This is a genomic window from Metapseudomonas boanensis (genome assembly GCF_018704125.1).
Taxonomy (GTDB): domain Bacteria; phylum Pseudomonadota; class Gammaproteobacteria; order Pseudomonadales; family Pseudomonadaceae; genus Metapseudomonas; species Metapseudomonas boanensis.
Map to the genome: position 1 here is coordinate 281,715 of NZ_JAGTIS010000003.1, position 112,272 is coordinate 393,986.

Below are 112,272 nucleotides of genomic sequence, written 5' to 3' on the forward strand. Positions count from 1 at the left end.
TCGATGGTCAGGACATCTTCGAAAGCCTGGTATCGCGGGAAAAGCTCGGCTCCACGGGCTTTGGTAACGGTATCGCCATCCCCCATTGTCGGCTGACCGGCTGCAACTCGCCGATCAGCGCAGTGTTGCGCCTGGACGCCCCTGTAGACTTCGACGCCATCGACGGCGCGCCGGTGGACCTGCTGTTCGTATTGCTGGTTCCAGAAGCCGCTACCGATGAACACCTTGAATTGCTACGCCAGATCGCCAGCATGCTGGACCGCAGCGATGTTCGCGATCGCCTGCGCCATGCAACGGACAGCGCCGACCTGTACAAGGTAGTCGTGGACGTCCAGAGCGGACGCTAGGACTGTGCAATGCGCCTGATCATCGTCAGCGGCCGCTCCGGCTCGGGGAAGAGCACGGCTCTCCACGTGCTCGAAGACAACGGCTTTTATTGCATCGACAACCTGCCGGCAGGCCTCCTGCCCGAGCTTGCTGAGCGGGCGTTTCTGCACACTGAGCTGCTCGAGCCGAAAGTCGCCGTCTCGATCGATGCCCGCAACCTGCCGAGCCAGCTGAAACGCTTCCCCGAGTTGCTCGCTGAAGTCCGGTCGCGCTATATCCAGTGCGATGTTCTCTACCTAGACGCCGAAGACGAGGTACTGCTCAACCGGTTCTCTGAGACGCGCAGGCGCCACCCACTGACCGACGACAACCGCTCCCTGGCCGAAGCGATAGGTGACGAGACAACGTTGCTCGCCCCAATTGCTGACCTAGCAGACCTGCGCATCGACACCACCCGGCTCAACCTCTATCAGCTACGGGACAGCCTGAAGCTACGCCTGCTGAACCAGCCAGAACCGGGTACCGCCTTCCTGGTCGAGTCGTTCGGTTTCAAGCGCGGCATGCCAGTAGATGCAGACCTGGTGTTCGACGTGCGCTGTTTGCCGAACCCCTATTGGAAGCCGGAACTACGCGACCACTCTGGCCTGGAACAGCCTGTGGCCGATTACCTCGCAGCGCAGCCGGATGTCGAGGAAATGTACCAGGACATCCTTGCGTACCTGAACAAATGGCTGCCGCGTTTTGCCGCCAGCAACCGGGCTTATGTCACCATCGCCATTGGTTGCACGGGCGGCCATCATCGCTCGGTCTATGTTGCCGAACGTTTGGGCGCAGCCTTGAAGCCTACCTTGAAGAACGTCCAGGTTCGCCACCGCGACCTCAGCTAGAAGGATGAACGCCGCGATGCCCGCCTGTGAAATCACCATCATCAACAAACTGGGTCTGCACGCCCGAGCGGCCGCCAAGTTCGTTGGAGTTGCCGGGCGGTTTCCCTGCCAGATCCGCGTTGGCCGCTCACCGGAAAGCCTGGTTGATGGCAAGAGCATCATGGCCGTAATGATGCTGGCCGCGGGCAAGGGCACCCCGATCCACCTCCACACCGAAGGCGAGCAGGATCATGACGCCCTGGACGCGCTGGTGGAGTTGATCAACAACAGGTTCGACGAAGGGGAATAGGAAGCGAAAGCCGGCAAACCTTCGCCCCCTGCAATCAGTGGTACACGCTAGCTACCCGCTACCGTCATTCGCTCGATCAGTACCGAGCCAGTGCGAATGTTCCCGCGCAACTCCAGATCATTCCCCACAGCCACAATCTGGCGGAACATGTCCTTCAGGTTGCCAGCAATGGTGACTTCCTGCACCGGGAACTGAATCTCTCCGTTCTCCACCCAATAGCCGGCAGCACCGCGCGAGTAGTCGCCGGTGACCATGTTCAAGCCTTGCCCCATCAGCTCGGTCACCAACAGGCCCCGCCCCATGCGACGCAGCAGCGATGCCTGGTCTTCCTGGCCGTGGCTGACAAAGAGGTTATGCACGCCACCTGAGTTAGCGGTGCTCGGCAGGCCCAGCTTCCGGCCGGAATAGGTCCCCAGGATGTAGGACACCAGTTCGCCCTTTTCGACGAAGGGTTTGGCATAGGTGGCCAGCCCGTCATTATCGAAAGCTGCACTGGCCATGGCGCGCGGGATGTGCGGACGCTCATCCAGGATCAGCCACTCGGGGAACAGGCGCTGTCCGAGCGCGCCCTCGAGGAAAGACGACTTGCGATAGAGGTTTCCGCCAGAAATCGCCGAGAGGAAGCTCCCGAACAATCCCGTGGCCAACTCCGCCGCGAACAACACGGGCACTTCGCAAGTCGGTACCGGGCGGGCGCCCAAACGGCTCACAGTGCGTTCCGCAGCGCGGCGACCAATACTGGCAGGGTCCGCGAGCAGGGTACCCAGGCGATTGACGTCGTACCAGTAGTCGCGCTGCATCTGACCTTGGTTCTCTGCGATCATGACGCAGCTCAGACTATGTCGCGTGCTGGCATAGCCACCGACAAAACCATGACTATTACCATAGACGCGACAACCTTGATGGGTATTCAGAGTCGTGCCGTCTGCATTGCTGATCCGCGAGTCAGCCTCGAAAGCTGCCGTTTCGCAGATTAGCGCCTGCTCGACTGCCTGCTCCGGACTAATGGACCAGGGGTGATAAAGATCGAGGTCCGGGAGGTCACGCGCCATCAGCGCGGCGTCCGCCAAACCGGCGCACTCGTCCTCGGACGCATGCTTGGCAATGGCCAGGGCTGCGGCGACTGTCTCGCGAATCGCGTCTTCGCCGCTGGCCGAAGTGCTGGCCGAGCCCTTGCGCTGCCCGACATAGAGGGTGATGCCGAATCCCTGGTCACGATTGAACTCGACTGTTTCCACTTCACCCTGGCGAACCGTCGTGGAAAGTCCCTGTTCCACCGAAACAGCCACCTCGCACTCGCTGGCACCCTGGCGCCGAGCCTCGGCAAGAATACGCTCGACCCGTGCCTGCAGTTCCGGCAAGGCCTCTGGGCCGACCACTTCTACTTCACTCATAGCCACTCCAGTTCACAAAATCTTTTAAGCGAGGGGCGCACAAGCGCGTCCCCGCGATTTCCGCCCACAGGCGGCGCCAGTCGGGCCGGACAACGGGCGTCCGACTGGTTATCATGGCGGCGTTTCCCATTGGACCACCCCCATGTCTGAATTCTTTGACGACGACTTCTCCGGAGAGAAGAGTAAATCCCAGATCAAGCGCGAGCTGCATGCCCTGCAGGATCTCGGCGAGCGCCTGACCACCCTCAAGCCGGACGTACTGGCCAAGCTACCGCTGACCGACGCCTTGCAGAAGGCTCTGGCGGAAGCGCCCAAGCACAAGGCCCACATTGCCCGCAAACGGCACATCCAGTACATCGGCAAGCTGATGCGCGAACAGGACATCGATGCCATCGTCGGCCTGATCGACCAGCTCGACAGCTCCACTCGCCAGTACAACGAGCGTTTCCATGGCCTGGAGCGCTGGCGCGATCGACTGATCGAGGGTGGTGACGCGGCGCTTGAAAGCTTCGTCGCCGAATACCCCGAGACCGATAGACAGCACCTGCGCGGCCTGATCCGTCATGCCCAGCACGAAGCGGCCCACAACAAACCACCGGCAGCCGCGCGCAAAGTGTTCAAGTACATTCGCGACCTGGACGAAGCCAAGCGCGGACTGCGTTAAACCCATCAGGGGCCTTCATCAGGCCCCCGTCCCTCCTACCGTGATCGCATCGATCTTCAGCGTAGGCTGCCCTACGCCCACAGGTACCGACTGCCCATCCTTGCCGCAGGTACCAACGCCGCTATCCAGCGCCAGGTCATTGCCGACCATGGAGACTCGGCTCATCGCCTCAGGACCATTGCCGATCAAGGTCGCGCCTTTCACGGGTGTAGTGATGCGACCGTTCTCGATCAGATAGGCCTCGCTGGTGGAAAACACGAACTTGCCGCTGGTGATATCCACCTGGCCTCCACCGAGGTTGGCGCAGTAGATGCCCCGCTCCACCGATGCGATGATTTCTTGTGGATCGCTCTCACCGGCCAACATGTAGGTATTGGTCATACGCGGCATCGGCAAGTGCGCGTAGGACTCCCGACGGCCGTTGCCCGTGCGAGCCACACCCATCAGCCGGGCATTGAGTTTGTCCTGCATGTAGCCTTTGAGCACACCGTTTTCGATCAGCGTAGTGCACTGGGTAGGGGTGCCTTCATCATCCATGCTCAGCGAGCCGCGGCGGAATGCCAGGGTGCCGTCGTCGACGATGGTGCAGAGGCTCGAAGCCACCTTCTCGCCAATTCGTCCGCTATAGGCCGAGCTTCCCTTGCGGTTGAAATCACCTTCCAAGCCATGGCCGACCGCTTCGTGAAGCAGCACGCCAGACCAGCCGGCGCCCATGACCACAGGCAAGGTACCCGCCGGTGCGGGAACGGCTTCCAGGTTCACCAGCGCCTGGCGAAGAGCTTCGCGTGCGTAGCCCATGGCCCGGTCCTCCTGAAGGAAGTAGCGATAATCGGTGCGACCGCCGCCGCCATGACCACCGCGCTCGCGTCGACCATTCTGCTCGACGATGACGCTGACGTTGAATCGAACCAGTGGTCGTATATCGGCCCCCAGACTGCCGTCACTGGCGGCGATCAGGATTCGTTCCCAGACCCCGGCCATGCTGACGGTGACCTGCTTGATGCGAGGATCCAGAGCACGGGTCGCTGCGTCTACGTTCTTCAGCAGCTCTACTTTTTCCGCGCGACTGATGACCTCCAGCGGGCTGCTGGAATCGTACAAACGAGTCACCTGCGGCGTAGCGAACGCCTGAACCCGGCCCTCCTGGCCAGCCCGAGAGATCGAGCGGGCCGCCCGCGCAGCTTGGCGCAGCGCCTCGGCAGTGATCGCGTTGCTGTAAGCAAAACCGGTCTTCTCACCGGACTGGGCACGCACGCCCACACCTTGATCAAGGTGGAAACTGCCCTCTTTGACGATGCCGTCCTCCAGCACCCAGGATTCGGACACCTGCCCCTGGAAGTACAGGTCGGCGGCATCGATGCCCGGCCCGGCCAACTCACCGAGGATCGCCGGCAACTGCTCGATGCTGAGGTCACCGGGCGCCAGCAAGTGAACGCTGACGGCTAACAGAAGGTCGCTCATAACTTCTCCGTTCGCGCCGGCCCAGGAGTGGCCGGCGTCATGAATCGTCTATGGGTACTCACCGGCATGCGCTGACGTATCTCCGCCTGCTCCGCTGCATTCCGGCTGGCCAGCAGCACCGCCTCGCCCTGGGCCTGTTCGGCCAGTACCCGGCCCCAGGGATCAACGATGGCCGAATGGCCGAAGGTTTCACGTGGGCCGGGATGGACACCACCTTGCCCCGCTGCCAGCAGGTAGCACTGGGTTTCGATGGCCCGAGCTCGCACCAGCACCTGCCAATGGGCCGCGCCAGTCACCGCAGTGAATGCTGAGGGCGCGCTGATCAGCTCAGCACCAGCCTCGCGCAGTGCGCTGTAGAGTTCGGGGAAACGCAGGTCATAGCAAACTGTCAGTCCCAGCCGTCCAACGGGCGTATCTGACACGACCACGTCCGCGCCATGGGCATAGTCGTCGGACTCTCGGTAACGGCCCCGGTTATCGCTGACATCCACATCGAACAAGTGAATCTTGTCATAACGCGCAACCCGCTCCCCCTGCTCATCCACCAACAGGGAACAGGCGTTGGGTTTATCCTGCGGCCGCCGGTCAGGCGGCAAGGGCAGGGTTCCGGCCACTATCCACAGGCGCAGGTCCCGCGCCGCCTGCCTCAGCCAAGGCAGAATCGGCCCATGCCCTTCCGCTTCGGCCCGGCCCAGTTCGGTCAGGTCTCGTCGCCCCATGGCGCTGAAGTTCTCGGGCAATACCGCCAGGCGTGCACCACCTTCGGCGGCCTGCTCCAACAACCGGCGGGCACTGGCAAGGTTGGCCAGCACATCGTCCTGGCTGACCATTTGAATCACGGCAAGGGACATCGTGCGCTCCGACTGGGACATAAAGGGCATGCTAACCCAAGCGGCGGCAGCTCGCTTCAACGAGCTTTTTCAAAAGGCTTGATGAAGGTGATTTTGGGGTCCTTCCACGAACCTTCAACCCTGTACTGAACGCTGGCAACGCGCGCCACCCTGTCGCCCAGCAATTTGTCCACAACGAACAACGCTCCCCCAATGGCTGGCGCACCGACGATCAGCGCGGCCAATGGCAGGTTGTTGGTCACGGGCAGGGTGACCAGCAGATTGGCGTCGATGCGGTCACTGGCCAGGTCCAGGGTGCCGTCCAGCTCCAGGCCGCTCGAGGGGCCTTCCAGAGTGATCGGATTGCGGGTCACGAAGCGCCCCTCGCTCCCCATCAGAAGCCCCTTGACCCGGTCGTAGGCGAGTCCCTTGCCGAGCAGGTCGGAAAAGTCCAGGCGCAATCTACGGCCGATCGAGTTGAAATTGAGCAAACCAAAAACCCGCAAGGCTTGGGCGCCACCTTCGACTTCGGCGAACTGCCCCTTGTGCAAGCTGGCATCCAATGAACCTGAGTAGCGCTTCAGACTGACCCAGGCGGGGGAGCCGGGCCAGCGCCCATCGGCATCAAGGCGGAAGCGCTCGCTGGTAGCCGTGGGTGCGAAGTTCCAGGCCTTGAGCACATCCGCCAGGTTCTTGCCCTCCAGGCGCCCCCGGTACCAGGAGCTGCTGGCCCCAACGGCACCTTCCCAGCCTGCCGCGCCAGTAATCCGCAGCCCTTTCAGTGAAAGATCCAACTCGTTGAAGGCAATCCCCTTCGGGTTCGGTCGGGCCTTGAACGACCAGGCACCGAGTACAGCATCACCCAGGATGACCTGATCGATGTGTACATCCAGCGACGGTACTCCGCGCGGGTCAACCGAGGCGAAGGGATCCGGTTTGGCCTCTGCTTCAGCTTCGCTTGCCGGCGGCTTAGGGAAGCTCAGGCGCCGCAGCCTGACGTCAATTGGGGCATCCTTGGCATCTGGGAGTTTGATCTGCCCATCAAGCCTCGCACTGGCCAAGCCCAGCCGCCAGCCCTCGGGGTCCCGCGCCAAGTCAGCATTGAGGTCCTCCAGGATCAGGCCAAAGCCGCTGAACCGCCCAATTTCCAGCTCGGCACCACTCAACAGGCGGGCGGTGGAGGCCCCATCAGCCGGCGCATACTGCTTGGCCACCGCCATCCAGGCATCGGCATCCAATTCATCCAGGCGCCCACGCACGCGCAGCCCCTTGCCCGTGGGCAGGCGCGCCGCTCCGCCGCCAAGACGCAAGACACCTCGAGAATCGTTGAACTTGCCGGGGGGGGCGGCCAGGACGAGGCTGGCGACGCCCGCGTAATCCAACCAGTAACGACGCTCATCGCCATCAAGCGTCATGCGCCACTGGGTGTCACGAACCTCGTCAGCCGCCTTGCCCAAAGGAGCAGGCAGATCAATCGCCAAACCTTTGAGGGACGAGTCGATGCGTAGCTGGCTGTCCTTTCCATCAAGGCTCAGGTTGAGGCTGTAAGGCACGGCCCCCGAAGCAGGTAACGCTTGCGTGACCCCAAGCCAGGTCGTGAGGTCCTTCAGTGCGATCTGGCCATTGGCCAGGATGCGCGTCCGCGCACGGCCGTTGGAACCCTCGGCCTGCGCCTTGGCGCGGACTTCACGGCCAAAAACCTGGGCACGAATATCTGAGGCACTCAGCCCGCTGGCGGTGTCGTAGCGGAAAGCCCCTCTCAGCTGGCTGAATGCCAGCTCAGGGCGCGCAATTTTCAATTGGGCATCACGCGTTTTCAGATCGACCACCACCCTGGGCGCCTGCCCTTTAGCCAAGGGAATGTCCAGCTTGAGCGTTCCGGACAGCGGCCCCTGGCCTTGCCAGCCGGAGAAAATCGGCGCGGTGCCGATGGGCGCGTCCTGGAGAACTTTCAACCCATCGGTGAAACTGCTCTCCAGTTCGGCATCCAGGTCGAGCCTCGGGACCTGTCCCGGCTCGACGTGGGGCACATTGGCTTCAGCATTGCTCACCCGGGTGTCGAGGATTCGCCCGGCTGGGAGCACGATCCGGACGCCGGTGTCTTCGATGAACACATTGCCCTTCGCCTCGCGCAAGACCGGCCAGCCAGGCTGGTAGGCCAACTCGGCGTCATGCACTTTGAAAAACAGGCTGAGAGAGCGTGCTTCCGGCTTTGCATCGCGCGACAGCGAGCCCTGGTATTGGAAGAATCCTTCGTCTACAGCACCGGAACGAATCGCCTCTTTCAGCCATTTGGCCAATGCCGGGCTGAGCCCGGGCGACAAGGTCGGCAAATACTTCTCGGTATAAGTGGCGTCACCATCACGGAGCCCCACCCGCAAGTCCATGTAGTCCTCAGCGAGGGGGTCGCGCATCAGGCGGATCAGCATGTCCCCGGCGATGCGCCCCTCATCGCCGACCACTTGCATATAAGGGCTGGCCAGGGTGAAAGCTTCATCATCCAGATGCCACGTCAGACGCGCTCGAGCCTTCTGGTAACGCCAGGGTTTAGGAAACAGGTGATCAAGGTGCAAGGCGAAATCATTGGCGTCCAGGCGCAGTTCGCCTTGCTCCAGGTTTCCGCTGACGCTGCCACTGACATTCTCGGCAGCCGGCGCACCACGGTAGGCGTCGACCCCCACCGCTGAAAGATTGCTGCTGAAGAGCAGACGCTCGGGTCCGACGACTTCGGGGCGATAGGTCAGGCTCAGGTTACGCAGCGACCCGCGGGGCTTGAGCCCGCCCAACGCAGCGGCGACCTGCTCGGGCAGAGGTGCAAGGGCGCTGATGACAGGCTGCAAGGGGATGAGATCCAGGCGGTCGGCTGCCACTTGCCACTCGGCCTGGGGCCCCGCCCTGTGTTGGAGGTTGACGTTGACCTCGCCCCAGCGCTGCTTGCCAACACTTACCGCGAGGGAGTCGAGCAGGACTTGGAAGCCCTCATCCGTGCGGGTGTAATAGGCATTCACGGCAAAGTTCTGCAAGGCCACCGCCTTGCGCTTGCCATAGGCGCCACGCAGTTCAGGAGCGTGGAGACGCGCAACCGCACGCTTTGGCCCGCCCTTCGACCAGTCGACCCACAACTCGCCTCCGGCCTGCAATTTCTCGACACGCCAATCACGCGTCAGGCTCGCGGGCAGCCATCGGGCCCAGTCACTCTGAGGCAGGCTCAGGTAGAGCTCAGCCTCACTGTCGAGCCAGGTGTCGGCATTCAATCGGGTGCGTAAGCGCATGGCCAAGGGCTGGCCGTCCGGCAGCATCAAACGCCCATCAAGTCGCTGGCGGCTGCCAAGACTGCGCAGTGTGAAGCCGACATAGGTCAATGTGATCGGCTCATGGGCCTGCGGCTCCAGGGTGAGCTGGCTGTTGATCAGAGACACTTGGCTGACCAGGCCCATCATCGCTTCGAGCTGGCGCGGCCCGAAAGGCGGCTGCCCGTCTTTGACGGCAAATCCTTCGACGGACCACTTGCCGCTTTTGTCCTGCAGCAGGCCAAGCTGCAAGCCATCCAGCTCCAGACGCTCGATACGCAGTTGGCGCGCCAGCAGGCTGCCAAGCATATTTGGTACGACCCGCAGTTGGTCCAGGCGGATGGCGCTATCGCCCTCTCCGAGCAGCACATCGTGGGCGATCAGCAGAGGAGCCATCGCCTCCCAGCGTCCCTCGATGCTGCCGATCTTGACCGGCTGGCCGAGTGCCGCGCTGGCCTGTGCCTCGGCCTCCGCCTGGTATGCGGCAACGAAGGGTACCAGTTCGCGGCCCAGGCTGACGTAAAGGGCAGCTAACACCAGCCCGAGTGCGCAGAACGCCAGTAACATGCGCAGGGCGGACACCAGGGCTCGTGCCAGGCGCTCCATGTCAGTTCATGTCCTCAGAGCAGTACCACATCGTACTGTTCCTGGGAGTACATGGTTTCCACCTGGAACTTGATGGGCCGACCGATGAAAGCTTCGAGATCGGCGACGTTACCCGACTCTTCGTCCAGCAGGCGGTCGACCACCTTCTGGTTGGCCAGCACCAGGTAGCCTTCTGCCTGGTAGGCGCGGGCTTCGCGGAGGATCTCGCGGAATATCTCGTAGCAGATAGTCTCGGCGGTTTTCAGCAGTCCTCGTCCCTGGCAGCAGGAGCAGGGCTCGCACAACACCTGGATCAGGCTTTCACGAGTACGTTTGCGGGTCATCTGCACCAGGCCCAGCTCGGTGATGCCGATGATGTTGGTCTTGGCGTGGTCGCGCTCGAGCTGCTTCTCCAGGGTTCGCAGTACCTGCCGCTGATGCTCCTCATCTTCCATGTCGATGAAGTCGATGATGATGATCCCACCCAGATTGCGCAGGCGCAGCTGGCGAGCAATGGCGGTCGAGGCTTCGAGATTGGTCTTGAAGATGGTCTCTTCGAGGGTGCGGTGGCCGACGAAGGCGCCCGTGTTGACGTCGATGGTGGTCATCGCTTCCGTCGGGTCAATGATCAGGTAGCCGCCCGACTTCAGCAGCACCTTGCGTTCCAGGGCCTTCTGGATCTCATCTTCGACGCCATACAGATCGAAAATAGGCCGCTCGCCCGGATAGTGTTCCAGGCGGTCGGCGATTTCCGGCATCAATTCGTCAACGAACAGGGTGACCTTCTGGAAGGTTTCCCGCGAGTCGATACGGATCTTCTCGATACGGGGATTGACCAGGTCGCGCAGGGTGCGCAGCGCCAGGCTCAAGTCCTCATAGATGACCGAAGGCGCAGGGGCGGTCTGCATCTGCGCGGAAATCTGCTCCCAAAGGCGTCGCAGGTAACGGATGTCGACCAGGATCTCGTCCGCCCTGGCGCCATCGGCTGCGGTACGCAGGATGAAACCGCCCGCCTCCTCGATGCCTTCTGCGGCAATGCAGTCGGCCACCACCTGCTTGAGGCGATCACGTTCCGCTTCGTCCTCGATCTTCAGGGAAATGCCCACATGGCAGGTGCGGGGCATATAAACGAGGTAACGCGACGGGATCGACAGCTGAGTGGTCAGCCGTGCGCCTTTGCTACCGATCGGGTCCTTGGTGACCTGCACCACCAGGCTCTGCCCCTCATGGACCAGCGCGCTGATGCTTTCCACCGCACTGCCCTCGCGATTACTGATCTCCGAGGCATGGATGAAGGCGGCACGGTCAAGGCCGATATCGACGAAGGCCGCCTGCATGCCAGGCAACACGCGCACGACCTTGCCCTTGTAGATGTTCCCGACGATACCGCGGCGCTGGGTGCGCTCGACATGCACCTCTTGCAGGACGCCGTTCTCGACGACTGCCACGCGCGATTCCATCGGCGTGATGTTGATCAGAATTTCTTCGCTCATGCTGAGAACCTATCGCAGGTGCTGCCAACAGGGAATACCGAAATCGGCGAGCAACTGCGCCGTCTCCAGCAGCGGTAGCCCCACTACCGCCGAGTAACTGCCTTGTAGATCACTGACGAAAACCGCGCCCAAGCCCTGGATAGCGTAGCTGCCTGCCTTGTCGGCTGGTTCGCCACTGGCCCAATAGGCTTCGCGTTCAGCAGGGGGGATTGGACGAAAGCGCACTCGACTGCTCACGACCCGAGTCAGGCAACGCTGCGAGTCGGCCACTGCCACGGCGGTGAGCACTTCGTGCTCGCGGCCGGACAGGCGCTTCAGCATCGCGAGGCAGTCTTCGCGGTCAAGCGGCTTGCCGAGGATCAGGCCGTCCAGCACCACGGCGGTGTCTGCACCGAGAACGCAGGCAGCACCGGGCTCTGCAAGACTGGCCAGGCCGGCCAGCGCCTTTTCCCGGGCCAGGCGCTCCACATAAGCGAGCGCGGGTTCACCGGGCAGGGCAGTTTCATCGATGGTGGCGATCAGGGGAGTGTGGGGAATGCCGATCTGCGCCAGCAACTCACGCCGGCGGGGCGACCCCGAAGCCAGGTACAACGTGGCCATGCAGACTTCTCCCTGTCGAGGACAGAGGCTTGCGACATGGCCGCAAGCCGATCAATTGACGTTGAGGCGGCGACTTGTGCCGCGCAATGCGGCATATACCCAGGGCCAGAGCAGTGCGCTTACGAGCGCAGGGAGCAGGAACACCAAGGTAGGTGGGCGGTTGCCCGTGAGGGCATTGAGCCACAGCTGGACCAGTTGGGCCAAACCGAAAACCACGAGTAGCACAAGACACTGCTGCCATACGGGGAACATACGCAGACGCTGATGCAATGTCAGCACCAGAAAGGTGATCAGGGCCAGGATCAGCGCGTTTTGCCCCAGCAACGAGCCATACAGCACATCCTCGGCCAACCCCAGCATCCAGGCAGTAGTCATACCCACCCGATGTGGCAGCGCCAGGGTCCAGTAGGTGAGAAACAGCGCTAGCCAGAGCGGACGGCCGATCTCCATGAAGCTGGGCATCGGCCCGATGCTGAGCAGCAAGGCCAGGAGCAGGCTGAGCCAGATCACCCAACCGTTGTTCGAGCGCACCCCAACCATCAACGACTCTCCTGATTGCTCTGGGCTGCCTGGGGCTTGGCGGGCGTTGCCGCTGCCGCTGGCGGGCTCGCTGGAGCCACTGTGGCTGGCTGTGTTGCCGCTTCGGGGGCTGCGCCTGGCAGTGCCGGCTTGGCGGCCTCGCGATCAGCCGCTTCCTGGGCGACGGCCGCATCATTGGCACGCTGCTCCGGACTGCGGGTATCGGAGAACACCAGGAGCATGTAACGGCTGCGGTTCAAGGCAGCCGTCGGGACGGCCCGCACAATGGCAAAGGGCTGGCCGGAGTCGTGGATGACCTCTTTCACCGTCGCAACCGGGTAACCGGCCGGGAAGCGCTGCCCAAGACCGGAACTCACCAACAGGTCACCTTCCTTGATGTCGGCGGTATCCGCTACATGGCGCAACTCCAGACGTTCCGGGTTGCCGGTACCGCTGGCGATGGCACGCAGACCGTTGCGGTTGACCTGCACAGGAATGCTATGGGTCGTGTCGGTCAGCAACAGCACGCGGGCGGTGTAGGGCATCACTTCGACCACCTGCCCCATCAGGCCTCGCGCATCGAGCACCGGCTGACCGAGGAACACACCATCCTTCTCGCCCTTGTCGATCAGGATACGGTGGGTGAACGGGTTGGGATCGACGCCGATCAACTCACCCACCAGGACCTTTTCATCCACCAGTGCGGAGGAGTTGAGCAATTCGCGCAGGCGCACGTTCTGCTCGGTCAGGGTGGCCAGCTTCTGCAGGCGACGCTGCATCAAAAGCGCTTCGGCCTTGAGCTTCTCGTTTTCGGCAACCAGGGCGGTGCGACTGCTGAACTGGTCACTGACCCCATCCCAAGCCCTGATCGGCAGGTCTGCCAGCCAGTAGAAGGGGGTCAGCACCAAGCCCATCTGGCTGCGCAGAGGCTTGAGGGTTTCGAAGCGGGCATCGACCACCATCAGCGCAGCCGATAGCACGGCGAACACCAACAGGCGCACGCCGAGCGAAGGTCCCTTGGTAAATAGCGGCTTGATGGCCCGCTCCTATGGCTGAGTAGCTCCCCGACCTCACTCGGTGGAGAGCAGATCCATCGCGTGACGGTCCATCATATCCAGAGCACGGCCGCCACCGCGAGCGACACAGGTGAGCGGATCTTCGGCCACGATCACCGGCAGACCGGTTTCCTGGGCCAACAACTTGTCAAGGTCACGCAGCAGCGCGCCACCACCGGTCAGCACCAGGCCACGCTCGGCGATGTCGGAAGCCAGTTCCGGCGGAGACTGCTCCAGGGCACTCTTGACCGCCTGGACGATGGTCGCCAGGGACTCTTGCAGCGCTTCGAGCACCTCATTGGAGTTCAGGGTGAAGCTGCGCGGTACGCCTTCGGCCAGGTTACGACCACGAACATCGATCTCGCGGACTTCGCCACCCGGATAGGCGGTGCCGATTTCCTGCTTGATGCGCTCCGCGGTGGATTCACCAATCAGGCTGCCATAGTTACGGCGCACATAGGTCACGATGGACTCGTCGAAGCGGTCGCCACCAACGCGGACCGACTCTGCATAGACGACACCATTGAGGGAGATCAGCGCGATCTCGGTAGTGCCGCCACCGATATCGACGACCATTGAACCACGGGCTTCCTCGACCGGCAGGCCGGCACCGATGGCCGCAGCCATAGGCTCTTCGATCAGGAACACCTCACGAGCACCAGCGCCCAGGGCGGATTCACGGATGGCACGACGTTCAACCTGGGTGGACTTGCAGGGTACGCAGATCAGCACACGGGGGCTGGGCTGCAGGAAGCTGTTTTCATGAACCTTGTTGATGAAGTACTGCAGCATCTTCTCGCAGACGCTGAAATCCGCGATCACGCCGTCCTTCATCGGACGAATGGCGGAGATATTGCCCGGAGTACGACCGAGCATACGCTTGGCTTCAGTGCCAACAGCCACAACGCTCTTCTGGTTGCCGTGGTTACGAATGGCGACCACGGAGGGCTCGTTGAGGACGATACCGCGCTCGCGCACGTAGATCAGGGTATTGGCAGTGCCCAGGTCGATCGACAGATCACTGGAAAACATGCCACGCAGTTTCTTGAACATGGGAAAGGGACCCTAGGCAACGCGTGGGTAAAAAAGTGCGGCAAACTCTAACAACCACGGGGATTTTGGGCAAGGCGCCGATATGTTAGATTGCCTGTTTTTCCGGGCCGACAAGGCCCATCAACGCGGCCTTTGACCGCCTGTTCGCGGCACCGTTCCCCGCTCGCTTCCCGTTCGGCCGGCAGCCCGCGCTGGCCGCATCTAAGTTGGAGACCCCCGATGGCGCTTGAACGCTCCGACGTGGAAAAAATCGCCCATCTCGCCCGACTGGGCCTGAACGAGGCCGATATCCCGCGTACCACCGAGACCCTGAACAATATCCTCGGCCTGATCGATGCGATGCAGGCCGTGGACACCGACGGAATCGAACCCCTGGCCCACCCGCTGGAAGCCACCCAGCGCCTGCGTGCCGACCGGGTCACCGAGGAGAACCACCGCGATGCCTACCAGGCCATCGCGCCGGCCGTCGAAAACGGTCTTTACCTCGTGCCCAAAGTCATCGAATAAAGGAAAGGGTTCCCCATGCATCAATTGACCCTGGCCGAGATCGCCCGCAGCCTCAACGCCAAAGATTTCTCCGCCGAAGAGCTGACCCGAACGCTGCTGGCGCGCATCCAGCAGCTCGATCCGCAACTGAACAGCTTCATCAGCGTCACGGAAGAACAGGCCATCGCCCAGGCCAAGGCCGCCGACGCCCGTCGTGCCACTGGTGAGGCTGGCGCGCTGCTCGGCGCTCCCATCGCCCACAAGGACCTGTTCTGCACCCTGGACGTCCGCACCAGCTGCGGCTCGAAGATCCTCGACAACTTCAAGGCGCCCTACGACGCCACCGTCGTTGCCAAGCTCCAGGCCGCCGGCGCAGTCAGCCTCGGCAAGCTGAACATGGACGAGTTCGCCATGGGTTCGTCCAACGAATCCAGCTATTACGGCGCCGTGAAGAACCCCTGGAATCTCGAGCGCGTGCCTGGCGGATCCAGCGGCGGCTCCGCCGCTGCCGTCGCCGCCCGCCTGATACCGGCCGCAACCGGTACCGACACCGGCGGCTCGATCCGCCAGCCGGCAGCCCTCACCAACCTTACCGGCATCAAGCCCACCTATGGCCGCGTGTCGCGCTGGGGCATGATCGCCTACGCCTCCAGCCTCGACCAGGGCGGCCCGCTGGCCCGCACTGCCGAGGATTGCGCCCTGTTGCTGGGCGGCATGGCCGGCTTCGACCCGAAAGACTCCACCTGCGTCGACCAGCCCGTGGACGACTACCTGGCTGGCCTGAACCAGCCGTTGGCCGGGCTGCGCATCGGTCTGCCAAAGGAATATTTCGGCGCTGGCCTCGATTCGCGCATTGCCGACGCCGTGCTGGCAGTGGTCGAAGAGCTGAAGAAGCTTGGCGCCACCGTCAAGGACATCAGCCTGCCGAACATGCAGCATGCGATCCCGGCCTATTACGTGATCGCCCCGGCGGAAGCCTCCTCCAACCTGTCGCGCTTCGATGGCGTACGCTTCGGCTACCGCTGCGAGAACCCGCAGAATCTGGAAGACCTGTACAAGCGCTCGCGTGCCGAAGGCTTCGGTGCCGAAGTGAAGCGCCGCATCATGGTTGGTGCCTATGCCCTTTCCGCCGGCTACTACGACGCGTACTACCTGAAGGCACAGAAAATCCGCCGCCTGATCAAGAACGACTTCATGGCCGCCTTCGGCGAAGTCGACGTGATCCTCGGGCCGACCACGCCCAACCCGGCCTGGAAGCTCGGCGAGAAGAACAACGACCCGGTCGCGCAGTACCTGGAAGACATCTACACGATCACCGCCAACCTTGCCGGTATCCCGGGCCTGTCCATGCCGGCCGGTTTTGTCGACGGTCTGCCGGTGGGTGTTCAGCTGCTCGCTCCCTACTTCCAGGAAGGCCGCCTGCTCAACGTCGCGCATCAGTATCAGCAGGCCACCGACTGGCATAAACAAGCTCCGGCCGGCTTCTAAGCCTTGGCCCAGCCAGACATCCCCTCCCCCTCTCCCTTCATGGAGAGGATGGCCCAAAGGGCCGGGAGAGGGGCTGCGCTGGCACCGCAGGATTGAGGAACACCACAATGCAATGGGAAACCGTGATCGGGCTGGAAATCCACGCACAGCTCACCACCCAATCGAAGATTTTCTCCGGCAGTGCCACCACCTTCGGTGCAGAGCCGAACACCCAGGCCAGCCTGGTTGACCTCGGCATGCCCGGCACCCTGCCAGTACTGAACGAGGAAGCGGTGCGCATGGCCTGCAAGTTCGGCCTGGCCATCGACGCCGAGATCGCCGAACAGAACATCTTCGCTCGCAAGAACTACTTCTATCCGGACCTGCCCAAGGGCTACCAGACCAGCCAGTTCGAGCATCCGATCGTTGGCAAGGGCCATCTGGACGTCACCCTTGACGACGGCACGGTCAAGCGCATCGGCATCACCCGCGCGCATCTGGAAGAAGACGCCGGCAAGAGCCTGCACGAAGACTTCCACGGCATGACCGGCATTGACCTCAATCGCGCCGGCACCCCGCTGCTGGAGATCGTCTCCGAGCCGGACATCCGCAGTGCCAAGGAGGCCGTGGCCTACGTCAAGGCCATCCACGCCCTCGTGCGCTACCTCGGCATCTGCGACGGCAACATGGCCGAAGGCTCGCTGCGTTGCGACTGCAACGTTTCCGTGCGCCCGAAAGGCCAGGAAGCCTTCGGCACCCGCGCCGAGATCAAGAACGTCAACTCCTTCCGCTTCATCGAGAAGGCGATCAACCATGAGATCCAGCGCCAGATCGAACTGATCGAGGACGGTGGCAAGGTCGTCCAGGAAACCCGCCTGTACGACCCGAACAAGGACGAAACCCGCTCCATGCGCGGCAAGGAAGAAGCCAACGACTACCGTTACTTCCCCTGCCCCGATCTGCTGCCGGTGGTCATCGAACGTAGCTTCCTCGACGACGTGCGCGCCAGCCTGCCGGAACTCCCGCCGCAGAAGCGCGAGCGCTTCCAGAACGAGTTCGGCCTATCTACCTACGACGCCAGCGTGCTCTCCGCCAGCCGCGAAGTGGCCGACTACTTCGAAGCGGTGTTCAAGGCCTGCGGCGATGCCAAGCTGGCGGCCAACTGGGTCATGGTCGAGCTGTCCAGCCTACTCAACAAGGAAGGCCTGGAGATCGACCAGTCGCCGGTCTCCGCCGAACAACTGGGCGGCATGATCCTGCGCATCAAGGACAACACCATCTCCGGCAAGATCGCCAAGATGGTCTTCGAAGCCATGGCTGCCGGTGAGGGCAGCGCCGACGAGATCATCGAGAAAAAGGGCCTCAAGCAGGTTACCGACTCCGGCGCCATCGAGGCGATGCTCGACGAAGTCCTGGCCGCCAACGCCGCCCAGGTCGAGCAGTACCGTGCCAGCGATGAAGCCAAGCGCGGCAAGATGTTCGGCTTCTTCGTCGGCCAGGCCATGAAAGCCTCCAAGGGCAAGGCCAACCCGGGCCAAGTGAACGATTTGCTGAAGAAAAAGCTCGAAGACTGAACCGGGCCAATTGTCAGCGGACAGCCGATGAGTCTGTAGGAGCGAGCTTGCTCGCTCCTACAAGGGGTGGCCCTATCCCGGTACAAAGGAGCCTTCGTCATGCAGCGCCTGCTTTGCATCCTCGCCTTCACCGGCCTGCTCGCCGGCTGCGCCTACAACCCTTTTGGCCAAGGAAGCGGCACGCCTGGTGACTACCGTGCCGAAGGCAAGGCCTCCTACTACGGCGCCCGGCACCACGGCAAACGCACCGCCAGCGGTGAACGCTTCAACCAGAACTCGCTGACCGCCGCACATCGTACCCTGTCGTTTGGCACCCGGGTAAGGGTGACCAACCTCAGGAACGACCGCTCGGTGGTGGTTCGCATCAACGACCGTGGGCCTTATTCACGCAGCCGCATCATCGACGTCTCGCGCAAGGCCGCAGAGAGCCTCGGCATGCTGCGTGCCGGCGTCGTGCCGGTGCGGGTGGAGAGCCTCGACTGACAGGAGAACGACAATGAACGATGAACAACAGCGGGGCCTGCAGGTGCGCCGCGAAGTCATGGGCGATGCCTTCGTCGACCGAGCCATGGGCAACGCCACCGACTTCACCCAACCGTTGCAAGACTTCGTCAACGAACACGCCTGGGGCGCGGTCTGGGCCCGCGAAGGGCTGCCGCGCAAGACCCGCAGCCTGATCACTCTCGCCGCGCTGACTGCGCTGAAATGCCCGCAAGAACTCAAAGGTCATGTACGCGGCGCACTGAACAACGGCTGCACGGTGGAGGAAATTCGCGAAGCGCTGCTGCACTGTGCAGTTTATGCCGGCGTCCCCGCCGCCATCGATGCCTTCCGCGCCGCCCAGGAAGTGATCGACGACTATCAGAAGGGCTGAGTCGACCCAGCCCCGGAGGACTTCAGATCCATCCGGCCCACTGCAGGACGAATAGCCCAAGGTTGGTCGTCACCACCGCCGCCAGGGTGGTGATCACGATAATCGCCGCCGCCAGTTCATGGTTGCCGTTCACCGCCCGCGCCATCACGAAGCTCGCTGCGGCGGTTGGGCTGGCGAAATAGAGGAAGAGAATGGCCAACTCTGCATTGCGGAAGCCGCAGAGCCAGGCTCCGAAGGTCGCCAGTAATGGCAGCCAGAACACTTTCATCAGGCTGGCGCTGATGGCCATACGACTGCTTTCCCGCAGCGAAGTCAGCGACAGCGTTCCGCCGATGCAGATCAACGCCAGGGGTAGCGTCATCTGGGCGAAGTATTCGCCGGAGGTGATCAGCCAGGCCGGCAGCTGTAGCTGGAAGTAGGCCACCGGGATCGCCGCCAGCACCCCGATGATCAGTGGATTGGTGATGATGCTCTTGGCGATGCTCCAGGGGTCGGTCTTGGCGTTTGGGCTATAGATCGCCAGGACGATGGCGGACAAGGTGTTGTAGCTGAGGATGACGACGCCACCGAGGATGCCGCCCACCGAGAGACCATAGGCCCCGTACATGCTGGTCGCCAGCGCCAGGCCGATGATGCCGTTGTTGCCGCGAAACGCCCCCTGGGTATAAATGCCCCGATCCGTCACAGGGCAGCGCAGGATCGCCCAGCCCCACCCCACCAGAAAGCACACCACGGTCGCAGCCAGGAAATAGCCGATCAGTCCCGGCTGCAGCGCCGTGCGCAGGTCTGCCTGGACGATCCCGAGAAACAGCAAGGTGGGCATGGTGCCCTTGAACACCAGTTCCGATGCGGTATTGATGAAGGCCGTGTCGATCCACCCCAGGCGTTTGAGGGCCACGCCGACGAACAGCATGGAGAACACCGGCGCAGTGATACCGAGGGTTTGCTGGACGACGGCAAGCATGGACAGACCTCGGCACCTGGGCGAATTGATAGGGCGCTAAGGATACCAAGGGGCAGGGGGAAAAGGCTTTCGTCGGGTCTTCAGAAGGAAGGCAAATCACCTTGTGGGGGCGAATTCATTCGCTAAGCAGGCCGCAGGCCTGCCCGATGGACCGTTGGGGGACACTGCGTATCCCTTAGCGAATGAATTCGCCCCCACGAAGAGCAGGCAGCACGCGCAGAGGAATCAGCGCCGCACAGGCCGCTTCTGCAATTTGCGTTGCAAGGTGCGGCGATGCATGCCCAGTGCACGCGCCGTGGCCGAGATATTGCCATCGTGCTCGGCGAGCACGCGCTGGATGTGCTCCCACTGCAGGCGGTCCACCGACATGGGGTTGTCCGGCACCAGGCTGTCCAGGTCGGCATGCTCGGAGAGCAGCGCAGTCAGCACATCGTCGGCATCCGCCGGCTTGCACAGGTAGTTGGTGGCGCCGCGCTTGATCGCCTCGACAGCCGTGGCGATGCTGGAGTACCCGGTGAGGATCACCACACGCATCTCGGCGTCGAGCTCCAGCAGCTTGGGCAACAGCACAAGCCCAGAGTCGCCGTCCATCTTCAGGTCCAGCACGGCGTAGTCCGGCAGGTCCTCCTTGGCCATCAGCAGGCCTTCCTCGGCCGAACCGGCGACCGACACACGCAGCCCGCGGCGGCTCATCGCACGCGCCATGACACGGGTGAAGGTGGCGTCATCGTCCACGAGCAGCAAGTGCGGGTGCTCTTCGCCTTCGATCAGGGGTTCGTCAGTCATCTCGCTTCCTCGTCAAGGCACTCAGGCGACCCCGTAAGCACGCGGCAAGCGCAGCTCGGTCAGGGTACCGCCCTCCTCATGGTTATAGAGTTTAACCGTGCCGCCGGCACGGGTGACGCTGGCCTGGCTGAGAAACAGCCCCAGTCCGAAGCCCTTGCCCTTTGTGGTGAAGAAGGGCCGACCCAGCTGTTCGGCGATGGCCAGGGGCACACCCGCGCCATGGTCGCGGATGCTCAGCACCATCCATTGGTGATCCCAGTTGAGGCGAATGTCCAGCTTCTCCGGGCAGGCGTCGGCCGCGTTGTTCAACAAATTCAGCAAGGCCTGGGTCAGATCCGCCGGAGGTTTCAGCCTGGGCGCTACGCCTGTGCCCAGACTCTGGAAGCGATACGTTGCCTCGGGGCGCATCAGGTGCCAGCGGTTGAGGGCCGTCTCCAGCCACTCCACCACCGATTGCTCCACCACTGCCTGACGACGATCCGCCTCGGCGGCACGCACCAGGTGCTGCAAGGTGTCCTTGCAGAGCATGACCTGCTCTTGCAGCAGCGCCAAGTCGTCCTGCAAGCCCGGTTTGTCACGGTACTCCTGGCGCAACTCTTTGAGCAGCACGCTCATGGTGGCCAGCGGCGTGCCCAGTTCGTGGGCAGCGCCCGCTGCCTGGGTCGCCACTGCCAGCAGTTGCTGGTCACGCATGCTTTCTTCACGACGCACCGCTTGCAACTGGTCCTGCCGACGCAGTTCCTCGGCCATCCGCGCGACGAAGAAGGTGATCAACGCCGCTGCCAGCGCAAAACTCAGCCACATGCCATAGATCAACAGCGACTCGCGCTGCCCCGTGGGCATTTCCAACGGGTGGAACAGCATCAGCAGCAGCGTGTAGGCGGCCAATGCCAGACCGGCCAGCGTAATGGTGTAGAGCCAGGGCAAGGTGGCCGCGGCGATGGTCAGCGGCACCAGGTAATAGGACACGAAGGGGTTGGTAGACCCTCCTGAGTAATAAAGCAGCACGCTGTGGATGATCAGGTCGCACCCCAACTGCACTGAATACTCCAACTCGGTCACCGGCCAGGGGCCGCGCAGGCGCAACGCTGTGCCCAGGCAGAGCACCAGCGACACACCCAGCGTCAGGCTCAGGGCGAGCCAGGACAGTTGCAGCAGTTGAGCCTTGTAGGCGAGGCCGACCGAGCCAGCCTGGGCGGCAAGGACGAGGATGCGGATCAGCGTCAGACGCAGGAGGTTCTGACGGCTGGCAGACAAGAGTTGTACGGGTTCTAGCATGGGTACTCCCAAAGTTGGCCGGAGTATAACCAAGGCTCGCCCCGCCCCGCCTGACTGCGGCAACTCGCCGCAGCGAACAAACTGAGGCTTGCACGAACCCTGTGAGGGCGAATTCATTGGCCAAGCGGGCCGAAGGTCTGCCGTTGGAATCAGCGAGAGAAGCTGCATGTCCCTTCGCGAAGGAGTTCGCCCCTACAAAGCCCTGGCCTTTCTGGAACATTCGTCCAGATTACGGGTCAATTGCGCCAGTTAACCCGAATGGGCGGCTACCCTCGTCCAATACGGAGAATCACCACGCAACCCGCGCAACAACAGTCCCACAAGGAGTCTTCATGACCGCATATCCCCGCCTCGCCGCCGCCCTCGCCCTCTGCGCCGCCAGCCTTGGCAGCGTCAATGCACAGGCCAGCGATGAACTCCACTACAACCAGGTGGCGGTGCGCGCTGAAGTCAGCCAGGAAGTCGCCCACGACCTGATGCACGTCACGCTCTACAGCGAGTCGCAGAACACTGACCCGGCCAAGCTCGCCGAAGAAACCACCCGCGCCCTCAATGCGGCCGTCGAAAAAGCCCGCCAAGCCAAGGGCGTGACTGTGAGCCTCGGTAGCCGCAGCAGTTTCCCGGTCTACGACGACAAGGGACAGAAGATCACCGCCTGGCGCGAACGCGCCGAATTGCGGCTGGAAAGCGCCGACTTCGCCGCCCTGTCGCAACTCAGCGCCGACCTGCTGGGCAGCCTGAAAATGGCCGGAATGAACTTCAGCATCGCCGAGAAGACCCGCAAGCAACATGAAGACGCACTGATCAAGCAGGCGGTCGATGCCTTCAAGGCACGTGCCCAACTGGCCACCGATGCCCTGGGCGGCAAGGGTTACAAGCTGGTCAACCTGAACCTCAACAGCGCCGGCTTCCAACCGCAGCCAATCATGATGCGTGGCATGGCGGCCAAGGCAGCGATGTATGCAGATAGCGGCGCGAGCCCGGAGATCGAGGCCGGTACCAGCCGCGTCGTCGTCAGTGCTGATGGCACCATCGAGGTGCAACAACCTTGATTGCGATCGGGGGTCTGCCGACGCCCCACCTCCTGTGCCGGCTCGAACTTGCAGAAATGCGACAAGCCCTTACAGCTTTATTCCGCCAACTACACTCTTTCCCGGCTGGCTATTGCGCCAGGCATATGCCGTGCATAGCTTCTCGCAAGGCCCCCACAAGGGGCCCCTCTAGATGACAAACACAACAAACATGAGGTCAACATGCGTAAAAACGCCGTCATCCAGGCACTCCTGGCCGCTGGGCTGATCGCCAGCGCCCCCTTCGCCAGTGCCGCCAGCAACCTGGTGTTCTGCTCCGAAGGCAGCCCTGCAGGCTTCGACCCGGGCCAATACACCACCGGCACCGATTTCGATGCCTCGGCGGAAACCATCTTCAACCGCCTGACCCAGTTCGAGCGTGGCGGTACCGCGGTTATCCCCGGCCTGGCGGAAAAATGGGACGTCTCTCCTGACGGCCTGACCTACACCTTCCACCTGCGCAAGGGCGTGAAGTTCCACACCACCGAGTACTTCAAGCCGAGTCGCGAGTTCAACGCCGACGACGTGCTGTTCACCTTCCAGCGCATGCTCGACAAGGAGCATCCGTTCCGTAAGGCCTACCCCACCGAATTCCCCTACTTCACCGACATGGGCATGGACGCCAACATCGCCAAGGTGGAGAAGGTTGACGCCCAGACCGTCAAGTTCACCCTGAACGGCGTCGATGCCGCCTTCATCCAGAACCTGGCGATGAGTTTCGCCTCCATCCAGTCGGCCGAGTACGCCGACCAGTTGCTGAAGGCCGGCAAGGCCGCCGACATCAACCAGAAACCTGTCGGCACCGGTCCGTTCGTATTCAAGCGCTACCAGAAGGACGCGCAGATCCGTTTCACCGGCAACAAGGACTACTGGCAGCCGCAGGACGTGAAGATCGACAACCTGATCTTCGCCATCAACACCGACGCCTCGGTGCGTATGCAGAAGCTCAAGGCCGGCGAATGCCAGGTCACCCTTTTCCCGCGTCCCGCCGACCTGGAGTCGCTGAAGAAAGACCCGAACCTGAATATGCCGTCGCAGCCCGGCTTCAACCTTGGCTACATCGCCTATAACGTCACCCACAAGCCGTTCGACAAGCTTGAAGTACGTGAAGCGCTGGACATGGCGGTGAACAAGAAAGCCATCATCGATGCCGTCTACCAGGGCGCGGGCCAGCTGGCCGTGAATGGTATGCCGCCGACCCAATGGTCCTACGACGAGACCATCAAGGGCACCGAGTACAACCCGGAGAAAGCCAAGGAGCTACTGAAGGCTGCCGGTGTTGCCGAAGGCACCGAAATCACCCTCTGGGCCATGCCCGTTCAGCGCCCCTACAACCCCAACGCCAAGTTGATGGCCGAGATGCTCCAGTCCGACTGGGCCAAGGTCGGCATCAAGGCCAAGATCGTGACCTACGAGTGGGGCGAGTACATCAAGCGCTCGAAGGCGGGTGAACATGATGCCATGCTGATTGGCTGGAGCGGCGATAACGGCGACCCGGACAACTGGCTGGGCACCCTGTACGGCTGCGACGCGATCAACGGCAACAACTTCTCCAAGTGGTGCGATGCCAGCTACGACAAGCTGGTCAAGCAGGCCAAGGCCACGCCTGACCAGGCCAAACGCATCGACCTGTACAAGCAGGCCCAGCAGATCCTCAAGCAACAAGTGCCGATCACCCCGATCGCTCACTCCACTGTCTACCAACCGATGCGCAAGAACGTGCAGGACTTCAAGATCAGCCCGTTCGCGCTCAACTCCTTCTATGGTGTGAGCGTCGGCAAGTAAGCCGGCCTGGCGGGGCCTCCGGGCCCCGCTCTCCTCAGCGAAGGAAATTCCATGCGTCGAAGTCTGCTTTCGCTCGCCCTGAGTCTTCCCCTGTACGCCACCGCCAGCCAATCCTTGGTGGTCTGCACCGAGGCCAGCCCGGAAGGCTTTGACATCGTCCAATACACCGCCGCCACCACCGCCGATGCCTCGGCCGAAACAGTCTTCGACCGTCTGGTGAGATTCGCCCCCGGCACCACCCGGCTACAGCCGGGTCTGGCGGAGAGTTGGAGCATCAGCCAGGCCGGACTGGTCTACGAGTTCCAGCTGCGGCGTGGCGTGAAATTCCATGAAACGGCCGGATTCAAGCCGACCCGAGCCTTCAATGCAGACGACGTGCTCTGGAGTTTTCAGCGCCAACTCGACGACGCTCACCCCTGGCACAAGTTATCCCCACGTGGCTTCCCCTATGCTGAATCCATGGCCCTTGGGCAGTTGATCGAGCGCATCGACAAGCTTGACGATTACCGCGTGCGCTTCACCCTGACCCACCCCGAGGCGCCCTTTCTGGCCAACCTGGCCATGGGCTTCGCCTCCATCTATTCCGCCGAGTACGCCGGGCAGTTGCTGGCGGCCGGCACACCGGACCTGCTCAATCGCCAACCGGTGGGCACCGGCCCGTTCATCTTCGAGCGCTACCGCAAGGACGCGCAGATCCGCTTCCGCGCCAACCCCGACTACTGGGCCGGCGCGCCCAAAGTCGACCGTCTGCTGTTCGCCATCACGCCTGACCCGAATGTGCGCCTGCAGCAACTCAAGGCCGGGGCCTGCCAGGTGGCGGTCTACCCGCGTCCGACCGACATCGCTTCGCTGCGCGACGACCCAAGGCTGAGCATTCTTGAACTCGACTCGCTGCTCACCGCTTACGTCGGCATCAATACCCGCCATGCGCCCTTGGACGATGTCCGCGTGCGCCAGGCAATCAACCTCGCCTTCGACAAGAAAGCCTACTTGCGTGCGCAGTACGGCGAAGGCAATGCCAGCGCCGCAGTCGCGCCCTACCCGGCCACGCTGCTGGGCTACAACGACAAACTGGAACCCTGGCCCCATGACCCCGAGCGGGCGCGCGAGCTGCTGGCCGAGGCGGGCCATCCGGACGGCTTCAAGCTTTCCATCTGGACGCGTCCAGGCGGCGGCCCGACCAACCCGAATCCTGGCATCGGCGCGCAAATGCTGCAGGCCGACCTCGCCGCCATTGGTATCAAGGCCGACATTCGTGTCTATGAATGGGGAGAGCTGATCAAGCGCGCGAAGAACGGCGAACACGATCTGATATTCATGGGCTGGGCGGGCGACAACGGCGACCCGGACAACTTCCTCACGCCCAACCTCTCCTGCGCGGCGGCCAAGTCAGGCGAGAACCAGGCGGGCTGGTGCAATGCGGCCTTTGATGGCCTGATCCAGCAGGCGCGGGCTGTGAACGACCCCACAAAGCGTGCCGAACTCTACCGTCAGGCGCTGGCGATCTTCCACGAGCAGGCGCCATGGATCCCCCTCGCCCACCCGAAGCAATTCAGCGTGGTGCGCAAGGGTGTCGAGGGTTTCGTGCTCAATCCGCTGGGGTCGAACAACTTCTCGCGGGTGTGGATCAAGCCGTAGCGGCATGCCTGCCACCCGGAGGAGCGGAGGGACGCCGAGTTCTTGCTCGCGAACCGGACCCTTTCGCGAGCAAGCTTGCTCCTGCAAGAGATGCAGTCACTTGCAACACTTAACGCGGACAGAGCCAATTCATTCGCAAAGCAGGCCGGAGGCCTGCTGGTCAGACATTGAGCCCAAACGGATCGTCGATGGAGTGGCTGGGCTGGGTAAACCAGCGCGGACCTTCAGCGGTCATGTAGAAGTGATCCTCCAGGCGAATGCCGAACTCGCCTGGCACGCAGATCATCGGCTCGTTGCTGAAGCACATACCCTCGGCCAGTGGTGTCCCGTCGCCACGCACCAGGTAAGGCCCCTCATGGATATCCAGGCCGATGCCATGACCGGTGCGGTGCGGCAGGCCCGGCAGTTGGTACTCCGGCCCCAGGCCTGCAGCCTCCAGGCAGCGACGTGCTGCGGCATCCACCACCTGGCAAGGCGCACCGAGGCGCGCCGCCTCGAACGCCGCCTGCTGCGCCGCCTTCTCGGTATTCCAGAAGGAGCGCTGGCGCTCGCTCGGCGTACCGAATACATAGCTACGAGTGATATCCGACTGGTAGCCATGGAGCTGGCAGCCCGTGTCGATCAGCACCATGTCGCCATCCTTGAGCACCTGGGCATGCTTCACACCGTGGGGGAAGGCGCTCGCCTCGCCGAACAGCACGATGCAGAAGGTCGAACCCGGCGCTCCCACCTTGCGATGGGCCTGGTGGATGAACTCGGCCACCTCCAGGGTGCTGATGCCTTCACGCAGGATGCTGGCAGCCGCCTTGTGCACTTCCAGCGTCATGTCCTTGGCCTGCTGCATCAGGGCAAGTTCAGTGGCTGACTTGTGGAAGCGGCAAGGATCGATGACCGCGGCGGCATCGATGAAGTCATAGCCCTGGGCCAGGCGGCGAATGCCGTCGAACATGAAGAACGCCATCGACGGGCACAGGCCCACGACCGGCGGCGCAACAGGGTCGGCCTCCACACCGAGGCCCTGGAGGATGTCCAGCAGTAAGCGGTAGGGGCTCTCATGCTCCTGCCAGCTGTGGATAACCCCCTCGACCTCGCGAAAATCACGGATGGTGCCTTCCTCGAAGGCCGGTGCGATGTACGCCAGCGCGCCCTTGGCAGGCAGTATCGCCCCGACCATCCGCTCGCTCGGGCTCCACTTCACCCCGGTGAAGTAGCGCAGGTTGCTGCCGGCGTTAAGGTAGATCGCCGCAACGCCACGCTCGCACATCAGCGCCTGGGCCTTGGCGATACGCGCCTGGTATTCGCCAAGACCAATAGGTTCGGCACGCGCGGTCATGTTCGCCAGGCGTGCCAGTGCCTGCTCGGGGGTACTGCCGCCCACTCCCAGTGCCATGTTGTTCTCCTCTTCTTGGTCCGGTGACGTTATCGTCCGCGAAATTTAAGTGCAGCTTAAATACACGTCAAAGTAAATTTTCAGCCCCACTTAATTTCAGGAACGCGACAAACCTTTCCCAAAAAGCGCCGGCCGGTATACTGGCCACCTCACAAGAAGAGCCATGCCCATGACCGTAGATCGCATCGGCGAGCGCCTGCGCCGCTATCGCCGAGCCGCCAACAAGACCCTCAACGAAGTGGCCGCCGAATCCGGCCTCACGGCCAGCTTCCTGTCCCAGGCGGAGCGCAATCTGACGGGCGTCTCGATCACCTCCCTGGCGAATATCGCCAAGTCCCTCGGTATTCCTCTCAACGCACTGTTCGACCAGCCCAGCCAGCACCAGCCCGACTCGCACCACGGCCAGCGCGTGCGCTACACCATCGGTGGCCAGCCGCTGGCCTATGAGCGCCTGTCGAGCAACTTCCCCGGCAACCTGATCAACGCGGTGAAGATGAGCATGCCGGTGGGCTACCAATCGGAACTCATTTCCCACGAGGGGGCGGAATTCGCCTTTGTCCTGTCCGGGCAGATCACCTACACCATCGAAGGCCGCAGCTATCCGCTGGGGGCCGGCGATTCGGTGCACTTCGACGCCGGCAAACCACATTGCCTGGCCAATGTCGGTGACGAAGTGGCCGAGGTCCTCACCGTCACCACAATGGGCTTGTTCGACGACCGTCCCACCGCCTGACTGCCTAGCGACTGGAAGTAAGCGCCACTGAATTTAAGTTGACCTTAATTTCAGCATGACTTAAGTTCGGCCACGGCCGGCGAATGCGAAACCACCCCGCGCATGCCGCCGTCACCGACCGCCCGGGACCGCCAGAATGTGACCCCGGCATGCGATTGTCAGGCAGCGTGCGCGGCCCACAAGGCCGCCGAAGTGCCGCCCTCAAAACAACAACAACGAGGTTTGCATGCGTCAGAACTACCAAACCCAGAGTGTGCTCTCCAGCAGCCGGATCCCCGGCACCGGCTCCGACGCGCCCTCGCCCCTCGTTCAATACCCGGCGCGACCTGAACGCTAGGCATTCGAACCCGGCAGGCCGCCGCCTGCATCCTCCAACCGGCGCCAGACCGGACGAGGCCTATCTCACCTGCCCAGAACAGCCGCCCGAAGCCGGGAAAACGCCTTCACCCATGCGACCTAAACTGCAGGGAACGGCCGGCCGCGCTGGCCGGCATGAACAAGAAATGAGGAGTGACTCGCCAAGATGCTCAGTTTCATTGCACGCCGACTGGGGTTATTGATCCCCACCTTCTTCGGCGTCACCCTGCTGACCTTCGCCCTGATTCGCCTGATCCCCGGCGACCCGGTCGAAGTGATGATGGGTGAACGTCGGGTCGACCCGGAAATGCACGCCCAGGCCATGGAGCGCCTCGGTCTCAACAAGCCGCTGCCGGAACAGTACCTGGACTATGTCGGCAAGCTGGCCCAAGGCGACCTGGGCGAATCCCTGCGCACCCGCGAAGGCGTCTGGCACGAGTTCCTCACCCTGTTCCCCGCCACTCTGGAGCTCTCCATCGCGGCCCTGATATTCGCCGGCACGCTGGGCCTGCTGGCCGGGGTGATCGCCGCACTCAAGCGCGGCTCGTTGTTCGACCACGGAGTGATGGGCATCTCGCTGGCGGGCTACTCCATGCCGATTTTCTGGTGGGGCCTCCTGCTGATCATGTTCTTCTCGGTGTGGTTGGGCTGGACGCCGGTCTCCGGGCGCATCGACCTGCTTTATGACATCGAGCCGGTCACCGGCTTCATGCTCATCGACACCCTGCTCAGCGAAGAAGAAGGCGCCTTCGTCGACGCCCTGCGCCACCTGATCCTGCCCGCCATCGTTCTCGGCACCATCCCGCTGGCGGTGATCGCGCGCATGACCCGCTCGGCCATGCTCGAAGTGTTGCGCGAGGACTATGTGCGCACCGCCCGTGCCAAGGGCCTGTCGCCGGCTCGCGTGGTCTTCGTCCACGGCCTGCGCAATGCGCTGATTCCAGTACTCACCGTGTTCGGCCTGCAGGTGGGCACCCTGCTCGCCGGCGCGGTGCTGACCGAAACCATCTTCTCCTGGCCCGGCATCGGCAAATGGCTGATCGAGGCCATTGGCGCGCGGGACTACCCGGTGGTGCAGAACGGCATCCTGCTGATCGCCTGCCTGGTGATCCTGGTCAACTTCGTCGTGGACGTCCTCTACGGCTTCGTCAACCCGCGCATCCGCCATCAACGCTGAGGAGACCTGACGTGACCAATCTGCAGCAGACCCAGGTCGACCCGAGCATCCTTTACCCCTCGCCACTGAAGGAGTTCTGGAAGGCCTTTTCCCATAACAAGGGCGCCGTCGGCGGCCTCGTGTTCATGATCCTCGTGGTTTTCTGTGCGCTGTTCGCACCCTGGGTGGCGCCCCATGATCCGAGCGAGCAGTTCCGCGACTTCCTGCTGGCGCCTCCCGCCTGGCTGGAAGGCGGCCAGATCCAGTTCATCCTCGGCACCGACGAACTGGGTCGCGACCTGCTCTCGCGCCTGATCCACGGCGCGCGCCTGTCGCTGCTGATCGGCCTGAGCTCGGTGGTGATGTCGCTGATCCCCGGCATCCTCTTGGGCCTGGTCGCGGGTTTCTTCCCACGCCTGCTGGGGCCCTCGATCATGCGCCTGATGGACATCATGCTGGCCCTGCCCTCGCTGCTGCTGGCGGTCGCCATCGTCGCGATCCTCGGCCCAGGCCTGATCAACACCGTGATCGCCATCGCAGTCGTCTCCCTGCCCAGCTACGTGCGCCTGACCCGTGCCGCCGTGATGGGCGAGCAGAACCGCGACTACGTTACCGCCTCGCGCCTGGCCGGCGCCGGCCTGCCGCGCCTGATGTTCGTCACCGTGCTGCCCAACTGCATGGCGCCGCTGATCGTCCAGGCCACGCTGAGCTTCTCCTCTGCCATCCTCGACGCCGCCGCCCTGGGCTTCCTCGGCCTCGGCGTACAGCCACCGACTCCTGAGTGGGGCACGATGCTCGCCTCTGCGCGTGACTACATCGAACGCGCCTGGTGGGTGGTGTCGCTGCCCGGCCTGACCATTCTGCTCAGCGTGCTGGCGATCAACTTGATGGGCGACGGCCTGCGCGACGCGCTGGACCCGAAACTCAAAAACGCGGCGTGAGGAAGACCGACATGAAAACATCCGCCCCGCGCCGCCCCCCTGTGGGAGCGAGCTTGCTCGCGAATGACCGCAAGCGCTTCGCCAGCAAGCTGGCTCCTACGGCGCTCCGTTCGGACCTTGCGCATTGCCAGGAGACCGTCGTATGAGCCTCCTCGACATCAAGAACCTCAGCGTGCGTTTCGGCGACGCCAATGCCGTACCCGTGGTCGACGGCCTCGACCTGTCTGTGGATAAAGGCGAAGTCCTGGCCATCGTCGGCGAGTCCGGGTCCGGTAAGTCCGTGACCATGATGGCGCTGATGGGCCTGATCGACGCCCCCGGCATCGTCACTGCCGACAGCCTGCACTTCGACGGCCACGACATGCTCAAGCTCAAGGGCCGGCAGCGTCGGCACATTGTCGGCAAGGACCTGGCCATGGTCTTCCAGGACCCCATGACCGCCCTCAATCCCAGCTACACCGTGGGTTTCCAGATCGAAGAAGTCCTGCACCAGCACCTCGGCCTGAAAGGCAAGGCTGCGCGCCAACGCGCCCTGGAACTGCTCGAGCGGGTGGAAATCCCGGGGGCCTCCAGCCGCCTCGACGCCTATCCGCACCAGCTCTCCGGAGGCATGAGCCAGCGCGTGGCCATTGCCATGGCCATCGCCGCCGAACCCAAGCTGCTGATCGCCGACGAACCGACCACCGCGCTCGATGTGACCATCCAGGCGCAGATCATGGACCTGCTGCTGGACCTGCAGCGTGATCAGGGCATGGCCCTGGTGCTGATCACCCACGACCTGGCCGTGGTCGCCGAGACTGCCGACCGCGTCTGCGTGATGTACGCAGGGCAGGCCGTCGAGATCGGCGAGGTGCCGCGCCTGTTCGACACCCCGACGCACCCCTATACCGAAGCCCTGCTCAAGGCAATTCCCGAGCACAGCCTCGGCGCCCGCCGGCTGTCCACCCTGCCCGGCATCGTCCCCGGTCGCTACGACCGGCCCCACGGTTGCCTGCTCTCGCCGCGATGCCCCTACGGCCAGGCCAACTGCGTCGCCCAGCGGCCGACCCTGGACGCCCACGCCCATGGTGCTGTGCGCTGCTTCTACCCCCTGAACCTGATCGAGGTGGCGCGATGAGTGCCGTATTGACCGCCCGCGAACTGACCCGCCACTACGAAATCTCCCGTGGCCTGTTCAAACCTACCGCGTTGGTGCGCGCCCTGAATGGCGTGTCCTTCGAACTGGAAGCCGGCAAGACCCTCGCCGTGGTCGGCGAGTCGGGCTGTGGCAAGTCCACACTGGCCCGCGCCCTGACGCTGATTGAGGAGCCCTCCTCCGGTTCGCTGCAGATTGCCGGGCGCGAAGTGGCCGGCGCCAGCAAGGAAGACCGCAAGCAACTGCGCCGCGACGTGCAGATGGTGTTCCAGAACCCTTATGCCTCGCTCAACCCGCGGCAGAAGATCGGCGACCAGCTCGCTGAGCCGCTGCTGATCAACACCCCGCTGTCGCGCACCGAGCGCCGCGAGCAGGTGCAAGCGATGATGCAGCAGGTGGGCCTGCGCCCCGAGCATTACCAGCGCTACCCACACATGTTCTCCGGTGGCCAGCGCCAGCGCATCGCCCTGGCCCGCGCCATGATGCTCAACCCCAAGGTGCTAGTGGCGGACGAGCCGACCTCGGCCCTCGACGTGTCCATCCAGGCCCAGGTGCTGAACTTGTTCATGGACCTGCAGGAGCGCTTCAACACCGGCTATGTGTTCATCTCCCACAACCTCGCGGTGGTACGCCACGTCGCCAACGATGTACTGGTGATGTACCTCGGCCGCCCGGTGGAAATGGGCCCCAACGAGCTGATCTACAGCCGCCCGCTGCACCCCTACACCAAGGCACTGCTGTCGGCGACGCCGACCATCCACCCCGATCCGCTGAAGCCGAAGATCAAGATCGTCGGTGAACTGCCCAACCCGCTCGACCCGCCATCCGGCTGCGCCTTCCACAAGCGCTGCCCCTACGCGACCGAGCGCTGCAGGGTGGAAGTGCCTGAACTGCGCCTGCTCGATGCCCGCCAGGTGGCCTGCCACCATGCGGAGACTATTAACGGCTAGCACTGCATCGGGGCGGCCCGCCCTTCTGTGGGGGCGAATTCGCCAAGGACCGCAAAGCGGCCCCCTTTTGCATCGTAGGGCAGGCCGTTGGCCGGCTTCGCGAATGAATTCGCCCCCACAATGAAAAGCGCCCCAGCCATCAGATTTCCTGCAACAGCGCCAACCGCACCCCGAATCCCACCAGCACTCCGCCGAACAGCCACTGCTGCACCCGCTGCACCAGCGGCCGTCGCCCCAGCCAGCGGCCCAGCCCGGCGCCCGCCAGGGCATAGCCCGCGTCGAACACCATCCCCACCGCCACCAGCACCATACCCAGCAGGGCAAACTGCAGCCCCAGTGGCCCGGCCTCGGGGCTGACGAACTGCGGCAGCAGCACCGAACAGAACACCAGCGCCTTGGGATTCAGCAGATTGGTCAACAGGCCCCGACGCAGCGCCGTCCAGTAGGCTCGCGACGGCCGTTGCTCGCCCGCCACCACCAGGGCCGATGTCTCCGCCTGGAGCAACCGCAGCCCCAGCCAGAGCAGATAGCCCGCACCGACCAGCCGCACCAGGTCGAAGGTCCAGGGGGCGGTCTTGAACAGCACCGCCAGGCCAAGCCCTGCCAGCGCCACGTGGCAGCTGCGCGCCAGGGCCAGCCCCAGCGCCGTGGCCAGCGCCATCGCGCGGCCCTGGCGGGCACCGGTTTGCAACAGAAGGATCATGTCCGGCCCGGGTAGCAGGTAGACCACCGCCAGGGCGATAAGGAAACCGGCCATTCTTGCGCTCCAGAACAGTGTGTGGAGGAAAAATTCTAGGCCCGAAGGCCGAGGCAGGTGCTTGCGTATTCGCTCGATAGCTCCATGATTTCTGGCATTTCCTGCCAACAGAAAAAACCAGACAGGCCATCTATGCCAAAAATAAAACTCGACGCCCTGGATCACAGGATTCTCTCCGCGCTGCAGCGCGACGGTCGCCTGAGCAACGTGCAGCTGGCCGACGAGATCGGCCTCTCCGCCTCACCTTGCCTGCGCCGGGTGCGTCTGCTGGAAGAAGCAGGAGTCATACGCGGCTACCACGCCAGCCTCGACCGCGACGAAGTCGGCCTGGGTCTCACCGTATTCGTCGGCATCAAGGTGGAGCGGCATCACCAGGAAGAGGCAGATGCCTTCCGCGAAGCGGTGACCCGCCTGGAAGAAGTCATCTCCGTGCATCTGGTTTCAGGCGAGTCGGACTTCCTGCTGCAAGTGGTGGTGCCAGACCTGCGGGCTTATGAGCGTTTCCTCACCGGCACCCTGCTCAAGCTCCCTGGTGTCAGCGACATCCGCAGCAACTTCGCGATCCAGACCGTCAAGGCACCGGGCCCGTTGCCGTTGAATCATTTGCCGAAGTAACCCACTTCATCGACAGCCCCCTCTCCCTCCGGGAGAGGGGGGATCAGCGGCCGAAGAACTGATAGAACTCGCGCAGCTCTGCCTGGGCATCCTCCAGGCTCATCGGGATGAAGCGCATGACCTGATGCGCCGCGCATTGCGCGAGGCGCCCCAGGTCCAGGGGATGAACCCAGCCGAGGACCGGGTAGCCGCCCATGGTCTGACGGTCAGCCATCAGCACGATAGGCTGGCCATCCGGCGGCACCTGGATGGCGCCGCTGACCACCCCCTGCGACCACTGCTGCTGCGGAGCCTCGATCGGCTCGCCCTGCAATCGGGCGCCCATCCGGTCGGACTGTGGGCTGAGCTGCCAGGGCTGTTCGAAAAAAGCTCGCGCCTGCTCGTCGGCAAAACTCGCTGCGTCGCCACCGATCACCGCCCTGATGAGCTGTGGAGCCTGATAATCGGGTAGCCAGGGCCAAGGCACGCTGGCCCCGCGGATCATTCCTCCCGGCCGGCCCAGCAGGCAATCACCTTCGGCCAGCTTGCGCCCTTCCCCGTCCAGCCCGCCCAGCCCCTCGCGCAACTGGCAGGCGACGCTACCCAGCACCGCCTCGGCCTGGATACCGCCATCGATGGCCAGATAGGCACGTTGGCCGCTGCGGGCAAAGCCGATCCGCAGGTACTGCCCGCTCTGCACATGGAAGCGCGACCAGTTGCGGCGTGGCTCGTCGTCGACGGTGATTGGCATATCCGCACCCGCCAGCGCCACCCAGGCGTCCTCTTCCACTACCAGTTCGACACCGCCCAGGGCGATTTCCAGCACTGCGCTACCCCAAGGGTTGCCCAACAATCTGTTCGCCCAGGCCGCCGCCTGGATATCCATCGGGCCGGCAGGCGACACGCCGAGGTGCTGCCAGCCGAACCGGCCACCATCCTGCAGCAGGCTGAGCGGGCCCGGCTTGTTTACCCGCAGGGCGCTCATGGCTCCCCTCCTTCCGCCAGGTAAGTCGCCTCGTCAATCGAGACAAAGCGAACCCGATCCCCCAGCGCCAGTGGGCAAGGCGGTTCGCGACGGGCGTCGAACAGTGTCCAGGGGCAGCGACCGAGTAGATGCCAGCCACCGGGAGAGGCCTGTGGATAAATGGCCGTCTGTCGTTCGGCGATGGCCAGGCTGCCGGCCGGTACGCGGATACGCGGGCTGGCGCGGCGCGGCAGGGCCAGACGTGCATCCAGCCCGCCGAGATAAGCGAAGCCTGGTGCGAAACCTATCGCACCGACCTGGTACTCGACGTCCGAATGCATCGCGATCACCTGCTCCTCCGAAAGCCGACAGGCCTCAGCGACCCAGGGCAGGTCCTCGCCACCGTACCAGATGGGAATCTCATGCAGACGAGCGGCTGACTCCGGCACAGGGGTCGCCAGCCACTCCTCGAGCAAGGGCCCCAGGTGTGCGGCGAGGGCCTGATGGTTGGTGAGCGTCAGGTCGTAGTGCAACAGCAGAGTGGTCCAACCCGGCACCAGGTCGACCAGCAGATAGTCGAAGCGCTGGCGCAGCGTCTCCGCCAGGGCGGCGATACGCAGCGGCAGGCCGGCATCCGGTTCATCGGCCAGCACCAGCAACAGCGCCTCGGCGCCGGCAGGTTCGAGACGGATCATAGAGCGTCCAGTTTGCCCCGCAGCCGGCGCAGCACGGCGAGGGATTCGGGATTGTCGCCATGCACGCAAAGGCTATCGGCGGTGAGGCACAGGGGCTTGCCGTCGATATCCGGGAACGGCTCGCCCGTGGCGATGGCCAGTGCCTGGTCGATAATTCTTTCGGGGTCATGGTGCACCGCTCCGGCCAGGCGCCTCGGGGCAAGCTGGCCATCGGAGAGGTAGGCGCGGTCGGCGAAGGCCTCGAACATCAGCGGGACATCCGCGGCATCGGCCAATTGCAGCTCGCGACTGTTGTCGGCCAGCGCCAGGACCATCAGCGGCAGGCCCTTGCGATAGCTCGCGCAGGCATCGAGCACGGCAGCCAGCAGGGCGTCATCGCGCACCAGGTCGTTGTAGAGCGCGCCATGGGGTTTGACGTAGGCCACCTGGGTGCCAACCGCGCGGCAGAAGGCTTCCAGCGCGCCGATCTGATAGAGCACCTGGGCGCGAACCTCCTCAGGCATGCAGGCCATATGGCGGCGACCGAACCCGGCCAGGTCCGGGTAGGCCGGATGCGCCCCGATGCGCACGTCGTGACGGATGGCAAGCTCCACCGTGCGCTGCATGGTCAGGGGGTCGGAGGCGTGGAAACCACAGGCCAGGTTGGCCTGGTCCACCAGCGGCATGGCGTGCTCGTCGTCGCCCATCTTCCAGGCGCCGAAGCTTTCACCCATGTCGCAGTTCAGCAGGATTCGTCTGTTCATGGAGGGGATTATGGCTAAAAAACCGGGCACCAACGGAGAAAAGCGTGCAGGAGGCGCCCTCATCATGTAGGGGCGAATTCATTCGCGAAAGCGGACCGCAGGTCTGCCCACACAAGTCCGCACGGTGCTCAATATCCCTCTCCCCCGGCCCCTCTCCCAGAGGGGGAGGGGTGACTGTTTCGTAGGAGCCAGCTTGCTGGCGAAGGCGGGAATATTCGCGAGCAAGCTCGCTCCTGCAAGGGATGAGCGGGGATGAGGGCAACCTGACTCAGGCACAAAAAAAGCCCCGCACTCGGCGGGGCGAACGTTCCCCAGGAGCGGGATCACTCGTTTCGGCGCAACGCCCGTCAATACACGTCGCGGCGATAGCGTCCTTCATCAGCGAGCTGCTGAAGTCCCTCGTCGCCGAGGATGTCACGCAAGGCCCGGTCAACGCCTTCAGCCATGCCTTGCAAGCTGCCGCAGACGTAGATCACCGCGCCGTCTGCCAACCACCCACGCAATTCGCCAGCCGCCTCGCGCAGACGGTCCTGCACGTAGACCTTGTGCATCTGGTCGCGGGAGAAGGCCAGGTCGAGACGCTGCAGGTCGCCGCTGGTGAGCCAGCCTTGCAGTTCATCGCGGCAGTAGAAGTCATGGGCCTGGTTGCGCTCGCCAAACAGCAGCCAGTTGCGCTGGCACCCGGCGGCGATGCTCGCTTTCAGCAAGCTGCGCAGGCCGGCCAGGCCGGTCCCGTTGCCGATGAAGATCAGCGGGCGTTCTTCGTCGATCAGATGGAAGCGACTGTTACGGCGCAGGCGCAGCGGCACGGCAGCGCCCTCCGGCAAGTAGTGGGTCAGCCAGCCGGAAGCGATGCCCAGGCTGCCATCGGCGTGCTCCTCCTGACGTACGATCAGTTCCAGCACGCCATCGCTGGCCAGCGATGCAATGGAATACTGCCGCACGGAGAGGCCAATCAGCGCCTGCACCAAGGCTTGCGGATGCAGGCCCACCAGATGCTCGAAGGAGTTCGGCAGCAGGCGCCCAGCCAGGGCCTGACGCACCGGTTGGCGCACACCATCCAGCTCGACCTGAGCGTCGCCGTCCAGGTGATGCTGTTGCAGCCATGCCGCGATACGGGGCTCGGCCTGGCGCGGGAGGATCTCCACCAGGTCACCTGCCTGCCAGCTCATATGGCTGCCAGCCGGGGCGCGCAGGCGCAGCAGCCAGGTGGATTCACCCTGGCTACCCGGATTGAGGTGTTCGCGCTGCTCCAGGGTCCAACTTTCGAACACCGGGCCGCTCCAGGGCGTCAGCACGCTGCCGCCCGAAACGTCAGCAAGCTGCTCCTGCCACTTCTGCAAAGCGGCGCCGTCGCCCCCATCGACCTCGACGGGCTCGAACAACTGGCTGGCGCCCTGCCCTTTCAGCCACGCCTGGAGACGTCGGCCAAAGCCGCAGAACTGCTCGTACTGCCGATCGCCCAGGGCGAGCACGGCAAAACGCAGCCCCGCCAGTTGGGAAGCCTGGCCCAGCACCTTGCGCTCGAAGCCTCGTGCGTTGTCCGGGGCTTCACCGTCACCGAAGGTGCTGACCACGAACAGCGCATTACGCGCCTGCGCCAAGGCGCTACCGTCCAGCGTGGCGAGCGGCTCTACGCGCACCGGCAAGCCCGCAGCCTGTAACTGACCGGCACTTTGCCAGGCCAGTTGTTCGGCAAAGCCGCTCTGGCTGGCGAATCCGATCAACCAGGCGTCCTGGTCCGCACTGCTTGCCAATTCGCCACGGGCGTCGCGGACTGCGCGCTTCTTGCGACGGCGATCGAGGTAGAGCAACCAGCCGGTGATGAAGAACAGCGGCATGGCGAGGCTCGCCAGCATCATCAGGATGCGCCCGGTCAGGCCGAAGTATTCACCCACATGCAGGGCATAGACGCTGGTCAGCAGCTGCGCCTTGAAGCTCTTGTCAGCGTAGCGCTCGTGGCGCTTGATCTCGCCGTTGGCCGGATCGAGGGTGATCTGGTTGAAGGCGCGCGGGTGCGCTGCGCCCCTTTCGAGGTAGAAGACTGTGGCCGGCTGACCGCCGACGGGCGGCAGGCGCAGGTTGTAGGCTGCCATGTCGGCGCCCACGCTGCGGCGGATGCTGTTCCACACGGCGTCATAGTCCACCACCAGCGGCGGGCCGGAGGGCGCCTGCATGGCGGGGCGGCCACGGCCTTCACCTCGGCGCTCGCCCGGTTTGCCTTGCTGCCCGGCAGGCGCATCCGAAAGCAGCCGATTGAGCCCTTCGCGGTACCAGTCGTAGGACCAGAACAGGCCGGTCAGTGCCGCCATGAGATAAAACAGCAAGCACCAGGTGCCGGCCACGGCATGCAGGTCCCAGTTGAAGCTGCGGCCCTTGCGCGACCAGTCGAGGGTCAGCCAGGCACGCCAGCTGCCGGCCTTGCGCGGCCAGCGCAGATACAGGCCGGAGAGGCAGAAGAAAATCAGGATCAGCGTGCACGCAGCGGTGATCTGCTTGCCGAACTCGCCCATGGCGAGGAAACGGTGCAGTTGCAGCATCAGGCCAAAGAATTGCTGGCCGGCGGGTTGGCCCAGCAGTTCGCCGGTATATGGATCGAAGTAACGCATCGGCCCACGACGCTCGCCGGGCGGCGGCGCGAAGAATACCCGCGCGGCGTTGTCGCTGTGGGTCTCGACCCAGAGTCCGGCGACCTTCTTGCCTTCGGCTGCCTCGATCTTCTGCACCAGTTCTGCAGGCGGCAGAACGCCGCTGTCACGAACTTCGACCTGCAAGGTCGCTGGGTTGAGCAGGCGGAGAATCTCGTCCTGGAAGCTGTAGGCCGCTCCCGTCACGCCCATCAAAGCCAGCACCAGCCCGGCACTGATGCCGAACAACCAGTGCAGCTGGAACAGGGTTTTCTTCAACACGTGGATTACCTCGGGTGCGCGCCTGGCGGTGCGCGAAATCGCATTCAGGGTCGGCCCCATGCCTGACCGCGACGAGATTCTATTTGAGAACGGGATGCATTAAATGATGTTTCGGAAGGTTTACCCATTATTTACAGCCTGCTCCCATCATCGGACCGAACCGGCGGGCCCTGCATACCAGCAGGGCCCTCCGGTCGTTCATTAGAACGAATAGGTAGCGGAAAGGATCGCCGAACGGGCATCACCGTATTCGATGGCCGAGGTGCGGGCGTTTGTGCCGATGCTCTGGCGCACGCGCTCGACATAGTCCTCGTCGAACAGGTTGTTGACGTTCAGCTGCAGGTCCAGGTTCTCGTTGACCTTGTAGCCGACCATGGCGTTGTGGACCCAGTAGTCATCCAGCTTGGCCCTGGTGCTGGAACTGACGTTGCGCTCGCTGACGTAGCGCGCACCGTAGCCCAGAGTCCAGCCTTCGGGCAGCTCGTAGGTGCTCCACAGGTTGAAGGAGTGCGGCGGCGTGTTGCCCAGGGCCTGGCCTTCTCGTGCGGGATCCACCTCGGACTTGATCGTCTCGCTGTCGAGGAAGGTGTAGTTGGCGAAGACATTCCAGCGGTCGGTGATCTTGCCGGTGGCGCCCAGTTCGACACCCTGCACGCGCTGCTCGCCGGCCAGGATGTAACTGCCGTCAGCCAGTTGCTCGCGGGCATCTGTCTTCTCCACGCGGAACAACGCGCCATCCAGCATCAGGCTGCCATCCAGGAACTCCCACTTGGTGCCCAGCTCCCAGGTCTCGTTCTTCTCCGGGTCCAGGCTCTGGGTGCCGGCGTTCAGGCCACCACCGCTGCTCGCCGCGCTTTCAGCAGACGGGTTGAAGGAGGTGCCCCAGGCCAGATAGATGCGGCCATTGTCCGTCGGCTTGTAGACCAGGCCCGCGCGGCTGCTCAGCTCTTCATCCTTGGAGGAAAAATCGCCGGTCTTCACGTGGGTTGCCGAGTAGGTGTCGCTTACTGCGTCGAACCAGTCGTAGCGCAGGCCCAGGTTCAGGTCCCACTTCTCGTTCAGGGCGATGGTGTCGAAGACGTACATCGCCTTGTTATCCAGCTGGTTCTCGGTGTAGCCGGTGGTGGTCTTGATAGCCGGGCCGGTCCAGTAACCCGGCGGGTTGTAGAGGTCATAGCCGTTAGCTGGATAGCCTGCGGCACCCGTGCCCAGGCCGTGGTTATAAGTCTGGAGGTCAAAGTCCTCGCGGGAAATCTCAACGCCGGTCACCAGCTCGTGGCCCAGTCCAGCCGTGTCGAAACTGACCCGCAGGTTGGTCTGGTTGATCCACATCTCGGTGGTGATGTCACGACCATAGGCCTGGGGACCGGCCGGACGATAGCGGCCCGCCGGCACGCCGGTGAGGTTCACATGGGAGGCGGAAACTACAGTGTCACGGTCGATGCGGCTGTAGCGAGTCAGGTTCTGCAGCCGCAGATTGTCGTTGAAGTCGTGCTCGAGGTTGGCCGTCAGGGCGTTCTGCTCGATCTCTTCCTTGTCCAGGTTCTTCCAGCCGTAGTAGTCCTCTCGGTCCACACCCGACAGCTTCTTGCCGTCCAGGGCGGGCACGCCGTAGTCCGGCAGATTGTCGTCGGTCTGGTGGAAGGCGCTGAGGGTCAGGCGGGTGGAGTCGCTGAAGCCCAGGCGCAGGGAAGGCGCGATGCCCCAGCGCTCGCGGTCGATCTCATCGCGACCGGGCACGTCATTCTCATGGGCCATCAGGTTCAGGCGGAAAGAGCTGTCGGTGCCGACCCCTTCCAGCGGCTGATTGGTGTCCAGGGTCAGGCGATGGTAGTTGTCCGTCCCCAGGCCACCCCCGAGCTGGGTGAAAGCGTTGTCCTGCGGCTGCTTGCTGATGATGTTGATACTGCCGCCGGTAGTGCCGGCACCGCCGAATACGGAGTTCGGCCCCTTGATCACTTCCACCTGCTCGATGTTGAAGGTGTCGGTGCGGCTGGTCTGGGCGCTGTCGCGCAGGCCATCGATCTGGATGTTGCTGTTGGCGGAGAAGCCGCGGATGTTGATGCTGTCGCCAGAGCCGCCACCGCCCTCGCCGGCGTTGAAGGTGATGCCGGAGACGTTGGACAGCACCTGGCGCAGACTCAGCGCCTGTTGCTCCTGGATGACTTCCTTGGGCACTACCGTAATGGTCTGCGGGGTATCCAGCAGCGGCGCCGTGTATTTGGCGGAGGAGGATTGCTCGACCTTGTAAGTCTTCTCCGCCTTGCCATCGACCTTGACGCTATCGAGCTGAAGGGCCTGGTTCTGTTCGGCAGCCAGTGCAAAGCTGGTAGAAGAGGCGATGGCCAGGCCAATGGCGCTGGCCAGCAGGGCACGCTGTGGCTGTTTGGCAGATTTGGTCTTAATGGTCATAAGAATCACTCCCCAGTGAATTTGAGGCGCGATTCTATTTGCGAATGTTTATCAGTAAACATTTTTATTTGATCTTTACACTTTCTTTACATTCGATGCGGAGCTTCTTGTTTTCGTAAAGAAACGAAAATCCGCAAGAAAAGCGACAGAAAGCGCATGCTTGAGCCGCCTCTCTCATGGCGAGCCTGCCGATGCGGAGAAAGAAAAGATCGGCTTGAAACAGGTGACCGATCAGTCACAAATAGAACGACAAAAACCAAGCTCGGTAATCACTGGCCTGCAGGCCGCCAGAGACGCGAGGCATCGATCGCGTCCAAGGCGGGGCAGCCGGTCAGCGCCATAGCCACTTCAAGCTCAGCACGCAGCAAATGCAGGACGTGGGCAACACCCACGGCGCCCGCTGTCGCCAGCCCATGGACGTACGGCCTCCCGACCAGCACGGCGCTGGCGCCCAGTGCCAACGCCTTGAAGATGTCGGTGCCCCGCTGGATACCGCCATCGAGCAGCACGGGAAGCTTGCCCCCTACCGCCCGAACTACAGAAGGCAGCACGTCGAGTGTGGCGGGAAGGCCGTCCAGGGTTCGTCCGCCATGGTTGGAGACGATCACCCCGGCAATGCCCTGCTCCACCGCGCGCATCGCATCCGCTGGAGCCATCACACCTTTGACCAGCACCGGCAGGCGGGTCAGGGACTGCAGCCACTCCAGATCCGTCCAGGTTGGCGCATGCGCCAGCAATGGGCTGCCGAAAAGCGGGCTCGCGCCGGGCTGCGCCACGCTGGGCGGTAGGCTGCGCATGCCGCGAAGGTTAACCGCCTCCACACCCTCGGGGAGGACGAAGCCGGCGCGCTGTTCGCGGTTACGCATGCCGTTGACCGGCGCATCCACGGTGACCACCAGCGCCTTGTAACCGGCAGCTTCGACGCGCCGCACCAAATCCAGCGTGAAGTCGCGATCTGGCTGGATGTAAAGCTGGAACCAGAGCGGCGTCTGCGCGGCCTGGGCGATAGCCTCCAGAGACACGCTGGCCTGGGTGCTGACGACCATTCCGGCTTTCATGGCCGAGGCACCCAGCACGCTGGCCAACTCGCCGTCAGGATGCGCGAGCTTCTGGAACGCCACGGGCGCCAGGAGGATGGGATAGTCGAGGTCCAGCCCGCAGAGCTGCAACCGCGTATGGCCGTCCGTGAGGTCCTCCAGGACACGACTCTGCAGGCGCAGGCACTCGAAGGCGGCCCGGTTGTCGCGCAGGGTCAGTTCGTCCGCGGCACCACCTGCCAGGTAGGCCCAGGCCTGAGCGGTCATTCGCTCGCGGGCGAAAGACTCATAGTCGGCGACGGCCGCAATCTCGGAAGGAATCTGCACAAGCTTTGGCAAGGGAGTCATCGTGGGCACCCTCAGGTATTCGACCATTGCCGCAGCAGGTTGTGGTAGACGCCACTGAGGCGTACCAGGGCTTCGCTTGCCGGTGTTTCGCGGGTCAGTTGCTGGATGGCGGTGTCCAGGTCCAGCAGCATGGCGCGCTGGCTGTCCTCGCGGACCAGGCTCTGGATCCACATGAACGAAGCGAGGCGCGCGCCACGGGTCACCGGGTTGACCCGATGCAGGCTACTGCCGGGATAGAGCACCAAGTGGCCGGCCGGCAGCTTGACGCTGTGGCTGCCGTAGGTGTCTTCGACCACCAGTTCGCCGCCCTCGTACTCGTCCGGGTCACTGAAGAACAACGTGGCGGACAGGTCGCTGCGCACCCTGTGCGGAGTGCCCGGCACACTGAAAATGGCGTTGTCGATGTGATTGCCATAAGTGCCGCCGCCGGTATAGCGGTTGAAGCGCGGCGGCAGCACCTTCAGCGGCAAGGCTGCGGCCATGAACTGTGGGTTGCTGCCAAGGCGCTCGACGATGAAGTCACCGATCTCGATGGCCAGTGGATCGTCCTGGGCCAGTTGCTGGTTGTCCTTCGCGCGCACGGCCATATGCCCAGCGGTAACCCGGCCGTCCTGCCAGTTGGCCTCGTCCAGGGCCTCGCGGCATTTGCGGACCTGATCGGCGGTGAGCACATCGGGAATCTGCAGCATCACGGGGATCGCCCTCCATCGAGCCGGGGCCAGGATCACCCTGCGGGCGCCCTGGCTGATAAGCGTTTGCAAATAGAATTGCTGCGCATCTTACTTGGAGGAGCCGCGTCGAGAAACCTGAGGCGAAGTGCCGCACGCGCCAGTACGACCAAGACTGCAGGGGCGAGCTTGCTCGCAAACATCAGCCACGCCTTCGCCAGCAAGCTGGCTCCTACAAAAGCGCAACACGACCGCCAGCCGAGACACCGCTGCCCCGGTAGGAGCGAGGGGGACGCCGAGTTCTTGCTCGCGAACAGGTCTTTTCCACGAGCAAAGACCAGGCGCCCCTCACTCCTGCCCCCAAAAGGAAAGGAAGTAGAAGCCGCCACACCTCAACCCGCCAAAAACAAAGCCCGCCATCTAGGCGGGCTCGTTTGCACCGGGGCAACTTACAGGTAGTAGGCCTTCAGCGGCGGGAAGCCGTTGAATTCCACCGCGCTGTAGCTGGTGGTGTAGGCGCCGGTCGACAGCCAGTAGAGGCGATCTTCGGCGGCCAGGTTCAGCGGCAGGCCGTACTTGTAGTTCTCATACATGATGTCGGCGCTGTCGCAGGTCGGGCCGGCGATCACCACTTCTTCTACTTCGCCCTTCTTCTCGACCCAGATCGGGAACTTGATGGACTCGTCCATGGTTTCGATCAGGCCGGAGAACTTGCCCACGTCGGTATAGATCCAGCGCTCAACCGCAGTACGCGACTTGCGCGCCACCAGCACCACTTCGCTGACCAGGATACCGGCGTTGGCGATCAGCGAGCGGCCCGGCTCGAGGATGATTTCCGGCAGCTCGTCACCGAAGTCTTCCTTCAGGAAGCGGATGATCTCTTCGGCATAGGTTTCCAGGCTGTTGGTGCGCTGGATGTAGTTGGCCGGGAAGCCACCGCCCATGTTGATCATCTGCAGGGTGATGCCGTCTTCTTCCTTCAGGCGCTCGAAGATCACCTTGACCTTGGCAATGGCGGCGTCCCAAACGTCAATATCGCGCTGCTGCGAGCCAACGTGGAAGGACACGCCGTAAGGCACCAGGCCCAGTTGCTTGGCGAGGATCAGCAGGTCCAGGGCCATGTCCGGGTTGCAGCCGAACTTGCGCGACAGCGGCCAGTCAGCCGAAGTGGAGCCTTCGGTGAGGATACGCACGTAGACCTTGGAGCCCGGCGCGGCCTTGGCGATGTTGCGCAGGTCAGCCTCGGAGTCGGTGGCGAACAGGCGCACGCCCTTCTCATAGAAGTAGCGAATGTCGCGGGCTTTCTTGATGGTGTTGCCGTAGCTGATGCGCTCCGGGCCAACGCCCGTCTTCATCACCTTGTCCAGCTCATAGATGGAGGCGATGTCGAAGTTGGAGCCCTTGTCGCGCAGCAGCTCGGTGATCTCGGTAGCCGGGTTGGCTTTCACCGCGTAATAGATCTTGGCGAAGGGGAAGCAACTGACCAGCTGGTCGTAGGAATCGACGATGGTCTGCTTGTCGATCACCACGAACGGGGTTTCGTGCTTATCGGCAAACGCCTTCATACGCTGGAAAGTTTGGGGCGAGAAATAGTCTTCGACCTTGATCGACATGCGAGGGACTCCATATGGCAAAACAAACAAAAGTTGTCAGGGGTGGCCGGTGGTTACCTGGCCGGAACGTCTGATCAGTTTCCCCACTTTGGTTCGCCTACTTCCCAAGGCATGTCGCCGAGGATTTACAGTCATTTCTGACTGCCAACCTCTCGTCGTCAGTACTTGAGCCGGATGGATCGTTGCCAGCATGGACGTTCGGGCGCGAACTTTAGGGCCATGGGGGCTCTAGATCAATCAAAAATTGCCGCTTTGGAGCATCCCTTTGTCGCATCGCCAGTTGACTGTTTTGGATATGCAACAGGGCGCCCCAAAATACCGCACGAAGCCTGCAAGCCCCACTCGCCCGGTAGCCGCCGCTTGACCTGCGATTGCCGCTATAATCGCCGCCTTTTTTGACAGACCGACTATTCGTCGACGGGTTCCTTCTCCATGAGCATTCAGGCTGCCGAAGTCGCGAAGCGCCGCACCTTCGCCATCATTTCCCACCCCGACGCGGGTAAGACCACCATCACCGAGAAGCTGCTGCTGATGGGCAAGGCGATTGCCGTCGCCGGCACGGTGAAGTCGCGCAAGTCCGACCGCCACGCCACCTCCGACTGGATGGAGATGGAAAAGCAGCGTGGTATCTCCATTACCACCTCGGTGATGCAGTTCCCCTATCGCGAGCACATGATCAACCTGCTCGACACCCCCGGCCACGAAGACTTCTCGGAAGACACCTACCGCACCCTGACCGCGGTGGACTCCGCGCTGATGGTGCTGGACGGCGGCAAGGGCGTCGAACCGCGCACCATCGCCCTGATGGACGTGTGCCGCCTGCGCGACACGCCCATCGTCAGCTTTATCAACAAGCTGGACCGTGACATCCGCGACCCTATCGAACTGCTCGATGAGATCGAAGCGGTACTGAAGATCAAGGCCGCACCCATCACCTGGCCGATCGGCTGCTACAAGGACTTCAAGGGCGTATACCACCTCGCCGAAGACAAGGTGATCGTCTACACGCCCGGCCACGGCCACGAACGCACCGAGATCAAGGTGATCGAGAAACTTGATTCGGATGAGGCCCGCGCCCACCTGGGCGACCTCTACGACGACTTCGTCGAGCAACTGGAACTGGTGCAGGGCGCCTGCCACGAGTTCAACAAGGACGAGTTCCTCAAGGGCCACATGACCCCGGTATTCTTCGGTACCGCACTGGGCAACTTCGGCGTCGACCAGGTCCTGGACTGCATCGTCGACTGGGCGCCGCAGCCGCTGTCGCGGGCCACCCACGAGCGCCAGGTGGAGCCCACCGAGGAGAAGTTCTCCGGCTTCGTGTTCAAGATCCAGGCGAACATGGACCCCAAGCATCGCGACCGCATCGCCTTCATGCGCATCTGCTCGGGCAAGTACGAAAAGGGCATGAAGATGCGCCACGTGCGCCTGGGCAAGGACGTGAAGATCGCCGACGCCCTGACCTTCTTCTCCTCCGAGCGTGAGCAGCTGGAAGAGGCATTTGCCGGCGATATCATCGGCCTGCACAACCATGGCACCATCCAGATCGGTGACACCTTCACCGAAGGCGAGGTGCTGGGCTTTACCGGTATCCCGCACTTCGCTCCGGAACTGTTCCGCCGCGTGCGCCTGAAGGACCCGCTGAAATCCAAGCAGCTGCGCCAGGGCCTGCAGGAGCTGGCCGAGGAAGGCGCCACCCAGGTGTTCTTCCCGCAGCGCAACAACGACATCATCCTCGGTGCCGTGGGTGTGCTGCAGTTCGACGTGGTCGCCAGCCGCCTGAAGGAGGAATACAAGGTCGAGTGCGCCTACGAGGCAATCAACGTCTGGTCTGCACGCTGGATCGAATGCGCTGACAAGAAGAAGCTCAATGAATTCTCTGACAAGGCGATGGAAAACCTCGCGGTGGATGGCGGCGGCCACCTCACCTACCTGGCCCCCACCCGCGTCAACCTCAGCCTGATGGAAGAGCGCTGGCCGGACATCAAGTTCCGCGCCACCCGCGAGCACCACTGATCAGCACTCCGTAGGAGCGAGCTTGCTCGCGAACATTCACCGTTCGCCAGCAAGTTGGCTCCTACAACCCCGCCTACGCGCCGCCTTCATTCCGCGAAATCTCCCCGATCCGTTCAGGTTTTCTCGCCCCACCGGGGCGGGATCGGCGATTGGTTTGTTCCTTGGTCAGGCGGTACCATCCCGAACGGTGTAAGCCCCTTATTGCCCGGCCTCGAAGGAAATCGCAGCTTGGACACCCCACGCGAGAGACAGCCAAGGACCAACCCCGAGGAGCGCCGCGAACACCTGGTGCGCGCCACCCTGAAGTGCCTGGTCGCCGAAGGCCACGCGGGGATATCAGTGCGCCGAATCGCCAAGGAGGCGAACGTCGCAATCGGCCTGATCAACCACTACTTCGGCAGCATCGATGCCCTGGTGGCGCTGGCCTACGAGACCTTGGCCAACGAAGTGAGCCAGGCCCTCAAAGCGCAGATCGAGCAAGCGGGCACCGACCCCTCAGCGCGCCTCGAAGCCTTCCTCGTCGGCTACTTCTCCCCCGTGACACTGGACCCTGACCTGCTCAGCCCCTGGGTGGTGTTCTGGAGCCTGATCCGTCACTCACCGCAGGTGAATGACGCCCACGAGCGCACCTACGGCAGCTCCCTGGGCCTGCTCGAGACGCTTTTGTCCGACCTTGCCAAAAAGGAAGGCTTCCACATCGCCAAGCCGCGCCTGGCCGCCATTGCGCTCTCGGCAATGCTCGACGGCCTATGGCTCGAGTGGTGCCTGAACCCCGACAACTTCAGCGCCGAAGAAGGCCTGGACATCTGCCGCCGCTGGGTAGACAGCCTGCGCCGCGGCGCCTATGCCTGAGCGCGCATAGCCGGACTTCAACTTGTAGGATGGGACGAGCGAAGCGATTCCCATCGATGGCGGCTGCCCCGACTGACGGGTATCGCAGGCTCAACCCATCCTACGGCTGTAGCCAGCGTGCGGGCTAACAGCGCACATTCGCGAGCAAGCTCGCTCCTACAGAATCGGAACGCCAGCGCTGTGAGGGCGCACCGCGGCCCCTTCGTCAGCTCGCCCGACGAAACATCGCTCGTCCCTCAGCCCGCGCAAAACCGGCCTCGATCATGAAGGTCAGGCAGATGTAGATCCCCGCCACCAGCAACAGCGGCTGGTAAATCTGGAACGTCTGCGCGCGCACCACGTTGGCAGCGCCCAACAGATCGACCACGGCAACGGTCGACGCCAGCGCGGTGGACTTGAGCAGCATCACCGTTTCGCCCGCCAGGGTCGGCAGCAACAGACGGATCGCCCGGGGCAGCCAGACCCGCATCAACACCAGCCGATGCCGCATGCCGAAGGCAGCCGCCGCCTCCAGTTCGCCCTTGGGCACTGATTTCATGCCGCCCCGGATCACCTCCCCGACGTAAGCGCCAACCGAAAGCACCAGCGCCAGGACGATGTACCAGAAGCCATCGCGCAGGTATGGCCAGAGGAAACTGCTGCGGATCAGCGGGAACTGCGCGAACAGGCTCCCTAAGCCGTAATAGAAGATGTAGATCTGGACCAGCAGCGGCGTGCCACGAATCACGCTGGTGTAAGCCAGGCTGACGCCCGAGACCAGCGAATTGCGCGACATCCGAGCCAGCGCCACCAGCAAGGCCAGCGCGAAGCCCAGCACCGCTGAGATAAGCAGCATCAGCAACGTGGTGCCAAGGCCATCCAGAAGCAATTTGCCGTAGTCAAAAATCCAGGCTGCGGTCATGACAGTCACTCGCTCACACCGAAGGGGCCCAGCGACGGAAACGTCGCTCGAGCCAGCCGGAGAACAGGTTGGAGAGCAGGGTCAGCAGGTAGTAACAGGCTGCTGCGGTGAGGTAAAAGGTCAGGTACTCGCGGGTGGAGCCTGCCGCCTGCTTGGCGGTGAACAGCAGCTCGCTGGTGCCGACCACGCTGATCAGCGCACTGTCCTTGATCAGGTTGATCCAGAGGTTGGCCATGCCTGCCAGGGCATTGGGCGCCATGATCGGCAGGGTGACGCGCTGGAACAGCCCGAGCCCGCTCATGCCGAAGGCGCGGGCCGCCTCGATCTGACCAAAGGGGATGGCCTGGATAGCGCCGCGGAAAATCTCCGAGGCATAGGCGCCCTGCACCAGGCCAAGAACCACGATGGCGACCAGGGTGCCGTTGAGCTTGAGCTCACCGAACCCCAGCCAGGCGAACAGTTTGTTGAGGCCCATGGAGCCGGCGTAGAACAGCACCAGGATCAGCAACAACTCGGGCACCGCACGGCAGATCGTGGTGTAGCCACGCATGACCTGGACCAGCGGGCGTGGCCCATTCAGCTTGGCGACTGCAACACAAAGCCCAATCAGGATGCCGACCAGGAAGGCGCCAACGGAAATTTGCAGGGTTACCAGCAACCCTTTGAGCAGCGCCGGCCCCCAGCCTTGGGAGCCGAAGCCGACGAGATCGAAATAAGACTGCATCGCAGAACCTCAGCGCGAAGCGGAAAGATGCCATTCCGGCTCAGCCGGAATGGCGGGCGATGTTCGCGACCAAGGTCGCTCCTACGCGGCAACGCCGGTTGCGCTCGTAGGAGCCAGCTTGCTGGCGAATGGCTCCGGCAATCACTGTTTCGGCGCAACGCTGACGTCGAAATACTTGGCGGAGATGGTCTTGTAGTCCTCGCTGGCCAGCAGCTTGCCGATGGCATCGTCGAGCTTGGCCTTCAGCGCCTGGTCTTCCTTGCGCAGCCCAGCTCCCATACCGCGGCCGAAGATCGGGTCGTGGGGAACCTCGCCAACGATCTCGATCCCGGCAGCCTGGGCGTCCGCCGACTTGACGAAGGTGGTCACGGCAAGGCCATCGGCCAGCATCACGTCGATGCGTCCGGCCACGAGGTCGGCATTCACCGAATCCTGGGTGTCGTAGTAGCGCACGTCGGCGATGCCCTCGTAGTGCTTCTTCAGGTAGTTGGCGTTGTTGGTGGCGATCTGCACACCCACGGCCTTGCCCTTGAGCGCCCCAGGACTGAGGCTGAAATTCAATGCCTTGGGCGCGACGATCACGGCCGGCGAGTCGTAATAGGCACGACTGAAGGAAATCTGCTTCTCGCGCTCCTCGGTGATCGACATCGAGTTGAAGATCACGTCGACCTTCTTCGCCAGCAGCGCCGGAATGATGCCGTCCCAGGCCACCTCTTCGATTTCGCACTGTGCCTGCATGTCAGCGCAGAGCTTGCGAATCAGGTCCGGCTCGAAGCCGACCCACTGGCCGTCCGGCTGCTTGACCGAGAACGGCGGATAGGGCTCGGCCGCCATCGCGAACTTGAGTGTTTCCGCCTGCGCTCCCGCTGCGCCGGCCATGAGCATTACCGCACCTGCCATCCAACCTGCCAGTCCAGACTTCTTCATCGTGATCCCCTGCCCTGCTTGGTTTTTGTTGTGGTTCGAGCTTGTCGAGGCGGCCGCGTCTGGCGGCCACGGTCATCGATTCTGGTGAGCGTTGACGAACTGCCGGCAGCGCTCGCTGCGCGGCCGGAGGAATACCTCCTGCGGAGGGCCTTCTTCTTCGATCCTGCCCTGGTGCAGGAAGGCCACGTGAGTCGAAACATCCCGAGCGAAGGCCATTTCGTGGGTGACCAGGATCATGGTGCGACCTTCCTCGGCCAGCGACCGGATCACCCGCAACACCTCGCCCACCAGTTCCGGGTCGAGTGCCGAAGTCGGCTCGTCGAACAGCATGACCTTCGGCTCCACCGCCAGGGCCCGCGCAATGGCCACGCGCTGCTGCTGGCCACCGGAAAGGAAGGACGGATACTCGTGACGTTTGGCCGCCAGGCCGACCCGATCCAGCAGAGCCTCGGCACGCTCCGTAGCCTCGGCACGGCTCTCGCGCAGAACCTGGACCGGCGCCTCGATGAGGTTTTCCAGCACGGTACGATGAGGCCAGAGGTTGAAGCCCTGGAACACCATGCCGAGCCGCGAGCGGATACGCGTCAGCTGCTTCTGGTCGGCCACCACCGGCTCGCCAAGGCGATTGCGGCTGAGTTCGATGCGCTCGCCATCGACCTTCACCGAGCCCTCGTTGGGGATTTCCAGCATGTTGATGCAGCGCAGCAGTGTGCTCTTGCCGGAGCCGCTGGCGCCGATCAGCGAGACGATGCTGCCTTCGTGCGCCGTCAACGACACGCCCTTGAGCACCTCGAACTGGCCGAAGCGTTTGTGGATCGAATCCACCTCGATCATCTTCGGCCGCTCTGCTGGCGTCGGGATCGAGGTCGTCCGCACAGAAGCGGCGAAGGCCGGGCGAGGTTCCAGGCCGGCGGCGAAACGCCGGATGCGCGCACAGGCCTCGGCCAGCTGCTCTTCACCCAGGGTGAAGGACAGCCGTACGAAGCCCTCCGCTGCAGGGCCGAAGGCGGCAGCGTCGAGCACGGAAACACCGGTCTCACGGAACAGGCGCCAGGCGAAATCCAGCGAGCTGAAGCCAGTCTCGCGCACATCCAGCAGGACAAACATGCCGGCCTCTGGGGCCAGGACCTTGAGCGGCGTGCAGCCCGACAGGGCATCCACCACCAGGTCGCGCCGGCGCCGATAGATGTCGCGCATGCCCTGCGTGACATCGTCGTAGGCCAGTACGGCGGCCAGCGCCGCTTCCTGCACGAAACCAGGCAGCCCGTAGAGCATGTTCAGCGCCAGGTTCTCGATGTGCGCAACCAGTTGAGGCTGGGCAATCACCCAGCCGGCGCGCCAGCCGGTCATCGCGTGGGATTTGGACAGGCTGCCAATGCTGACGGTGCGTTCACGCATGCCCGGCAAGGTGGCAATCGAGCAGTGAGGCTTCTCGAAACAGAGGCTTTCGTACACCTCATCCGCCACCACCCAGAGATCGTGCTCCTGCGCCAGCGCGGCGATGCCTTCGAGCTCGGCAGCGCTGAGCACGGCACCGGTCGGGTTGTTCGGATTGGCGAAGAAGATGGCGCGGGTGCGCTCGTTGATCGCAGCCTTCAGGGCGGCAATATCCGGGCGAAAACCACCTTCGGCAGGACAAGGCACCCTGACCAGGGTCGCGCCGGTGGTCTTGAGGGTGGCCTCGTAGGTCACGTAGACGGGATCGAAGACGATGACCTCGTCTCCGGCCTCCAGCAAACACATGGCAGCGGCGAACAAGCCGTTCTGCGCCCCGGCGACCACGATCACATTCTCGGCGGCAACCGCCTGCCCGAAGCGCCGGCCGTGCAGGTCGGCGACGGCCTGGCGCAGTTCCGGCCGGCCCGCCACGTCGCAGTAATGGGTATCCCCGGAACGCAGCGCATCGACGGCAGCGTCGGTGATGAATTCGGGCGTGGCGAAATCGGGGTCGCCGATGCTGAGGACGATCACATCCTCACCGGCACGCTGGGCCTCGATGGCCGCGTAATGAATGTCCCAGGCGGCTGTGCCTGGCCCTGCCATCCGGTCTACAAGCGAAGCGAAACGCATGTGCTGGCCCCATTTGAAAATGGTGGATTCCGGACCGCTTGGTGGATCGGCGAACCGGCAAGTGGCCCAACATTAGCCCAGCATGAACGAGTGTTCAATAGCGATTTGCGACGTTTTCCCAGAAGAGCTCCAGTGGCCTGTTTGCTGAGCTGTTTAATCTGAATCCGAGCGAGCAAGCGCGGGTCTCCCCTCTCCCTTCGGGAGAAGGGCTGGGGTGAGGGAAGGCCGAAATCAGCCCTCCATGCCCCATCGCCAGGCGCTGGGTATATGCTGCTAGGCCCGCCCTGACTGAACAGGCTGCCATGCTGATCGATACCCACAACCACCTGGATTTCCCGGAGTTCGACGCGGATCGCAACGACGTGCTGGCGCACTGCCGAGCCCTCGGCGTGGAGCGTCAGGTGCTGCTGGGGGTGTTCGAAGGGAATTGGCAGCGGGTATGGAACATGGCGCTCGCCGAGGAGGGACTCCATGCCGCGTTCGGCCTGCATCCGGTTTATCTGGCACAACACCAGCCGGCCCACCTCGATGCCTTGCGACAGAAACTGGAGGCCCACATCGGCCATCCAAAGCTCTGCGCCGTGGGCGAAATCGGGCTCGATTACTTCATCCCTGAACTGGACCGCGCAGCGCAGCAGGACTTGTTCGAAAACCAACTGCAAATGGCCGCGGACTTCGAACTGCCAGCCCTGCTCCACGTTCGCCGGAGCCACGCAGCGGTGATCGCCACGCTGAAACGCTTCCGCCTGAAACGCGCCGGGATCATCCACGCCTTTGCCGGCAGCGTCGAAGACGCCAAGGAATACCTCAAGCTCGGCTTCCACCTGGGCCTGGGTGGCGCCCCGACCTGGCCCCAAGCCAACCGCCTGCGCAAAGTGGTGGCGCAACTGCCGCTGGACGCCATCGTGCTGGAGACCGACTCACCCGACATGGCTCCCGCCATGCACCCTTACGGGCGCAACAGCCCTGAGTTCTTGCCGGATATCTGCGCAGCATTGGCCGAAATCCGAGGCGTCACGCCCGAGGAGCTGGCCACCGCCAGCAGCCGCAATGCCTGCGCGGTATTTGGCTGGTAATCCACAACATGGACCAATCCAGGAGCGAAGCGTAGTCCACGCTTCACCGAGCCGCCCAGGGGCGGGCTTTGCTGTAGGAGCCAGCTTGCTGGCGAAAGAACTCGGCGTCCCCCTCGCTCCTACAGGCCCAGACTACGCGCTGATCAGACCCTGAACGCCCCAATCAGCTGCTTGAGCTGTGCCACCTGCTCGGACAGCTGGCGACTGGCCTGCTCAGTCTGGTTCGCGCCCTGGGCGGTACGTTCGCCAGCGTGGTTGATCTCGACGATGTTCTGATCGATGTCATGGGCCACGGCAGTCTGCTGTTCGGCAGCCGCGGCGATCTGCTGGTTCTGGTCGACGATCATGCCCACCGAGCCGAGGATGTTCTCCAGGGCCTGCTGCACCTTGCCCGACTGGCTGACGGTGCCATCAGCCATCTGGTGGCTGACGCTCATGGCTTTCACCGCTGCGCCCACGCCGCCTTGCAGCTTGTCGATCATCTGCTCGATTTCCTCGGTGGACTGCTGGGTACGCTTAGCCAGGGTCCGCACCTCATCGGCGACCACCGCAAAACCGCGCCCCTGCTCGCCCGCACGCGCAGCCTCGATGGCAGCGTTGAGCGCCAGCAGGTTGGTCTGCTCGGCGATACCCTTGATGACCTCAAGCACCCGGCTGATGGAGGCACTGTCAGCAGCCAGCTGATTGATTACCGCCACCGACTGGTCGATCTCGCTGGCGAGACGTTCGATGCTGCCGACCTGGGACGCCACCAGGGCACGGCCGCTAACCGTCTCCTGATTCACGCTTTGTGCGCTGTCCACCGCGGCAGCCGCGCTGCGTGCCACCTCCTGGGCGGTAGCGGACATCTCGTTCATTGCCGTAGCGACCTGTTCGATCTGGCTGCGCTGACCGGCAACGGCCAGGTTGCTTTCGCCGGAAACGGTCTCGACTCGGCCCGCCTGGCGTTCGACCTCGACCACGGTATGGCCGACCAGCTCGATCAGGTCATGGATCTTCGCCACCGTGCCGTTGAAAACCTGGCCCAGCTCACCCAACTCGTCCCGGCTATCGGCCTTGAAGCTGACCGTCATGTCACCGGACGCGACCTGGTCCATGACCTTGCCAAGGCTCTTCAAGGTGGCCCGGGTGGAAACATAGAAACCGCTGTAGAGATAACCGATGGCAAGGAACACCACCACCAGCGCCACCACCAGCAGGCCGGTCTGGGTACGCTTGCCGGCCAGGCGGTCCTCCAGCTCCGCTTTCAGGAACACCAGGGAGGCATCGTTGAGCTGGTAGGTTTTCTCCAGGGCCGCGCTGACCTGGTCATAGAACTGTGGCCAGGGCATGCTCAGGGTGTCGGCCATGATGACCTTCTCCTCGAACAGCGATGCACTCTGCTTGATGGTGTCGCGGCTGGCAGCGCTCAGCGCATCCAGCGCCTGGTGAGCTCGCGGGCTCCCCGACAACGCATCGGCGATCTTCAGGCCGTACTCGGCATTGAGCTTGTCCAGATCCAGGAGCAGTTCATCCAGTTGGGTACTGGCCGCAGAGTTGAGGAAGCCCTGGCCCAGCGAGTAGGAGCCGGTGGCGCGCCCCTTGCCCAAGGCCCGACTCACGACCGGGGTGACGGAGGTGACCAGTTCGGTGACCTGCCGCACATCGGCCTGGTCATCCTGGCTGAGCCCGGCCTGGGTCGCGACAATCTTGATGAAGACCTGGGCGCCGCCAAGCAGCTTCTCGATCATCGCGCTCTTGCTTTGCAAGGACGTTTCGCTCCTGGCGGCCTGCAACGCAGTCAGCATCTCATCACGCTTGGTGGTGAAAGCTTCGATCTGCGCAGGGTCAAGAGTCACCGGTTCCAGTGCCTTCAGGTCCGCCGCCAGTTGCTGCTCCAGGCCGGCGATACGCTTGTCCAGATCACCAGCCTGGCCGGACTGACCGATCATGGCGTTGATCTGCACCTGGTCGCTGAGGCTTTCGAGATCGCGCCGCACCTTGAGGCTGGCCCCCAGCAGATCGAGGCTTTCCAACTCGGCGCGGGTGCTGACGTACTGGCGGTAGGAATCGCGCACCAGATAGAAGTTGGTGATCAGCATCGGCAGGAAAAACAGAACACTGATCAGACTGAACTTCATGCCGAAGCTGAGGCGATTCATCAGCGCGATGGCAGGATACAACAGAGTCTTCACACGACGTCTCCCGTTCTCATTTCTTGTTATGGGCGTCCACTGCATCGCTGAAACGCAGCCAGCCTGCATCTGTGGCAGGTCACGACTCCGCGTGACTCCTAAGCCAGCTCTCGTTCTTTTGTGAGCCGCTTCAGAAAATTCGTGCAGATTTCGGACACCTGTGTACCCGATATCGACCAGAGTTTCTGTAACTAAAGGTTAAGCAGGAAGGCCCCGCCCAACGGTAGCAATCAACCGTCGGGCGAGCGAAGGAAGTGGGTATTCAGAACACCAGGGCCCAGAGGGCGAAGCCTGCATACCAGAGGACGGCCGCCCGAACCACCAACTGCCACAGGGCATCCAGGGTTGCCACACCGGCCTCGCCATCGTCAGTTGCAGGCACCTCGGCCGCAGCGCGACCGGCAAGATCGATGTAGCTGCGCGCCGAGATTTCCCAGCTGAGCAGCTCATGCAGCAGGACACGGCTGACGGCAACGAAGTTGCCCACCAGGGAAAAGCTCGCGGTCAGGACCCGCACCGGCACCCAGTCGAAGGCATGGCGAACCTGTTCGGCGCGCTCACGCAGGGCCGGCAGGCTGGCATGTTCGACGGTCAGCGCGAGCAGTCGATACGCCAACGCAGCCACAGGGCCGAGCAAGGCATACCAGAAAATCACCGCGAAAAAGCCCTGGTACGCCTGCCAAAGCTGATAGCCCTGCACCTGCTGCAGCAGGTCATCACCCGCATCGGCTTCCAGGCCCAGGTCACGCTCGGCTACGTGATAAGCGCCCTGGGTATCGCCACGCCGCCAGGCGTCGCGGAACGGTCCGAGGTCGGCTAGCACGTCACCGCGCCCGAGGCTGTAGATGATCACCAGGATATGCACCGGTAGCGCCAACCAGCCGTAGGCCAGCGGCTCCAGCGCCGCCAACAACAGCGCCAGCAAAACCAGCGGCAGCACCACCAACAACCCCATCAGCGCCCAGGGCCGCTGCGCCAGTTTCGGATTGGCTTCGGCCTTGGCCAGTTCGCGCCGCCAGGCGCCGTCCTGCTGGATATGTCGACGCCAGGCAGAAAACTTCTCGATCCACAGCACCAGCAAGAGCACCAGAAAACTCATGGGTAAAACTCCTTATTGCTCGAGGGCGGTCCGCAGTCGCCCCCAGTCGAATGCGGGCCCCGGATCGGTCTTGCGACCGGGCGCGATGTCACTGTGGCCACAGATACGCTCCGGGGTAATGGCCGGATAGCCGCGCCGCAGCTGGGCCACCAGGGCAATGAGCGAAGCATACTGGGTCTCTGTGAAAGGGAGTTCGTCCGTCCCTTCAAGTTCGATACCCAGGGAAAAATCGTTGCAGTTCTCGCGGCCGGCAAAACGCGACAGCCCGGCATGCCAGGCCCGATCGTTACAGGACACGAACTGAGTGACCGCGCCATTGCGCTCGATCAGAAAATGTGCGGAAACGGTAAGCCCGCTGATGCCAGCGAAGTACGGATGCTCATTGGCGTCCAGGGCGTTCTGGAAGAACGCCTGGACCTTGCCCGTGCCGAACTGGCCCGGCGGAAGGCTGATGTTGTGAATCACCAGCAAGGAAACCTCACCCAGCGGACGCTGGTTGAAGTTGGGTGAAGGACAGTGACTGATGCCCTGGCACCAGCCGCTTGCGAGATCCAGCTGCATGTTGGCTCCTTGAACTGCCATTCACTTTAGGCGCAGTGGAGCCATTTTAGCGAGGGCTCCGGCCGTAGCGAGCCCGAACTCAGGCCATTATCCAGGAATGAACCAACCTGCAGGCTGCATTCGCATGGGCGCAAATGCCTTCGCCATGCCCATGTAGGAGCCAGCTTGCTGGCGAACGCGGGGGATCTTCGCGAGCAAGCTCGCTCCTACAAGGATTTCCGGCCGCTCGCAACCGCCCCTCAAGCCCCTTTCATGCGCCGCAGGTTGCCAATCACCGACTCCAGCGCACGATCGAACAGCAAGGCATCATCCAGCAGGTGAATCGTCTTGCGGCGGAACTCCACCGCCAGGCTCGTGCGCGTCTTCTCCAGCACCTTCATCCCCGTGCGATTGACGAAGATGAACTTGCCGCTCGGTCGGATGATTGCCGCCAGCTTGCAGCGGAGCTTGTGCTCGTCGTCTTCCTGTAACTCGACCCAGCTGCCGACCCTCAGGTTATCGACGAAGCCCAGAGCCTCGTCGTCGACCACCACCACAGGCTCCGGATCAGGCGCTGGGGCTTCCCTCGGCGCTAGCAGGACAATCTCCTCAACCACGGCGACCATCGGTGCAGCGCTGCCAGGATCGAGCAACGGCCGCACCACCGAATCACCCACCGAAGACACTGGCTCCGAACGCTTGAAGCGCTGGAAGGTCTGGACGTGCAGGGATTCCAGCTGACTGAAAAACTCGCTGGTGGAGAACGGGTCGAAGGCAGCGCTCGCCAGCCCCTCGCGCAGGGACTTCAGCAGACCCGGCACCAAACCCAGCATCCGCGAGCGATCTTCCGGGGCCTCGTGGGGCTCCACGCTCCAGATCAGCTCGTCCATGGTCTGCAGGGCGGCGTGCCACTCATCCGACTCCACGCCGTGCTTCAGGCAGGCGAGCAACATCACTTTGCTCCAGGCCTCGCGCAGCAGGCGTACCACCACCTCCGGCAGCGTACGGCCCAGCAGGCGCTGGTTCAGGGCGCCCTCCACCTGCTTGCGGGCCAGTTCGGCCCTGGCGCGCCCTTCTTCGGCATCGCGGGTGCGTTGCTCCAGCAATTCGCTGCGGCGACGCTCGTCACCGGTATAGGCGATGAACTCGGCCAACAGGTCGGAAAAAATCACCGGATCATCGTCGAAGTCGTTCAGCAAGCGCTGCACGACCTGTTCGATGCGCTGATAGAGACTGTCGCGCTGGGCATCGTCGCGATCCCCGCAGCCAAGCGCAGCAGAGGCGATTTCGTTCAGCAACCGACGCGCCGGATGGCTGCCCCGGCTGAAAAACGTCTTGTCCAGCAGCGCGACCTTTAGCATCGGTATCTGCATGCGGCCGATAAGCGCCTTGAAGGCGTCCGGCAGCGTGCGGTCATCGAGGATGAACTCGAACAGCATGGAAACCACGTTGATGACATCGTCATCCACCTGGCCAATCACCCGCGTCCGCCCGCTCCGGGCAGTGGCACGGGTCAGCACCTGATCGAGGCTGATGCGCAGGTCGGCACTGCCCTCAACCTGCTGAGGCAGGCGCTGCTGCAGATGAGAAAGCAGGCGCAGCAGGTCAGGGTTGCTGATCGGCACCGCATCGGCCGGCAGCTCGCGTCGCGGCAGCGCAGTGCCCCGCGCCTGGGACAAAAGCTCCTGGAGGACACCGAACACCTCCTGGACGCTCCCCTCCACCGAACCGACAGCGCCAACCGGCGGCTCGGCGGGGGCCGCCTGCCGCGTGGGGCTGGCGTGCTCCTGCTGGCGCCGCACCGGCGCGGACTTGAGTTCCGGCAGCACGCCCGCGGCCACCAGTAACTGGTTCGCTTCGGCGTACAACTGCTCCAGCTCGCTGAGCACGTACTTCTCGAACAGCTTGAGGACGATCAGCTTGACCTTGATCTCCACGCCCAGGCTGCGGCAGGCATCGAGAAACGCCTCGCACAGCAGGCGCGGGCCCAGGGGGTTGGTCTTGTCCTCGATCTTCTTGCTGACCAGCACATTAAGGCGGGCGGTCAGATGGCCAATGGCAACCGCATCACGGCTCATCACCCTGGCGACCATGGCATCCTGCGCCACGGCCTCTTCCAGTTCATCGTTCTGCACCAGCGCGAGGCCGTCGAACGACAGCGCATCCAGCTGCGGAGCCCTGCCGATATCGTATTGGCCGAGCACGGAGAAAGACTCGGAAACCTTGTGCAGAAAGGCACGCTCGATGCTCTTGCGCTTCAAGCGCATGTCCCGCATCGCCTCGAAGAACGCGTTCTGCTCAACGTTGCTGGTCGACCGGTCGGCCATCTCGAAGAGGGTATCGTCCGCGTTGTCGAACAGCTCTTGAAGCGCCTGCTTCAAGCGCAGAGCCATTTTGTCGCGCACCTGGATCAAGGCCACGGGCAGCCTGCCTACCGGTGAAATTGGCGATGGCTCGGCGGCATCCTTGGTTAAAGGAACCACCTTCGCGTCGGTGTGCATCACGGGCCTCCCACAGGCCGCCTACCCGCACAGGGCAGACAGGTCCGAACGTCGATCAACGGGGAGTCATCCATAACGTCAAGTGTCTGGCGTCAAAATATGATGGAACTTACTCATTATAGGGACGAAGCCATGACAACCAAGCGACGTTTTCCTTCAGACATGACTCAGGTCACAGATAATAAACCCCACCGCCACCCCAGATACCGCCCCCGCCCCGCCCCGCCCTCCGTAGGAGCGAGCTTGCTCGCGAACATCACCGCACTTTCGCCAGCAAGCTGGCGCCTACGAAAACACCACCCCAGCGCCACGCTGACCGGAAAATCCACGTCGGATGGGCACCCAAGCGAGACATAGCCTTTATAATCGCTGCCAATCTGCCCGCGGAGCCCAACATGCCCAACCTCACCCTCGCCGACCTGACCGCCGAAATCGAGGCCAATGTTCGCTGCGCACTCAGCGAAGACATCGGCAGCGGCGACATCACCGCCCAACTCATCCCCGCCGACCGCCAGGCCCGCGCCACGGTCATCACCCGCGAGGACGCCGTGATCAGCGGCACCGCCTGGGTCAATGAGGTGTTCCGCCAGATCGACCCAAGCGTGACAGTGGAATGGCTGGTCCAGGACGGCCAACACACCCACGCCGACAAGGCGTTGTTCCACCTCCACGGCCCGGCCCGCGCCCTGCTCAGCGGCGAGCGCAGCGCACTGAACTTCCTCCAGTGCCTGTCGGGCGTGGCCACCCGCGTCAGCCAATACGTGGAATTGGTCAAGGGCACCCAGGTGAAACTGCTGGACACCCGCAAGACCCTGCCCGGCCTGCGCCTGGCGCAAAAATATGCCGTCACCTGCGGCGGCGGCCACAACCACCGCATTGGCCTCTACGATGCTTTCCTGATCAAGGAAAACCACATCGCCGCGTGCGGCGGCATCAAGGAAGCCATCGCTGCCGCCCACCGGATCGCCCCCGGCAAGCCGGTGGAAGTGGAAGTGGAAAGCCTCGATGAACTGCAACAGGCCCTGGACGCCAGCGCCGACATCATCATGCTCGACGAGCTCAGCCTCGAAGACATGCGCACCGCCGTGCAGCTCACCAACGGCCGCGCCAAACTCGAAGCCTCCGGCGGCATCAACGAAACCACCCTGCGCACCGTCGCCGAGACCGGCGTCGACTACATCTCCATCGGCACCCTGACCAAAGACGTCAAAGCCATCGACCTGTCGATGCGCCTCAGCCTCTGATCAAATTTCAGACAACAAAAAGCCCCGTACCAGACGGGGCTTTTTGTTGGGATCGTGGTGCCGGTGAAAGGAATCGAACCCTCGACCTTCTCATTACGAATGCGAGGGCGTGTGGATACCTTCTCATTTTTCAACCTTTACTAACCTATACAGAATAGGGCCTTCAGCTTATTGTCGCCTTTACGGGCTATCACCAAAATCGACCAAATTTGATAGCCAGCGCTAGCCCAGTGATAGCCCGGCGCTAGCCCGTCGAGAACCTGAGGCCCGCAAGGTAACTGTATGGCGAAGCTGAAATTCACCAAAACGGCACTGCTGGCGCTAGCCCCACCTGAGGCTGGAAAGCGTCTGGCGGTCTATGACACAGAAATACCGAAGCTGGCGATGCGCATCACCGCAGCCGGCACCCGCACCTTCTATGTGGTCAAGCGTGCCGGCGCATCAATGGCCTGGGTAAAACTCGGCACCCTCCCCGAGATGACCGTCGAGCAGGCCCGCGCCGAGGCGCAGAAGATCCTCGGCGAATTCGCCACCGGGGCCAACCCCGCCGCCGCCCGCCGAGCGATTCGGGGGGAGCCGACCTTTGCCGAGATGCTCAAGCAGTTCCTCGCCGAGAAGAAGAAGCGCGACGGCACCCCGCTGGGCGAAAAGACCAAGCGCGATTACCTCGACCTGCTGCGTCTGTACCTGGAGACGATCAAGTCAAGGAAGCTGTCGCATATCACCAAACAAGACTTGAAGGCCATTCACTCGAAGGCATCGAAGAAAAGCGCCGCACAGGCCGACAAGGCAATGGCCGTCGTCTCCTCGGTTTTTAACTTCGCCGCCGACCTGGAGCTGTTCGAGGGCACCAACCCCGCCAGCCGCATTCAGAAGAACCCGGCGCCGTCGCGCGACCGCTTCGCCCAGTCCGTCGAACTGCCGCACCTGTTCGCTGCCATCGGCGAGTCGAGCCTCGCCGACTTCTTTCTGTTGTCGCTGCTGACTGGTGCGCGTCGCTCCAACGTACAGGCAATGGCCTGGCGCGACCTCGACCTCGATACCCGCATCTGGCGCATCGGCATGACCAAGAATGGCACCCCACAGAATGTCACCTTATCGCCCGAGGCCGCCGCTGCCCTGGTCGCCCGCAAGCGCACGACCGGCGCCTCGCCTTTCGTGTTTCCCGGCGAGGGCAAGACCGGCCATCTGGTCGAGCCGAAGAAGGCGTGGGCCGCCATCCTGCTGCGCGCCAGTCTGCGCCGCCTCCTCGACCACCTGGAAGGACTCGGCAAGCTGACTGCCGAGGAGCGCCAGCTCGCCGACAAGCAGATCACCGAAGCGCCAGCCGCCGCCGAGAAGCGTTATCGAGCCATCGCCGACGCGCTGGAAATCGACCCGGCGCTTTATGACATGACCGACCTACGCATTCATGACCTGCGCCGTACCCTCGGCAGCTGGCAAGCGAAGACCGGTGCATCCATGGCGATCATCGGCAAGAGCCTTAACCACAAGACGCATCAGGCCACGGCGATCTATGCCCGCCTCGACCTTGATCCCGTGCGCCAGTCTGTCGAGACGGCAACGCTGGCCATGCTTGAGGCGGCAGGGATCAAGCAGCCCACCGAAGTGGTGACGTTGCCGGCAAAGCGCAGAGCGAAGAAGAACTAGATCACCGGCTTCACCGAGCATCGGCTGACCTAGGGCCTCCTCCCGAAAAGCGGACTTCCCACCCGCCCGACCAGTCGGTCTATTCCGTAAGTGGGAGTCCTTGTTAAGGCGCCTGAATCGTGAACGACGATAAGAATTACTTAGAAAAAATTGCCGGGCTTGAGGAAGGCGCTAGCAGCGTCATCCAGCTGAGCCAAGAAACGCCCCTGGAACATTTCTTCGACGTTGTCGAGCGGTTGGACACCCGCGTACTCGATAACTCGGGGGTTATTCGGGATGGGCTCTTAGGTCAGCTGGGCTGCATCGACCTGGCGATATACCGGCACCCCGATGTCGCAGACGACTTGAAGTTAGGCTTCAAAATTCTTCTTCTGGCTCTGATTGAGGCTAACGTAATCGCCCTAGGCGAGGACAAGGACGCGCAGGTTAAAAAGGCGGTGCAGGAGCAAACGTCAGCCTCAGCGCGCAAGGCCGCCCATGCACGCCACCACCACACCAACCAGCAGAAAGCCGCCGCCTTGGCAGCATGGGACGCATACGGAGAAAACGTCAGCAGCGTAGCCGCCTTCGCCCGAAGTCGGCACAAGGACTATGGCGTTACTCAGCGCACCTTGTGCAGTTGGATTAGCGATCATTGCAAAGCCACGGAGAAAACCACGGACTAACCCCTACAGTTTGCGCGCACGCTGTACAGTCTGCGCGCAGACCGGACTGCCGCTACCGCCAACCGCTCCGGATCATCGCCCCGTTAAATCAACCTAGACGGGGTTATTCACATGAACACCACTCATTCCGCAAACATTGCCGCGATCAAATCTGAGATCGCCGCTCAGCTCGGCTACGACCCGAAAAACCCGCCTGTCAACGTAGACGATAAGCAGGCTGCCACCGCTCTTGGCTTGCAGCCGACCACTCTTGCGGTCTGGCGCTCGACCGGCCGCTACAACCTGCCGTTCCTCAAGGTCGGCCGCTTGGTGAAGTACCGCCTGAGCGACCTTGCCGAGTTCCTGGCACGCCGCACCGCCACTCACACCGGCGTGGTGCACTCGGAATGATGCCCGCCGACAAACTGCTGCCGCAGCTAAGCCGAGTGCAACAGGTGAAGCCGAAGCAGTGGACAGCACTTTGCCCGGCGCATGATGACCAGACCCCCAGCCTGCGAATTGTGGAAACCGCGGACGGGACGCTGCTGCTGAAGTGCTGGGCCGGCTGTACTGCTGCTGAGATCGTCGAAGCGGTCGAGCTGACGCTGCGCGATCTGTTCCCCGAGGATCACCAGCGTCCGGCGCGACGTGGCCCGCATCGTGCCGCCATCGACCATGAACGCCGCATCGTGGTCTTTGGCCTGTTGCTGCTGGCGCAGGGGGCGAAGCTGCCGCTCTCCGATCTGGAGCGTCTGGAAACTGCCCGCCGTCGCCTGGCTCGACTGGAGGGCCGCAAATGACCTCAGTTCAAGACCTTTCTGCCAGTCAGTGGGAAAGCTTGGTGGACAACCTGCCGGCCTTCGCTGAGGAGATGCCGGACCAAGCCTTGGCGGATTACCTCAATCCGGCGATCAAACCACAACCGCTGCCGAATGGCCTGCCCCCGGCGATGGCTTGGAAAGATGCTCTGTTGCCCGAGGCGCTTCGCGGCTTTGTCCGCGACACTGCCGATCGTACCCAGTGCCCGCCCGATTTCATGGCAGTCGCCCTGGTGGTTGGTATCAGCGCCGTGGTTGGCCGCAAGTTCACCATCCACCCGAAGCAGCGCGACGATTGGGAAGTCGTGCCGAATCAGTGGGGCTGCATCATCGGCAGGCCGTCCGCCATGAAGTCACCGGCACTCAAGCAGGCCCTGCGCCCGCTGGTCGCCCTGGAAGCCAAGGAACGGGAGAAACACGGCCAGGCCTTGATCAAGTACAAGGCTGCCAGTGAGGTGCTGGAGCTGGAGCGCAAGGCGGCCAAGGACAAGGCTAAGAAGCTGATGACGGAGGACAAAAGGGACGCGGCACTAACAGCACTGACAGAGTTCGCCAACGATCTGCCGACACCGATTCCGCGTCGCTACATCGTCAACGATGCCAGCGTCGAGAAGCTGGGGGAGTTGCTGAACGAAAACCCCAACGGCCTGTTGCTGGCCCGCGACGAACTGGGCGGCTGGCTGGCCCTGATGCAGACCGAGGATGGCGCTGTTGCGCGCGCCTTCTACCTCGAATGCTTCGACGGCAACGGCACGTTTACCTATGACCGCATTGGCCGGGGCACCGTACATATCGAATCCTGCTGTATTTCCCTGGTCGGTGGCATTCAACCCTCTCGTATCGCTCCCCTGGTGCGTGGTGCGGTGACCGGAGAACTGGATGATGGCCTTGTACAGCGGCTGCAACTGGCCGTCTGGCCCGACGATGATCGGGCTTGGCAGCTTGTTGACCGCAGGCCGAACAAAGCGGCCCAAGAACGTGTCGGGGCCGTCATTCACGACCTTGACCAGGTGCCGGATGAACCACGGCAGGCGCTGCGCTTCGACCTGGCGGCACAGGACCTGTTCAACGCCTGGTACACCGCACACATGCAGGAAATCCGGCACGGCGAGATGCATCCGGCCTTGCAGTCGCACTTGATGAAGATGCCGCAGACCATTGCCGGCCTGGCGTTGCTGTTTGAGCTGATTGGTGGTGGACGGGATGCCGTAGGCGTCAAGGCAACAGCCCGCGCCCTGGCCTGGGCCGACTACCTCAAGTCGCACGCTGGCCGCCTGTATGGCGCGGCAATCAATGCTCCGCTGATGGGCGCCCGCCTGATCTTGGCGCGTAAGGACAAGCTGCCCGAGCCGTTCACACCACGGGAAGTCCGCCTCAAAGGGTGGGCTGGCCTCGATTCTCTGGAGGTCGTGAATGAGGCGCTCGCCACCTTGAGCGAGCACCGTTTCGTTATCGGCTACGAAGTGGCCGGCGACAAGGGCGGCCGCCCTTCGAAACGATACGTCTGGCGCAGGGACGCGTAATGGGTCGGTGGATGCAGAAAATCGCCAAAAGGGTCGAGGCCGAACCTACAAAACCAACAGAACCTAGTTTTGTAGGTTTTGAAGGCATCCCCTCCCCCGTTTTCGGGGAAAAACGTCGATTGGCCTGGCCGCTGCGGAACGAGGTCACCGCCAATTTGCCCTGGTTTCCTACATCACCAGAATCGACACAAGGCCGTAAGGGGGGACCTGGCTCGCATGTCCCTTCTGACGGAAACCTCTCTTCAAATTGCCAAATGATTTCGACAAATCCTTGGGAGCAAAAATGGGCGGATGGGGTAGTGGGCGCGGACGGGTTGGCAAGGTCACCACAGTCGACATGCTGGCGCTGGATGTTCGTCTCCTGCAGCGAGATGGCCTGCTTGCACCAGGCAAGACCGCCTCGTGGTGCTGGTCGCTCAATGGCGAAAATCTCGGGTCCATCCAGATTCGGGCAAAGACTGGCCGTGTCACTCTCCACTACCGAACCCGCATCAGCGGCAATGAATTGCAGACGAGGGAGTACCCCGTCTTTCTGGAATGGACAGGCTGCACCTATGGCGGACAACGGCCATGGTTCCTGTGCCCTGGGCGAGATTGCGGGCGGCGCGTGGCGATACTGTTCGGCGGGTCAGTCTTTGCCTGTCGGCACTGCCACCAGTTGGCATATCCCAGCCAGCGTACGCGCTTCCGTGATCCGGCGATGCTGCGTGCCGACAGAATCCGGAAGAAGCTGAACTGGACGCCGGGCATCTTCAATGGTGACGGAGTCAAACCCAAGGGGATGCACTGGAAAACCTTTAATCGCCTGAAGGCCGAACATACTGGGTATGTGCTGGAATCGATGATGGCGATGGAAGACTGCTATGAGAGGTACGAGCGCGAACTGGCCAGGATTGAAGGCCGCTGAACCTGGCCCCTCTGCGCCACCAGAGCATGAGTGTCAGGTTGACGAAGTTTGTCCGCCTGGCCAGAGCCCTCCATCATCAGAGCAGCTTTGACCTGTTTAGGAATCGAATGGCCGGCACTGCCTGAGGACCTGTGAACCCGCGCGGGAAGCGCCCTCCAAGAAGGTCGGGAAGTGCGGGGTGTACTCACTTTGTGTACCCATGGCCAGGCTCTGTAAGCCAGCTTTCGAGATAGCACAGTGCCGCCATGCATGCATAATACCGGCGTGATGATGGATCAATACCTAAAGGAGTTTGTCATGACGAAACAGGGATGCCCGCTGGCGAAAGGTGACCGTGTAGACCATAAGATTTTTGGTCTTGGCACGGTGATAAGTGCTCCCGTAGGCATGGTTACCGGCATCATTTCCCACCCTCAGTGCCATGCTGAGCACCTGTACCTCAAGGGCCTCCGGGCCTAGCCTGAGCCGCCCCTGACAAGGTATTGCATTCAGGGCCGCCCCGCCGCGGCAACTCCGAAGATCGAACGAGGAAACGACAGTGACCCTGCAGTCCCCCGAAGTCCTGCTTGAAAGCCTGAACAATGCACTGCGCCACCTGCGCGGCGCCTGTACTGACCTGGGCAATGAAGAAATCGACGATAAGCTGCTGGAGGTCATGCGCCGGCTGTTGCTTGCCCAAGTGCTGGGCGACACCTGGGTCGTTGCGATCGGCGGCTCCCAAGGCGCGGGCAAGACCACCTTGATGGCATGCCTCTATGGCTTGCTTGACGCGGAAGACAAGTGGCTTGAAGGCAACGAAGGGCGGGGCGAGAAAATGCCTGTGCTGGTGCTGGAGCAGGGCGGCCTGCAGCAGGTGCAGGGCTTTGTGCGCCGGTTGGTGAAAGACGACGGGGCCAGCAGCTTCACCCTTCGGGACGTTCCGGTCGAGGTCGCCGAGTTTCAACGGGTGATCAGCGACCCCGCCACCGGTGACCTGCTGCCCGTGCTACGGGTACCACGTCGCTATTTCAAGCGTGACAACCAGGCCTGGTTGCTGTTGCCGGGGTATGAAAAACAAGACCGCGACAACCGCGCCTGGCAAGAGCTGATGCGCCAGGCCATGGTGGCCGCCGGTGGTTGCATCGTAGTCACCGACAAAACCCGCATGGCGAACCAGCAGCAGGTCGAGATCGTCAAGGACATGCTCGAAGGCGAGCTGGCGGGCGTGCGACCCTTTGTGGTGGTCACCAAGACCGAAGACAGCCGCGAAGACCCGGCCGAGCGCCAGCAACTGCGCAACAGCGCGCAAGCGACGTTCCAGGTTCCGGCCGAGGCCGCCGAGCACCACATCATCCTGACCGGCACGGACGACCCCGACTATGTCGAGCACTGGATGCCGCACCTGGAGCGCGCGATCCACGACCTCAACTTCACCGGGCAGGCCAACCGCCACCTACAGATGAGTGACCTCTCTGACCTGGTCGGCAAGGACCTGACGCGGGTGCTGAATCTGATCCGCAGCAAGTCCCGGTTGTACTTCAGCAGCGAAACGGAAACCGAAGGCGCTCAAGTACTGCAAGCGGTACTCGAGAAATTCGATGATGCCGCCGAGGCCCTGCGCGCCGAGCACCTGGAGGTGGTAGGCAAACTAGCAAGCAAGGCGCTCGACGAGGCGAGTCGTACGCTGGACAAGGCGCTGAAGGATCACCACGAAGGTTTCGTGAACTGGGTCTCGAACGCGTTCGACACTACCAGTGAAACCAAGATGAAACTGCAGCAGGTCGTGCTGGGCGCATGGCGCAGCGGCGCCTCCGAGCTCTTCACGCAGTACTCGGGCGAGCTGACTCAGCTCACTGCCCGCAAGCTGGGCCGTACGAACGCGGCGCCCATTGCCGGCAGCCCCAAGCCGCTGTTGGCGCCCGAGCAATCACGCTCGCTGATCCAGGTGGGCTACATGCATCCGTCGGGGCAGATGGCGACCTTCAAAAAGCTGACCCCCGAGATTGTCAGCGATGTACAGCTGTTGCTTGGCCACCACTCGCAAGAGGACGCCCAGGCGCACGCGGCGGCCAGCAAGGCACTGGGTGAAAGCGTTGAGCTGGTACCTGCGATTTCGCTGGAGTACACCCGCTTGCTCTACGCCATGCCAGAGGTGGTCGGGCTCAAGGAGGGCGTGCAGCCAGGGGCCGGTGCGCCAGCGAAGAACCTGGTGGAAGATGGCGTGGATAGCCTCAAGGCCAGCGTTGACGTGGGGAAAACCGCGATCCGCTCGCTCGCGACCGTGATGGCGGTGGATGTCGTCAGCGACGGCAAGGCCGATATCCTGGCTGCGATCTTCGGCAAGCCGGAGCCGTCAGGTGATGCCTCCGCGCCCGTAGTGCCGACCACCCTTCACCCGGCCGCAGTCGCAGTCACCGCCGTGGTGGCCGCAGCCTACCTGACCACGGCTGCCGTGTCGCGGCTGCGCACCTTCGAAAAAGCCGCCAGTGCGCAAGCGCACGCCATGCTGCATAGCGTGCATGATGCCCACGTCGGGCACATGCGCAAACAGTTCGATAGCACCATGGCCGCGGCACGCGCCCGGATCCGTGAGGCCATACGGGCACGCTACAAAATGGACGAAACCCTGATGCGCAAGGATCGCTTGGCCCGGACGATCGCCGATGTGGCCTCGTTGACCAGCGACCTTCGCCATGACCTGGACGCCTCGGCGGCGGGCCTGCACGTCTTCGCCACCGGGCGCGGGGCCTGAGATGCCGTCGAGCTCGGCAGTGGAGTACTGGCACGCCCTCCAGGTGCGCCAGCCCGAGTGGGCGCTGCGCGCCTACGCCCGGCTGGTTCAGACGCTGAGCCAGGACGTTCAGCAGCGTTTGCAGCTCAAAGACGCGGTGGCCGAGCCGTACGTGGTGGTGTTCGGTAAAACCCAGGTTGGCAAAACCACGCTGCTGCTCGACCTCATGGGCGTTGCACCTACCCACATGGCCAGGATTTCGAAGGTACTGCGCGGCGGGCGCGACGCGGGCCAGTCGGCCACCGCCACGACCATGGAATACTGCCGCTCGGCCAGCGAACGCTGGGGTTTGTCCCGCAAGGGCGAAACCCTCTGGTTGGAGCGCGACGCGGACATGACCCAGGCACTGGGCGCCTTGCGTGCGCAGATGGAGCGCGGCCAACTGAAGACCGAGGCGGCGCCCTGTGTCGTGCACATACCCAAAAGCTGCTTCCTGGGCGGTGCCCAGGGGCCCGGCGTGCGGATGCTCGACCTGCCTGGTGACAACCCCGCCAACGAGGAAGAACAGCGCCACGTACACCTGATGGCCAAAACCTACCTGCCCTTCGCGGACCTGATCCTGCTGGTGGGCAAAGGCGATGACCTCGGCTTCCTGCGCCCCGGCGCCATCACGCTGCCGGGCATCGAAGACTGGCAATCCATGCCCTACCGCTTTCGGATCGTCACGACCTACTCGTACTTCCCCAAATCAGTGAAGGACATCCTGCGCAAAGAGCCTGACGTCGATGCCGCGCAGGTACGCCAGCGGTTGATCGAACAGGTCGAGCGCTTTGGTAAACTCAGCGAGCCCGCCCGCGAAGCTCGGTTGTATTTCCCGCTCGAGTTCGGCAACAGCTGGCAGCAAACGCAACGAGATGACCCGCTGCTGCATTCGCGGATGGCACCCATCATCACCGCCTTGCGCAACGAGCTGCTCGAGCAGATCACCGGCAGCACCACGCCCATGGGGCGCCTGCGCAGCACACTCGATACCCATATCAGCGTGCGCTACATCCAGCAGAAGAAGACCCGCGCTATCGAAGAGGCCCTTCGGGCGCTTGAGGAGCGCAAGGCTGCCTCGGCAGCAGATGTACAGAACTGGGCGAAGTTGGTGGAGAGTTCGCAGCAGAGGGTCAGAAAGCTCTCCGAGCTGTTGGCTGAGAAACCGGTCGAACGGGGCACGGCGGCGATCACCCAGGCGGCCGAGGCCTTGCTGGCCAGTTCTGGCGCGCGTTACAGGCTCAAGGAAGGCAGCGTAAAGGACGACCGTGAAACCCTTTATGCGTTGATCAGAAACTATCGCCGTGCGCTGGGCGGGGTGCGCCTGGAAGTGCAGCAGGGCAACTGCCCGCTCCCGTACTGGCGGCAGGTGCGCACGAGCTTCGAGGCGCCCGAGCAGCACTTGATAGACGGCACCCTGGACAGAGAGTTCGGGCCAGTACAGCGCATACTCAACGACTATTGGTTCGACACCTATTTGTCGTCCAGCAACTACCAGGAAGACTGCGCCCGCGTGCATAGGGCCAGCGTTGCGGCACTGGCCCGCCTGGCCGCACTCTGGCAGCAGCAATGGTTGGCGGCCCTTGCGGGTACCGAGCGCGCGTTTCGCCAGGCGCTTCAGCAGGCCCAAGCCCAGGCGGCCATGCATGAGGAAGAGACCAGGCAGGCCCGGGCACGACATAGCGTGATCGAGCAGGCCATCCTCGAGCAGAACGCCGAGCGCAGGCGTATCGCCCAGAACTCGAAAGAGGACCTCGAGCGTTGCGAGCGCTTCATCGGCCTGCTCGAACAAGAGTACAGCGTCGCGCTGGATGAACAGTATGCCGCCGCGATGGCCGAGCATGACGCCAGTGACGCCTTGCTTCGGCTGTTCTCCTGCGCGGCGCTGAGCCAGCAGTACTACGAATTCTTGGCGTTCAACCAGCGGGCGGTCGGCTGATTGCACCCCGCGTGGTTAACGCGCTTCATTCAATGCTTTAGAGAACGCATCGTGAGTGATCAAACCCGGGAAAAAGAAAAAAGCCTCGCCGAATTGATGGTGAGGATTCTCAAGGAGCCGCTCAAGCCGCTGGGTGAGTCGGTGCAAGGCTTGGAGGGTGAGCTATCCGATATCAAGGCGGAGCTTGAACTGTTCAGTGGTACCGTTGCTGACGGGCTGAAAAAAAGCGATGACGCAGCCAAACGAAGAAACAACGAAGCCCTGGAGGCGCTGCACACGTTACGCGATGAGCAGGCCGAATGGGTGCCCACCCTTCGGGCCAGCCTTGCCGAGCACGCCCAGGCCGGGGCTCAGGCCCTGGACGCACGCCTGAGTGAAAGCCTCACGGCGCTGGCGCAAAGCGAGCGCCGTGTGCTCGATGCCCTAGCCAGTGTGGGCGAGGCGCAACGCAGCGCCGCGCACGTCCTTGCGGCGCTGTCCGCGCAGTTCAGTGACAACCGGGCAGCGCTGGATAACGCCCTCGTACACTGGGAGACCGAGGTGGTCACGGCCAACGCCGCTGTGGCGTCCGGGTTGAAAGCGGCCGTGGCCGAGATCGGCCAACGCCTGGAGCACCAGCACAAGGCCGCTCAGGCGGTACACCAAGCCCTGCTCAACGGCATGAAAGGCGCTGCGGAACACACGCAAGCGGTGATGGCCGAGAACCTGCAAGCCGGGCACGCGCTGCGTGACTCACTCGTCAGTGGCCAAGCCGGGATCATCAGCGCGCTGAACCAGCATGCCGAAGCGCTGAACGCCCGGCTTGATCAGAGCCAGGCCAAGCTACGGCGGCTGACGATCACCACGGGCGTGTTTTTCGTCTCGATGCTGACCTACGTGGGGTATGAGTTGCTGAGCCGGTTTACCTGACGCCACAGGGCCGCTGCACGTGGTCAGGAATTCGTCGCAAACATTACGAATCGTGCCGATGCGCTCGCGTGGCTTGATCAGCTCTTTGCACAGGAGGCATGACTATGCGAGTCCACACGTATGTGATCGCCACGGACGCAGGCTCCGCGCCAAACTACGATCCACCGGCCGTTACGCTGGCGGTCTGTAAGCCGCGCATCCGCAAGAAGGCGAAGGTCGGCGAACTCGTGCTCGCATTTGCAGGTTCAACAGTGAATCCCATCTCAGGCCACAGCGTCGTCTGGACCGGCATCGTCTCCGAGGTACTGACCTTCGCCGAATACTGGAACGACCGCCGTTTCGCCTCGAAGAAGCCTGACCGTACCGTCGTACCGGACAACTTCTATAAGCCTACCGGCAACGGCGGCTTCGCCTGGCAACCAAATCCCGTTCACGGACCTGAGGCCCAAGATCGCGACACCGGCGGGCTGAACGTCCTCGTGTTCGATCACGCTTGGCGCTTCGGCGCTTTCGGTCCCCTTCTACCAGAGGACTTTGGTCTGCGTATGAACGTCGGCCGGCGCGGGGAGAGGGTTGCCGATCTCACCGATTCCGCGTGGCAACGCCTCGAAACCTGGCTGAATGCGCAGCCGCTAGTCACCATTGAGGCTGCCGGTGACCGCAAGTCGAGCTGCAGTTACACGCCCCGCGCGCTGCTGGGATCACCGCAGCCAGCCTCCCCAACACGACGGCGATGCTAACAGTCGGGAAGCCTATCCAGCAGGCAGTGGTTTCGCTCACTGCGCCACAGTGAATCAGCTGAGTTCTTGGATCAGAAACTTCGGGGATCGATGGACGAGTGCACCATGAGGGTCTTTGCTAACCCTGCTGCGAACAGACGGGCGATGGGCTCCGGCGTCAGCACCGTAACTTCCTGCTCGGCGGGGATCGCGGACTGCAGCGGTGTGTAGCCGGCAAACGACCAGAGCCACTGGTGACCCTGCCAGAGCAACGTGCACTCGCCGGCGTGCTCGATCATGACGCCTTCTGGCAGCTCGGCAAGCGTCGCGTTCCAGGTGCGCTGGCTGCCGTCATCGTTCAAGCGGGCGGCGTGCAGCAGGTTGTCGATTGCCTTGGCCGACAAGTCCTGCTGCAGCGGGAAGGCCCTGGCCCAAGCCTCCTTGAACAGCTTGTAGGCTGGCCGCCGGCATTCCGCGCAAGGGCGGTGGCCGGCGGCATAGGCAGTCGGCTCGTCGAGGAAGAACAGTTCGGTGTAACTGTTCGGTGCCATCAGCTCGCGCTTGAGGCCTTTGAAGGACAGCGCGCAAGTGATCCACGGCCGGATCTTCCATTGGCTGACGATCCGTTGACCGGCGTTGTGCAGGCGGCCGCGATTACCCATGAAGGTGCCGCGTTCTTTCACCGCCTGCAGCCGGCCTCTGGGATCAACGCGATTCTGTAATGGCATGAGTAGGAGCATCCTTGGCGGCTGAATTCATCAAGCCTGTCTTTTTCTGGCTCCGGGAAGGACTTTGGGCAGTCAGGTCAGAGAGAGCCCGCGCTCAGGAATGCACCGAACGCAAGCTTGGCCCATCCGTACGCCTCCTCCGAGAGAGATGATGCGGCCTTGCCTGAGGCTTCCTTAGCCGCCTCAGAGATCATCTCTGCAATGGTCTCACTCTGGCTGTTTGCGATTTTTCCATTGGCCACAGTCTTGCTGAGCTGAGCAAAACCCTTACTAGTTAAAGTTAGTTTTAGGCATTCCAAGCTCTCGAAAATTAGACGGTCATCAAAATCTACAGAGTTGAAGCTCTTTTTGTCTTTCAGGATTCGAACATGGCCTTCAGAATTAAGAAAGCAAATTGTATAAACCAGCAACTCCCTGTCACGATCAAACGCTTCACGATCCACAGTCAATTGTTCTATTTTTTCCTTCCAGTCCAGCATGCTTTGCACAGAGTGTCCGTCGCTAATTATCTCTTTGAACTTCTCACACGCCTGACTTCTCTCGTCGGTGCTCAGGTCGTTGGCGCTTCGGAAGTATTTTTCTCTGACAAACCAACCAAACATCTCGGGCACATTTGGGGCAGCAGGTCGCGTGATGAGGCCATCCGCGCCGATACTTAAAGGAAAGGGAAAGTTCTCGTAAAGCTTATCCAGAAGCTTCACAGCTTGCGCGTTGAAAAGTTTGACATTCTTGCTCATTGGCAGACTCCTGTGCATTTGCCACTCAATTAAATTTCCAATCCTATGTATTCAATGCGCTGCGGTATCTGCCGGAGGTTAGGCGTTAGCTCGTCGCCCCCTCCTGGCGTGAAAAGCGTTGGGTGTCAGCGTGCAGCCGTTCGACAACCCCTATCACCCCTACCCGGCGCAGCCCTTGCTCAGCGTCTGCGCGCAGCGCGTCGAGCCACGGGGAATGCCCGGAGAGGTGCGGCCACAACTCATGGTCGGCCTCCAGCGGGTGGGGGCGGCATTGATCCAGCCAGCGGGGGATCAGCCCCTTGTGATGGCTCAGCTGATACAAGGATGTGGAATCCAGCTGCGAACGCCACAGGATGGCACCGTGGTAATGGGCGATTGCCAGTACCTGCAGCAGATGAACCAGGCTGGGCCAGTGCTCGAAGTGGCCGCCTTCGGTCAGATGATAAAAGCGCGCCCCGGCAGAGAGGTCTTCATCCATCTGTTCCAGAACCAGAGCGTAGTAACCCTCTGAGTCCGGCCCGATTTCTCGAGTGTCGGGTGTTAAAAAGTACAGCCGGCACGCCAGATCTGCTTCGGGCCGGCGATGTTGCAGAAACCACTCGTGCAGCTCGCCTGGTGACTTATAGCTGAACACGTGCTGATGGGCAGAGTCACTCCGCCCGGTAAGCCAGCCGTCTTCCAGGGCGAAATGCTGATTGAGCCAATCGATATGTGCCTGACGCAGAACCAGCTTGAGCTGGTCGGCGTTCGACCACTGGTAAGCCGGCAGCTGCAATGGTTCTGGCAGCAAGGAGTTGATCTCGGTGCGGGCCACGCCATGAGCCTCAAAGGTCTCCAGCACGCGCGAGGCCTGCTGACGCACCGGGTTACGTCGTTCACTGATCCAGGCGAGCAGGCGCTGCAGCAGATCAATCCAATCCTTGGGGTTCATGCTGGTGCTCCTGCGTCAGTGCATGGATGGCGTGTTCATGCCGATGCCTTGCGGCCGCGCTTCGCCTTGGGCGCGATGGCACGTTGGGCTTGGATGCGCTCCAGCAGCACGCTGGCCGGTTCGTCGTTCGGGTCTTGGGGCACCAGTTCGCCACGGAAGGCCTTGGCCAGAATGCTCTGGGTCAGGCGGTCGATACGGGCCTGAGCCGTGGCCACCTTGTCTTCCAGTTGATCGGCGAAGACGAAGAGTTGTTCGACGCGGCGAACGATTTCGGATTGCTCTTCGCAAGATGGCAACGGAATTTGAAGGGCTCGTACGTCGCCGATGTTTATGCCGCGAACCGCGACGCCACGAGTGGCATTTTTCATTCGACGTTGGGTTGACTCTGCCAGCAGCGCCCAATAGACAAAGTCAGTCGAAACCAACGGTGATATTGAGAGTCGAGCAGTATCCTGCGTGATGTTCGCTCCCTCGAGGCAGGCTGGAATCTTGATCAGGCGACCTACACTACCTCGTATAGATAACAGCAGATCACCCTCTATCAGACGTGCTCGTTTGAACTGTTGATCGATCTCGATGCTGGTCTTTTTGATGTTGCTCATGTTCAGCTTGTTGCCCGGGAAGTCGGCAACACGGATATATGGCACACCCTCCTCCAACTCGGGGCCAGGTTTCAGAATGCCGTAGGTGATTGGTCGTCCTGGTGCGCAGACATCGCGCAGTTCGGCGATATCCCAACAATCCGGCAAATCATCTGCACTGAGATCGTGCGCTTCCTCTGTCGGGTCAGATGCATTGCCACGGGCATGCCCCCCTTCCGCTGCATGTGCTTCTTTAATTTGCTGATGCAGCTCATGAGCGCTACCCATAGTTGCGCCAGTAGAACGCCACTCCTCCGTCAACCGCCCGGAAACCGCTGCGGCGAGAACGGATTGACGGAAGCGTTTGAGCAGGGCTGGGATGGCGTCGATGCGGACTTTGAGGGTGTCGACGTGGGCCAGCAGTTCATCGAGTTTTTGGACGACGCGGGTTTGTTCGGCGAGTGGCGGAAGACCGATAAAATGGGCTTTTATCACTGCTTGCGAAATATTGGGCTGAGCACCACCTTTACCCTTTTCAATGAAAGCGTCTTTTTCATTTTGCAAAAGCCGGTATAAGAACTCCTTATCAGTAATTCCCCTGATCGGAGCACCAACAGCACAAGCCTGATTTGTTGCCGCATCTACACCGAGAATGGCCGTTTTACCAATGGTGGCACCGTACATAGCAATCGCTACTGAGCCTGCAGGAAAGATCTTCGCGCTAGAGCCATTGAGTGCAGCCTCTGTGATGAACTCCTCTGTCGTTGTGACATAGCGAGTATCGAGCTCACCGCTTTTTATCCACGGTATCGTTCCACCGTAATAGCTCGACTCGCTGCGTGAAGGTGTTCCTCCCGAGCCCCAGTCAGCGATGTCGCCCAAGGTCACTTCGACCCACCCCTTCGGCAACTCACTCATCCCCATTCCCCTCAACCACCGCCAACCCCATCACCTCCGCCATCAACTGCTTCTGCGCTGCCACTTCATCCCCAGCCCCCAGCGCCTTCATCAGCTCTTCCAGCTCATGCAGTGCCTCGGTTAGCTCGGCCATGGCTTCGCCAGCCAACACTTCTGGCGCCGGCAGTTCGCTGGCGTCGAGGCTGTCGGCATCCTTCAGCCAACTGATATCCAGGGAGTCACCGCGTTCGCGGATGTGCTCGCGGGTGAAGACGCGGAAGCGGCTCTGCTCGCCGATGCCTTCGACGTTCTCGGCCCGTTGGCTGTTGCCGTTGGCGTCTTCGCCATAGGCGTCTTCGAAGGGCTTGAGGTGCTGGGCGCCGAAGGGGGTGCGCTTGCCGAAGCTGGGCATGTTGCTGCGCAGGTCATAGACCCAGACTCGCTGGGTACAGCCTTGCTCCTGGCGCGGGTTTTCGGCGGTGCCTTTCTGGAAGAACAGCACGTTGGTCTTCACGCCCTGGGCGTAGAAGATGCCAGTGGGCAGTCGCAGGAGGGTGTGCAGGTTGCACTTGTCCATCAAGTCGCGGCGCACGTCGGTGCCGACGCCGGCTTCGAACAACACGTTGTCCGGCAGGACCACGGCGGCACGGCCGCCGGGCTTGAGGCCTCGGTAGATGTGCTGGAGAAAGGCCAGCTGTTTGTTGCTGGTCTTGTAGGTGAGGTCGTCGCGGGTCGGGCCGCCGCCGCCTTTGGCAGTGCCGAAGGGCGGGTTGGAGAGGATCACGTCGACCTTGGGCAGGCTGGCACCGATCTGGCCGAGGGCGTTGCCGAGATGCACCACGCCTTCTTCGTCGCCTTCCATGCCGTGCAGCAGGGTGTTCATCAACGCCAGGCGACGGGTGCCGGGCACCAGTTCGACGCCGACAAAAGCGCGGTTGCGCTGGAAGGCCTGGGCCTTGGCGTCGAGGTCGTAGTGGTCGTCGGTGTGGCTTTTGATATAGGCGTCGGCGGCGATCAAGAAGCCGGCGGTGCCAGCGGCCGGGTCCTGGATGGTTTCACCGGGCTGCGGTTTGATGCAACGGATGATGCTGTCGATTAGCGGGCGCGGGGTGAAGTATTGGCCGGCGCCGGACTTGGTTTCACTGGCGTTCTTTTCCAACAGACCTTCGTATAGGTCGCCGAGGCCGTCCTGGCGGGCGCTGAACCAGTCGATGCCGTCCAGGCTTTTGATCAGCTGCTCCAGGTGGCGCGGCTCTTTCAGGCGGGTCTGGGCGTCGGCGTAGATAGCGGCGATTAGCGGGTCGGTGTTCTTGCCCAGGTCCAGCAGCATCTGCCGGTAGTGGCCGAGCAGGTTAAGGCCGGATTTACCGGCCAGGTCCGGCCAGCGCGCCCCCTCGGGCAGCTTGTGGGCGAAGCTGTCGTTGTTCTGTACCTGCTCGTATTCCATCTTGATGAACAGCAGCAACACCAGCTCGGTGACGTAGTCGCTGTAGTTGATGCCGTCGTCGCGCAGTACGTCGCAGAGGTTCCAGAGCTTCTGGACGATGTCGGAGTTGGTCATGGGGGGCTCACTGATTGGTTCGGGGCGTGAGCCGAATAAACCGGCTATTCGGCTCACAGGATTGAATGGGGCGTGGTGCGCTCAGCCGGGCGCTTGCCAGAACGGGTCGCTTCGCCAGTCGGGCGGGAAGCCCATGGCCGGCAGGTTGATTTCGGCAAACTCGTCCAACAGCTCATGCAAACGCCTATCCCAGCTGGTATGCGGGCTGACCTGGCGCATCAGCAGGTTGAGGATGCTCAGTACGGTGAACAGGCGGGCATGTTGACCGGGTCGTTGCAGGTGCTGCGGCCAGGGGAAATTGACCGTTCTGGGCAGCTCGGGGCGGATACCCAGTTCGCGGTTCCACAGCCGTGCGTGATGCGCGCAGATATTGCGGATGGTGGTCAGGGTGTGCAGCCAGGATTGCAGCAGTGGGCCCGGCAGGTTCAGGCGTCTGGCGATGGCCTTTTTGTCGGCATCGCGGGCCAGGCCCTTGAACAGGTGCGAAAGCTCGCCCAGGGTGATTTCTTCCATGGCAGCCCAGGCGGGCATGAGGTCGGGTGCGTCGTAAGTCAGCGCGTAATGACGTGCATAGCTTTCCTTGGCACGCAGGTTCTTGAGTTGCGCCTTGCGGGCGTCAGACGCTTGGGAGGTATCGATGCGCTGGCATTCGCGCACATGATCCTGAAGCGCCTTGTCCTGCTTGTTGCGAATGCTGTCGAGCAGTGCCTGGTGGCGATAGTCGCGCTGGAAGAAACGCGCCTCCAGATACCAGTGCGCGCCATATCGGGGGCCCATGTGGTTGCTGATAGCAGCACGCGCGGCTACCTCAATGCGCTCGATGGCATCAATGACCAGCAGGCGCAAACGTCGGTCGAAGTCGTACAGTTGCGTTAGTGCGCGCAGACTGGTGCCCGGTTTGAAGCTGTGGTTGGCATCTTCCGGAATCTGGAACGGGCGCATGTAGGGCGTAAGGCGGAAGAAGCTGACAGCTTCGAGGAAGCAATGCGCCTTGCGTTCGTCCTGAATGCTGAGGCCGCGTTGTTTGAGCAGGGCCAGCTGCGCCGGAATATCAATGGCTGGCTTGAGGAAGGGCTTCATGCTGAAAAACTACCGGGCATAAAAAACCCGCTCAATTTGTGCATAGCTGCCGAAGCAACCATAGGCATGGCGGGTGTGTTGCGGGAGAGACTATGCACAGCTGCATAGTTTTGCAAGATTTTTGGCACTGAAGTGATGGGCGGATGCGCCGTTTTGTCTTGTGGTTTGGCGGTCAGCGGACATAGCCGGCCGCTCAGAAATAGCGAGTGCTTGGGCATGAGCGCAGGCTTCCTCTGTCCCAGAACTGCGGACACCGGCTGCCGGGAACCCAATGGAGCGTCAAGGCTCATCCTGCGGCCGACCACAAGTTGTCGTTCAAGGCTTCCAAAACTCGGTCCAGATTGCCGCCCAGGTTGCGGTCCAGGCCTTTGAGGCCACCATCGTTGCGAAAGGCGTCGTTGACTTGCTGCGGGTCGATGATCACTTCGTGTACCAGTTGCTTAGCCAGGCGATCCAGCCAGCGACGCTGTACAGGTGTCCAAGGCTGCAGGGCGTAGATCTTCTGCATGGCATGGGCCACGCGCTGATCAAACGGCAGCAGGGCTTCGCCGATGGCGGCCTGGCGGATAAAACCGATGATGCTGGCGGCAATTTCCTGGTTGGTCTGGTTGCGCCAGGCGCTTTTCAGGCTGGCTTCGCTGAAGCCGTGCTGGTCGAGCAACAGGCGAACTTCGCGTAGCTGCTCGCGGGTCAGGTCCTTGGGGCGGTTGACCACCACGCCCAAGGCGGCAGACTGGTTGAGCTGCTTGTGGATGAACTCGTGGAAGCTCTCCAGGTAGTCGGCGGGCTTCTGGTTCTGGCCGTAGTTCTGTTCGCGCACCATCAGCTTGTCTGTATGGGTGGAGATGACCGGGTAATTCTCCGAACCGAGTAGGGCGCTAACAGCGGCCAACTGGTTGATCAACTGGCTGTGCTGGCGGACAAAGTTAGCGGCCTGCTGCGGGCCGAGTTTATGTAGGTGGCTGTGCAACTTGGCGGGCTCGACGCCCCAGGCATCCTGCAGTTCGTCGAGCTTCTGCTTGAGACTGGGTTTGCTCTCCGCCTTGTGCTGGGCCTTGCGCAGGATGCGCATGACGCGCTGGCTCAATTGGTCCAGCACGTCATGGGCGTGGCTGCTGTCCTCCTGGCTACCGGGGGCATCGTGACTGGCACCGCTGGTGAGTTCGCTTACCAGTTGTTCCAGAGAGACGTTGGGGTTCTTCACCAGGGGTTTCATGGTGTCGACCGCTTCCAGGCTGGCGTATAGGTCGACGGGGTCGTAGATGCGGAATACGGTCTTGCCGATATCGTCGCAACGGCGGGTGGCGCGGCCTTTCATTTGCTCGTAAAGGATGCGTGAGCGCACGCGACGCATAAACACCAGGTTGCAGATTTTTGGCACATCGATACCGGTGGTGAGCAGGTCGACGGTGATGGCGATGTTGGGGTTAGGTTCGTTCTTATAGAGGCGTATCAGCTGTTCAACCTTGTCGCTTTGGCCGGTGATGATGCGCACCGCCGCTTCGTTGTACTGCTCGCCGTAGGCCGCCTTGAAGGCGTCATCGAGCAGGTTCTTCACCCGCTCGGCATGGGCCTGATTGACGCAGAAGATCATGCTCTTCTCCTCGCCGAAGGGGTCCAGTTCCTTGGCCAGCTCGTCACAGATGACTTTGTCAAAGGCCGGCGTGATAACGCGGCGGTTGAACGACTCAATGTTGAAGGTGAGCTCGTCCTCCAGTTCCGCCACATCGACTTCGCCGGTCTGGGTGTTGATGACGCTGACCGTCTCGCCTTTTTCAAAGCGGATGCCGTGCTGGCTGAGCTGGGTTTCGTAGCGGATCGGCGGTTCGTGATCGACCAGCCAGTCGTCAGCCACGGCTTCGCGATAGCTGTAGGTGAACACCGGTTTGCCGAAAATTTCGCTGGTGTGCTTGGCTGGGGTGGCCGTGAGGCCGATGCGGCAGGCGTCGAAGTGATCGAGCACGCGGCGGTATTGTGAGAGGTATTGGCTGTGATCGCGCACGGCCAGCTCGCCTTCGGTCATCTCTTGGTCGAGGGTGTAACCCCGGTGAGCTTCGTCGACGATGATGCAGTCGAACTCGCCCACTGCTGGCGGTGTGTCCGAGCGGAAGATACGGCTGACCATGGCTTGCACGGTGGCCACCTGGACACGGGTTTCCGCCTCGGCGGCCATGTCGCCCAACTCTTTTATGTCGTAGATCTGCGCCAGCGTGTGGTTCTGCTCAAGGGTGGTGTCGTTGAACGAGTCGATGGCCTGCTGGCCCAGGGCACTGCGGTCGACCAGAAATAGAATGCGCTTGAAGCGTTCAGCCTTCAGGAATCGATACATCAGGCCAATGATCGTACGGGTTTTACCGGTACCGGTTGCCATGGCCAACAGGCAGTCGCGTTGGTTGCTGGCCAGGGCCTGCTCCACAGCCTGAATGGCTTTCACCTGGTAATCGCGCAGCTTGAGATAGGCGAATCCTTCGGCTTTGAGCTTGGCCTCGGCTTCCAGCTGGCTGCGCTTGAGCAGGTCGAGTAGATCATTCGGTGTATGGAAGTCTGCCAGTGGCCGGCGCGTGTTGGAGGGGCTACGCAGGTCACGGAACCAGGTCCCGGACTGCTCGGCGAGCTGCTTGATAAAGGGTCGGCCGTTGCACGCAAAGGCAAACGGCACGCGAAATTGGCCACCTTGGCCATCGCCCCAGGGCTGTGCTTGGCCCGCCAGTGACCATGGCTGTTGATGCTCAGCGGTGAGATTGAACTCGCGGGCATAACGCTCGGCCTGGGGAATACGGTCGGCAATATTGATGCGTCTACGCTTCGCTTCAACGATGGCGATGGGAGTGAAGCCGGCGAACAGCACATAGTCGGCGCAGGCCTTGGGGCTACTGGTAGGCCACTCGGCAATGGCCTTGTTCTTGCCCTTTTCCGGGCGCGCACCCTTGGCGTGGGTGAGGTCGAGGGAGTCGGCTTCCCAGCCAGCTTCCATCAACTGCTGGTCGATGATGATGCGGGTGAGGTCTTCCGACAGGTCGAAATGGCTGCTGGCCTGCTGGGTTTTGTGCAGCACCTGCTGACTGGCCTGAGGCCTGGCTTCCAGTTCCTGCTGCAGTGCTTTGAGGCTTTGCTCATGCTCGGTGCGCAGCTGGGCGAGAGCGGCCTCATGGGCGGCGGCCTGCTCTTTGTAGCGGCGCGACTCGGCATCCATCTGCTCGGCCAGCACGGCGTATTCCTCGGCCTCGCGCTTGAGCAGCTCGCTAAGCTGCTGGTTGCTTTCCACCTGCTGGCTGGACTCGTGCAGCTGCGCCCTTAGCTGTTCGATTTCGCCCTGCAGCTCGCGCAGCGGCGCGCTGGGGTCGCTGGGCATGACGAAGGGGCCGGACTTGAAGCCGCTGCCGGTCTTGCCGAAGGCTTGGTGATACCAGACGCACAGGGCGCGGGCGACCTTGAGGCCATCCAACGCCTCGCGGTGCTGGGTGCGGAACTGATGGGTGGCCTTGTTGCCCTCGATACGCAGCGTGTGGAACAGGCTGGCGATGCTGCGATCCAGCTGAATCTCGCGGCCGAGTTTGTACAGGAGGTCCGCCTGAGTCGTTTGGTTGTCGAACTCAATGCCAGCACGACTGGCCAGATCCTGGGCCAGAGCTTCACCGAGCTGGCGAAGTTTGATCAGGGTGGTATTGGGATCGGCGACGAAGACCTGCTCGGCGGTGCTAGCGAGCTGGAGGAAGACCGGATCGTGCTCCTTGAGGAAGGCGAAGTTACTGCTCTCTGCCATGTTCCGTCCCTTGAAGATCATGCCCGGTCATCCCGGACTGGCTGCGCGATGGCTAGATGATGCCAGACGAAGATTGCTGGGGATATACGACAGTCGACGGGCGCGCGAGGAGGAAGATACGGCGTTCTGGGGGAGTAACGGGGAGGCGGACGCTCAAAGCTGTCTGCGCACAGGGCAGCGCATTTGAAGCTTCATTTTTTGGCTGGTGCTAGCCCGGTGCTAGCCCGCTCCAGAAATGAAAAAGGCCCGCATCGCTGCGAGCCTTGATTTCATTGGTGCCGGTGAAAGGAATCGAACCCTCGACCTTCTCATTACGAATGAGCTGCTCTACCGACTGAGCTACACCGGCACGGCGGCGCTCAAGATAAACGCTGAAAGCGACATTGAAAAGCGTCCAACAGCGAAAAATACCAGCTTGTGATTGAACGCCAATGGATGATCGCTCATAGCGACCAAAAGGCAGGCATATAAAAACAAAAAGCCCCGCCGGTATTGGCAAGGCTTTCGCGATAGCTAGGTGATGGGTATTGGCTCACCCACCCATCCAGCTTACGGCGCTGCGGCCGGACAATCCCTGGTTGCAGCACCCGCAACATCAACCTCGCATGCCCAAGAAATACTCGCCCCTACGGTAGTAGCAGCCGGGAAAGTAGGGGTCAGCGTAGCCGTTACAGTCCCTTCGGTGGCACTCAGAATCCCGCCAGCAGCGCAAGTAACGTTTGCGGCGTCGATGCCATCACAAGTATCTGCAACGTTGTTACCCCAATTCTCAGCAACTGCAAGCTTTGCAGACGCCAGTTCACTGACGGCACGTGCGCCATTAGCCCGAAGAACATAGTTCTGATACGCCGGAATCGCAATAGCAGCAAGGATACCAATGATCGCCACAACAATCATAAGTTCAATAAGAGTAAAGCCTTTTTGAGCCTTCATATAAACTTCCTCATCTCTAGCAGGCCATTTGCCCACCTCGAGAAAAGCAAGGTACATGCCAACCCCCCCGAGCATCCAATAAAAGCCTCTCATTAATAAAACGACAGGCACGAAGTGGAATCCACAGCGAAGAATCTGCTCCTATTCACCCATTTCAAAGCGCAATCATCCCCTTTTTTCTGACAATAACTGCCATTTTTTGTCAGTCAGCTTCATGGCATTTGGCGCCATAGACCTTCTACGTTATAAGGCTTAGAGCAAACCACAACTGGCCCCTCCTCATGACAGAAACTGCGCCCACCCTATCCGGCCTAGCTAAGCAACTGGTGCTGACCAATTTGCTGGACGAGAGGAGCGCCCTGCAGGCCCATACCCAGGCGCAGCGGAACAAGATTCCGCTGATCACCTACTTGGTGCAGAACAAATTACTGAAGAGTCGTGACCTGGCCGAGATGGCGGCAGAGCAGTTCGGCGTTGCATTTCTCGACCTAGCCAGTGTGGATAAAGAAGCTCTACCCAGGGACCTGGTCAGTGAACGGCTGATTCGCCAACACCGCGCCTTACCCCTCTGGCGGCGCGGAAACAAGCTATTTGTAGGCATCTCCGACCCCACCAACCACCAGGCCGTAACCGATATCCAGTTCAGCACCGGACTGAACACTGAGGCGATATTGGTCGAGGACGACAAGCTCGGCGATGCCATAGAGAAGTTCTTCGACTCGACCAACAGCAGCATGGACGACCTCGGAGATGTCGACCTGGATGGTGTGGACGTTCAGGCGGTAGATGACGACAAGAATGAAGGGGCGAGCGGAATCGATGCCGACGATGCTCCAGTGGTGCGCTTCGTCAACAAAATGCTGCTGGACGCCATTCGTGGCGGCTCTTCCGACCTGCACTTCGAGCCTTATGAACGTCTCTATCGCGTGCGTTTCCGGACTGACGGCATGCTGCATGAAGTGGCCAAGCCGCCCGTGCAACTGGCCACACGTATCGCCGCACGCCTGAAGGTGATGGCCGCGCTGGATATCTCCGAACGGCGCAAGCCCCAGGACGGGCGGATCAAGATGAAGATTTCCAAGACGAAATCCATCGACTTCCGTGTGAACACCCTGCCGACCCTCTGGGGCGAGAAGATCGTGATGCGGATCCTTGACCCCACTAGCGCGCAGATGGGGATCGATGCGTTGGGCTACGAGGCAGAGCAGAAAGACTTGTACATGACCGCACTGAAGCAACCCCAGGGGATGATTCTGGTCACCGGCCCGACCGGCTCGGGCAAGACAGTATCGCTTTATACCGGCCTGAATATCCTCAACACCGTGGACATCAATATCTCTACCGCCGAAGACCCGGTGGAAATCAACCTGGAAGGCATCAACCAGGTCAACGTCAACCCCAAGCAGGGCCTGGACTTCGCCCAGGCCCTGCGCTCCTTCCTGCGTCAGGACCCGGACGTGATCATGGTCGGTGAGATCCGTGACTTGGAAACCGCGGAGATCGCCATCAAGGCTGCGCAAACCGGCCACATGGTGCTCTCCACCCTGCACACCAACAGCGCCGCCGAAACCCTGACACGCCTGCGCAATATGGGCGTGCCGGCCTTCAACATTGCCACTTCGGTGAACCTGATCATCGCCCAGCGCCTGGCACGTAAATTGTGCGTCTACTGTAGAAAGGAACTGGACGTGCCCAAGGAGACCCTACTCAAGGAGGGCTTTCCGGAAGCCCGGATTGGCAGTTTCAAGCTCTATGCCCCTGTTGGCTGCGAAAATTGCAACCAGGGTTACAAGGGCCGAGTGGGGATTTATGAAGTGGTTAAAATCACGCCAGCAATGCAACACCTTATTATGGAAGAGGGGAACTCGATCCAGATTGCTCAGCAGGCGCGCAAAGACGGCTTCAACGACCTGCGAACCTCTGGCCTGGTCAAGGCCATGAACGGCATCACCAGCCTCGAAGAAGTCAACCGCGTGACCAAGGATTAACCATGGCGGCAAAAGCGCAAAAAACCAGCACATTCGCCTGGGAAGGCACTGACAAGAAAGGCTCTAAGATCAAGGGTGAGCTCAGCGGGCAGAACCCCGCGTTGGTCAAGGCGCAACTGCGCAAGCAAGGCATCAACCCGACGAAAGTGCGCAAGAAGTCCACTTCCCTGTTGCAAGCCGGGAAGAAGATAAGGCCTATGGACATTGCCCTTTTCACCCGCCAGATGGCAACCATGATGAAGGCGGGCGTGCCGCTGATGCAGTCCTTCGACATCATCGGCGAAGGCTTTGAGAAGCCCGCCATGCGCACCCTTGTGAATGAGGTGAAACAGGAAGTCTCCGCAGGCAACAGCCTCGCCAACTCCCTGCGCAAGAAGCCGGATTATTTCGACGAGCTTTACTGCAACTTGGTGGACTCGGGCGAACAGGCAGGCGCCCTGGAAACCCTGCTGGACCGCATCGCCACCTACAAGGAAAAGACCGAGGCCCTGAAGGCCAAGATCAAGAAGGCGATGAACTATCCCATCGCGGTAGTTGTGGTGGCCATCATCGTGACAGCCATTCTACTGATCAAGGTGGTTCCACAGTTCCAGATGGTATTTGCCAACTTCGGGGCGGAACTACCTGCCTTTACATTATTTGTTATAGGCATTTCCGAAGCGCTGCAAGAGTGGTGGTTTATCGTTCTCCTCGGCTTCTTTGCTCTAGGTTTTCTTTCCCAACAAGCTCACAAAAAATCACAAAAATTCCGCGACTGGGTAGACCACACAGTTCTGAAGCTGCCCATCATCGGTGACATTCTCTATAAATCGGCCGTTGCCCGTTTTGCCAGAACCTTGGCAACTACATTCGCCGCTGGCGTCCCGCTTGTGGACGCCCTTGATTCGGTGGCCGGCGCCAGCGGCAACGTGGTGTTCAAGAATGCGGTGATGAAGGTCAAACAGGACGTTTCCACCGGTATGCAGCTGAACTTCTCCATGCGCTCGACAGGTGTATTCCCGGCGATGGCCGTACAGATGACGGCCATTGGGGAAGAGTCCGGCGCACTGGACGATATGCTCGACAAGGTGGCCAGCTTCTATGAGGCAGAGGTGGATAACGCCGTCGATGGCCTGACTGCTCTGATGGAGCCGATGATCATGGCCGTTCTTGGCGTACTGGTCGGCGGCTTGATCATCGCCATGTACCTACCTATCTTCCAACTCGGCAACGTTGTGTAACCATGCAGTTGATCGAATTCCTGGCCAGCCATGCGCTGGCCTTTGTTTTGTGCGTGTTCGTCCTCGGCCTGCTGATTGGCAGCTTCCTCAATGTGGTGATCTATCGCCTGCCGCAGATGATGTTTCGGGATTGGCAGGAGCAAGCCCGTGAGGCCCTGAGCCTGCCGGAAGAACCCAAGGGTCCGGTGTTCAACCTGATCCTGCCGAACTCCCGCTGCCCCCACTGCAACCACGAGATCAAGGTGTGGGAAAACGTGCCCATCCTTAGCTACCTGGCACTGCGCGGCAAATGCTCGGCCTGCAAGGCGCCGATCAGCAAACGCTATCCGCTGGTGGAGTTGGCCTGCGGGCTGCTCTCGGCCTATGTGGCCTGGCATTTCGGCTTCGGCTGGGCAACCGGTGCGCTGCTGGTACTGACCTGGGGCCTGCTGGCCATGAGCCTGATCGACGTCGACCATCAGCTGTTGCCGGATGCCCTGGTGCTGCCGCTGCTCTGGCTCGGGCTGATCCTCAACAGCCAGGGCCTGTTCGCCAGCTTGGAAGATGCACTCTGGGGCGCGGTGGCCGGTTACCTGAGCCTGTGGTCGGTCTACTGGCTGTTCAAACTGATTACCGGCAAGGAAGGCATGGGCTATGGCGACTTCAAGCTGCTGGCCATGATCGGGGCCTGGGGCGGCTGGCAGGTGTTGCCGCTGACCATCCTGCTCTCTTCCCTGGTGGGCGCCGTGCTAGGCGTGATCATGCTGCGCCTGCGCGACCAGGACACCGCCACGCCCATCCCCTTTGGTCCTTACCTGGCCATTGCCGGCTGGATTGCGCTGCTCTGGGGTGATCAAATAACCGGGACCTATCTGCAGTTCGCCGGTTTCAAATGAACAAACCCTGGATTCTTGGCCTTACGGGCGGCATTGGTAGCGGCAAAAGCGCCGTTGCCGCCCATTTCAGCGCACTTGGCGTACACCTGGTGGACGCCGACCACGCCGCGCGCTGGGTGGTGGAGCCCGGCCGCCCGGCACTCGAGCGAATCGCCGAACACTTCGGCCGCGATGTGTTGCAGGCCGACGGCCAACTCGACCGCGCCGCCCTGCGCCAGCGCATTTTCCAGAGCCCGGAAGAGCGCCGCTGGCTGGAAAGCCTGCTGCATCCGCTGATCGGCGAGGAGATCAACAACTACCTGTCGAGCGCGGAATCGCCTTACGCCATCCTGGTTTCTCCGTTGCTGGTCGAGTCCGGCCAGCATCGCCTGACCCAGCGCGTGCTGGTGGTCGATGCGCCGGAAGCCCTGCAGATCCAGCGCACCATGCATCGCGATCAGGTGCCCGAAGAGCAGGTACACGCCATATTGAAAGTGCAGGCCAGCCGCGAACATCGACTGCAGCATGCCCACGATGTGCTGGTGAACGACCGGGACCTCAACTGGCTGCGGGCCGAAGTGGAGCGTCTGCACAATTTCTACCTGACCTTGCGTGGAGGCCAGCCATGAGCCAACCCGTTACCGTGGAATGCCCAACCTGTGGCGCCCCCGTCGAGTGGGGCCCGCAGAGCCCGAACCGCCCTTTCTGCTCCGAGCGCTGCAAGTTGATCGACCTGGGCGCCTGGGCCGCAGAGGCACATGCGATTCCAGGTGACGATCTGGAAGACGATGTGTTCTCCGGCAGCCTGCCGCCTCGGGAACATTGAACCAAGGATTCGGAGCGGTTCCATCATTGCGGATTTGACGGGTATCCCCGTGGTCAGCACAAGGATGCGTCGAGCGGCGTTCCTTTGCGCCTGCGATACCCATCATTGCGGATTTGACGGGTATCCCCGTGGTCAGCACAAGGAGGAGGCGAGCGACGTTCCGTTGAGCCTGCGATGCCCATCACCCTTCTTGCCAGTGACTTGATGGGTATCGCTTCGCTCAACCACATCCTACGAAATTGCGTTGTTCCCCGGCTGAGCTTTCGGGAGCGGTCTGGCCGCTAGGTGAGCACGTAGGATGGGTTGAGCGAAGCGATACCCATCGTTGCGGATTTGACGGGTATCCCCGTGGTCAGCACAAGGATGCGTCGGGCGACGTTCCTTTGCGCCTGCGATACCCATCACCATTCCCCCGCGCCATGTTCCACGTCGCCTCCATCCCCAGCCCAATCGAGCGGCAGGATTCCCGCCTTCACATACCGGTGAAACGACGACCACGGCCAATCGGCCACCCGTTCCACATAGCCGTGTTTACGTGGGTTGTGATGGATGTAGTCCACATGCCGCGCAAAGTCCGCATCATCGCGAATGCGGTGTTCCCAGAAACGGCGTTGCCAGATGCCCCGTTCGCCTTTGCTCAATCTGCTTTCCGAAGCCTGCTCTCGCCGGGGCAAGACGCGGGAGAACCCGGTCTTGATCAGTCGCCAACGCAGAGCGTAATCGGCATCGCCTGCGGGCAATGTGCAAAGGGCATGCAGGTGATCGGGAAGGATGACGATGGCGTCAATGTTCCGGGGATGGCGCTTCAGGCAGTAGCGGAAGCTGGCCCGAAGGAGGTCGATCTGGTCGGTGAGCAGACGGCTGTCGCGGTCGGCGAGGTTCAGGGTGAAGAACCAGGTTGCGCCTGGGGTGTGGTCGCGGCGGTAGTTGGTCATCGAAAGGCTTCCTTGCCAGTGATTTGATGGGTATCGCTTCGCTCAACCACATCCTACGAAATTGCGTTGTTCCCCCGGCTGAGCTTTCGGGAGCGGTCTGGCCGCTAGGTGAGCACGTAGGATGGGTTGAGCGAAGCGATACCCATCGTTGCGGATTTGACGGCTATCGCCGTGGTCAGCACAAGGAGGGGTCGGGCGGCGTTCCGCTGAGCCTGCGATACCCATCACCCTTCTTGCCAGTGAATTGATGGGTATCGCTTCGCTCAACCACATCCTACGAAATTGCGTTGCTCCCCGGCTGAGCTTTCGGGAGCGGTCTGGCCGCTAGGTGAGCACGTAGGATGGGTTGAGCGAAGCGATACCCATCATTGCGGATTTGACGGCTATCGCCGTGGTCAGCACAAGGAGGGGTCGGGCGGCGTTCCGCTGAGCCTGCGATATCCATCACCCTTCTTGCCAGTGATTTGATGGGTATCCCCGTGGTCAGCACAAGGAGGGGGCGAGCGGCGTTCCTTTGCGCCTGCGAAACCCATCACCATTCCCCCGCACCATGTTCCACGTCGCCTCCATCCCCAGCCCAATCGAGCGGCAGGATTCCCGCCTTCACATACCGGTGAAACGACGACCACGGCCAATCGGCCACCCGTTCCACATAGCCGTGTTTACGTGGGTTGTGATGGATGTAGTCCACATGCCGCGCAAAGTCCGCATCATCGCGAATGCGGTGTTCCCAGAAACGGCGTTGCCAGATGCCCCGTTCGCCTTTGCTCAATCTGCTTTCCGAAGCCTGCTCTCGCCGGGGCAAGACGCGGGAGAACCCGGTCTTGATCAGTCGCCAACGCAGAGCGTAATCGGCATCGCCTGCGGGCAATGTGCAAAGGGCATGCAGGTGATCGGGAAGGATGACGATGGCGTCAATGTTCCAGGGATGGCGCTTCAGGCAGTAGCGGAAGCTGGCCCGAAGGAGGTCGATCTGGTCGGTGAGCAGACGGCTGTCGCGGTCGGCGAGGTTCAGGGTGAAGAACCAGGTTGCGCCTGGGGTGTGGTCGCGGCGGTAGTTGGTCATCGAAAGGCTTCCTTGCCAGTGATTTGATGGGTATCGCTTCGCTCAACCACATCCTACGAAATTGCGTTGTTCCCCGGCTGAGCTTTCGGGAGCGGTCTGGCCGCTAGGTGAGTAAGCGTTTCTTAGGCGCCGAGGACAGAGCCCATGGACGCGACAGGCAAGGAGCAATGCCGTTGCCCTGAGCGAATGGACGGATTGCTTGGGTGGAAATCCGGAAGCGTACGACGACCTGATCCCTCACGGGCGCATGAAGGTGTAGTCACGGTCCGGATCGAGATTGTCCGCCAGGAATATCAACTCCTGAGCCAGGTCGTCGGCGGAGCGGAGAGCTGCACTGCGCTCTACCACCACGCTCAACATGGCCCGCAGTGCTTGCTCCTCAGTGAAGTTTTCCTGCACGGCGTCGGCTAACGCCTGCCGCAGCGAGTCCCGCGCCCAATCATGTATGCCCATTCTGCGTTCCTCCAGTGTGTTGGGTGGATGTCGCTTTTCACATCCGCCATTGGATTTCGACCGATCGCCGCCTCCCGCTGTAGGAGCGAGAGGAGCGCCGAGTTCTTGCTCGCGAGCATCTCCAACATTTGCCAGCAAGCTGGCTCCTACAGGGCTCTATGAGATTGCAGTTTGGGGTTGGGAACAGCAGGCCGGTTGATGCAGGTCAATCGCCAGCAAGCCATGCAGCGCATGAATCGGGTGGTATCAGCGGGGACTTTCGTCGTCCTTCCAGGGCGCTTGCAGGTAGCGGGTTCGATTGAAGGTTTCCAGCCACTCGGGGCAGAACACCACCAGGGCAGTGACCGCCGTACCGTTGATGAAGGCTTCCGGGAACATCACCAGCCATAAGTAACCGATGAAATCCTCCAGCCACGGCGGCATGGGAAAGATGCCGTCGCTCCACAGCAGCCCAAGCCCGACCAGGACGCACACCAAGGCCGCCAGCGCCGCCGGGAAGAACCCGCAGCAGAAGATGTAGACGAACAGATTGCGCGGCTGGTAGCGCTCGACCCAGATCGCACACAACTCGGTTACCAGGACCGGCAATAGCACCAGCAATACGCCGTTGATGCCCATTGCAGCCAGGTCCTGGCGGCCGAGCACCAGCAGACCAAGCTGGGCGGCAAGGCCGCCGAGGATCGCGAGTGGCCAGTCCAGCAGCAAGGTTACCGCCGTCATGCCGATGAGGTGGTACGACAGCCCGGAGGCAAAGTCCCGCCTCAACAGCCACAGTAGAAATACCGCCAGCACGGTACCGAACAGCAGATGCTGACGGCGAGTATCGCTGAACAATTCCACCCAGGGCGCGCGCCAGGCGGCCCAGGCCAGCACAGGCAGATAGACCGCCCAGCCGAGGCCCAGGCTGGTCGTGGACAGGAGCTCGGCAGCGATCACGGCGCGAGCGACTCCAGAGCCTCCCGCAATGCCGCGGCGCTGTCGTACTCGCGCTGCTCGACCAGCGCGCCATGGTCCAGTCGCAACCAGAGCACCTTGGCCTCATCGCCGGGGTAACGGCTGACCACCCTCGACTCCCGGTCCAACAACACGCGGTAGTTGTAATCACGCATCGCTGGCAGGGCGAAGAGCTTGGAGACCAGAGCCGGCATGCGGCTGATATCCGCCACGAACACCGTGCGCCGCCCCTCCAGGTAGCCCTTGGGTTGCCCCTCGAGGGCACCCTTGACCAGCTTGGCGCCGTCCATACTACGAGCGACCAGCAGCACCTGCAGCTCGTCATTTAGGCTGTAGGGTTGCTCGAACTGATCGAGCAATGTCCACGGTGCCAGGCGCTCACCCTGCTCCAGCGCCTGGCACAGTGAGGCCAGTAGCCAGAGAGCCAATCCCAAGCCAATCCGCATCAATTCAGTCTCCAGTCGTGGAATAAACCCGGATGTCATCGCGCGCTGCCCAGCCTCGCTGCATCTGCCAGAAGGCAAGGGCTTCGGGCGCATCCTCAAGTACGAAAACATGGGACTTGCGGATGCCCAGCAAAGCCAGGCGCCGCAGCGCTTCCTGCAGCAGAGCCTTTGCCCAGCCCTGGCCCCGGAAGGGCGAATCGACAAGCAGGTGTTGCAGGTAACCGCGACGTCCATCATGCCCCACCAGCAAGCTGCCAACGGCATGCCCGGCGTCGTCTTCCAGCAGCAAGCTCAATTCGGGATTGCGCTGCAGGTACGCGCAAAACGGTTCCAATTCATCCTCGGCGCGCAGGCGAATGCCCGGCGTGCGACGCCAGAGTTGAAGCAGTTGGGCGTGATCGGCGGGGTGGATCGAGCGAATCCGCATGGCAGGCTCCCGAAAGGCTTTAGAAGTGTACACCGGCGCTCGGCCGGACGACCTGTGCGCATTTGTCGCGACCCTCACGCAGTTGCAGGCTCGGGGGTACCCAGGGACGGGGCCATGAGGCTAAGCTCCAGAACATGAACGAGCACGACTACCTGCGCCTGCTGACGCGGCAGGCCGAGCAAGCCAACGACTTCCTGTCCAATGCCCGCAAGTGGGAACGGGAGCGCTGGGTCTGTCAGCGCCTGCTGCAAGCGCTCAACCTCCCCTATCGCCTGGACGACTTCAGCACCGGGCAAGAGCCGCCAGACGTGCAGTACCGCGACGCCAACTTCGAGGTCTTTTTCGTGCTCGATGAAGGCCGTCGCCTGAATGAAGAATGGCGCGCGGAACTGGAGCGCCGGCGCAGCGCGTTTTCCCTCAGTCAGTTGGTGCGCCGTGAAAGCCGCCCAAAGCGAATCCCAGCCGCCGAGCTCCAGGCGCGCCTGGCACCCACGCTGCGCAAGAAAGCCAGCAACTACAACGAGCGTGGCCTCGACGTGAGTGAGCTCGACCTGCTGGCCTTCGTCAACCTGAAACGCGAAACACCGGACTTCAACAGCCCTTTTCCGCCGCCCACCGAATTCCTGCGCCAAGGCTGGCGTTCGCTTTCACTGGTGGGGTCGAACTTCGCCCGCGTGTTGTTCGCCCACGCCGATGCGCCTGACTTCCTGCGCAGCAACCTGGGCCGAACGATCCTGTTCGATGTCGGGGTAGGCCTGTGAGCCCGCCGCCATCAAGCCGTGCATCTCCTGTAGGAGCGAGCTTGCTCGCGAACATCTGCCACGCTTTCGCCAGCAAGAACTCGGCGCCCCTGGCTCCTGCAAAAGCACGACTGTCCTGTCTCTCCTGTGTCGGAGCGATGGGGACGCCGAAATCGTGGACGTCTGCCGTGCGTTCGCTACAAGGGCAACGGCCCGCCATCCGTGTACCGATAACCCGCAATAGGCAACGCAGACAGAGCTGAATTATTCGAGCTTCGCGTTGAGCCGCTGTGAGAACGCCGGCTAGAATGCCCCACACTCCCCAGTCGAGGCCTCCATGCCCAGCCGCCTGACTCCCGAAGACCAGCAGAAGGTCGACCAGTACCTCAACCTGCCGCAGCACCAGGTCGAACGCCAGCCGTTCCGACCCTGGCGCCTGGTGTGGATATTGCTGGCCGTGGTCATTGCCCTGGGCATTCTCAGCCGCCTCCTGAGCCGATTGGTGCTATGAGCTGCCTCCTGCGCTCGCCCTCGGCGACACCGAATTCCTATAGCCTTGTGAGAATGTCCCATGTCCCATCGGATCGTGATCGTCGGCGGCGGCGCCGGCGGCCTGGAGCTTGCTACCCGCCTGGGTAGAACCCTCGGCAAGAAAGGCCTGGCCAAGGTCGTGCTGGCCGACGCCAACCTCACCCATATCTGGAAACCCCTGCTGCACGAAGTCGCTGCCGGTTCGTTGAACTCCACGGAGAACGAGCTGAACTACGTCGCCCAGGCCAAGTGGAACCATTTTGAATTCCAGCTCGGCCGCATGAGCGGGCTGGACCGCAAGCGCAAGGTCATCCAGCTGGCCGCCACCCATGACGAGGACGGCCGAGAGCTGGTTCCGGCGCGGGAGTTGGCCTACGACAGCCTCGTGCTGGCCGTTGGCAGCACCACCAATGACTTCGGTACGGAAGGGGCTGCGCAGCACTGCATCTTCCTCGACACGCGCGAGCAGGCCGAGCGCTTCCACCGTAAGCTGCTCAGCCATTACCTGCGTGCCCACGCGCAGCAGAATGCGAACGACCAGATCAGCGTGGCCATCGTCGGCGCGGGCGCTACCGGTGTCGAGCTGGCGGCCGAACTGCACCACGCGGCCCATGAACTGGCGGCATACGGGCTTGACCGTATCCAGCCGGAGAACATGCGCATTACCCTGATCGAAGCCGGCCCACGCGTATTGCCCGCACTGCCGGAGCGCATCAGCACCCCGGTCCACCGCACCCTGGAGCAACTGGGCGTCACGGTGATGACCGGCGCCGCAGTCAAGGAAGTCACGGCTGACGGGCTCGTCACCGCCCAGGGCCAACAGATTCCCGCCAGCCTCAAGGTGTGGGCGGCTGGTATTCGCGCGCCAGGTTTCCTGAAGGATCTGGATGGCCTCGAGAGCAACCGCATCAACCAACTGGTGGTGCGCCCCACCCTGCAGACCACTCGCGACGACGATATTTTCGCCTTTGGCGATTGCGCGGCCTGCCCGCTTGGCGACGGCAGCGAGCGCAATGTGCCGCCGCGCGCCCAGGCCGCGCACCAGCAGGCCTCGCTGCTGGTCAAATCGATGAAGCTGCGCCTGGAAGGCCAGCCCCTGCCGGACTACCAGTACAAGGATTACGGTTCGCTGATATCCCTTTCCAGCTTCAGCGCAGTCGGCAACCTCATGGGCAACCTGATGGGCAGCGTCAAACTGGAAGGCTGGCTGGCGCGGATGTTCTACATCTCGCTCTACCGCATGCACCAGATGGCGCTCTATGGCACCTTCAGAACCTTCCTGCTGATGCTGAGCGACCGGATCGGCCGCAGCACCGACCCGCGGCTGAAGCTGCACTAAGCCGGACCTATACTGCGCATGGGCATTCTCGGATCGAATCACCCTATGCGCAGTTTCCTATTGCTGTGCCTGCTGCTCCCGACCTTCGTCAACGCCGAGTCGCTGACGGTCTACTACATCGAGAAACCACCCTACTACCACACCGAACGCGGCGAGCCGACGGGCTTCCTGCTGGAACGCGCCCGAGCGATCTTCAGCAAGGCGGATGTGCCTGTGCATTTCGACGCGCGTCCGGCAAAGCGCATCCTCCACGAACTTCAACAAGGACGTGATGCGGCTTGCTCGATCGGCTGGTTCAAGACACCTGAGCGGCAACAGTTCGCCTGGTTTTCCAGACCCATCCACCGCGACGCCCCCATGCTCGTGCTGACTCGCAATAGCCTGGCCGAACAGATCCGCAGTTATTCAAGCCTGTCCGCCCTGGTGCAGAGCCCGTTGCGCCTGGGCCTGGTCGACGGCTTCTCCTACGGTGGGCTGGACCACATGCTGAAGACGGCCAGCAGCCATAAAGTGACGGCACCTCCCGCCCAGACGGTGCGCATGCTGGCTGCGGAGCGGATCGACTTCACGCTGATCGACGAACGGGAATTGCCCTACATCCTCGCCGAAGCCGATCTACGCGATGCGAAGCTGACAAAACTGAATATGCCGGATATCCCGGCGGGCCAATTGCGCTACCTGATGTGCAGCAAGGCCGTGGACGACGCCCTGAGAAAACGCCTGGACCAGGCCATAGAGGACCTGGGCGTCAGCCCCTGAGAGCCCGCAGGGCGGTGTTTTTTGTAGGAGCCAGGGGACCCGGGTTCTTGCTGGCGAAGGCGGAGTGAGAATCGCGAGCAAGCTCGCTCCTACGGAGGCAGCCAGAAAAACAAAAAAGCCCACAAGCTACTGGCTTGCGGGCTTTCTCGGACTTCATGCGAAGTCTTTTGTGGTGGGTCGTGTAGGATTCGAACCTACGACCAATTGGTTAAAAGCCAACTGCTCTACCGACTGAGCTAACGACCCAATGTAAGGTGGTCGGGGTAGAGAGATTCGAACTCCCGACATCCTGCTCCCAAAGCAGGCGCGCTACCGGACTGCGCTATACCCCGGCTGGAAGTTGGCTCCGCGACCTGGACTCGAACCAGGGACCCAATGATTAACAGTCATTTGCTCTACCGACTGAGCTATCGCGGAACTTCGGTCTTCCAACTCTTCGGCGCTGACCTGTATTTGGTTTAGCGCTTCAGAGGCGCGCCATTTTACGGTTCCAGAAACACATGTCAAGCCTTAAAAAGCGAAATATGACAATGATTTGCAGATAATCGTCCGAGTGCTATACCTCAGCCGTGGAGAGATCGTTTCAGGCCGGGCGCTCTGCCTGTCTCTACACAGGATCGTTATGAGTAACCACGACCAACCCCCACCCACTCAGCCCCCCGCGACCAACCTCGCCAGCCGCGGCATCCAGCCGCGCTTCGGGGAGCTCGTGCAGGGTTGCCGCAAATTGGTGATGAATCGCCTGGCGGAACACATGGGCAGTGTCTTCGGCCAAGTCGACGACACACTCTTCGAATGCGCGGACAAGGCCGAGAACAACCAGGTGCAGACGCTGTTCTTCGACAGCATGCGCGACATCCGCAAGCAGCGCCCGCAGATCGAACGCGCCTATCACCAACGCATCGCCCGGCAGTTCGACGACTTCCTGGAAGGCAAACTCAAGCCTGAGCTCAACGCTGGTGAGCTTAATGCCGATCACCTGGAACTGGTGCAAGACGAGGATTTCGAAGAGACGCTGCTGGTCACCAATATGGTCAGCCGGGTCAAGGCGCGCTGCACGCAATCGCTCTTTGCGCTGGATCAGCGCCTGGCCGTACTCAACAATGGGCGCAAGCTGGGCGACGACGACAACCCCTTCGGCCCGCTAGCGGTGGCCCTGGCGTTTCGCGAGGCCCTGGTGCCCTGCCCCTTCCAGATGCGCATAAAGACCATCCTCTACATGCTGTTCGAGCGGCATGTGATGCTGGGGCTCGACAGCATCTACGATGCCCTGAACCAGCGTCTGGTGCAGGCAGGCGTGTTACCCGACCTCAAATACACCGTTCAGCGTTCGACCACCGCCCCGAATGCTCAACTGCGCCCCCCAACCGGTAGCGCTCCACCGTTCCAACCCACTGTTTCCACAACGGGCGCCCCCTTTACCCCGGGCGCCCCCCCACCCAGCGACCCTGGGCAGCTTTTCAGCGGCCTGACCTCCTTGCTCGGGGAACGGCGCTTGCACCATGACCGCTCCCCGCTGCCTGGTGGCACGCCCAGTATTTCCAGCTTCGCACCCAGCGGGGCGACTCGGGTCTACACCGCATCGGAGTTGCTGGAAGCGCTCAATCGCCTGCAAAAGCAATCCGCGCAGGAACTGGCCAACCGGATAGGCCAACCCCAACGCGTCGAAGGGCTCAAGGCCGACCTGCAGCAACAACTGGAAAGCCACAGCCGCCTGCCGGGGCAGCAGAAGGTCGCGGACCTCGAGGCGGACGTGATCGACCTGGTGGGCATGCTGTTCGACTTCATCCTTGACGACGATAGCCTGGCCGACGTTTACAAGACCGCCCTCTCCCACTTGCACACGCCCTATCTGAAGGTTGCCCTGCTGGATAAAGCGCTTTTCACCCAGCACCACCACCCTGCCAGACGCCTGCTCAACAGCATGGCCCAGGCCGGTGTGCTCTATTCGGGCGAGGGCGAGGAGCACGGCCTGCTCTCGAAGATGCACTGGGTCGTGGAGCGCGTTGCCCACGGCTTCAGTGGCGACCTGCTGCTGTTCGACAGCCTGCTGGATGAGTTCAACGCGTATGTCGGGACACTGCGCCACAAGGTCGAGCTGCGCGAACAGCGCGCCGTCGAAGCCGCCAAAGGGCGCGACAAACTGCTGGGCGCTCGCCAGCAGGCCGTCGATGCCATCAGCAATGCCCTGGAGGGACGCGAACTTCCTGGAGCCATGCAGCGCTTTCTCGAACAGACCTGGGCCGATGTGCTGGTCTTCGTGCTCCTGCGTCATGGTGAGCGCAGCAGCGAATGGCAGCGCTCGGTCGAGGTGGCGGAGCAACTGGCCTGGAGCGGTACCCCGCTGGACCAGACTGGGCGCGAGCGTCTCCAGCAGCTGCGCGTTCCGCTGCTGGAGGATTTGCGCAAAGGCCTCGAACTGCTCGGCGGCTACCATGAGGACGGCATCCGCCGCCTGCTGCAGGACCTGGTTGCCTGCCAACATGCCATCCAGTCGCAACAACCGCAGGTTGCCGCGCGCATCGCCAGCGCCCTGCCGGACAGCAAGCTCGGCGAAATGCTGGGGCAGGACGCAGAACTCGCCACTACGCCGAGTCCATCCAGCCTTTCACCCCGAGCCCTGGCACTGGCGCGGGATCTCGCACATATCGAGTTCGGCACCTGGTTCGAATTCGTTGATGGCCCGCAGGTTCGTACGCTGAAGCTGTCCTGGTTCAGCCCAACGACACGGAACTACATGTTCGTCGACCATAGTGGCCAGCGGGTGGCTATCATGCCGATTGCCCAGCTGGCCCAAGACATGGAGCAAGGACTGATCCGCTTGCTTCCCAGCGAACGCAGCGCACCGCTGGTCGATCGTGCGATGAACACCATCTACCGAGTGCTGCAACGCTTTACCGGGCGCACAGCCTGAAGCTTTTCAAGGAGCAACCATGGAAGAACGTCGCCAGCAAGGTCGCCGCTCGACAGAGCTTCTGCTGGAGGTTGTCGATGCGCACACGGGGCAGCGCCTGGGCCGCATTGTCGATCTGTCGATGGACGGCTTCATGTTGTTCAGCGAAGCACTGCTGACCTGCGATTCGCTCTGGGAGTGCCGATTGATTCCCCTCTCCCCTATCGAGGGTGTCCAAGAGATTCGCCTGGGCGCCGACTGTCTATGGACCCGCCCCGCAGCCGATGGCCAGCATTGCTGGGCAGGGTTCCATATCATCGATCTGGCCGAGGATCAGGAGGCGCTGTTGGAGAACTTGCTCCACCAGATGTGATAAAGCTCTGTAGGCGAAGGCGCGGCTATGTTCGCGGGCAAGCTCGCCGCTACGGGCGGCCACTCCGTAGGAGCCGGCTTGCTGGCGAAGGCGGGGTTGGTTTCGCGAGCAAGCTCGCTCCGCCAAGGCTCCCGATCCCAATGAGCACGTCAACATTAGCCAACAACAATGAACAAGCCCCGCAGTGCGGGGCTTGTTCATTCCCGGGATCAGGCGAAGACAATTTCCTCGCCTTCCACCCTGGCCGCGATTGTCGCGCCAGGCACGAACTGGCCAGCGAGGATTTGCTGGGCCAGCGGGTTTTCGATCCAGCGCTGGATCGCACGCTTGAGCGGGCGTGCGCCATAGACCGGGTCGTAACCAATGGCGATAAGCTTGTCCAGGGCTTCCGGGCTCAGCTCGATGTTGAGCTCGCGCTCGGCCAGGCGCTTGCGCAGACGCTGCAGCTGAATCTCGGCGATACCGGCGATCTGCTCACGGCCCAAGGGCTCGAAGACCACCACCTCGTCGATGCGGTTGACGAATTCCGGCCGGAAGTGGGTGCTGACCGCATCCATCACCGCCGCACGCTGGGCTTCGCGGTCGCCCACCAGCTCCTGGATCTGCATCGACCCCAAGTTGGAGGTCATCACCACCACCGTGTTGCGGAAGTCCACGGTACGGCCGTGGCTGTCGGTCAGACGGCCATCCTCGAGCACCTGCAGGAGAACGTTGAAGACGTCTGGGTGCGCCTTCTCCACTTCGTCCATCAGCACCACGGAATAAGGCTTGCGACGCACCGCTTCGGTCAGGTAGCCGCCCTCCTCATAGCCCACATAGCCCGGCGGGGCGCCAATGAGGCGGGCAACCGAGTGTTTCTCCATGAATTCGGACATGTCGATGCGCACCAGGGCCTCTTCGGTGTCGAAGAGGAATTCGGCCAGCGCCTTGCACAGCTCGGTCTTGCCCACCCCGGTCGGGCCGAGGAAGAGGAAGGAGCCGCTTGGGCGATTCGGGTCGGAGAGCCCGGCACGCGAGCGACGCACGGCGTTGGCGACGGCGACCACGGCCTCATTCTGGCCAATCACGCGCTGGTGCAGCATGGACTCCATCTTCAGCAGCTTCTCACGCTCGCCCTCGAGCATCTTCGCCACCGGGATGCCGGTCCACTTTGAAACCACCTCGGCGATCTCTTCGTCAGTGACCTTGTTACGCAGCAACTGGTTCTCGGTCTTGCCGTGCTGGTCCACCATCTGCAGGCTGCGCTCCAGGTCCGGGATCACCCCGTACTGCAGTTCAGCCATGCGCTGCAGGTCGCCCTTGCGCCGGGCGGCCTCCATATCCTGACGAGCCTGTTCGATCTTCTGCTGGATCTGGGCAGAGCCTTGCACCTCGGCCTTCTCGGATTTCCAGATTTCCTCGAGGTCGGCGTACTCGCGCTCGAGTTTCTGGATGTCCTCCTCCAGCTTGGCCAGGCGCTTGCGGGTGGCCTCGTCGTCTTCCTTCTTCAGCGCCTCGCGCTCGATCTTCAGCTGGATCAGGCGGCGATCCAGGCGATCCAGCGCCTCCGGCTTGGAGTCGATCTCCATGCGGATACGGCTGGCGGCTTCGTCGATCAGGTCGATCGCCTTGTCCGGCAGCTGGCGGTCAGTGATATAGCGGTGCGACAGCTTGGCCGCGGCAATGATCGCGCCATCGGTGATGGTGACGCCGTGGTGCACTTCATAGCGCTCTTTAAGGCCGCGCAGGATGGCGATGGTGTCTTCTTCGCTCGGCTCATCCACCAGCACTTTCTGGAAGCGCCGCTCAAGGGCGGCGTCCTTCTCGATGTACTGGCGGTACTCGTCCAGCGTGGTCGCGCCGACGCAGTGCAGCTCACCGCGCGCCAGCGCCGGTTTGAGCATGTTGCCCGCATCCATGGCGCCCTCGGCCTTGCCGGCGCCGACCATGGTGTGCAGCTCATCGATGAACAGGATGATCCGGCCTTCCTGCTTGGAAAGCTCATTGAGCACAGCCTTCAGGCGCTCCTCGAACTCGCCGCGGAACTTGGCGCCCGCGATCAGCGACCCCATGTCCAGCGACAGCAGGCGCTTGTCCTTGAGGCCGTCCGGCACTTCGCCGTTGACGATGCGCTGGGCCAGGCCTTCGGCGATGGCGGTCTTGCCGACACCCGGCTCGCCGATCAGCACCGGATTGTTCTTGGTGCGGCGCTGCAGGACCTGGATGGTGCGACGGATTTCGTCATCACGGCCGATGACTGGATCGAGCTTGCCTTCCTCGGCGCGCTTGGTCAGGTCCACGGTGTACTTGTCGAGAGCCTGGCGCGACTCCTCGGCATTCGGGTCATTCACCGCTTGGCCACCACGCAGGTTGGCGATGGCATTCTCCAGCGCCTTTCGGGTCACGCCCTGGCCCAGCAGCAGCTTGCCCAGACGGGTGCCCTCGTCCATCGCAGCCAACACCACCAGCTCGCTGGAGATGAACTGGTCACCTTTCTGCTGGGACAGGCGATCCGCCTGGTTGAGCAGGCGCGCCAGGTCTTGCGAGAGGTTCACATCACCCGTCGGGCTCTGGATTTTCGGCAGCCGGTCGAGCTCGCTGGTCATCGTCTGGCGCAAGGCCATGACGTCGAATCCGACTTGCATCAACAGGGGCTTGATCGAGCCACCCTGCTGATCAAGCAGGGCAAGCATCAGGTGCAGGGGCTCGATGGCTGGGTGGTCATGGCCAACTGCCAGGGACTGGGCATCGGAAAGCGCCAGTTGCAGCTTGCTGGTCAAACGATCGATTCGCATGGGTTCGTCCTTTCTTCAGATAGCGGGCCGGCGCGATGGAGGCGCCACATACGAAAAGCCCTCGGGATGAAGCTTAGATAGGGATGATTCTGTGCGATTCAACTGGCGGCGAATTGATCGACATCATGTGGCGTTACGGGAAACCGTCAGGCTGGACATCCCATCTTGTAGGAGCAAGAGGACACCGAGCTCTTAACAGGAGGACGGGCGGTGTTTTTTGTAGGAGCCAGCTTGCTGGCGAACACGGGGCTATATTCGCGAGCAAGCTCGCTCCTACAGGAGGGGCGGGGGCGTGGGGGGGGGGGCTATAGCAGCGAGTTCACGAACCCGCCAGGGTGACCACGAAGGTCACTCGGCGAGCCAGACCAGGCTGGCAAAACGCCCGGTGCGCGGCGAGCGGCGGTAGGAGTAGAAACGTGGGTCGCTGACCGTACAGAAACCGCCCCCGAAGACGGCCTCGACGCCCCGCGCGGCGAGGTGGATACGCGCGAGCTGGTAGATATCGGCCATGTAACGCCCGTCATTGAGACTGGGACGAAAAGCCGCCGCACTTTCCGCGTGGCAGGCGAGGAAGGCTTCACGCACTTCCGGTCCGACCTCGAACGCCTCCGGGCCGATCGCCGGCCCCAGCCAGACCAGTACCTCGCCAGGCGGAACGGCCAGCGCGTCCAGCGTCGCTTCCAGCACACCGCCGGCCAGTCCGCGCCAACCGGCATGAGCAGCCGCGACACGGGTGCCCGAACGGTCACAGAACAGCGCCGGCAGGCAATCTGCGGTCAGCACGGCGCTGGCAATGCCGGGCGTATCGGTCCAGCTGGCATCGGCCTGTTCCACCGAAGCGGGATCGGCCTTGACCACGCGCACGCCATGGACCTGGCTCAACCAGGCAGGCTGGCAGCCCAGCGATGAGCTCAGGACCTGCCGGTTGTGCTGTACAGCCTGGGGGTCATCGACGACATGGTCGCCAAGGTTGAGGCCCTCAAAGGGCGGCAGGCTGACGCCACCGTCACGGGTGGTGACGCAAGCTCGCACATTGGCAGGTGCGGGCCAGTCAGGCGTCAGCCAGCTGTTCATTGCTCGAAGGACTCGCGATCCTGGCGCAGCAGGCTCAGCAGCCAGACGAAATCATCCGGCAGCGGCGACTCCCACTTCATGCGCTCGCCCGTTATCGGATGGTCCAGTTCCAGGAAGCGGGCATGCAGGGCCTGGCGCGGGAATTCCTTGAGGGTTTGCACCATGGTCGGGTTCGCGGCCGGCGGAATACGGAAGCGGCCGCCGTAGACCGGGTCACCCACCAGCGGGAAGTTCACGTAGGCCATGTGCACGCGAATCTGGTGCGTACGGCCCGTTTCCAGCTTGACGCGGGTATGGGTGTGCGAGCGGAAGCGCTCCAGCACGCGATAGTGGCTGACCGCAGGCTTGCCGCCAGCGACCACCGCCATACGCTGGCGCTGCTGGCCGTGGCGACCGATGGGCGCATCGACCTTGCCGCCCGAGGTGATCACACCAACCACCACGGCCTCATATATACGGCTCACGCTGCGCGCCTGCAGTTGCGCGACCAGGCTGGTATGGGCCTCCAGGGTCTTGGCCACCACCATCAAGCCGGTGGTGTCCTTGTCCAGGCGATGGACGATGCCCGCGCGCGGCACGTTGGCCAGGCCCGGCACATGGTGCAGCAGGGCGTTGAGCAGAGTGCCATCGGCATGCCCCGCCGCCGGATGGACCACCAGCCCGGCGGGCTTGTCCAGCACCAGCAGCTGGTCGTCTTCATAGACGATGTTCAGCTCGATGTCCTGAGCCACCCACTCGCCTTGGGATTCCTGCTCGGCCTCGAGTTCCAGATGCGCGCCGCCATGCACGATATCGCGCGGGCGCAGGACCTTGCCGTCCACCTTCAAGAGGCCGTCCTTGATCCAGCCGGACAGGCGGGACCGGGAGTGCTCGGCAAAGAGTTGTGCAGCGACCTGATCGAGACGTTGCCCACCCATTTCGGACGGGACCTCGGCGCTGAGTTGAATGACCTGCTTGGTAATGGAAGACATGCTCGGGAACGGAGGGGGGCGCAGCCTTTGGTTTCGGTTACGCGCTTGTGGTTAAATACTGCGTCTTTGTCCCGGGGGTTCCGGGGCGCCCATCATAACAGGACGGCTCCAGCCACGACAGCTAGCCGTCACAGGGACGCAAGCCGCCATGCAAGTGAAACACCTGCTGCTGATCGCCATTCTCGCCCTTACCGCCGCCTGTTCTTCCAATAAGGAAGTGGTGGACGAGAACCTCAGCGAGGCTGAGCTGTACCAGCAGGCCCAGGCCGATCTGGACAACAGCAGCTACACCCCCGCAATCGCCAAGCTGAAAGCCCTGGAATCGCGCTACCCCTTCGGCCGCTATGCCGAACAGGCGCAGCTTGAGCTGATCTACGCCTACTACAAGAATGCCGAGCCCGAGGCCGCACGCTCCGCCGCCGACCGCTTCATTCGCCTGCACCCGCAGCACCCGAACGTCGACTATGCCTATTACCTGAAGGGCCTGTCCTCCTTCGAACAGGACCGCGGCCTGGTGGCGCGCTTCCTGCCGCTGGACATGACCAAACGCGACCCGGGCGCCGCACGCGACTCGTACAACGAATTCGCCCAACTGACCAGCCGCTTCCCGAATAGCCGCTACGCGCCTGACGCCAAGCAGCGCATGATCTACCTGCGCAATCTGCTGGCTGCTTATGAAATCCATGTTGCCCACTACTACCTGACCCGCCAGGCCTATGTCGCCGCCGGCAACCGCGGCCGCTACGTGGTGGAAAACTTCCAGGAAACCCCGGCTGTCGGCGACGGCCTGGCGGTGATGGTCGAGTCCTACCAGCGTCTGGGCCTCAACGACCTGGCCGCTACCAGCCTGGAAACCCTGAAGCTCAACTACCCGGATCACCCGACCCTGGTGGACGGCCAGTTCGTGCCGCGCGAAGAGGAAGCGGACAACCGCTCCTGGCTGGCCAAGGCCACCCTCGGCCTGATCGAAAGCGAAACCCCTCCTCCTCCAGGCGGGACCCGTGCGGCTCAAGACGTGATCCGCCAGTACCAGGACGCCAAGGACGCGATCCCCGAGGAGCTGCTGCCGGAAAACCAGGAAGCGGTCGAGGAAGAAGAACACGAAGCAGAAGCCACCAGCAGCGACCGCTCCTGGTTCAGCCGCATGACCTTCGGCATCTTCGACTAAAGCAACGCCTGAATGCGAAAAGGGAGGCCCAAGGGTCTCCCTTTTTCATATCCATCTGGATCATGCGAGCGCAGAGCTCGTTGCAGGAGCCAGGTTGCTGGCGAATTCGCTACCGTGGTTCGCGAGCAAGCTCGCTCCTACAGCAAAGGCGCGGCCGAGATTCGCGGGCAAGAACCCGGTGCCCTCCTCGCTCCTTCGGCGCAAGGCATTGCGCTGGATCGAACCGCCTAATCCCCCAGCCGCCACCCCGAGGTGATCGGATAGCGCCGGTCGCGACCGAATCCGCGCTGGGTAACCCTTATGCCAATCGCCGCCTGGCGTCGCTTGTACTCATTGCGATCGACCAGCCGAAGCACCCGGTTGACCGTATCCTCATCGAAGCCCTCGGCGATGATGGCGTTGGCCGAGAGGTCATGCTCGATGTAGAGCTTGAGGATTTCATCCAGCAACGGATACGGCGGCAGCGAGTCCTCGTCCAACTGGCCCGGCGCCAGCTCAGCCGAAGGCGGGCGCTCGATGACCCGCTGCGGAATCACCCGCCCATGGCTGTTTCGATACTCGGCCAGGCGAAATACCAGGGTCTTGGGTACATCCTTGAGGACGTCGAAACCGCCCGCCATGTCGCCGTAGAGCGTGGCATAGCCCACAGCCAGTTCGCTCTTGTTGCCAGTTGTCAGGACCAGGTAGCCCTTCTTGTTGGAAATGGCCATCAGCATGGTGCCTCGGCAGCGGGCCTGGAGGTTCTCCTCACTGGTGTCGCGCGGGGAGCCATCGAAGACCGGCGCCAGCGTCTGCATGAAGGCATCGACAGCAGCGGCAATTGGCAGAACCTGGTAACTGACGCCCAGGGCCCGCGCTTCGGCCTCGGCATCCTCCTGGCTGATCTGCGCGGTGTAGTGATAAGGCATCATCACCGCCTCGACCCGCTCCGCCCCCAGGGCATCAACGGCCACGGCAAGGGTCAGGGCCGAATCGATGCCGCCGGACAGCCCCAGCACCACACCGTTGAAACCGTTCTTGCGCACGTAGTCACGCACGCCTACCACCAGTGCCTGGTAGACACTGGCTTCAAGGCCGGGTAGCTCCTCGCAATGAGTCTGGCGCGGCCTCAGGCAGTCGCCTTGCCACTGCAGGTCGACTGGATACAACCCTTCGATGAACGCTGGTGTCCGCTGGCAAACCGCGCGATAGACATCGATGACGCAACTGCCACCATCGAAGACCAGCTCATCCTGCCCACCTACCTGGTTGACATAGATGATCGGCATCTCGCCCTCGGCGGCGCGCTCGGCCAGCACCTCCTCCCGCTCGCGCTGTTTATCCAGGTGAAATGGGGAAGCATTCAAGCTCAGCATCAGCTGGGCCCCCGCTGCGCGAGCCTGCGCCATAGGTTCGGGGAACCAGATGTCCTCGCAAATCGACAAGGCCACGGCAATGCCCTTGATATCCACCACGCAGGCCTGCTGGCCAGGCTCGAAGTAGCGTTTCTCGTCGAAGACCCGGTAGTTGGGCAACTTCTGCTTGAAGTAGGTGGCCAGCAGTTCGCCGTCGGCGATCACTGCGCAGGCGTTGTAGCGCGCGTCAGCGTCCAGCCAGGGGTAGCCAACCACCAGGTAGATGCCGCGAACCTCCTCGCGCAGCCGCTGCAGCCCTTGCTCGATACGCCGCTGCATGCTGGAGCGCAGCAGCAGGTCCTCCGGTGGATAGCCGCTCAGTGCGAGTTCCGGAAAGACGATGACGTCCGCCTCCCAGAGTTCCCGCGCCGAATTCGCGGCCTCGATGATTCGTTCCACGTTGCCGTGTACATCACCGACTCGCAGATTGAGCTGCGCCATCACGACCCGCAGGCTTTGGCTCATGGCCGCCTCCTCAGCGTTGTCCACAATGCGCCGAGCACCGTGGAATGCGTCTCAGCGCCACCATACTCCGCATCACGCGCAGCGGATACTGCCCAAGGCTCCACAGCCGTGCGGCTGGTCTCTGTGCGTGGACAACCGGCTTGGATAAACTGCCAGACTCCAAACTAGATGAGAGCACCAACAGGATGTTTCGCCTGCTGTTCTGGATTGCCGTGATCTTCGCCGCCATTTGGCTCTGGCGCCGGTTCAAGACCCCAACCCCGCCGCGCCCTGCCCCACGCCAGGACGATGAAACCCAGCCCATGGTGCGCTGCGCCCAGTGCGGTGTTCACCTGCCGCGTGCCCATGCTCTGTCCCGCGATGACCGCTGGTACTGCAGTCAGGCCCACCTCGAACAGGACAAGAGCTCTGGTGAGCGCTGAGAGCCTGAACGGAGTCGGTCCGCAGGCACGACGGATTTTCCGCCTCTACAACCTTTATCGGTTGTCGATCGGCCTGCTACTCGTGCTACTGATTTCCAGCGAGCTCGACGACCAGTTGCTGAACCCCGTCAATGCGGACCTGTTCCGCAAGGGCAGCTGGTTCTACCTGATCCTTAACGTACTGGTCGCGACGCTGGTCGCCCAACCCCGGCGCATGGTGCAGATATTCAGCCTTGCCCTGGTGGATGTGCTGCTGCTGTCCGGCCTGTTCTTCGCTGCAGGCGGCACTCCCAGCGGCATCGGCAACCTGCTGATCGTCTCGGTGGCGATCTCCAACTCACTGCTGCGCGGTCGCATCGGTCTGCTGGTGGCGGCGGTGGCGGCCATCGGCCTGATCTACCTGACCTTCTACCTCAGCCTCATCTACCCGCAGGTGTCCAGCCAGTTCGTCCAGGCCGGCGCATTGGGCGCCCTTTGCTTCGCCGCTGCGCTGTTCGTCCAGGCCGCCAGCAAGCGACTGCAACGCAGCGAAAGCCTGGCCGAGCAACGGGCGGAGGACGTAGCCAACCTCGAAGCGCTCAATGCGCAGATCCTCGAGCGCATGCGCACCGGCATCCTGGTACTGGACCCCTTGCACCGTATCCTCCTGGCCAACCAGGGCGCCCAGACCCTGCTCGGCAAGGAAGGTCTTGCCGGCAAGCCGCTTGCCCCGCAATGCCCGGAGCTGCTGCATTGCTACGAACAGTGGGTCAGCAACCCCACGTTGCGACCGCCAAGCTTCCAGGCCTTCACTGACGGCCCGACACTGCAGCCCAGCTTCGTTCCCCTACCCCAGGGCAGGCAGGAAAACATCCTGGTGTTTCTCGACGATATATCCCAGGTGGCGCAGCAGGCCCAGCAACTGAAGCTCGCCTCCCTGGGGCGCCTCACCGCGGGCATCGCCCACGAAATCCGCAACCCGCTTGGGGCCATCAGCCATGCTGCGCAGCTGTTGCATGAGTCGGAGGACCTGCCAGGACCCGACCGGCGTCTGGCGCAGATCATCCAGGACCATTCACGACGCATGAACCTGGTGATCGAGAACGTATTGCAACTGTCCCGTCGCCGCCAGTCAGACCCTCAGTTGCTGGACCTCAAATACTGGCTGACCCGCTTCGCCAGTGAGTTTCGCAGCTCCGCCAGTGCTAACCAGACCCTCCATCTGGCCAGCATTGGCAGCACCCTGCAGACACGCATGGACCCGCACCAGCTGACTCAGGTCCTGACCAACCTGGTCGAGAACGGCCTGCGCTACAGCGCCCAGAAGCACACGCAAGGCCAGGTCTGGCTCAAGCTGTTCCGCGACCCGGAAAGCGATCTGCCGGTGCTCGAGGTCGAGGACGACGGCGAGGGCGTGCCGGAAGAGCACCGACCGCACATCTTCGAGCCCTTCTACACCACCGAAAACAAAGGCACGGGGCTCGGGTTGTATATTTCCCGTGAACTCTGCGAGAGCAACCAGGCTCGCCTCGACTACAAACCCCGCGAGCAAGGCGGCAGCTGCTTCCGCATCACCTTTGCCCATCCGCGCAAACTGAGCTGACCATGACCCGACAGAGAGCCCTGATCGTCGATGACGAGCCCGATATCCGCGAATTGCTGGAGATCACCCTCGGGCGCATGAAGCTCGACACCCGCAGCGCACGCAATCTCAAGGAAGCCCGCGAATGGCTTGCGCGCGAACCCTTCGACCTGTGCCTGACCGACATGCGCCTGCCCGATGGCACCGGCCTTGACCTGGTGCAGTACATCCAGCAGCGCCACCCGCTGGTCCCGGTAGCGATGATCACTGCCTACGGTAGCCTCGACACTGCCGTGAACGCCCTGAAGGCCGGCGCCTTCGACTTCGTCACCAAGCCCGTTGACCTCGGCCGCTTGCGCGAACTGGTCAATACGGCCCTGCGTCTCAGCAATCCGGAAGCCAGCGAAGCGCCGGTGGATAGTCGCTTGCTGGGCGACTCGCCGCCGATGAAGTCCCTGCGCAATCAGATCCAGAAACTTGCCCGCAGCCAGGCGCCGGTCTACATCAGCGGCGAATCCGGCAGCGGCAAGGAGCTGGTGGCACGCCTGATCCACGAGCAAGGGCCGCGCGCAGAACGCCCCTTCGTTCCGGTGAACTGCGGCGCCATTCCCTCGGAGCTGATGGAAAGCGAATTCTTCGGCCACAAGAAAGGCAGCTTCACCGGCGCGCTCGAAGACAAGCAGGGCCTGTTCCAGGCGGCCAATGGCGGCACCTTGTTCCTCGACGAAGTGGCAGACCTGCCGTTGCCAATGCAGGTGAAACTGCTACGCGCCATTCAGGAAAAGGCCGTAAGGACCGTTGGTGGTCAGCAGGAAGTGGTGGTCGACGTGCGCATCCTCAGCGCCACGCACAAGGACCTCGCCGCCGAAGTGGCCGCTGGGCGCTTCCGTCAGGACCTCTACTACCGCCTGAACGTCATCGAACTTGGCGTACCGCCCCTGCGCGAACGCCGCGAAGACATTCCGCTGCTTACCGAGACCATGCTCAAACGCCTGGCGCAGCAAAGCGGCCTGCCCGCTGCGCGGCTCACGACCGAAGCACTGGACAAACTCAAGTGCTACCGCTTCCCGGGTAACGTGCGCGAACTGGAGAACATGCTCGAGCGCGCCTACACCCTCTGCGAGGACGACCAGATCCAGGCCCGTGATCTGCGGCTGACCGAGGCGACCAGCAACGGCGAGACGGGCGAAGCGGACCTGTCGCAGATCGATAACCTTGAGGACTACCTGGAAGAGATCGAGCGCAAACTGATCATGCAGGCGCTGGAAGAGACGCGCTGGAACCGCACCGCTGCTGCCCAGCGCTTGGGCCTGACCTTCCGCTCGATGCGCTATCGGTTGAAGAAGCTGGGCATAGATTGATCCGCCTGCAGGAGCGAGGGGGGGACGCCGAATTCTTGTACGCGAACATCCTCCGCTTTCGCTTCCAACCAAAAGCCCGCCGCCCACCCCTGTAGGAGCGAGCTTGCTCGCGAACACCACCCCCGCATTCGCCAGCAAGCTGCCTCCTACGAAAAGCCCGCCGCCCGCCCCCCTGTAGGAGCGAGCTTGAACTGGCTTAATGATTTTGGACACCTCACTCGGGCGCTATGATGGCCCAAATCTGAGGTATGTCGGAATGCGTAAGTCCTACTCGAATGAATTCAAACTCAAGGCTGCCAGCATGGTTCTGGACG

95 protein-coding genes and 4 tRNA genes (1 of these 99 cut by a window edge) are annotated in these 112,272 nt (G+C 62.4%); 47 read left to right on the top strand and 52 right to left on the bottom strand.

Translation table 11 applies throughout. From position 1 onward, the window contains the following. The 3 genes in view from ptsN to J7302_RS08880 are tightly spaced (at most 16 nt apart) and all read left to right on the top strand, a layout consistent with a single transcriptional unit that may run on beyond the window. Positions 1–347, top strand: the 3' portion of a protein-coding gene (gene ptsN / locus J7302_RS08870) for a PTS IIA-like nitrogen regulatory protein PtsN (RefSeq protein ID WP_215372886.1). 118 nt of this gene lie to the left of the window's left edge; only the last 347 of its 465 coding nucleotides appear in the window; the start codon falls outside the window, past its left edge; its stop codon occupies positions 345–347. 9 nt (positions 348–356) lie between these two features. Beyond that, the gene (gene rapZ, locus J7302_RS08875; protein ID WP_215372887.1) at positions 357–1,214 is read left to right on the top strand and encodes an RNase adapter RapZ; all 858 of its coding nucleotides are present in this window, start codon (positions 357–359) and stop codon (positions 1,212–1,214) included. A 16-nt stretch (positions 1,215–1,230) separates the two neighbouring features. Continuing rightward, a complete protein-coding gene (locus tag J7302_RS08880) occupies positions 1,231–1,503 on the top strand; it encodes an HPr family phosphocarrier protein (RefSeq protein WP_215372888.1) in 273 nt (90 codons plus the stop codon). Between the two features lie 47 nt (positions 1,504–1,550). Here J7302_RS08880 and pmbA read toward each other — a convergent pair whose 3' ends face one another. Next, the gene (pmbA, locus tag J7302_RS08885; protein ID WP_215372889.1) at positions 1,551–2,897 is read right to left on the bottom strand and encodes a metalloprotease PmbA; all 1,347 of its coding nucleotides are present in this window, start codon (positions 2,895–2,897) and stop codon (positions 1,551–1,553) included. A 142-nt stretch (positions 2,898–3,039) separates the two neighbouring features. On the opposite strand from pmbA, the gene yjgA reads away from it, so the two are divergent. Then, positions 3,040–3,561 carry a ribosome biogenesis factor YjgA gene (yjgA, locus tag J7302_RS08890; RefSeq protein WP_215372890.1) on the top strand — a complete coding sequence of 174 codons (522 nt, stop codon included), beginning with the start codon at positions 3,040–3,042 and terminating at the stop codon, positions 3,559–3,561. 18 nt (positions 3,562–3,579) lie between these two features. On the opposite strand, the gene tldD is transcribed toward yjgA, so the two are convergent. From tldD to mreB, 8 genes are all read right to left on the bottom strand, one after another. Continuing rightward, entirely contained in the window at positions 3,580–5,022 is a 1,443-nt protein-coding gene (gene tldD / locus J7302_RS08895; RefSeq protein ID WP_215372891.1) for a metalloprotease TldD, read from the bottom strand. Continuing rightward, positions 5,019–5,873, bottom strand: a complete 855-nt coding sequence (locus tag J7302_RS08900) for a carbon-nitrogen hydrolase family protein (protein WP_215372892.1) — start codon at positions 5,871–5,873, stop codon at positions 5,019–5,021. The genes tldD and J7302_RS08900 overlap by 4 nt, the downstream gene beginning before the upstream one ends. 56 nt (positions 5,874–5,929) lie before the next feature. Further along, positions 5,930–9,748, bottom strand: coding sequence for a YhdP family protein (locus tag J7302_RS08905; protein WP_215372893.1), 3,819 nt, complete (start codon positions 9,746–9,748; stop codon positions 5,930–5,932). A gap of 14 nt (positions 9,749–9,762) precedes the next feature. Then, a complete protein-coding gene (gene rng, locus J7302_RS08910; RefSeq protein ID WP_215372894.1) occupies positions 9,763–11,220 on the bottom strand; it encodes a ribonuclease G in 1,458 nt (485 codons plus the stop codon). A 9-nt stretch (positions 11,221–11,229) separates the two neighbouring features. After that, positions 11,230–11,820 carry a Maf family protein gene (locus tag J7302_RS08915; RefSeq protein ID WP_215372895.1) on the bottom strand — a complete coding sequence of 197 codons (591 nt, stop codon included), beginning with the start codon at positions 11,818–11,820 and terminating at the stop codon, positions 11,230–11,232. 51 nt (positions 11,821–11,871) lie between these two features. Further along, a complete protein-coding gene (mreD, locus tag J7302_RS08920) occupies positions 11,872–12,360 on the bottom strand; it encodes a rod shape-determining protein MreD (RefSeq protein WP_215372896.1) in 489 nt (162 codons plus the stop codon). Continuing rightward, positions 12,360–13,340, bottom strand: a complete 981-nt coding sequence (mreC, locus tag J7302_RS08925) for a rod shape-determining protein MreC (protein ID WP_394359082.1) — start codon at positions 13,338–13,340, stop codon at positions 12,360–12,362. Before mreC ends, mreD begins: the two co-directional genes overlap by 1 nt. Before the next feature lie 69 nt (positions 13,341–13,409). Continuing rightward, positions 13,410–14,447, bottom strand: coding sequence for a rod shape-determining protein MreB (mreB, locus tag J7302_RS08930; protein WP_215372897.1), 1,038 nt, complete (start codon positions 14,445–14,447; stop codon positions 13,410–13,412). Positions 14,448–14,666: 219 nt separating this feature from the next. Here mreB and gatC point away from each other — a divergent pair, with 219 nt between their 5' ends. From gatC to pcaC, 5 genes are all read left to right on the top strand, one after another. Continuing rightward, positions 14,667–14,954: an Asp-tRNA(Asn)/Glu-tRNA(Gln) amidotransferase subunit GatC gene (gene gatC, locus J7302_RS08935; protein WP_215372898.1), complete on the top strand. Its 288-nt coding sequence runs from the start codon at positions 14,667–14,669 to the stop codon at positions 14,952–14,954. Between the two features lie 15 nt (positions 14,955–14,969). Then, the gene (gene gatA, locus J7302_RS08940) at positions 14,970–16,421 is read left to right on the top strand and encodes an Asp-tRNA(Asn)/Glu-tRNA(Gln) amidotransferase subunit GatA (protein WP_215372899.1); all 1,452 of its coding nucleotides are present in this window, start codon (positions 14,970–14,972) and stop codon (positions 16,419–16,421) included. Between the two features lie 107 nt (positions 16,422–16,528). Further along, the gene (gene gatB / locus J7302_RS08945; RefSeq protein WP_215372900.1) at positions 16,529–17,974 is read left to right on the top strand and encodes an Asp-tRNA(Asn)/Glu-tRNA(Gln) amidotransferase subunit GatB; all 1,446 of its coding nucleotides are present in this window, start codon (positions 16,529–16,531) and stop codon (positions 17,972–17,974) included. A 99-nt stretch (positions 17,975–18,073) separates the two neighbouring features. Continuing rightward, a complete protein-coding gene (locus J7302_RS08950) occupies positions 18,074–18,457 on the top strand; it encodes a septal ring lytic transglycosylase RlpA family protein (RefSeq protein ID WP_215372901.1) in 384 nt (127 codons plus the stop codon). 13 nt (positions 18,458–18,470) lie between these two features. Next, a complete protein-coding gene (gene pcaC, locus J7302_RS08955; RefSeq protein WP_215372902.1) occupies positions 18,471–18,848 on the top strand; it encodes a 4-carboxymuconolactone decarboxylase in 378 nt (125 codons plus the stop codon). Between the two features lie 22 nt (positions 18,849–18,870). Here the strand turns inward: pcaC and J7302_RS08960 are convergent, their stop codons facing one another. The 3 genes from J7302_RS08960 to J7302_RS08970 all read right to left on the bottom strand — a co-directional run bounded on the left by J7302_RS08960 (position 18,871) and on the right by J7302_RS08970 (position 21,876). Beyond that, positions 18,871–19,812: an AEC family transporter gene (locus J7302_RS08960; protein ID WP_215372903.1), complete on the bottom strand. Its 942-nt coding sequence runs from the start codon at positions 19,810–19,812 to the stop codon at positions 18,871–18,873. Between the two features lie 225 nt (positions 19,813–20,037). Continuing rightward, on the bottom strand, positions 20,038–20,598 hold the full coding sequence (locus J7302_RS08965; protein WP_215372904.1) for a response regulator transcription factor: 561 nt from the start codon (positions 20,596–20,598) through the stop codon (positions 20,038–20,040). A 21-nt stretch (positions 20,599–20,619) separates the two neighbouring features. After that, positions 20,620–21,876, bottom strand: a complete 1,257-nt coding sequence (locus J7302_RS08970) for an ATP-binding protein (protein WP_215372905.1) — start codon at positions 21,874–21,876, stop codon at positions 20,620–20,622. Positions 21,877–22,208: 332 nt separating this feature from the next. On the opposite strand from J7302_RS08970, the gene J7302_RS08975 reads away from it, so the two are divergent. From J7302_RS08975 to J7302_RS08985, 3 genes are all read left to right on the top strand, one after another. Next, a complete protein-coding gene (locus J7302_RS08975) occupies positions 22,209–22,928 on the top strand; it encodes an SIMPL domain-containing protein (protein ID WP_215372906.1) in 720 nt (239 codons plus the stop codon). A gap of 201 nt (positions 22,929–23,129) precedes the next feature. Then, positions 23,130–24,731: an ABC transporter substrate-binding protein gene (locus J7302_RS08980; protein WP_215372907.1), complete on the top strand. Its 1,602-nt coding sequence runs from the start codon at positions 23,130–23,132 to the stop codon at positions 24,729–24,731. 51 nt (positions 24,732–24,782) lie between these two features. Next, positions 24,783–26,369: an ABC transporter substrate-binding protein gene (locus J7302_RS08985; protein ID WP_215372908.1), complete on the top strand. Its 1,587-nt coding sequence runs from the start codon at positions 24,783–24,785 to the stop codon at positions 26,367–26,369. Between the two features lie 160 nt (positions 26,370–26,529). On the opposite strand, the gene J7302_RS08990 is transcribed toward J7302_RS08985, so the two are convergent. Next, positions 26,530–27,759, bottom strand: a complete 1,230-nt coding sequence (locus J7302_RS08990; RefSeq protein WP_215372909.1) for a M24 family metallopeptidase — start codon at positions 27,757–27,759, stop codon at positions 26,530–26,532. Positions 27,760–27,928: 169 nt separating this feature from the next. On the opposite strand from J7302_RS08990, the gene J7302_RS08995 reads away from it, so the two are divergent. The 5 genes from J7302_RS08995 (at position 27,929) to J7302_RS09015 (ending at position 33,031) form a co-directional block, all read left to right on the top strand. Beyond that, positions 27,929–28,492 (top strand): cupin domain-containing protein, encoded by a 564-nt coding sequence (locus J7302_RS08995; RefSeq protein ID WP_215372910.1) that lies wholly within the window; start codon positions 27,929–27,931, stop codon positions 28,490–28,492. A gap of 523 nt (positions 28,493–29,015) precedes the next feature. After that, entirely contained in the window at positions 29,016–30,026 is a 1,011-nt protein-coding gene (locus J7302_RS09000) for an ABC transporter permease subunit (protein WP_215372911.1), read from the top strand. A gap of 11 nt (positions 30,027–30,037) precedes the next feature. After that, entirely contained in the window at positions 30,038–30,946 is a 909-nt protein-coding gene (locus J7302_RS09005; protein ID WP_215372912.1) for an ABC transporter permease subunit, read from the top strand. 142 nt (positions 30,947–31,088) lie between these two features. Next, on the top strand, positions 31,089–32,063 hold the full coding sequence (locus J7302_RS09010) for an ABC transporter ATP-binding protein (protein ID WP_215372913.1): 975 nt from the start codon (positions 31,089–31,091) through the stop codon (positions 32,061–32,063). Beyond that, on the top strand, positions 32,060–33,031 hold the full coding sequence (locus tag J7302_RS09015; protein WP_215372914.1) for a peptide ABC transporter ATP-binding protein: 972 nt from the start codon (positions 32,060–32,062) through the stop codon (positions 33,029–33,031). Before J7302_RS09010 ends, J7302_RS09015 begins: the two co-directional genes overlap by 4 nt. 139 nt (positions 33,032–33,170) lie before the next feature. Here the strand turns inward: J7302_RS09015 and J7302_RS09020 are convergent, their stop codons facing one another. Then, positions 33,171–33,788 (bottom strand): LysE family translocator, encoded by a 618-nt coding sequence (locus J7302_RS09020; protein WP_215372915.1) that lies wholly within the window; start codon positions 33,786–33,788, stop codon positions 33,171–33,173. A 141-nt stretch (positions 33,789–33,929) separates the two neighbouring features. Here J7302_RS09020 and J7302_RS09025 point away from each other — a divergent pair, with 141 nt between their 5' ends. Further along, positions 33,930–34,403 (top strand): Lrp/AsnC family transcriptional regulator, encoded by a 474-nt coding sequence (locus J7302_RS09025; RefSeq protein ID WP_215373025.1) that lies wholly within the window; start codon positions 33,930–33,932, stop codon positions 34,401–34,403. A 43-nt stretch (positions 34,404–34,446) separates the two neighbouring features. Here the strand turns inward: J7302_RS09025 and J7302_RS09030 are convergent, their stop codons facing one another. The 8 genes from J7302_RS09030 to J7302_RS09065 all read right to left on the bottom strand — a co-directional run bounded on the left by J7302_RS09030 (position 34,447) and on the right by J7302_RS09065 (position 45,771). Further along, positions 34,447–35,367 (bottom strand): 5-oxoprolinase subunit C family protein, encoded by a 921-nt coding sequence (locus tag J7302_RS09030; protein ID WP_215372916.1) that lies wholly within the window; start codon positions 35,365–35,367, stop codon positions 34,447–34,449. Then, the gene (pxpB, locus tag J7302_RS09035; protein WP_215372917.1) at positions 35,364–36,041 is read right to left on the bottom strand and encodes a 5-oxoprolinase subunit PxpB; all 678 of its coding nucleotides are present in this window, start codon (positions 36,039–36,041) and stop codon (positions 35,364–35,366) included. Before pxpB ends, J7302_RS09030 begins: the two co-directional genes overlap by 4 nt. Next, the gene (locus J7302_RS09040; protein ID WP_215372918.1) at positions 36,038–36,784 is read right to left on the bottom strand and encodes a 5-oxoprolinase subunit PxpA; all 747 of its coding nucleotides are present in this window, start codon (positions 36,782–36,784) and stop codon (positions 36,038–36,040) included. Before J7302_RS09040 ends, pxpB begins: the two co-directional genes overlap by 4 nt. 347 nt (positions 36,785–37,131) lie before the next feature. Beyond that, entirely contained in the window at positions 37,132–39,690 is a 2,559-nt protein-coding gene (locus J7302_RS09045; protein ID WP_251701972.1) for a sulfite reductase flavoprotein subunit alpha, read from the bottom strand. A 204-nt stretch (positions 39,691–39,894) separates the two neighbouring features. Continuing rightward, positions 39,895–42,105: a TonB-dependent receptor gene (locus J7302_RS09050; protein ID WP_215372920.1), complete on the bottom strand. Its 2,211-nt coding sequence runs from the start codon at positions 42,103–42,105 to the stop codon at positions 39,895–39,897. Positions 42,106–42,374: 269 nt separating this feature from the next. Then, positions 42,375–43,490, bottom strand: a complete 1,116-nt coding sequence (locus J7302_RS09055) for an alpha-hydroxy acid oxidase (protein WP_215372921.1) — start codon at positions 43,488–43,490, stop codon at positions 42,375–42,377. 11 nt (positions 43,491–43,501) lie between these two features. Continuing rightward, on the bottom strand, positions 43,502–44,182 hold the full coding sequence (locus J7302_RS09060; protein WP_215372922.1) for a Fe2+-dependent dioxygenase: 681 nt from the start codon (positions 44,180–44,182) through the stop codon (positions 43,502–43,504). A 425-nt stretch (positions 44,183–44,607) separates the two neighbouring features. Next, complete coding sequence (locus J7302_RS09065) at positions 44,608–45,771, bottom strand: type III PLP-dependent enzyme (RefSeq protein WP_215372923.1); 1,164 nt, start codon at positions 45,769–45,771, stop codon at positions 44,608–44,610. A gap of 432 nt (positions 45,772–46,203) precedes the next feature. Here J7302_RS09065 and J7302_RS09070 point away from each other — a divergent pair, with 432 nt between their 5' ends. Then, positions 46,204–47,787: a peptide chain release factor 3 gene (locus J7302_RS09070; RefSeq protein WP_215372924.1), complete on the top strand. Its 1,584-nt coding sequence runs from the start codon at positions 46,204–46,206 to the stop codon at positions 47,785–47,787. A gap of 228 nt (positions 47,788–48,015) precedes the next feature. Continuing rightward, positions 48,016–48,639, top strand: a complete 624-nt coding sequence (locus J7302_RS09075) for a TetR/AcrR family transcriptional regulator (RefSeq protein ID WP_215372925.1) — start codon at positions 48,016–48,018, stop codon at positions 48,637–48,639. Positions 48,640–48,844: 205 nt separating this feature from the next. Here J7302_RS09075 and J7302_RS09080 read toward each other — a convergent pair whose 3' ends face one another. From J7302_RS09080 to J7302_RS26805, 4 genes are all read right to left on the bottom strand, one after another. Then, complete coding sequence (locus tag J7302_RS09080; protein WP_215372926.1) at positions 48,845–49,540, bottom strand: ABC transporter permease; 696 nt, start codon at positions 49,538–49,540, stop codon at positions 48,845–48,847. Positions 49,541–49,553: 13 nt separating this feature from the next. Continuing rightward, on the bottom strand, positions 49,554–50,264 hold the full coding sequence (locus J7302_RS09085) for an ABC transporter permease (RefSeq protein ID WP_215372927.1): 711 nt from the start codon (positions 50,262–50,264) through the stop codon (positions 49,554–49,556). 141 nt (positions 50,265–50,405) lie between these two features. Continuing rightward, positions 50,406–51,191: a transporter substrate-binding domain-containing protein gene (locus J7302_RS09090; protein ID WP_215372928.1), complete on the bottom strand. Its 786-nt coding sequence runs from the start codon at positions 51,189–51,191 to the stop codon at positions 50,406–50,408. 72 nt (positions 51,192–51,263) lie between these two features. Beyond that, complete coding sequence (locus J7302_RS26805) at positions 51,264–53,261, bottom strand: aminotransferase class I/II-fold pyridoxal phosphate-dependent enzyme (RefSeq protein ID WP_215372929.1); 1,998 nt, start codon at positions 53,259–53,261, stop codon at positions 51,264–51,266. A 302-nt stretch (positions 53,262–53,563) separates the two neighbouring features. On the opposite strand from J7302_RS26805, the gene J7302_RS09100 reads away from it, so the two are divergent. Continuing rightward, positions 53,564–54,337, top strand: a complete 774-nt coding sequence (locus tag J7302_RS09100) for a TatD family hydrolase (protein ID WP_215372930.1) — start codon at positions 53,564–53,566, stop codon at positions 54,335–54,337. A gap of 143 nt (positions 54,338–54,480) precedes the next feature. Here the strand turns inward: J7302_RS09100 and J7302_RS09105 are convergent, their stop codons facing one another. The 4 genes from J7302_RS09105 to J7302_RS09120 form a co-directional block, all read right to left on the bottom strand. After that, a complete protein-coding gene (locus tag J7302_RS09105; RefSeq protein ID WP_215372931.1) occupies positions 54,481–56,511 on the bottom strand; it encodes a methyl-accepting chemotaxis protein in 2,031 nt (676 codons plus the stop codon). Between the two features lie 262 nt (positions 56,512–56,773). Beyond that, positions 56,774–57,610 (bottom strand): regulatory signaling modulator protein AmpE, encoded by an 837-nt coding sequence (ampE, locus tag J7302_RS09110; RefSeq protein WP_215372932.1) that lies wholly within the window; start codon positions 57,608–57,610, stop codon positions 56,774–56,776. A gap of 12 nt (positions 57,611–57,622) precedes the next feature. Continuing rightward, positions 57,623–58,171 carry a 1,6-anhydro-N-acetylmuramyl-L-alanine amidase AmpD gene (gene ampD, locus J7302_RS09115; RefSeq protein ID WP_215372933.1) on the bottom strand — a complete coding sequence of 183 codons (549 nt, stop codon included), beginning with the start codon at positions 58,169–58,171 and terminating at the stop codon, positions 57,623–57,625. A 239-nt stretch (positions 58,172–58,410) separates the two neighbouring features. Beyond that, on the bottom strand, positions 58,411–60,651 hold the full coding sequence (locus J7302_RS09120) for a DUF1631 domain-containing protein (RefSeq protein ID WP_215372934.1): 2,241 nt from the start codon (positions 60,649–60,651) through the stop codon (positions 58,411–58,413). Between the two features lie 395 nt (positions 60,652–61,046). Between J7302_RS09120 and nadC the strand changes: the two genes are divergently transcribed. The 11 genes from nadC to J7302_RS09175 all read left to right on the top strand — a co-directional run bounded on the left by nadC (position 61,047) and on the right by J7302_RS09175 (position 73,774). Further along, the gene (gene nadC / locus J7302_RS09125; RefSeq protein WP_215372935.1) at positions 61,047–61,895 is read left to right on the top strand and encodes a carboxylating nicotinate-nucleotide diphosphorylase; all 849 of its coding nucleotides are present in this window, start codon (positions 61,047–61,049) and stop codon (positions 61,893–61,895) included. Positions 61,896–62,177: 282 nt separating this feature from the next. After that, a complete protein-coding gene (locus tag J7302_RS09130) occupies positions 62,178–63,545 on the top strand; it encodes a tyrosine-type recombinase/integrase (protein WP_215372936.1) in 1,368 nt (455 codons plus the stop codon). 119 nt (positions 63,546–63,664) lie between these two features. Continuing rightward, positions 63,665–64,210 carry a hypothetical protein gene (locus tag J7302_RS09135; protein WP_215372937.1) on the top strand — a complete coding sequence of 182 codons (546 nt, stop codon included), beginning with the start codon at positions 63,665–63,667 and terminating at the stop codon, positions 64,208–64,210. 111 nt (positions 64,211–64,321) lie between these two features. After that, positions 64,322–64,600 (top strand): helix-turn-helix domain-containing protein, encoded by a 279-nt coding sequence (locus J7302_RS09140; protein ID WP_215372938.1) that lies wholly within the window; start codon positions 64,322–64,324, stop codon positions 64,598–64,600. Further along, positions 64,597–64,989 (top strand): virulence-associated protein E, encoded by a 393-nt coding sequence (locus J7302_RS09145; RefSeq protein WP_215372939.1) that lies wholly within the window; start codon positions 64,597–64,599, stop codon positions 64,987–64,989. The genes J7302_RS09140 and J7302_RS09145 overlap by 4 nt, the downstream gene beginning before the upstream one ends. Then, positions 64,986–66,530: a YfjI family protein gene (locus tag J7302_RS09150; RefSeq protein ID WP_215372940.1), complete on the top strand. Its 1,545-nt coding sequence runs from the start codon at positions 64,986–64,988 to the stop codon at positions 66,528–66,530. Before J7302_RS09145 ends, J7302_RS09150 begins: the two co-directional genes overlap by 4 nt. A gap of 337 nt (positions 66,531–66,867) precedes the next feature. Next, positions 66,868–67,437: a hypothetical protein gene (locus tag J7302_RS09155; protein WP_215372941.1), complete on the top strand. Its 570-nt coding sequence runs from the start codon at positions 66,868–66,870 to the stop codon at positions 67,435–67,437. Between the two features lie 538 nt (positions 67,438–67,975). Then, the gene (locus J7302_RS09160; protein WP_215372942.1) at positions 67,976–70,168 is read left to right on the top strand and encodes a sugar kinase; all 2,193 of its coding nucleotides are present in this window, start codon (positions 67,976–67,978) and stop codon (positions 70,166–70,168) included. Between the two features lies 1 nt (position 70,169). Further along, on the top strand, positions 70,170–72,125 hold the full coding sequence (locus J7302_RS09165) for an SMC family protein (RefSeq protein ID WP_215372943.1): 1,956 nt from the start codon (positions 70,170–70,172) through the stop codon (positions 72,123–72,125). 51 nt (positions 72,126–72,176) lie between these two features. Beyond that, positions 72,177–73,034: a hypothetical protein gene (locus tag J7302_RS09170; protein ID WP_215372944.1), complete on the top strand. Its 858-nt coding sequence runs from the start codon at positions 72,177–72,179 to the stop codon at positions 73,032–73,034. Between the two features lie 104 nt (positions 73,035–73,138). Next, on the top strand, positions 73,139–73,774 hold the full coding sequence (locus tag J7302_RS09175; RefSeq protein WP_215372945.1) for an Nmad2 family putative nucleotide modification protein: 636 nt from the start codon (positions 73,139–73,141) through the stop codon (positions 73,772–73,774). Positions 73,775–73,845: 71 nt separating this feature from the next. Here the strand turns inward: J7302_RS09175 and J7302_RS09180 are convergent, their stop codons facing one another. The 9 genes from J7302_RS09180 to J7302_RS09220 all read right to left on the bottom strand — a co-directional run bounded on the left by J7302_RS09180 (position 73,846) and on the right by J7302_RS09220 (position 84,964). Further along, the gene (locus J7302_RS09180) at positions 73,846–74,481 is read right to left on the bottom strand and encodes a hypothetical protein (protein ID WP_215372946.1); all 636 of its coding nucleotides are present in this window, start codon (positions 74,479–74,481) and stop codon (positions 73,846–73,848) included. A gap of 77 nt (positions 74,482–74,558) precedes the next feature. Then, positions 74,559–75,218 (bottom strand): hypothetical protein, encoded by a 660-nt coding sequence (locus J7302_RS09185; RefSeq protein WP_215372947.1) that lies wholly within the window; start codon positions 75,216–75,218, stop codon positions 74,559–74,561. Between the two features lie 85 nt (positions 75,219–75,303). Continuing rightward, positions 75,304–76,149: a hypothetical protein gene (locus J7302_RS09190; RefSeq protein ID WP_215372948.1), complete on the bottom strand. Its 846-nt coding sequence runs from the start codon at positions 76,147–76,149 to the stop codon at positions 75,304–75,306. Positions 76,150–76,184: 35 nt separating this feature from the next. Further along, positions 76,185–77,648 (bottom strand): restriction endonuclease subunit S, encoded by a 1,464-nt coding sequence (locus tag J7302_RS09195; protein WP_251701953.1) that lies wholly within the window; start codon positions 77,646–77,648, stop codon positions 76,185–76,187. Continuing rightward, positions 77,641–79,188: a class I SAM-dependent DNA methyltransferase gene (locus J7302_RS09200; RefSeq protein WP_215372950.1), complete on the bottom strand. Its 1,548-nt coding sequence runs from the start codon at positions 79,186–79,188 to the stop codon at positions 77,641–77,643. Before J7302_RS09200 ends, J7302_RS09195 begins: the two co-directional genes overlap by 8 nt. An 81-nt stretch (positions 79,189–79,269) precedes the next feature. After that, complete coding sequence (locus tag J7302_RS09205) at positions 79,270–80,268, bottom strand: Abi family protein (protein WP_215372951.1); 999 nt, start codon at positions 80,266–80,268, stop codon at positions 79,270–79,272. A 286-nt stretch (positions 80,269–80,554) separates the two neighbouring features. Beyond that, complete coding sequence (hsdR, locus tag J7302_RS09210) at positions 80,555–84,031, bottom strand: type I restriction-modification system endonuclease (protein WP_215372952.1); 3,477 nt, start codon at positions 84,029–84,031, stop codon at positions 80,555–80,557. A gap of 273 nt (positions 84,032–84,304) precedes the next feature. After that, positions 84,305–84,380, bottom strand: a tRNA-Thr gene (locus J7302_RS09215). Between the two features lie 200 nt (positions 84,381–84,580). Next, complete coding sequence (locus J7302_RS09220; RefSeq protein WP_215373027.1) at positions 84,581–84,964, bottom strand: pilin; 384 nt, start codon at positions 84,962–84,964, stop codon at positions 84,581–84,583. Between the two features lie 281 nt (positions 84,965–85,245). On the opposite strand from J7302_RS09220, the gene pilB reads away from it, so the two are divergent. The 5 genes from pilB to yacG are packed head-to-tail and all read left to right on the top strand — an operon-like array spanning position 85,246 to position 89,852. Further along, positions 85,246–86,952, top strand: coding sequence for a type IV-A pilus assembly ATPase PilB (gene pilB, locus J7302_RS09225; RefSeq protein WP_215372953.1), 1,707 nt, complete (start codon positions 85,246–85,248; stop codon positions 86,950–86,952). A gap of 2 nt (positions 86,953–86,954) precedes the next feature. Further along, positions 86,955–88,172, top strand: coding sequence for a type II secretion system F family protein (locus J7302_RS09230; RefSeq protein ID WP_215372954.1), 1,218 nt, complete (start codon positions 86,955–86,957; stop codon positions 88,170–88,172). A 2-nt stretch (positions 88,173–88,174) separates the two neighbouring features. After that, positions 88,175–89,047: a prepilin peptidase gene (locus tag J7302_RS09235; RefSeq protein WP_215372955.1), complete on the top strand. Its 873-nt coding sequence runs from the start codon at positions 88,175–88,177 to the stop codon at positions 89,045–89,047. Then, a complete protein-coding gene (gene coaE / locus J7302_RS09240) occupies positions 89,044–89,655 on the top strand; it encodes a dephospho-CoA kinase (protein ID WP_215372956.1) in 612 nt (203 codons plus the stop codon). The genes J7302_RS09235 and coaE overlap by 4 nt, the downstream gene beginning before the upstream one ends. Continuing rightward, positions 89,652–89,852 carry a DNA gyrase inhibitor YacG gene (gene yacG, locus J7302_RS09245; RefSeq protein WP_215372957.1) on the top strand — a complete coding sequence of 67 codons (201 nt, stop codon included), beginning with the start codon at positions 89,652–89,654 and terminating at the stop codon, positions 89,850–89,852. Before coaE ends, yacG begins: the two co-directional genes overlap by 4 nt. A gap of 401 nt (positions 89,853–90,253) precedes the next feature. On the opposite strand, the gene J7302_RS09250 is transcribed toward yacG, so the two are convergent. From J7302_RS09250 to J7302_RS09275, 6 genes are all read right to left on the bottom strand, one after another. Then, on the bottom strand, positions 90,254–90,787 hold the full coding sequence (locus J7302_RS09250) for an REP-associated tyrosine transposase (protein WP_215372958.1): 534 nt from the start codon (positions 90,785–90,787) through the stop codon (positions 90,254–90,256). A 532-nt stretch (positions 90,788–91,319) separates the two neighbouring features. Continuing rightward, entirely contained in the window at positions 91,320–91,853 is a 534-nt protein-coding gene (locus J7302_RS09255; RefSeq protein ID WP_215372959.1) for an REP-associated tyrosine transposase, read from the bottom strand. Between the two features lie 237 nt (positions 91,854–92,090). Next, complete coding sequence (locus J7302_RS09260; protein WP_215372960.1) at positions 92,091–92,306, bottom strand: hypothetical protein; 216 nt, start codon at positions 92,304–92,306, stop codon at positions 92,091–92,093. A 246-nt stretch (positions 92,307–92,552) separates the two neighbouring features. Next, positions 92,553–93,242, bottom strand: coding sequence for an energy-coupling factor ABC transporter permease (locus tag J7302_RS09265; protein WP_215372961.1), 690 nt, complete (start codon positions 93,240–93,242; stop codon positions 92,553–92,555). Beyond that, positions 93,239–93,706, bottom strand: a complete 468-nt coding sequence (locus J7302_RS09270; protein WP_215372962.1) for an FAD/FMN-containing dehydrogenase — start codon at positions 93,704–93,706, stop codon at positions 93,239–93,241. The genes J7302_RS09265 and J7302_RS09270 overlap by 4 nt, the downstream gene beginning before the upstream one ends. Before the next feature lie 4 nt (positions 93,707–93,710). Continuing rightward, complete coding sequence (locus J7302_RS09275) at positions 93,711–94,133, bottom strand: GNAT family N-acetyltransferase (RefSeq protein ID WP_215372963.1); 423 nt, start codon at positions 94,131–94,133, stop codon at positions 93,711–93,713. Positions 94,134–94,267: 134 nt separating this feature from the next. Between J7302_RS09275 and J7302_RS09280 the strand changes: the two genes are divergently transcribed. The 4 genes from J7302_RS09280 (at position 94,268) to J7302_RS09295 (ending at position 97,502) form a co-directional block, all read left to right on the top strand. Further along, complete coding sequence (locus J7302_RS09280) at positions 94,268–94,894, top strand: DUF1780 domain-containing protein (RefSeq protein WP_215372964.1); 627 nt, start codon at positions 94,268–94,270, stop codon at positions 94,892–94,894. A 316-nt stretch (positions 94,895–95,210) separates the two neighbouring features. Next, a complete protein-coding gene (locus J7302_RS09285; protein WP_215372965.1) occupies positions 95,211–95,384 on the top strand; it encodes a DUF3094 family protein in 174 nt (57 codons plus the stop codon). Positions 95,385–95,444: 60 nt separating this feature from the next. Then, on the top strand, positions 95,445–96,743 hold the full coding sequence (locus tag J7302_RS09290) for an NAD(P)/FAD-dependent oxidoreductase (protein WP_215372966.1): 1,299 nt from the start codon (positions 95,445–95,447) through the stop codon (positions 96,741–96,743). Positions 96,744–96,788: 45 nt separating this feature from the next. Next, positions 96,789–97,502 (top strand): substrate-binding periplasmic protein, encoded by a 714-nt coding sequence (locus tag J7302_RS09295; protein WP_215372968.1) that lies wholly within the window; start codon positions 96,789–96,791, stop codon positions 97,500–97,502. Positions 97,503–97,672: 170 nt separating this feature from the next. Here the strand turns inward: J7302_RS09295 and J7302_RS09300 are convergent. From J7302_RS09300 to J7302_RS09310, 3 genes are all read right to left on the bottom strand, one after another. After that, a tRNA-Lys gene (locus tag J7302_RS09300) sits at positions 97,673–97,748 on the bottom strand. A gap of 9 nt (positions 97,749–97,757) precedes the next feature. Continuing rightward, positions 97,758–97,834: transfer RNA gene (locus J7302_RS09305), tRNA-Pro, on the bottom strand. Positions 97,835–97,843: 9 nt separating this feature from the next. Continuing rightward, positions 97,844–97,919 (bottom strand) — tRNA-Asn (locus tag J7302_RS09310). 205 nt (positions 97,920–98,124) lie between these two features. Between J7302_RS09310 and J7302_RS09315 the strand changes: the two genes are divergently transcribed. Beyond that, entirely contained in the window at positions 98,125–100,416 is a 2,292-nt protein-coding gene (locus J7302_RS09315) for a DUF1631 domain-containing protein (RefSeq protein WP_215372970.1), read from the top strand. Between the two features lie 19 nt (positions 100,417–100,435). Beyond that, entirely contained in the window at positions 100,436–100,768 is a 333-nt protein-coding gene (locus J7302_RS09320) for a PilZ domain-containing protein (RefSeq protein ID WP_215372972.1), read from the top strand. Between the two features lie 209 nt (positions 100,769–100,977). Here the strand turns inward: J7302_RS09320 and clpB are convergent, their stop codons facing one another. From clpB to rluD, 3 genes are all read right to left on the bottom strand, one after another. Further along, entirely contained in the window at positions 100,978–103,542 is a 2,565-nt protein-coding gene (gene clpB / locus J7302_RS09325) for an ATP-dependent chaperone ClpB (protein ID WP_215372973.1), read from the bottom strand. A 348-nt stretch (positions 103,543–103,890) separates the two neighbouring features. Further along, positions 103,891–104,616, bottom strand: coding sequence for a peptidoglycan editing factor PgeF (pgeF, locus tag J7302_RS09330; RefSeq protein WP_215372976.1), 726 nt, complete (start codon positions 104,614–104,616; stop codon positions 103,891–103,893). After that, positions 104,613–105,587, bottom strand: coding sequence for a 23S rRNA pseudouridine(1911/1915/1917) synthase RluD (gene rluD / locus J7302_RS09335; protein ID WP_215372978.1), 975 nt, complete (start codon positions 105,585–105,587; stop codon positions 104,613–104,615). Before rluD ends, pgeF begins: the two co-directional genes overlap by 4 nt. A gap of 148 nt (positions 105,588–105,735) precedes the next feature. Here rluD and J7302_RS09340 point away from each other — a divergent pair, with 148 nt between their 5' ends. Then, positions 105,736–106,755, top strand: coding sequence for an outer membrane protein assembly factor BamD (locus J7302_RS09340; protein ID WP_215372981.1), 1,020 nt, complete (start codon positions 105,736–105,738; stop codon positions 106,753–106,755). Positions 106,756–106,982: 227 nt separating this feature from the next. Here the strand turns inward: J7302_RS09340 and J7302_RS09345 are convergent, their stop codons facing one another. After that, positions 106,983–108,614: an NAD+ synthase gene (locus J7302_RS09345; RefSeq protein WP_215372983.1), complete on the bottom strand. Its 1,632-nt coding sequence runs from the start codon at positions 108,612–108,614 to the stop codon at positions 106,983–106,985. 185 nt (positions 108,615–108,799) lie between these two features. Here J7302_RS09345 and J7302_RS09350 point away from each other — a divergent pair, with 185 nt between their 5' ends. Genes J7302_RS09350 through J7302_RS09360 form a run of 3 tightly spaced genes read left to right on the top strand, consistent with a single transcriptional unit; the run spans position 108,800 to position 111,958 of the window. After that, entirely contained in the window at positions 108,800–109,036 is a 237-nt protein-coding gene (locus J7302_RS09350; RefSeq protein WP_215373029.1) for a PP0621 family protein, read from the top strand. Next, positions 109,026–110,618: a sensor histidine kinase gene (locus J7302_RS09355; protein WP_349814434.1), complete on the top strand. Its 1,593-nt coding sequence runs from the start codon at positions 109,026–109,028 to the stop codon at positions 110,616–110,618. Before J7302_RS09350 ends, J7302_RS09355 begins: the two co-directional genes overlap by 11 nt. Before the next feature lie 2 nt (positions 110,619–110,620). Next, positions 110,621–111,958 carry a sigma-54-dependent transcriptional regulator gene (locus J7302_RS09360; RefSeq protein WP_215372987.1) on the top strand — a complete coding sequence of 446 codons (1,338 nt, stop codon included), beginning with the start codon at positions 110,621–110,623 and terminating at the stop codon, positions 111,956–111,958. Positions 111,959–112,272: the final 314 nt, after the last annotated feature.

Bases quoted from the DNA above. Each gene is read 5' to 3' on its own strand.
- rapZ (WP_215372887.1), top strand. From the start codon at position 357: ATGCGCCTGATCATCGTCAGCGGCCGCTCCGGCTCGGGGAAGAGCACG.
- J7302_RS08880 (WP_215372888.1), top strand. From the start codon at position 1,231: ATGCCCGCCTGTGAAATCACCATCATCAACAAACTGGGTCTGCACGCC.
- pmbA (WP_215372889.1), bottom strand. From the start codon at position 2,897: ATGAGTGAAGTAGAAGTGGTCGGCCCAGAGGCCTTGCCGGAACTGCAG.
- yjgA (WP_215372890.1), top strand. From the start codon at position 3,040: ATGTCTGAATTCTTTGACGACGACTTCTCCGGAGAGAAGAGTAAATCC.
- tldD (WP_215372891.1), bottom strand. From the start codon at position 5,022: ATGAGCGACCTTCTGTTAGCCGTCAGCGTTCACTTGCTGGCGCCCGGT.
- J7302_RS08900 (WP_215372892.1), bottom strand. From the start codon at position 5,873: ATGTCCCTTGCCGTGATTCAAATGGTCAGCCAGGACGATGTGCTGGCC.
- J7302_RS08905 (WP_215372893.1), bottom strand. From the start codon at position 9,748: ATGGAGCGCCTGGCACGAGCCCTGGTGTCCGCCCTGCGCATGTTACTG.
- rng (WP_215372894.1), bottom strand. From the start codon at position 11,220: ATGAGCGAAGAAATTCTGATCAACATCACGCCGATGGAATCGCGCGTG.
- J7302_RS08915 (WP_215372895.1), bottom strand. From the start codon at position 11,820: ATGGCCACGTTGTACCTGGCTTCGGGGTCGCCCCGCCGGCGTGAGTTG.
- mreD (WP_215372896.1), bottom strand. From the start codon at position 12,360: ATGGTTGGGGTGCGCTCGAACAACGGTTGGGTGATCTGGCTCAGCCTG.
- mreB (WP_215372897.1), bottom strand. From the start codon at position 14,447: ATGTTCAAGAAACTGCGTGGCATGTTTTCCAGTGATCTGTCGATCGAC.
- gatC (WP_215372898.1), top strand. From the start codon at position 14,667: ATGGCGCTTGAACGCTCCGACGTGGAAAAAATCGCCCATCTCGCCCGA.
- gatA (WP_215372899.1), top strand. From the start codon at position 14,970: ATGCATCAATTGACCCTGGCCGAGATCGCCCGCAGCCTCAACGCCAAA.
- gatB (WP_215372900.1), top strand. From the start codon at position 16,529: ATGCAATGGGAAACCGTGATCGGGCTGGAAATCCACGCACAGCTCACC.
- J7302_RS08950 (WP_215372901.1), top strand. From the start codon at position 18,074: ATGCAGCGCCTGCTTTGCATCCTCGCCTTCACCGGCCTGCTCGCCGGC.
- pcaC (WP_215372902.1), top strand. From the start codon at position 18,471: ATGAACGATGAACAACAGCGGGGCCTGCAGGTGCGCCGCGAAGTCATG.
- J7302_RS08960 (WP_215372903.1), bottom strand. From the start codon at position 19,812: ATGCTTGCCGTCGTCCAGCAAACCCTCGGTATCACTGCGCCGGTGTTC.
- J7302_RS08965 (WP_215372904.1), bottom strand. From the start codon at position 20,598: ATGACTGACGAACCCCTGATCGAAGGCGAAGAGCACCCGCACTTGCTG.
- J7302_RS08970 (WP_215372905.1), bottom strand. From the start codon at position 21,876: ATGCTAGAACCCGTACAACTCTTGTCTGCCAGCCGTCAGAACCTCCTG.
- J7302_RS08975 (WP_215372906.1), top strand. From the start codon at position 22,209: ATGACCGCATATCCCCGCCTCGCCGCCGCCCTCGCCCTCTGCGCCGCC.
- J7302_RS08980 (WP_215372907.1), top strand. From the start codon at position 23,130: ATGCGTAAAAACGCCGTCATCCAGGCACTCCTGGCCGCTGGGCTGATC.
- J7302_RS08985 (WP_215372908.1), top strand. From the start codon at position 24,783: ATGCGTCGAAGTCTGCTTTCGCTCGCCCTGAGTCTTCCCCTGTACGCC.
- J7302_RS08990 (WP_215372909.1), bottom strand. From the start codon at position 27,759: ATGGCACTGGGAGTGGGCGGCAGTACCCCCGAGCAGGCACTGGCACGC.
- J7302_RS08995 (WP_215372910.1), top strand. From the start codon at position 27,929: ATGACCGTAGATCGCATCGGCGAGCGCCTGCGCCGCTATCGCCGAGCC.
- J7302_RS09000 (WP_215372911.1), top strand. From the start codon at position 29,016: ATGCTCAGTTTCATTGCACGCCGACTGGGGTTATTGATCCCCACCTTC.
- J7302_RS09010 (WP_215372913.1), top strand. From the start codon at position 31,089: ATGAGCCTCCTCGACATCAAGAACCTCAGCGTGCGTTTCGGCGACGCC.
- J7302_RS09015 (WP_215372914.1), top strand. From the start codon at position 32,060: ATGAGTGCCGTATTGACCGCCCGCGAACTGACCCGCCACTACGAAATC.
- J7302_RS09020 (WP_215372915.1), bottom strand. From the start codon at position 33,788: ATGGCCGGTTTCCTTATCGCCCTGGCGGTGGTCTACCTGCTACCCGGG.
- J7302_RS09030 (WP_215372916.1), bottom strand. From the start codon at position 35,367: ATGAGCGCCCTGCGGGTAAACAAGCCGGGCCCGCTCAGCCTGCTGCAG.
- pxpB (WP_215372917.1), bottom strand. From the start codon at position 36,041: ATGATCCGTCTCGAACCTGCCGGCGCCGAGGCGCTGTTGCTGGTGCTG.
- J7302_RS09040 (WP_215372918.1), bottom strand. From the start codon at position 36,784: ATGAACAGACGAATCCTGCTGAACTGCGACATGGGTGAAAGCTTCGGC.
- J7302_RS09050 (WP_215372920.1), bottom strand. From the start codon at position 42,105: ATGACCATTAAGACCAAATCTGCCAAACAGCCACAGCGTGCCCTGCTG.
- J7302_RS09055 (WP_215372921.1), bottom strand. From the start codon at position 43,490: ATGACTCCCTTGCCAAAGCTTGTGCAGATTCCTTCCGAGATTGCGGCC.
- J7302_RS09065 (WP_215372923.1), bottom strand. From the start codon at position 45,771: ATGTCGATCAAGGTCGAAGACTATTTCTCGCCCCAAACTTTCCAGCGT.
- J7302_RS09070 (WP_215372924.1), top strand. From the start codon at position 46,204: ATGAGCATTCAGGCTGCCGAAGTCGCGAAGCGCCGCACCTTCGCCATC.
- J7302_RS09080 (WP_215372926.1), bottom strand. From the start codon at position 49,540: ATGACCGCAGCCTGGATTTTTGACTACGGCAAATTGCTTCTGGATGGC.
- J7302_RS09085 (WP_215372927.1), bottom strand. From the start codon at position 50,264: ATGCAGTCTTATTTCGATCTCGTCGGCTTCGGCTCCCAAGGCTGGGGG.
- J7302_RS09090 (WP_215372928.1), bottom strand. From the start codon at position 51,191: ATGAAGAAGTCTGGACTGGCAGGTTGGATGGCAGGTGCGGTAATGCTC.
- J7302_RS26805 (WP_215372929.1), bottom strand. From the start codon at position 53,261: ATGCGTTTCGCTTCGCTTGTAGACCGGATGGCAGGGCCAGGCACAGCC.
- J7302_RS09100 (WP_215372930.1), top strand. From the start codon at position 53,564: ATGCTGATCGATACCCACAACCACCTGGATTTCCCGGAGTTCGACGCG.
- ampE (WP_215372932.1), bottom strand. From the start codon at position 57,610: ATGAGTTTTCTGGTGCTCTTGCTGGTGCTGTGGATCGAGAAGTTTTCT.
- ampD (WP_215372933.1), bottom strand. From the start codon at position 58,171: ATGCAGCTGGATCTCGCAAGCGGCTGGTGCCAGGGCATCAGTCACTGT.
- J7302_RS09120 (WP_215372934.1), bottom strand. From the start codon at position 60,651: ATGCACACCGACGCGAAGGTGGTTCCTTTAACCAAGGATGCCGCCGAG.
- nadC (WP_215372935.1), top strand. From the start codon at position 61,047: ATGCCCAACCTCACCCTCGCCGACCTGACCGCCGAAATCGAGGCCAAT.
- J7302_RS09130 (WP_215372936.1), top strand. From the start codon at position 62,178: ATGGCGAAGCTGAAATTCACCAAAACGGCACTGCTGGCGCTAGCCCCA.
- J7302_RS09140 (WP_215372938.1), top strand. From the start codon at position 64,322: ATGAACACCACTCATTCCGCAAACATTGCCGCGATCAAATCTGAGATC.
- J7302_RS09145 (WP_215372939.1), top strand. From the start codon at position 64,597: ATGATGCCCGCCGACAAACTGCTGCCGCAGCTAAGCCGAGTGCAACAG.
- J7302_RS09150 (WP_215372940.1), top strand. From the start codon at position 64,986: ATGACCTCAGTTCAAGACCTTTCTGCCAGTCAGTGGGAAAGCTTGGTG.
- J7302_RS09155 (WP_215372941.1), top strand. From the start codon at position 66,868: ATGCTGGCGCTGGATGTTCGTCTCCTGCAGCGAGATGGCCTGCTTGCA.
- J7302_RS09165 (WP_215372943.1), top strand. From the start codon at position 70,170: ATGCCGTCGAGCTCGGCAGTGGAGTACTGGCACGCCCTCCAGGTGCGC.
- J7302_RS09175 (WP_215372945.1), top strand. From the start codon at position 73,139: ATGCGAGTCCACACGTATGTGATCGCCACGGACGCAGGCTCCGCGCCA.
- J7302_RS09180 (WP_215372946.1), bottom strand. From the start codon at position 74,481: ATGCCATTACAGAATCGCGTTGATCCCAGAGGCCGGCTGCAGGCGGTG.
- J7302_RS09185 (WP_215372947.1), bottom strand. From the start codon at position 75,218: ATGAGCAAGAATGTCAAACTTTTCAACGCGCAAGCTGTGAAGCTTCTG.
- J7302_RS09190 (WP_215372948.1), bottom strand. From the start codon at position 76,149: ATGAACCCCAAGGATTGGATTGATCTGCTGCAGCGCCTGCTCGCCTGG.
- J7302_RS09195 (WP_251701953.1), bottom strand. From the start codon at position 77,648: ATGAGTGAGTTGCCGAAGGGGTGGGTCGAAGTGACCTTGGGCGACATC.
- J7302_RS09200 (WP_215372950.1), bottom strand. From the start codon at position 79,188: ATGACCAACTCCGACATCGTCCAGAAGCTCTGGAACCTCTGCGACGTA.
- J7302_RS09205 (WP_215372951.1), bottom strand. From the start codon at position 80,268: ATGAAGCCCTTCCTCAAGCCAGCCATTGATATTCCGGCGCAGCTGGCC.
- hsdR (WP_215372952.1), bottom strand. From the start codon at position 84,031: ATGGCAGAGAGCAGTAACTTCGCCTTCCTCAAGGAGCACGATCCGGTC.
- J7302_RS09220 (WP_215373027.1), bottom strand. From the start codon at position 84,964: ATGAAGGCTCAAAAAGGCTTTACTCTTATTGAACTTATGATTGTTGTG.
- pilB (WP_215372953.1), top strand. From the start codon at position 85,246: ATGACAGAAACTGCGCCCACCCTATCCGGCCTAGCTAAGCAACTGGTG.
- J7302_RS09230 (WP_215372954.1), top strand. From the start codon at position 86,955: ATGGCGGCAAAAGCGCAAAAAACCAGCACATTCGCCTGGGAAGGCACT.
- J7302_RS09235 (WP_215372955.1), top strand. From the start codon at position 88,175: ATGCAGTTGATCGAATTCCTGGCCAGCCATGCGCTGGCCTTTGTTTTG.
- coaE (WP_215372956.1), top strand. From the start codon at position 89,044: ATGAACAAACCCTGGATTCTTGGCCTTACGGGCGGCATTGGTAGCGGC.
- yacG (WP_215372957.1), top strand. From the start codon at position 89,652: ATGAGCCAACCCGTTACCGTGGAATGCCCAACCTGTGGCGCCCCCGTC.
- J7302_RS09250 (WP_215372958.1), bottom strand. From the start codon at position 90,787: ATGACCAACTACCGCCGCGACCACACCCCAGGCGCAACCTGGTTCTTC.
- J7302_RS09255 (WP_215372959.1), bottom strand. From the start codon at position 91,853: ATGACCAACTACCGCCGCGACCACACCCCAGGCGCAACCTGGTTCTTC.
- J7302_RS09260 (WP_215372960.1), bottom strand. From the start codon at position 92,306: ATGGGCATACATGATTGGGCGCGGGACTCGCTGCGGCAGGCGTTAGCC.
- J7302_RS09270 (WP_215372962.1), bottom strand. From the start codon at position 93,706: ATGCGGATTGGCTTGGGATTGGCTCTCTGGCTACTGGCCTCACTGTGC.
- J7302_RS09275 (WP_215372963.1), bottom strand. From the start codon at position 94,133: ATGCGGATTCGCTCGATCCACCCCGCCGATCACGCCCAACTGCTTCAA.
- J7302_RS09280 (WP_215372964.1), top strand. From the start codon at position 94,268: ATGAACGAGCACGACTACCTGCGCCTGCTGACGCGGCAGGCCGAGCAA.
- J7302_RS09285 (WP_215372965.1), top strand. From the start codon at position 95,211: ATGCCCAGCCGCCTGACTCCCGAAGACCAGCAGAAGGTCGACCAGTAC.
- J7302_RS09290 (WP_215372966.1), top strand. From the start codon at position 95,445: ATGTCCCATCGGATCGTGATCGTCGGCGGCGGCGCCGGCGGCCTGGAG.
- J7302_RS09295 (WP_215372968.1), top strand. From the start codon at position 96,789: ATGCGCAGTTTCCTATTGCTGTGCCTGCTGCTCCCGACCTTCGTCAAC.
- J7302_RS09315 (WP_215372970.1), top strand. From the start codon at position 98,125: ATGAGTAACCACGACCAACCCCCACCCACTCAGCCCCCCGCGACCAAC.
- J7302_RS09320 (WP_215372972.1), top strand. From the start codon at position 100,436: ATGGAAGAACGTCGCCAGCAAGGTCGCCGCTCGACAGAGCTTCTGCTG.
- clpB (WP_215372973.1), bottom strand. From the start codon at position 103,542: ATGCGAATCGATCGTTTGACCAGCAAGCTGCAACTGGCGCTTTCCGAT.
- pgeF (WP_215372976.1), bottom strand. From the start codon at position 104,616: ATGAACAGCTGGCTGACGCCTGACTGGCCCGCACCTGCCAATGTGCGA.
- rluD (WP_215372978.1), bottom strand. From the start codon at position 105,587: ATGTCTTCCATTACCAAGCAGGTCATTCAACTCAGCGCCGAGGTCCCG.
- J7302_RS09340 (WP_215372981.1), top strand. From the start codon at position 105,736: ATGCAAGTGAAACACCTGCTGCTGATCGCCATTCTCGCCCTTACCGCC.
- J7302_RS09345 (WP_215372983.1), bottom strand. From the start codon at position 108,614: ATGAGCCAAAGCCTGCGGGTCGTGATGGCGCAGCTCAATCTGCGAGTC.
- J7302_RS09350 (WP_215373029.1), top strand. From the start codon at position 108,800: ATGTTTCGCCTGCTGTTCTGGATTGCCGTGATCTTCGCCGCCATTTGG.
- J7302_RS09360 (WP_215372987.1), top strand. From the start codon at position 110,621: ATGACCCGACAGAGAGCCCTGATCGTCGATGACGAGCCCGATATCCGC.